We start from the raw sequence: 114,033 nt of genomic DNA on the forward strand, positions 1-114,033 counted from the left end.
GGTATTGGCTGAGTTCATGTGTGTTCCTGAGATTGCGCTGATCCAGGCCGCGTACAAACGTCCAAGAGCCACAAGCAGCAGCGGCAGAATCAGCAGCAGCACAAATCCGGTTCCGCATAGAATCCACGAGCGTTCGTCCGAGGTAGTGCCGGACAGGAAGAAGAAGAACTCCGGGTCCAGCATATTCAGATCATAGGAGAATACCGATGCACTGATTCGCTGGGCCAAAGGCGACAGAAGAGCACTGAATGCAACCGTAGGCAGGACCAGCGCAAGCGTGAAGCCCAGAATGCCTGCGGGCAGCTGGAGGAGGCTGTACAGGATTCCCCGGTACGACTCCCTTTCGCGGAGCTGGTGTCCTAATGTCCGCAGCCCCTCCCAGCGGAAGGCGGGAGCATGATCTGCGGCAGCGGGCTGCCCGGTTCCCCGGCGGCTGTTGCCGCTGGACCAGGCTTCAACGATCTTGTGTTCACTAGACATCATGCTGCGGCACCAGGCCAAGGTCAGGGCCAGCAGAGGCAGCCCAACCCATATAATAATTAGGGGCAGGCTTGCACACAGACCTGTAACAGCAATCACGAAGGCGATGATTCCTTTAGGCAGAGAGAGGATCAGTATTTTCCACGCATCTATACTTTGTCTTATCATTCAGGCGGCTCCATTCCGAATTTCCAAATTTCAACTTCTTCAGTATAGAGGCTTCATCCAGAGAACACACTCTCCAAAAGGCGGGAAAAATCCTGGTCTCTGGTCTAGTGCAGTTTCTGATTATTGCTGTTTGTAATAGATCACCGTGGCATCCATGCCTCCGCTGGCAGAAATGACATAGTCAGGAATCTTGCCGGCCTCTATATATCCCCGTGACTGATAGAGCAGATTGGACGGATCGCCTTCGCGGGTGTCCAGCACCAGCAGTGTCCGTCTCCCGGCGGCGGCAGCCTGCTCGGCAGTCTCCAGCAGCACGCCCGCAATTCCCTTGCGGCGGTGTGCCGGATGGACCATCAGCTTGGCGACTTCCGCCCGGTGCGGAGCGTTGGGCTTCAGTACCAGATGCAGCTGCACAGTGCCGACAACCGTCTCACCCTCCAGCGCTATCCACAGCCGCACCGCAGGCCCGGAGACACTTTGCCAATAAGCAGTGGCCTCGTCCTCCCCCAGCGGAGGCAGGAATCCGATGGATGCGCCATCTTCCACAACAGCAATTAATAAAGAGCTTAATTCCTCTCTAAGCTCCAGGCTAATCTCTTGAACGGATACTACTCGTAATGTATGATCTGCGCTCATCTGCAAACATTCCTTCCTGCTATTTACTATGTTTCTCATTATACTAAGGGTAAGGCGGTTTACAAGAATTAAGACCAAGAAGGGGAGTGCAGCAAATTATGCTGTTAGAGGTTATAGCTACTACAGTAAAAGATGCGGTCATAGCGGAGCGTTATGGTGCTGACCGGATTGAACTGATCACAGGCATCCGGGAGGGCGGACTAACGCCCAGTCTGGGCCTGATTGAAGCGGTCCGGGAGCAGGTCAGCATTCCGGTGAGAGTGATGGTAAGGCCGCATGCACGCTCCTTCGTGTATGATACATCCGATGTTGAGACCATGCTGCGCGATATCCGCCACATAGCCGGGGTAGGCGGGCTGTCTGTGGTGATGGGCATGCTCCGCCAGGACCGGACGATAGATGAAGAACTGCTGAACCGGCTCCTGGAGCGGGCAGCGGGGATGGAGGTCACCTTCCACCGTGCGTTCGACGAGGTGAAGGACCAGCTTGAAGCCCTGGAGGTCCTGAAGCGGTATCCGCAGATTACGGATATCCTGACTTCCGGCGGGACTGCTGCTGCCAATACGCCTGGCGGTATGGTGAGGCTTGCTGTGCTGGAACGGCTGTCTGCCGGTTCTTCGCTCTCCATCCTCGCAGGCAGCGGCCTGAATGCCGCAGACCTGAAGGATTTCGTTACGCGGACCGGCGTCCGCCGGGTACACTTCGGTTCGGCAGTCCGCGAGGGCGGCGATCCGCTGAAGCCGATTGACCCCGAGCGGCTCGCAGCCATCCGTGGGCTTCTCAAGCCCTAGCAGGGTGCTCAAGCTAGTCCCCTTTCTGACCGCCCAGCAGTCTGGGCAGCAGTGTGAGCAGCCGCTCCCGGGTCAGCGCATCGCCGGAATTCCATTTGGCTCCATCCAGCATATAGGCATGGCCCTGCTCCACGGCAGGCAGACTGCTCCAGAGCTCCGTCTGGAGCAGCTGCTCCATGGCTTTCCGGGAGTCCTCCCGCTCTGGAATCAGCATGAATACACGGTCCCCCGCGTAGCTGTGCAGCATCGCAGGGTCCACTTCGCGGAACCCCAGGTCCTTGTCCAGAATGTCCTTGATCTCCGCTGTCGGCTGCAGGCCGCCGGGCGCATACAAGGCCGTGGACAAGCCGGTCATTCCCATGGCGTATAGATGATTGCCATGGTCATAGAACAGCGCCGAGGCCGTTTCACCCGTCCGGAGTTCTCCGGCGTACAGATGCTGCCACATGGCGGCGTTCTTGGCATGGTAGACTTCCAGCCAGGCCGCCGCTTCGCGCTGCTTCCCGAGCCACTCCCCAAGAATCCGCAGCCGCTGCTCAAGCGGTGCGAAGGAATCGAAGGTGAGTGACGGAGCGATGCCGGCTACACTCCGGTAGACCTGTTCATCCGGGCTTGCGAGGATAATCAGGTCAGGCCGGATGGACCGGGTCAGCTGCGGGTCCAGCGGAAATCCTACATTGGCTAAATGCTTGACCCGGTGGCTATAGACGCTGCCCCGGGCGAATGCCTCATCGCCTCCGACAGGCTTAACCCCCAGCGCGAGCACATCCCCCAGTGTCTCCCCGTGGTAGACAACCCGCTTCGGACGCTCAGGGATTTCTACGGAATGTCCGGTCCAATCCGTGACGGTAATCCGGCGCTGCTGAGACTGGGCATATTGCCCGGGCGTCACGCCTGTCTTCTGCCGGAAGCGGCGGCTGAAGTAATATTCATCGGAGAAGCCGACCCGCCGGGCAATCTCGCGCAGCGGCTCGGCGGATGCAAGCAGATGATGCTTCGAGTGCCCGATGCGCAGATCGGTCAGATAATCGAGCGGCCGCTTTCCGGTCAGCTTTTGGAAGATAGGAGTGTATTGCCAGGGGGAGACACCGGCCAGCTCCGCGAGCTGCTTCACTGTGATGCTCTCCCTATAATGATTCTGCATGAAGTGAACCGTACTCTCTACAGATTGCGCCGGACTTGGCAGCTGGCGGGTAGAGTAATTCTGCTCTAACAGCAGGAGCAGGAGCTCCTGGAAGCGAAGCTGTTGTCTGAAATGCTGGAGGTCATCCCCGCTGTTAGGGTGTGCAAGCAGCTCTTCGGCCAGCCGGATCACCCGGGTGAAGGGGTGGAAGATCAGTTCTGTCCGCCCCGGGAGCAGTTCATCCAGGCAGAGCGCAGGGGAATCCCCAGTAGTAACGGCGTTAAAAGACAGCAGATAATAATAGAGTGTCAGCTCCTGATTATCCAGACGGTATGAGGCTCCGGGAGGCAGCAGACAGCACTTGTCCGTATGTACAGAGAGTATGGCCTGTTCCGTGATGTGCAGTTCACCGCGGCCGCCCGTAAACAGCAGAAGCGTATGCTGCTCCGCAGTCCGCACGGCCGATACGCTGTCAGCACTCTGCATCACCAGCTCAATGCTCTTCATTTGAAACAGCAGAGAACGGAGAGAGGCGGGCGGGGGCGGCGACAGAGGTTGAGCGGGATGGGTAGGCTGGCGCAAGGCTTGGTTCTCCTTTCAGGGCAGATCAGAATTTGATTTAATGAGAATGATTATCAGTTAATGCTATTGTATATAAAATAAAGCAGCTTATCAACAGGCGTTGATAAGCTGCTTTTCAGTCTGTCTACCACCGGGATTATTGCTTGCCCAGCATGGCGGGAAGCTCGCCGAGCAGCCATTCTCTTGTGGTAGCATCACTGGAGGTCTTCGTGATGTCCTGTGTGTAGACGTAGCCGTTTTTAACGGCGGGCAGGCTTTTCCACACCGCGCTCTCCAGCAGCTTGTCCGTCGATTGCTTGGCTTCCTCAGCTACCGGAGTCAGGAGAAAGATCCGGTCCCCGGCATATTCCTGCAGCACCTCCAGCGAGATTTCCTGAAAGCCCATATCGTCGTCCAGTACCTGTTGAATGGCCGGGGAAGGCTTGAAGCCTTGCTCTCCGTACAGCACCTGCGAGAGGCCGGTCGTTGCCATTACAAACAGCCGGTCTCCCGGATAATAAGTGAAGACGGAAGCCGTCTCGCCGTCCTTCATGCCCGCAGCCTTAAGCTGCGCCCACATCGCTTCTTCCTTCGCTCCGTATTCAGCCAGCCACGCCTCCGCTTCAGGCTTCTTGCCCAGGATATCCCCGATTTCCAGCATCCGTTCCTTCAGCGGGGCGAAGGTATTGAAGATAATCGTTGGAGCAATTTTGGACAGAGCCTCGTAATCTGCTTCCTCAATGCCGGCATAGATGATCAGGTCGGGCTGAAGCTCAATCGTCTTCTCCAGGTTAATCGGGAATCCTACATCTTCCACGCCAGTGAGCTTGTCCTCGAATACCTGGCCTTCACCCATGGAGAGCGGATAGCCTATGGCCTGTACACCGAGTGCGGTCAGATCGCCGTACGTTTCTCCAGAGTAGATAATCCGCTGCGGGTTCACAGGAATCTCCGCCGTATGGCCTTTGTAATCCGTGTATGAACGGGTTGTAGCTGCTGGTACCGCAGGGCTTACGGAAGCTTCCGTAGCGGGAGCGGTGGTTGCTGCTATATTGCCGGCCTGTTCCTTATCGCTGCTGCAGGCGAGCAGTAAGGTGCCCATCAGGAAGAGCATGCCCAGGATAGCGAAGGGTTGTCGTGTCTTGTTCATTGTAAGTATGCCTCCCAAAGGTATTGTGATTACCAATAATGATAATCATTATCGTTTAGACTATCATAAATTATAGCCTGTTGTTACTCAATGGACAAAACACGAGGCAGAATTTGAATATGTACAATATTTTTTTGCCTATTTAGTTAATAACATATTGATAATATCAAAAAGGTCTGCTATGATATTGTTAATAACAAATTAATAATAACATCTAATTAATAACTAATTCCTTACAATTCCACCCTAGGAGGTAATGACCATGTTCGGATTCCGCTACGTGAAATTTCAGCCCAGTGATTATGTGCTTAAGGTGAAGAACGGCAAGGTAGTGCGGGAAGGGGTCGGACTTTCTTTTCATTATTATGCGCCGACGACTTCGGTGGTTGTGGTGCCTGTCTCCTCAATCGATGTTCCATTCATGTTCGAGGAGATTACGGCAGACTATCAGACGGTAACCGTCCAGGGGCAGCTGACCTACCGGATTGTTGATTACCGTAAGACCACCCAGATCCTCAACTACACTTATAATCTGAAAAAGAATACCTATCTCTCCGACGATCCGCACAAGCTGGCCCAGCGGGTAATCAATATCGCCAAGGTCCTGACCAAGAAGCAGCTTGGGCAGTTGCCGCTGAAAGAAGCTATCCAGTCAAGTGAACGTCTGGCCAAGATGATTACGCTTGAGATCGGACAAAGTGCGGAGATTGAGAAGCTGGGCATTGAGCTGATGGGCTTGTCCATTCTGGCGATTGTACCGAATAAGGAGACACTGCGGGCCTTGGAGGCGCAGGCCAGGGAGGAGATGCTCCGTAATGCGGATAATGCGCTATATGAGCGGCGCAATGCTTCGATCGAGCAGGAGCGGCGGGTGAAGGAGAATGAGCTGAATACGGAGATCGCCGTTCAGACGAAGAAGAGACAGATGCGTGAGGCACTGCTTGATTCTGACCGTTCAGCGAAGCAGAAGCAGAATGAGATGAAGGAAGAGCAGCTGGTTTTTGATACGGAGCTGGAGGAGAAGAAGCAGGCGCTGATTGAGCTGGCAACAGCGAATAAGAGAGCCGAAGCGGATGCCAAGGCTTACGAGCTGACGGCGGTAATGAATTCGCTGCAAAATGTATCGCCTAACGTCCTGCAGGCGCTGACGAATGTCGGCATGAACCCGGATAAGCTGATCGCCATCGCCTTCCAGGAGCTGGCGGAGAATGCCGGAAAGATCGGCCAGCTTAACATTACGCCGGATCTGCTGCAAGGCATCATGGCCGGTTCGGCAGGAGGCGGAGCCGGAGCAGACAGAGGAGGTAACGGACGATGAGCAGCCGGGGATCGGAGAACAAAATCATACTGATCAAACGCAAGACTCGCCTGGAGGAGCTGGTGGTCCGCTACAATACGATCCAGCAGGCCCAGTTCTATATTGAACGGCTGGGAGCCGATTTCAGCGACTACTTAAGCGAGGATTTCCAATACCGCAAGGCGGTGGAGACCGCAGTGACCGAGCTCAGCGCCATCGGCCGGCTGCAGGTGCTGGAGCGGCAGCATGTGCCAAATTTCATCTTCGGGGCCGGGGATACCGTTGTGGTCCTGGGCCAGGACGGCCTGGTCGCCAATACACTGAAATACCTTCAGGAGCAGCCGCTGATCGGAGTGAATCCTGATCCGCTGCGCTGGGATGGCGTACTGTTGCCCTTCAGAGTCAAGGAGGTGCGGCAGGTGGTGACGGAGGTGCTGCGCGCCCAGCGCCAGGTCCGTGAGGTTACCCTTGCCAAGGTGGAGCTGAATGACGGCCAGAGCCTGTACGGGGTGAATGATCTGTTCATCGGCCGCCGGACCCATGTCTCGGCCCGGTATCAGCTGGAGCTGAACGGGCAGCTGGAGCAGCAGTCCTCCAGCGGCATCATTGTCTCGACCGGCCTAGGCTCCACGGGCTGGCTCAAGAGTGTGCTCGCCGGAGCCGCAGGAATCGTCAGCCGTGCTGCACAAATGCAGCATGCAGAGGCTGAACAGACCGCCCGGGTGTCTGCGGAGATTGCCGCAGTCAGCGCGGGCAGCGGGCTGGCCTGGAACCATCCTGAGCTGTATTTCACCGTGCGGGAGCCTTTTCCAAGCCGGACCACTTCAGCAGAACTGGTATTCGGGAGAATCAGCAGCAGTCTGCCGCTGCGCATCACCTCGCAGATGCCGGAGGATGGCGTGATTTTCAGCGATGGAGTGGAGAGCGATTATCTGGAGTTCAACTCCGGCGTGGAAGCGACGGTTGGGCTCGCGGAGAAGACCGGCAGGCTGGTAGTCTAAGCGATCCGCAGAGCATCAATGGGGGGCGGGTACGTCAAAAGGGTTCTCTCAGCTTCCGCTGCTGCGGTCTGAGAGAACCCTTTTTAATACACGATCTTCCTACTGGAAGCTTCGTCCCTGGTTCATTGGAGAATTGTAGGACGAACCTGCGGACATCGGTGTCTGCATTGACGTATGCATCGGCTGGTGCATCGGCTGCTGGTTGATCCCGGCGTTGATCGGGCTATGCAGTGAGTTCACCGGCTGGCTGCTTGCAGTGAAGGACGGGCTGAAGGAAGAGTTATACCCTCCCATTCCTGTGTTGTGGCTCTGACCCATTGGCTGGTTCTGTCCCATAGAATGCATTAGTCCCATCTGGTTCCCGGAATTGAAGCTTGGAATGCTTGTATGGGTATTGAAGCCGGTTGTCTGCGGGAACTGCTCCATCGATCTGACCGACTGCGAGATCTGCTCAAGCTGTTGCATCGCGGTCTGATGGCCCTGCAGCGCCTGCTGAATCATCTGAATGGCTTTGCTGTTATGCTGGCTAAGCTCCTGGAGCTTGGCGGCATCCTGCTGCTCCTGCTGAAGAAGCTGCTGGTAATTCTGCGTTCCCTGCTGGGTCTGTGCCATCAGCTGCTGAACGATTTGCTCGCATTCCCGGATCTGTGCAGATGAGTTGGTATTCAAAATATTTAGCCTCCTTGATATGGGTGTTATGGTCATGCGGGCTTATTATCTCTGATGGGGCCTGCGAATATTCATGCGCCTATGTGCACGGGAGGTGCTTCCGCCGGAACGGTTACAATATTGCAAACGTTGCGTCATTCCGGGCGGGGCGAGTTGATAAGAATAGGTACAGGCTGCTCTGCAACTATTGCGGCAAATGAACGTCTATGTAGAAAAGACAATCCAGAATCATCCATAATGGAGGCGGGGCAACTATGAATCAGCGTGAACAGGCTAGCCGGATTCAAACTTATTTTCCAAGAAGTATCGCATTAACGCTGGTATTTGTAATGCTGTTGACAGCATGCTTCACAGGATCGGCGCAAGCGGCATCAGCATCCTCAGATCTGATCATTGTGAACAAAAAAACGAACAAACTGGCTTATTACAGCGATGGTAAGCTGGTGAAGATTTTTCCGGTCGCTACCGGCAAAACGAAAAGCCTGACGCCTGAAGGCAGCTTCAAGATGGTGGTCAAAATCAAGAACAGACCCTATTACAAGGATAAGATTCCCGGAGGCGATCCGGCTAATCCGCTGGGGGACCGCTGGCTGGGGCTGGAGGTAAATGACACTTACGGCACCACCTACGCCATTCACGGCAACAACAATGAATCCTCCATCGGTAAATATGTCAGCGCTGGATGCATCCGCATGCACAATGACGATATTCACTGGCTGTATCCGAAGATTTCGAAGAACACCCGGGTTATCATTACAACCTCCGGGCTTGAGATGGCAGGCATTGCCGAGAAGAACGGCTACCGTCTGGGATCTACGATGATTGCGGGAGCTTTTGTCAAGGGCGGGGAGAAGCTGCCGGTGAAGAATTCCTTCCTGCTGGAGGATTCGCGGGTGTATATTCCACTGAGTGAATCCGTGAAGCTGCTGGGCGGAAGCCTGATGCAGGAGGCGGGAACCGGAGCGCTCATCATCACAGTAGGCAAGAATACAGCAGTTCACAAACCGCTCAGCACGAAGGCAAAAGTGAACGGTAAAACAGTGGTGATGCTAGCCTCCAAAAGTATAGACGGCCGCCTGTACATTCCGCTTGGCAGCTTAACGCCGCTGTTCGGCCTGCCGTTCACCTGGAATGCTAAAGACGGAGTAGTGAAGCTGTAAAGTAGCAGGGCTCTGCGTAAGGCCAGATTATCCAACCAACATGCCGCCATACACTGCGGCTCCAGAAGCCAGCCGGTCAATCATTGATGGGCTGGCTTCACTGCTTAACCGGGGAAGAGGAGTAACAGGATACATAGAGAATTGTAAGTAATAGAGTGGTTCTATTCAGATCTGCCAAGGGAGGGACTGAAGATTAAAGTACGTATTATAGGCGGCTGCGGCAGCGGGAAGACGTATATCGCCCGGAAATTAGCTCAAAGTTACGGAATTCCGTGCTATGAAACGGATAATTTTGTCTGGGATCGTAGGGACAATACCAAGAACTCCCCGGAGGTGCGGGATGCCAAGCTCGCGGAAGCTATGGATGCGGAGTCGTGGATTATAGAGGGCGTACATTACCAATGGGGAACAGAAAGCTTCCGGCAAGCGGATCTGATTTTTCTAATTAGGCCTAAGGCTTATATACAGGATGCCCGGGTCATCAGCAGGTTCATGAAGACTAGGCTGGGGCTGGAGCAGGGGAATTATAAGCAGTCGTTCAAGTATCTCCGGGTAATGCTGCTGGATTGGAACCGCGGCTTCAGGAGGGAGAGCATACCTGCGATCATGGAACTAACCGAAGAGTATCGGGCTAAGCGGATCATTGTGCAGCATAATCTTGAGATTTTGCAGCATGTGCGCAGGTATATGCAGGGGAAGAGTGTGCTGGGAACGAGTGATTAATTTGATTATATGGGAGGTAGGAGTCTCATTGCCGTTGCGCTGTTGCTGATTGTGCTGCCGGGGTTATGGACATGGACATGAATGTTGGACTACTTCTAGCTGAGGGGTGAATGTATGGAGCCGCGGATTGAGGAAGAGCTCAATTTGTACGAATTTGTAGGCTTTTGGAAAAGAGTGCTGATTAATATCATTGACTCACTTATTCTTATCCTACCTACCTATTTACTGACCAGGATTTCAGTGCCGGCGGCAGAGTCTGCAGGGTCAGCTTTTCCGCTTTTTATACAGTTTGTACTGCTTATGGCGTTCAATATATTTATGGTTGTCCGATACGGCGGGACGCCGGGCAGGCTGCTTCTGGGGGCAAGAATCGTTGATGAGAATGGAAGATATCCTGTGCTCAAGCAGGCTTTGATCAGGGATAGTTTTATTATTGTTAACAGCTTCCTGGCAGTGGTTGTGAGTCTGAATACCGAGGCGTTATCCGCCATACCAAGCAGTCTGGTGAACTGGAGTCCGCTTGCGGCCGATATAAATGTGTTTTTGGGCTGGGTAGTGGTCGTGGATTGCCTGTTCGTCGCATTCACCCAGCGCAAACGGGCGCTGCATGATCTGATGGCTCGTACTTATGTGGTGAACAAAACGGCGCTGGACCGTGATCTGACAGGCAAATTCATAGCATAAGGCAATGTGTATAATACCTGGATCAGGAGGTCTGCACCTGCAACCTTAGTTACAGCCCCTGCGTCATAGGGTAAAGTTTAGACAAAAGAGGATGTTTCCCATAACGAAGGAGATGGCAGCATGACGACATCAATTAGAACAATCACAGGTATTCTTATCGTTGGGGCGATGCTCAGCCTTACAGCCTGTAATTCCGGCAAAACGGATACATCGCCTAACAATACGGCTGCGGCTACAGCGACTGTGCAGCCAGAGAATAGCGCTTCATCGGCAGCAGAAGGTGCGCAGGTAAGCGAATACGGTACAGATGACGGTGCCGCTGCGGGCGCAGAGCCTGTAACCGCAGACCCTGAAGCCGCCGCCGGAGCCACATCAGAGTCTACGGTTACTGAGGTTGCAGGGGCTGAAGCAGATACCGTCGCTCCTGCCACTCCGCAGGAGCGGAGCAAACAGCTGAAGGAGCTGCTGGAGCTTGCTAAGCAGGGCAAGGTGCCCGGCGTCGAATATGCTGCGCATAGCGGGATGATCGACGAGGTGGAAGCAGCCTGGGGAGAACCGGATCTGAAGGAGTCGGCCGGTAAGGGAGTCTATTCCACCTACTCCAAGAGGAGTGTGGTGTTTGGTTTTAACAAGGGTATGAAGATTTTTGATGTGCGCTCCAGCGCCCCGGACCTGCGTAACCTGACACTGGAGCAGATTGAAGAAGTCCTCGGCAAGCCCGATGATACTACAGTGAATGGCGACCATAACATCTATATTTATCAGGCCAATAAGCAGTATCAGCTCAAATTCGTTATCCCCGAATCGACAGGAACCATAGATCATATCTCCGTGTTCTCGGAGCAGGACTCCATTAATAATATGGCAGGCTAGCGTGGCGTCAAGAGGTGGCCCGATTAGAGCGGCTGTAGTCACATCAATATTGTATGAAAAATCCCCTTACAGCGACAACTGTAGGGGATTTTTTGGTTCAAGCTGATATAATCGACTTGTGGATTCATTAGCAGAAGAAAAGAGGCACCGCCATGCATCTGGAGTTGAACGGAAGTGAATATAAAGTATCCGCCGGAGGATTAACGGTAGAGCTGCTGCCTAAGGAGTTCGCACTGCTGCAGTTTCTGTACCGTAACCGGGGGCGGACCTTCAGCCGGGAGCAGTTGCTGGACAAAGTGTGGCCGATGGAGTATCCGGTGGAGCGGACCGTTGACGATCATATCTACCGGCTGCGCAAGAAGCTGCGGCAACTGGGCGGGATTGACATTAAGACGATTCGCGGATTCGGGTACAGTCTGGCAATCCCGGGCAGCCTTGCGGGCGTGGCGGTGAATCCGGCAACGAATGACCCGGAGCTGCGGGACACGATGCGTGAGGTGTTCATGAAGTTCCATGTCTACGGTCAGGGCAACTCCATGCTCACCCTGGCCCGCCAGCAGGACATCCTCGGCTACGAGCTGGACCCTCATTATTCCATGGTCGTTCATTTTGTGCAGGGAGATTTGGAGTGGCTGATCCATACGGATGAGATTCCGCTGAAGGACCGGCTCTTTTATCTCAATCTGTTCTACTTCTTCATTGGTGATCCCAGGGAGAAGGTGGAGTACGCCGAGCGCCTGATTGCGCGGAATCTGCTGAACCCGCCAGAACAAACCGAGCTGGAGATTCTCACGATGCTGGACATGTACACCCTTGCAGGTCAGCCGGAAAAAGCGCTGGAACGCCTGAAGCGTTCCTACCAGGTGATCGCCGGACCCGGCTTCGAGAATTTCATCCCGGTCACGGTAATTACAGAGCTGTTCATCCATCTCGCAGCGGGAGCTGGAGATGAAGATCTGGAACGGATGGATGAAGCTGTCAGCCGGATTTTGCAGGACAAGCCTTTTTTGCGGGAGATTGGCAATTACAAGGTAGTGAAGGGACTCTGGAAGCTGCGGCGTGAACAGTGGTTAGAGGGGGAGCGGCTGATCAATGAGGGATTGCAGGTGCTGGATATGTCGGGATTCGTGCCGCTGCGGTTCTATGCGTTGTACAAGATCCATCATTTTTGCCGGATGTTCCTGACCGGAAGTGTCTCGGACCGAAAGTATAGTAGCCTGTTTGCGGCCGAGCTTGAAGCCTGTGGCCTGGCGAGACTGGAACACACCCTGGAGCACATCCTGCTGCCGCTGCTGGAGACCCCATGATAATTCTCTGACAATTCTCCGTTATTTTAGAATCATAGATGGAGCTTCATCTACGATCTTATGTAACCTGGAGGAGTGTCAGATGGAACAGTCAACCAAGCAGGGAAACAGCCTGCTTCATAACAAAACGTATATGCGGGTGTACAGCGCTTTTGCCACGGCGAGCTTCGGCGACTGGTTCGATGCACTGGCGATTCAGGTGCTGGTCGGTTACCGCTGGCAGGCCGGGCCGCTGATGCTGGCGCTCATTCCGGTAGCGCTGGCGCTGCCGAGTATACTGCTTGGCTCGATTGCCGGGGTAGCCGCCGACCGGCTGAACAAGCTGAAGCTGATGCGCATCTGCGATCTTCTGACGGCGCTGATAACGCTACTGGTGCTGTTCGCTCCGAGTATGGTCTGGCTGCTGCCTCTGCTGGCACTGCGCTCAGCGCTGTCCACACTGAATATGCCCGCTCAGCAGTCCTTGACCCGCAGCTTGGTCCGGGAAGATCAGCTGCTGCAGGCCTCCTCGCTGAACGGGCTGGTCAACCAAGGCTCCAAAATCGCCGGTCCGCTGCTCGGAGGTCTGGCGCTCGCCTTCCTTACGCCGCAGTGGTGCATCCTGCTCAATGCCTTGCTGCGCGGCTGTTCTTATCTGCTGCTGCTGTCCGTAAAAAACATCCATACGGAGGAAGAAGACAGCAAACAGCCAGAAGAGCCGGACAACAAGATACCGCTCCGCACCATGTGGCGGGAAGGCTGGAGCTTCATGCTCCGCAGCCGGCTGCTGCTGAATACGATGTTGTTCGGGCTTGCCGGGTCGCTGGTAATTCAGGTCGTTGACTTTCAATTCACCAGCCTGTTCCGGGTGTTCGCACCAGACCGGGAATCACTGCTCGGCTGGATGGTAGCCGCTACCGGAGCGGGAGCTGTGCTCATCATTCTAATCCTGAACAAGCTGAAATTGGAAGAAGGTTATGGCTGGAAGCTGGGATCTGGGTATGTGCTGATCGGCGGATCAATTGCGGCGCTGGGTCTGCTTCAGCCGGGGGCATCTATGATTTGGGTGCTGCTGATCGGGTTTGTGCTGGGGATCGGCAACGGGGTATTCATGATTACCTTCAATTACTGTCTGCAAAAGGAAACCCCGCCGCACATGACAGGCCGCATCTTCGGCATTCAGAACACCGTCCTCAGCACGGTACTCATTGTGGCACCTTTGCTGGGCGGCGTGCTTGTGCAATATGCAGGTCCGGCCCGTATTTTTGTTAACATTGGCTTACTGCAGCTGCTCCTGGGTCTGACGGGGATGGTGTTCGGCCGGCAGCTCTGGCCGGTGGCGAGGTCTAGAGCGGAAGCCGCTCATCCAGCAGTAGAGAGTAGCTAAGATGGGGAACGGATCACTAATTTCTGCATAGAGGATCAGGAGGAACGTATGACAACTTATATCTACATGGTGAGACATGGGGACTCGCTCCGTACCGGGATGGATGAATGGACGCGCGGCCTGTCACCCAAGGGCAAAGAGGATGCACGGCGAGTCACCGAATGCCTGAAGGATGAAGGGATAGATGTACTATACAGCAGCCCGTATATCCGGGCAAGCGATACGATTGCTGATTTGGCAGACCAACTCGGGAAGGAGATCACCCACATCGAGGATCTAAGGGAGAAGGTCTGGATGGAAGGCAACCGGCAGCTGCCGGATGAGGATCTGCTGCATGAGCTGCAGAAGATGTATGCCGACTCGAATTATGCCCTGCCGGGGGGAGAATCGAACCGGGAGTGCCAGGCACGTGCAGTGAAGGCACTGCAGGAAATCCTGCGGGATCATGCAGGGGAGCGGGTTGCCATCGGAACCCACGGGCTGGTCATGGCCTTGATGATGAGCTATTTTGCCCCGGAATATGACCTGGACTTCCTCCTGCAGACGACCAAGCCGGATATCTATGTCATGGAGTTCAAAGAAGATGAAGTACTGGTCCGGCGGATGCCTCTGTAAGCTAAGGGCAGAATAATTGTCATTATTACAAAAAATGGTGAAGTAATATGATAGTCATTACGCTAAAAGGCAACAATACCTCAATAATCCCAAGAAGGCAGCCGACCAATGTGGTGGCTGCCTATTTAGCTTATCGTGATCAGTTGGTCGCAAACGGATAATCAATAACGATGATTCCTTCAACAAATGGGCCTATGGATTGTAATAAATTTTGATGTAGCGGGTGCTGAATGTAGTCCCGGCAAGCTTGCTGATTCTCAAAAGTAACTCTGATCCCCAGCGTAAACCCCTGTGTGTGCTCGATTTCCTCCGTTACGTTAATCCCAGCGCTAAGATCTAAGATACCTGGAATTTCCCCTTCAAAATCATGCGCGCGACTAACAGCGTCTTCTTGCTCTGCAGTAGAAACATCAGGCTTGAATTTCAATAGCACCATATGCTCAAACATCTTATTCCCCCCAAGGCTAATGTATACTTGTCTTCTCCATTCTTGCTCTTCTCCTATGGAGGACATAGACTAGTGTACATGAGCCAAACGAGGTTAGGGAGATATCTGGTTATCATAGGATTGGGAATCCTACGTTCAAGAATAGATAGGAGGCATGAGGAGATTATGGGGGACAGACTGGACCGTTACGAAGAATTGTCTCGTTTTTTGCGCTTGCGCCGTGAACGAATGACTCCTAAGCAAGCGGGTTTGCCGGAAACCGGACGCAGACGTACACCTGGACTTCGCCGAAGCGAGGTAGCCCAGCTGGCAGATGTAGGATTGGACTGGTACACCTACTTGGAACAAGGGCGTCCTATTAACGTATCCGCTGAGGTACTTGACCGAATATCAGAAGTGCTTCGGTTAGATGAAGCAGAACGCAGGCATCTGTACCATCTGGCTCGAAAGCAATTTCCCTTGATCAATACCCATCAACCCTCCAAGGTAACAGCGGAACTTCAACGTTTTGTGGATAGCCAAACCCTGTCACCTTCGAATGTCATGGATGCGCATATGAATATCATTGCCTGGAATGAAGCCTACTGTGCAATGAATGGGGATCTCGCGGCTATGTCGGAAAGTGAACGGAATTTCGTCTGGATGACGTTTACTTCTGCCCGTTTTCGCTACGTTAAGGGAGAGCAATGGGAAATGCATGCCAGGCGAATCGTTGCTACTTTCCATGCCAGATATGCGCGACACGGCGAAGACCCTTGGTGGTCTGAGCAGTTCGAGGCACTATCCAAGGTTAGCAGAGAGTTTCGTGAACTTTGGGACTCACATGAGGTTCTCGATGCCATTGATGCTCTGAAGACGCTGCATTGTCCGAATCTCGGGAAATTGAATTTCGATCTTGTATCGTTTCAGTATTTGAACGACTCCAATTTGACCGTATCTATCCATGTTCCTCATCAAGACGGCACGGTGGAAAAAATGCAGCAGCTGTTAATTAATTATCGGGACCAGCGTTAAGGGCCCTTATGGCAATTTGAGTCGTATGGTCGCTTGATTCGTTTGAAGAACTATAGCCCATAAAATCGCTTTGTGTTCGCCGTCAGCAGGGCCTGGGCCTCGGCTACGGAATATCCATGCAGTGCTCCCCAGGCGGCGGCAACGTCATGGACCATAGCCGGATGGGTGGTGCGCCCGGTGAACGGTCCTTCAAACGGCCAGGGGCCGTCTGTCTCCGCCATGACCAGCTCCGGCGGATAGCGGCGTGCCAGCTCCTGAATCTCCGGTTCGTAGAGGATGTCAGGAGTGAAGGAAATGTAGTAACCGCAGCTAATCATCCGGTCAACGGTAGCAGCGGGGCCCTTGAACCAGTGGAAATGGGCCTGCGTAAGGCCATGCTGCTCCAGCAGATCGCATACGGTCCACGCATCCTCATAGACGGCATGTAGTACTACAGGCTTGCCCAAACGTGCAGCCAGTCCAAGAAGTCTGTCGAGCAGCCCGAGATAGGGTTCCATCTCCCAGCCCTCACCGCGTGCAGCAGCTTCGGCCCGGGAGTAGTAGGGAAGGCCGATTTCACCAATAGCGACCATATTGTCCGCATGGGCTGTAATCCATTTCAGCAGCGCATTCAGCTCTTCCTCCGCAGGGAGCTGCTGCTCTGGATGGAAGCCGTAAGCCGGCTTCACCAGGCCGGGATATCTGACTGCGAGCTCCCGGGTACGCTTGCTGGAGGCGAGGTTCATCGAGACCGCGATCAGCGACTCTATGCCCTGCTCCGGCAGTCTCTCCAGCAGGGAGGACACTACGTGATCCTCATATTGGTCTAGATGAATATGGGCATCAATCATTTGCAAGCCTCTCCTTCCGGCAGCGGATTATTTCTCCACAATGGCTTCACCCCGTTCATCCGGCTCAAAAGCAATAGACCCCAGCTCCATCCCTGTCTTACCTGCCTTATATTCCAGCTTCAGGGTACCGACACTCTCGGTCATGCCGACCATTAGGCTGGTATCTGCGAGCAGCTTGTTACTCTCTACTGAGTAGTAGGTTACTGCGCCAATGGCCGCTTTGCTGCCGAAATACTTCATGCCGTCCTCAGCACGGTCCGGGAGTCTGAGCGTCAGCTTGGACGGCTTGGGTCCTGTAAGCTCAAGCTTCAGCAGGACATCATCCTTATCCAGCGAAATACTGGAGGAGACTACAGCAGAGGCCGCTTTGTCCGCAGCAGGCACCGATATTTCCTTCCATTGTTCCGGATTAACCACATGAACCTCCTGTGCAACCAGCGAGGTTCCGGTTCCCAGGGTGAACACAACCGTGGCCTCCGGTTTGCCGTCCGAATCTACATCAGCATAGAAGAGCTGAGGCGGGTGCGAGTAGTCTCTGGATACGTTCCAGTTGAAGCGTTGCTTTTTCCCGTTCACTTCAAGGATGAATCCTTTGTAGGTATCGCCGTCCTTGAGCGCGGCGTACAATTTCACCTTGGGATTATTCTCTGCAACGGCAAGGGGGGCAGCGGGTACTCTGACGGTTGTGCTAAGACTGCCCGGGGTAACAGTAACCCGGCTTCCTCCCTTATTCAGCTCTGTAACAGCTCCCGTAAGGGAGTCCAAAGCAGCTGCCGCGATATATACATGGCCTGCCTTCAGTAACACAGGAGAGTCCAGCTCCTCTTGATATCCTCCGTCCGTTTGCGTATAAGTCACCTGCTTGGAAGCGCTACCGGGCGTTAGAATCGTCTTGTCCCAGCTTGTGGATAGGGTGAGTTGCTTGAGGGTGTTATTCCATTGCAGCTCTATCGGGAAGTATTCCAACAGCGCGCGGGCAGGTACGTATAATGTGCCGCCTGAATGGAAGGGGGGAGCCCCGGGGAGAACGGCTTGTCCGTCCACAACAAGGGATAGAGGGGCAGCAGCAGAATGGGCAATATCTATGGATGAACCCGCCGCATGGCCTGCGAGGAGCAGGGCAATAGCGGCAGCGGTAATTAATTTTTTCATAAGATAACCTCCGGAGTCTGGAAATTCCAATCTCTTGTATTATAAATGAAAAACACCGCCTGCGGGTCACGTTCTGTTAACAAAGATAAGTCAAGCCTGTTACAGCCCTAGCTTATACTGCCCATACTGCATTGTGCCTGGACAAATGCAATTTGCCATATCCTAATAGAAGACTTGCAGAAACCTCAAGCTTCAAGCGCCTGAAGGGCAAGTAACACCAGCGCTCTGACTGAGGCTTCGCTCAGTTCTCCCCCGGTCAGCAGCAGCCGGTAAAAAATAGGGCCATAGATCAAGTCGATACAGCTCCCGATATCGAGTCCCTGCTTCAGTTCCCCCTGGGCAATCCCCCGTTCGAACAGCTTCCAGGCTTCCTGGCGGCGCGGGCCGAAATACCTGCTCCGGTACGCCTCCGCCAGTCCGGCATCGGATTGACCTTCACCGATCAGCTCCGTAATGACTTTACCTTCCCGGCTGGTGAGGAACCGTGCGAGCGTTCCCGCATGAATCAGAATGTCCTCTTTGGCGGAACCGGTATCGGGGATCGGCAGTCTGGCGTTAGCAGCGTACAGATATCCGTCCATCACTACCGCTGCTTTATTCGGCCACCATTTATAAATCGTTGCCTTACTGACCTGGGCCTGCTCCGCGATCTTCTCTACGGTAACTGCGCCGAAGCCCGTCTCCAGCAATAATTCATATGAAGCGTTCAGAATAGCGTTCTTGGCCTCAGTATTGCGCGGGCGGCCTCTTTTTTTCTCCATGGTGATTCCTCCTGACAGTGCTAGTTCAACTATAATTGGAGTATACCATAAAACTGCCTATTTACAATACTGAACGTTTAGTATATTATTTGGTCATAGCAATTAATGAACTGAATGTTCAGTATTTAAAAAATGGAAGGTGGAGTTTCAAATGAAGGCTTACGTTCCGATGCAACAACAAGCAGATTCCCCTGAAGCTGCAAAGGCTGTCCCCGGCTGGATCACATTTCTGCTGGCCGTATCCTGCGGACTGATTGTGGCGAATCTCTATTATACCCAGACGCTGGTTGGGCCCATCGGGCAGGCCATTCATCTGTCGGCCGGAGCGACCGGACTAATCGTTACCCTGACGCAAATCGGTTATGTTGCCGGACTGCTGTTCATTGTCCCGCTCAGTGATATTATCGAGAACCGGCGGCTGACTGTGATGTCGCTGATTCTGGTTGTGGCCGCTCTGGCACTGTCTGTCCTGGCACCGAATGCACCGCTGTTCCTGGCCGCCTCCTTGCTGATCGGGCTGGGCTCGGTAGCAGCGCAGGTCCTGGTGCCGTATGCCTCTTATCTGGCGACAGAGGAAGATCGCGGCCGCGTCGTCGGCAATGTGATGAGCGGGCTGCTGCTGGGCATTATGTTCGCCCGCCCGGTCGCCAGCTTCCTGGCCGGACTATGGGGCTGGCAGTCCATCTTCATAGTCTCGGCTGTCGTTACTGCGCTGCTGACGCTGCTCCTGTCCCGTATTCTGCCCGCACGGAAGCCCGCTCCTGGCCTGAGTTACGGACAATTACTCCGCTCTCTGGGCACATTGCTCATGCAGACGCCGGTGCTGCGGCGCCGCGCCTTATACCAGGCCAGCCTATTCGGCGCCTTCAGCTTGTTCTGGACGACCGTTCCACTGCACCTGTCCAGTGAGTATCATCTGTCCCAGCAAGGAATCGCCCTGTTTGCTCTGGCTGGTGTGGGCGGAGCCGTAGCCGCGCCGATTGCGGGCAGATTGGCTGACAAAGGCTGGACCCGGTTATTGACCGGTCTAGGCATTTCACTGGCCGTTCTCTCCTTTATCCTGGCCTACCTGCTGCGGGATACCTCCAATTTTACACTAGGCCTGCTGGTGCTGACGGCCATTCTGCTCGATATGAGCGTGTCCGGTAATCTGGTGCTGGGGCAGCGGGCGATCTATTCACTGGGCAATGAGACCCGGGGGCGGCTGAACGGCTTGTTCATGGCGATCTTCTTCATTGGAGGCGCCGTGGGATCATCACTCGGGGGCTGGGCATATGCTTACGGCGGCTGGAGTCTGACAACCCTGATCGGGCTGGCACTGCCAGTGCTGGCGCTGATCTACTTTTTGACCGGGAAGAAGGAGCACGCTTGAGAAAAGCAGACATGGCGTTCAGCAATAATCCGCATAGCCAGTAATTCCCAAAAAAACTACAGTAGGCAGAGGAGCTTAGAGCCTCTGTCTTTTTTTCGTCTGCATATGTAATGGATTCGATAGATAGAGCGTATTAGCTCATGTAAATTACTTGGCCAAGTAAATTCAGCCTGGAAGGGAGGGCTTAAGGAATGCAAGAGCGCGCATTGCTGCCTTTGATACATGACAGGGTTGCTACTCATATAGAGACAAAGCTTGCGTTTGCAGCGGTTTTTGAAGCCTATTATAAACGGATATTCAACTATATCGCCTACCGGGTGAGCTGCCGTTATACCGCCGAGGATCTGGCCAGCCAGGTGTTCGAGAAGACGCTATCCAAGCTGCCCGGTTATTCCCCGGAGAAAGCGCCGCTTGAGGTATGGCTGTTCGCCATTGCCCGCAACGTAGTGAATGATTATTACCGGAGCCAGGCCCGGCAGCGCTTCTTCTCACTGGACAGTATCCGGGAGCTGGTGTCGGGAAAAAAAGAGCCGGAAACGCTCATCCTCGGCAGAGAGCGCAGCGACCGGCTACAGGTGGCGCTGGACACGCTCAGCCCGAAGGAACGTAACCTCATCGCCCTGAAATTCGGGGCGGATCTGAAGAATACGGAGATTGCCCGGATTACCGGAATCTCGGAGAGCAATGTCGGAGTCATTCTCTATCGCAGCATGCGAAAACTGAAATCTGAAATAGGGAGTGTGGAAGAGCTATGAATAACAAGAAGAACGCCGCACAGGCAGAAGAGCTTGAGCTTCAGGAGCTGGGAGACTATCTGGCCCGCCAGGACTTCTCCCGGGAGTCCGATCGGGCGGCGGTTCTCCGCCAGGTGAGAAGCCGCTCCATTCAGAAACAACAGGAGGAAGATAAAATGAAGAACAAACAACGAATCAGACGTCCGGTGATGATTGCAGCTTCTCTGCTGGTGGCAGCCGTGGTGAGTATATCCTTCGTCAGACCCTCGTTCGCACAGGAAATGCTGGAGCGCGTGCTGAATTCAGTCCAGCTGGGACATATTGAGGTCGCTCAGATGGACGGGACCCACCCTAAGGAGTTCCCGGATGCCTGGAAGGGCAAGATATTTGACCAGGACGGTAATCCGGTCACCTCATTTAACCCCATGCCTGAAGCCATCTTCAATGCCGCCGGGGAGGCCATCGTCAATTTCGACGGGGATAAGCTGATTACCCTGAGTGAGCAGGAGCAGCTTGACAAGGAAGCGTCAGAGCAGAAGTTTACCGTCAAGGAGGCAGCGGAGCTGGATAAATATGCTCTCTTCAAGGTGAAGCTGCCGGAATATCTGCCAGAGGGCTTTGCCTTTGACCACGGGGAGTTCTATAAGGACGAGGCGGGCGTAAGCGGGCAGATTGTTGAACTGTTCTTCGCTAGCAAAGATAAGGATAAGCGAATCTGGATGCAGCTGCGCCTGGCCAATGAGGAGAATGCCTTTTCAATGGCAACGGACGACAAGGTGGAGCAGGTGAAGCTTAAGGGGACGGATGCGGTTCTGGTCAGTGACAGAAGCCTGGACTGGGAAGCAAACGGCGTGATGTACGGTCTCAGTACCCGCGGCCTTGACCGGACTGAGGTCCTGAAAATCGCAGAGTCCATTAACTGGTAATCTGCTGAGGAGCGGATAAGGGAACAGGTACGAGACATAGGAAGAATCAGAGCACCAGACTGCAACCCCGAAAGCGTGGCGGGGATCGCGGGCTGGTGCTTTTTTGCAATAGCGTTTCTACTATTCTTCATGCTTGTCATGCCCGTCTGCATATTGAGGCCAAGTCCTTCATAGACATGTACTAATCAATGCATTCAAAACAGGTTAAGGGGATGATGTCATGCGCCGGATAACATGGGTACTCGCGATCATTATGAGCGTGGCCTTAGTATTGGCGGGGTGCGGGAAGAAGGATGCCGCCTCTGTGGTCAAGGATCTGAATCAAGTGTCTGACAAGCTGGAGAGCAAGCAGGGAGCTTATCAGGGCTCAGGCACAATGACCTTGTACACCGGGGAGCAGCCGCAGGATTACAAGGTGGAGGTATGGTATAAGAATCCTTCGTATTACCGGATCAGCCTGTCGAATGTCCAGAAGGATGTGAAGCAGATTGTGCTGCGCAATGATGAGGGCGTATTCGTCCTGACCCCAAGCCTCGGCAAAAGCTTCCGCTTCCAGAGCGACTGGCCGGACAGCCAGGGTCAGGTGTATCTGTACCAGACGCTGCTGAAGGGAATTGTCAAAGACAATAACCGGCAGTTCGTGGAGGACGGAGATAATTATGTGTTCGAGGTCGCTGCCAACTATCAGAGCAGCGCGCTGGTCCGCCAGAAGATCTGGCTGAACAAAAAGACTTATGAGCCGAAGCAGGTGCAGGTATCGGATTCCGAAGCCAAGGTTGTGGTGAATGTGACCTTCGACAGCTTCAAGTTCGATCCGGAATTCACAGCAGATTCCTTCGATATGCAGAAGAATATGGCGGCCGGCAGCCCTTCCGAGAACACGATGGCGGAAGTGGATCAAGAAGGCAATCCGGTGGTCTCTGAAGATGGTGAACAGGCCGGTGAGCCGGTTACGGCCGAGCTGGGCGACTTCGGAATCATTGAGCCGGCTTACATTCCGGCCGGTGTGAAGCTGAAGGACACGAACAAGATTGAAGGCAGCAAGGACCATGCGGTGCTGATCCGCTATGACGGCGTCTACCAGTATACGATTATGGAAGCCCGTCCGCTGGACCGTGCGGTGTCGCTGGCTCCCGGAACACTGGTCGATCTGGGCTTCACGGCCGGCCTGCTTAGCGGGGATGAGCAGCAGACGCTGACCTGGATGAGCGAGGGTGTAGAGTACCGGATTACAAGCGCAAATCTGCCAGTTACGGAAATGATGCAAATAGCCGCTTCTATGGAGGAACAATCGGGTAAATAAAAATCAGTGGGCGGATACTGCGCAAGGTGGGAATCATTCCTCTACCCGCGGTATCCGTTTTTTGTCTACACCCTGCTCACATTGACAGCGGCCTTCACGAGCATTACCATTGGCAGTAAGACTTCTGATCTGTGCGAATAAGGCAGAGATGTTTTACTACAATGTAAGAAGGTGACCTGAAGTGAAGGCAAGCTATCGGCCGACAGCAGCCGAGATTAACCTGGATGATTTGCGTGCCAACTACGAAGCTTTTCGCGGCGTATTGCCGCAGGAGACCAAGTTCATGGGATGCGTCAAAGGAAATGCGTATGGACATGGAGCAGTGGAAGTGACGCGGGAGCTGGAGCGGCTTGGAGCGGACTACGTCAGTGTTGCTTTTCTGGATGAGGCATTGGAGCTGCGTCAGGCGGGAATACTACTTCCTATCCTGGTGCTGGGCTATACTCCACCGGAAGGCATTGCTGTAGCCTGGGAGAACAACATTACCGTTACACTGTTCACACCGGAGGTACTGGAAGCGGTTAGCGCCCTTCCTGTAGCGAAGGAGCACCGGCTGAAGGTACACATCAAGATTGACAGCGGAATGGGCAGACTGGGATTATTGCCGGAGGATGCGCCTGCATTCATCGCTGAGGTGCATGCGGTGGCACAGGCGGAGCTGGAGGGCATGTTCACCCATTTTGCCAGAGCAGACGAACACAACAAAAGCTATACACTAATGCAGCACCGACGTTTCATGAGCGTGGCGGAAGCGCTTCGGGACATGGACATTACCATCCCGATCATACATACGGGCAATAGCGCTACGGCCATTGATACACCTCTACTATCCATTAACATGGTGCGTGTAGGCATAAGCTTGTACGGATTCTACCCCTCGGCTGAGGTGAACCGCGAGCTGGTGGCTCTACACCCGGTAATGACGCTGAAGACGCAGGCTGTATATGTCAAAACCCTGCCGCCTGACTCAGGCATCAGCTACGGCACCCGGTACTTCACGGCAGGCGATGAGGTTATCGCTACGCTCCCCGTGGGGTACGCTGACGGATATTCCCGCATGCTAACAGGCAAAGCGGAGGTGCTAATACGCGGACGCCGTGTTCCTGTCGTCGGAACGATCTGCATGGACCAGTGTATGGTATCACTCAAATCTTTCGCTCTAGAAGCGGAACAAATCAAAGCAGGCGAAGAGGTTGTACTCATCGGCCGCCAGGGCACCGAGTCGATCACGGCAGATGAACTGGCGCTCCATTTAGGGACGATCCACTACGAAGTAATCTGTATGCTGGCTCACCGGGTACCGCGAGTGTATGTACGCCAAGGTACCTTACCCAACCTCGTCAATCCCTTGCTGCAAGCCTAATACCCTGACCAGATACCTAGTACAGGAACTGAATATAAGGAACGTACCGTATAGAGCTTGTGACTTATAGTCTATACGAACCGCCATTTCTAGTTTATAATGGGATGCAGCATACTTGATATACTGGCGGCATATATTCCTTGTATAAAATTCCTTGTATATTGTAACACTGGAACACAAGGGCAGAAGGTTTGTGGGGGTGGAAGAGAAGGTGGCCAATTTGCAGAACACCAAAAGAATCATGATCAGCTTGCCCGATCATCTCTTGCAGGAAGTAGATGGGATCGTTCAACTGGAGAACTCTAACCGTAGTGAATTGATCAGGCAGGCCATGAAGCTGTACTTGAGCGATCGGAGGAAACGTACCATCCGCGAGTCCATGCAGCGGGGCTATATGGAAATGGCTAAGATTAATTTAACCATGGCATGCGAGGCCTTTCTCGCAGAGGAAGATGCAGACAGTACTCTTGGCCGCTTAGTAAGCGGGGTGTAACTATTGATTGTTAAACGCGGCGACGTTTTTTTTGCCGACCTTTCACCGGTTGTGGGTTCTGAGCAAGGTGGAGTAAGGCCGGTACTGATTATTCAGAACGATATTGGCAATCGCTTCAGCCCGACTGTGATTGTGGCAGCTATCACTGCCCAGATCCAGAAGGCCAAGCTGCCGACGCATGTGGAGATTGATGCAGCTGCTCATGGCTTTGACCGGGATTCCGTGATTCTGCTGGAGCAGGTTCGTACCATTGACAAGCAACGCTTAACAGATAAAATCACCCACCTGGACGACGAGACCATGAAGCTGGTGGATGATTCGCTGCAAATCAGCCTGGGGCTGATTGATTTCTGAACCTATTCATAGGGATGTAACATCAATAATCGTAACAAAAGGCAGGCCGGATGAATCCCGGTGCTGCCTTTTTTAATAAGATAAGAATTTATATATTTTGGGGCCCCCGCAAAGTACCTGAGTAAACATCGAAGCAAAGCCCCACTTTGTGGGGTTATTTAACGTGTATGGATATACAGAAAGTGATAGACGGGCTGATGGATAACCATCTATTACGGGTGCTGCTGGGTATATTTCAGCCGGGGTTGTGTAAGGTTATATCTGCGTGATATAATTGGACCGATCGGTCGGTCTAGAGGAGGGGTAATGATCAGAGGACGTTCAGATGGAGAAGAAACCAAAAGCCGTATTCTGCACAATGCTTCCAGTCTATTCGCGCAAAAGGGCTACGGAGCAGTAAGCATGAATGAGGTCTGCCTGGCTGCGAAGGTCAGCAAGGGCAGTTTATATCACCATTTTCCCAGCAAGGATGAGTTGTTCCTGCATGTGGTGGAAGAGGATACACAGAAATGGATCTGTGAGTGGGAGGAGCTGCAGAGCAAGCTCAGCGGAACGGAAGCCCGCCTGTTCGCGCTGGGTGATCATTATGCGAATGATTTTCAGAATCCGCTGATTCACGCACTGGAGGAATACGCCAGATCCCGCACACTTCCGGACGATATCCGCCAGCGTCTCTCGCAGATCTATGAGCTGGTTGCACGGGTCTGCCGTGAGCTGCTGCAGGAGGGAATGGATTCCGGGTACCTGAACAACATAAATCTGGAGAGCTGTGTAATCACACTCAGCGGGATGCTGGAAGGAATCGGACGGGTCAATGAGATTACAACCATCGCCAATACCCCGGAGGAGATCAGGGCATACTACCGTGCAGCCATTCAGATCCTGCTGCAGGGGATACGCGCCGGGGAACGTTAATCAACAGATACAGATAGATATAGATAGATGAACCTAGGAAATTCGGAGGGAATCACAATGTCATTACTGTTAAGGAACCGGGGAGCGATGCTGCTTCTCATGCTGAATATCTTTTTGGCGTTCACGGGGATCGGTCTGGTTGTCCCTATTATGCCTACCTATATGAATGAACTGGGTATCGGCGGGAGTATGGTCGGGCTGCTGGTGGCCGCATTCTCGCTGACTCAGCTGCTGGTCTCGCCCTTCGCCGGAAGACTCTCGGACAAAATGGGCCGCAAAAAAATCATTGTCGGCGGTCTGGTGGTGTTTGCGTTCTCGGAGCTTCTGTTCGGTCTGGCTAACGCATCATGGGTGCTGTTCGTCTCGAGAATGCTTGGCGGTATCGGTGCAGCGATGATTATGCCTGCTGTTATGGCTTATGTGGCGGACACCACCTCCTCGGAGGAGCGGGCGAAGGGTATGGGCTTCATCAATGCGGCCATTACCACGGGCTTCATCATCGGGCCAGGAATCGGCGGCTATCTGGCCGAGCTGGGCATCCGCGTTCCATTCTTTGTTGCTGCGGGTGCTGCCGGGCTCGTGGCCGTCATTACGTTAATCGTCCTGCCGGAATCGCGTTCGGCGGAGCTGCGTGAAGAAGCCAGAGACCAGAAGGGAAATAAGGATAATCTAATTCTCCAGCTCGTACGCTCTTATCGTGAGCCTTACTTTTTCGGACTTATTATTGTATTCGTACTGTCTTTCGGGCTGGCCAACTATGAAACGGTATTCGGATTGTTTGTGGATCACAAATTCGGGTTCACGCCCAAGGATATTGCGTTTGTCCTGACGTTTGGCTCGATTGCCGGGGCTGTGGTACAGGTTACCGCATTCAGCTGGATTCTGAACAAGTTCGGGGAGAGCCGGGTCATTTCCGCCTGTCTGCTGGTCTCGGGCCTGTCGATCCTGTTGACGCTGTTCGTGCATGGCTTCGTGGCGATTGTATCTGTGACCTTTGTTGTATTCCTCGCCATGGATATCCTTCGCCCCGCTGTCGGGACACAGCTCTCCAAGATGGCGGACGAGACGCAGCAGGGCCTTGTGATGGGAATGAATTCCGCGTACACCAGCCTTGGCAACATTGCCGGACCGATTGTAGCGGGTATCCTGTTCGATATGAATCTCAATTTCCCTTATGCGGCGGCTGCGCTGGTCATGTTCCTCAGCTTCCTGTTGTCGGTGAGCTATGGCAGACGGAGAAGAAGCAAGGGGATTCCGGTGGTACGGTAACATTGGGAGAGGGATTCAGACCACTTTACATGCCAATAAGATAAAGATTCCTATAAAATAAGAATACGGCTATGTCATCCTGGAAGGGGCGGCGTAGCCGTATTTTATATAGAACTTAGGGGTTGAGAATAGCTGGATTTCTTCCACTTGCTGATGAACGATTGAACGCTGCTGGGACAGCAGGTGGATAAAAGGCATTTAAATAATCTCTTTTCAGCCGAAATAGGGGAAACGTTCCATAGCAGATGTTGTTTATCCACTTGTTCAAGCATATTTCTCAGAAATCGGCGAAATAAGATACGTTTGTCCACTTGCTTGCTGCGGGATTCCGTATGCCTGCTTGGTGGTGTCGGACTTTGGTCCTGCGACAAACTGTGATAGTATTTCAGTAGAGAGCTATGAACTCAGACTGTGTATAGAAAGAGGGATCTACTTTGAGCGTTGATACGAATCAGGCGGTGAAGGCGGCGGAAGATGCTGCTGCCCGTCAGGAGCAGGAACTGATACTTGCAGCTATTGCGAAGGAGCTGAGCATCAGTCTGAAGCAGGTAAGAACTACGGTGGGGCTGCTAGATGAGGGCAACACCATTCCGTTCATTGCCAGATACCGCAAGGAAATGACCGGGGAGCTGGACGAGAATGTCCTCCGCGATGTCGAAGAACGGCTCGGATATCTGCGTAACCTCGGTGACCGCAAGAAGGATGTGATCCGCAGCATCGAGGAGCAGGGCAAGCTTACTCCTGAGCTGCAGGCGAGTATCATGAAAGCTGTGAAGCTGCAGGAAGTGGAGGACCTGTACCGTCCGTTCAAGCAGAAGCGCAAGACACGGGCCAGTGTCGCCAAGGAACGGGGACTGGAACCGCTGGCGGATTGGGTGATGGAGCAGCGCCGGCAGGGGGTTCCGCTGGAAGAGGCCGCTAAGTATATTGATGCAGACAAAGGTGTAGATAGTGCCGAGCTGGCGCTGCAAGGGGCGATGGATATCATTGCCGAGAATATTGCCGATGATCCGGCCATCCGTTCGTGGGTGCGCCAGTATACAGCGAGTCAGGGGATTCTGGTCTCCGAGGCCAAGGATGCCCAGCAGGAGAGTGTATACGAGAATTATTATTCGTACCGGGAGCCTGTGCACAAAATGCCGCCGCACCGTATTCTCGCCATCAATCGAGGGGAGCGGGAGAATGTGCTGAAGGTCGGCATTGAGGTTGTGGCCGACAAGATCCATGCGTTCATTATCCGCAAGCTGGTGAAGGGGCCTTCCCCGGTCAAGGAGCTGCTCGAAGCGGTGACCGAGGATGCGTACAAACGGCTGCTGGCCCCTTCCGTCGAGCGCGAGGTGCGCGGGGAGATGACGGAAAAGGGGGAGACGCAAGCGATTTCCATCTTCTCAGGAAATCTGCGCAGCCTGCTGCTGCAGCCGCCGGTGAAGGGACGACATGTACTTGGTGTCGACCCGGCTTACCGCACCGGCTGCAAGCTGGCCGTAGTGGACGATACCGGCAAGCTGCTGGAGGTAGCGGTCACTTATCCGACGCCGCCGAACAACAAGAAGCGCGAGGCGGCGGCCAAGTTCAAGGAGCTGATCGCCAAATATGGCATCCAGCTCATCGTCATCGGCAACGGCACCGGCTCGCGGGAGACGGAGCAGTTCACGGCCGAGGTCATTGCCGAGGTCGGCGACCCTGACTTGGCCTACCTGATCGTTAACGAGGCAGGGGCCAGTGTGTATTCGGCCTCCAAGCTGGCGCAGGAGGAGTTCCCGGATCTGGATGTGGCGGAGCGCAGCGCCGCCTCCATCGCCCGCCGCGTGCAGGACCCGCTCGCGGAGCTGGTCAAGATTGATCCGAAGGCCATCGGTGTCGGGCAGTACCAGCACGATGTGTCGCAGAAGCATCTGGAGGAGAGCTTGAAGGGCGTCGTGGAGTCGGCGGTTAACCACGTCGGTGTCGACGTGAATACCGCTTCGGCCTCACTGCTCTCCTATGTGGCAGGAGTGAATACGACGATTGCCAAGAATATTGTGAAGTTCCGCGAGGAGAACGGCAAGTTCACTACGCGCAAGGCACTGCAGAAGGTGCCGCGCCTGGGCGCGAAATCCTACGAGCAGTGCATCGGCTTCCTGCGTATCCCCGGAGGGGACAATACGCTGGACCGCACGCCGATCCACCCGGAATCCTACGCGGTGGTGGATAAGTTGTTCCGCGAGCTGGGGCTGGATGTGAAGCAGCTCGGCAGCAAGGAGGTTGCAGAGCAGCTAAGCGCTCAGGATGCGGAAGAGCTGGCGGTGAAGCTGGAGGTGGGCGTGCCTACGCTGCGCGACATCCTGGAGAGTCTTCAGCGTCCGGGCCGCGACCCGCGTGAGGAGCTGCCGCTGCCCATCTTCCGCAAGGATGTGCTGAAGATGGAAGACCTGCTGCCCGGCATGGAGATGCAGGGCACGGTGCGCAACGTAATCGACTTCGGCGCCTTCGTCGATATCGGGATCAAGAACGACGGGCTGGTCCATATCTCCCAGCTTAGCGGTAGCTATGTGAAGCACCCGATGGACGTGGTCTCCGTCGGCGACAATGTCACCGTATGGGTGCTGGGCGTGGATGTGAAGAAGGGCCGCGTCAGCTTGACGATGCGCCAGCCGCGTGAGGCGGCGGGCAGCGGGGAGTAGTGGGCGTTACGGACTCAGAGGACCTTATTTTGCTGAAATCGGCGTTTTGTGGATCGTTGCGGACTCAGGAGCCGTTAATTCAGGCTTCGAAGCCTGTAATTATGCCCGACAGCCTCATTAGCGTCTTCTGAGTCCGTTTAAGCTGACAAAAGAGGCATTTCAAAGAGAATAACGGCATCCTGGTCCGCAAAGGACCAGAGAATGCAAATAAGCTGTGCTTTCCTTCAACAGGATTGCACAGTTTTTTTGAAATATAGAATTCATATGTTTCACACGATAACTTATCCTTCTATTTCTCGCTGAAACGGTACCGTCCTTTAAAAGGACGGCAAAGCCGTTTCCACTTGTAGGCTGGGCTTATGAATTTGAGTTGGAGATTCATGTGGAGAATATCATTTGTTTTAAGCATGACATATGCTTTGATAAAACTATGGCACAAGGAGGCATTCAAAACGAAAGAGGTTAATTTATGAGTGATCCACAGACGGCTTCACCCTTGCGAACGGATCAGGACGAGCAGGCAGTGCCGGTGCGCAAGCTGCTGGAGCTGCCCCTGGCGTATATCCGGTTTCTGGCAGGGATGTTTATTTCCAGGTTGGGGGATTCTTTGTTCACCTTTGCGATTCCATGGATCTCCTACGAATTAACGAAATCGAGTATTGTAATGGGCTCTATGTATGCGGTAAGTGTCTTGCCCATCGTTCTGTTTGGTCCGGTTGTAGGGAGTCTGGTTGACCGATGGGACCGAAAAAGACTGATGATTGTAACGGATATTTTAAGGGCGCTACTGGTCGTATTGATTCCCTTGCTGCATTTTGCCGGCCTGCTTCAGCTTTGGCACCTGTATGCAATCTCTTTCGTGCTTACTATACTGTCTTTGATGTTCGATGTGTCGATAGTCGCGATCATCCCGCAGCTTGTGCCTGCACAATTGACAAGAGCCAATGCTTCGTACCAATTGACCAACCAAATTGCTGAGATGGCTGGACCTTTACTTGCCGGAGTGATTATTGCTGGGATAGGCGGCTTCAATACGCTTTGGCTAGATGCGTTGTCCTTTGGAGGTACGCTTATTGTTCTTATGTTAATGGCAGACTTGGGGCACTCTCGCTCAGCGGCGAGTATAGGGAGGATTTTTAGCGATATCGGAGAAGGGTTCAAGTGGCTGGTACGCTCGAAGATCAATTTGTCTTTTTCGTTTCAGGCTATGATCGGTAACTTCGGGTATAGTGCTGCTTTTGGTGTCTTAATGTTCTATTTGTTAAACACCTTGCATTTGAATACCCAGCAGAGCAGCATTAATTATACCTTGTTAGGCTTTGGCGGAATGATCGGCAGTCTGCTTGCTGTTCCGCTGGAGAGACGTTTCCGCCGGGGATTGTTAATTCCTGTATTACTCGGAGTGGGGACTCTGGGATTCAGTTTTGCTGCAATCAGCGACTTTTGGCTGGCTCCCGGCATTGCCTTTCTAGGGGTTACTACTTGTAATGTGGCTTGGAATACCATTGTAACCTCAGTCCGGCAAGAGACGATTCCACAGGATATGATTGGACGTGTTCTGGGCTTCTCTAGAGTGCTTACCCGGCTGGCAATGCCTCTGGGAGCAATGACCGGAGCGGCCTTGTCAGAATGGACGGATCCCCGTGCAGTGTTCGCTGTGGCCGCAGCTGCCAAACTGCTTGAGGTAATTATTGCCTTGGTGACACAGATCCGCAAACTTTAAGCTGTCTAACGATATTTCACTAAAAGGGCGCGAATGATCGTCTTCCTCTGCTCCGAAGCCAATTCCTACAGTACAGGCCAGACCGTATTGGTGGATGGCGGCTTGGTCAAAGGGCTTTAGAATTCTCAATTCCAACTCTAATCAGTAAAAGTTGAGAGAATAAAAGAATGGGTCAGCCAGTTATTCGGTTGGCCTATTTTGGCGTTTTGATTAGAGATGATTGAAGGGACTTTAACTATTTAAGTTTGCCCGCGTTGAAATCTGGTAATTATTAAACTTTTTAATACAAAATCAAATGAGCTTAAAAAAATTACGTATTTACCAGGAAGTATTTTCTTATTTAATACATATTGTATAATTTACTTAAAATGGAGGGGATGCAAATGGATGATATTGACCTGCAAATCCTGGGGTTACTGAAGAGGAATAGCCGGATGACCAGCTCCGATATCTCGAAAATGATTCATCTGTCGGTTCCATCCATTGCGGAGCGAATCCGGAAGCTGGAACGAAACGGGGTCATAGCGCAGTTCACCGTCAAGCTGGACCGTAAGGCTATGGGCAAGAACTGTGTAGTCTATATTTTCCTCCAGCTCAGCAGCTCGGTGGATACTCAAGGCTTCCGTGAGAGTATCATCCAATCCCAGGAAGTACTGGAGTGCCATCATATTTCCGGTGAATATGATTATCTTCTGAAAGTGGCATTAGCAGATCTATCCGGTGTTGAGACCTTCATTACACAAACGCTTAAAGCCCGTTACAGCATTGTCCGATCGAACACCATTTTCAGTCTATCTGCCCTGAAAGAGGAATAGAAGCGAAGGAGCGGTTATCTATGTCATGGGAATGGATATCGAAAGGTATATTGCTGGGCCTGTCCATCGCGGCTCCCGTAGGGCCTATCAGTATTTTGTGCATCAGAACGACAATTACCAGAGGATTCAGAACAGGGCTGTACAGCGGGCTGGGTGCGGCAACCGCAGATGCTGTGTTCGGCATACTGGCAGGATTAGGATTGACAGCTTTGACTGCTGCTCTAGTGAATTACAACATTATACTGCAGGTGGTTGGCGGATTGTTTATTTGCTGCTTAGGGATAAGATCGTTACTACGGGTTCCGGCCATGGAAGCAGCTCATTCTACTGCCAGCCCAGGTGTGCTGGGTTCTTATGCTATGACGTTTCTGCTCACGCTGTCTAACCCGATGACGATTATATTTTTTCTGGGCGTATTCGGAGCTACTGGTGTTCTACTGTCGCATAAGCTCACAGATATGGTGTTTCTGGTTACAGGCGTGTTCCTGGGCTCAGCACTATGGTGGGTACTCCTCTCAGGAGCAGCTGCACTGCTTCGGAATAAGGTACTGGAGGGACCCTTTAAGCTCTCTCTATTTAACAAAATGTCCGGGGGAGTACTGTTTGTATTCGGAGTAGTTACCCTTGTGAAATCCGCAGCTGTATTTTTGTAACGAGGACGCAAGCGCCACCAGCTCAGCAGTATAAAACAACTATAGTTATTCAAGAACGGAAGCCCCCTGCCAGGCGGTGTTATGATAGACAGAAACAGAAGGTGGTGGATAGTAATTGAGCAATAGAGTGATCCGGCAGTTTGAAGAGAGGGATATGGCGGCGCTTGGCGTGATGTATGCACAGGTGTCGGCCCAGGAGGATGTGCTGTTCTGGTGGGTGGGGGATGCGGGCAATTGGGAGAATGTCTTCTGCGCTTTTGAAGGGGAGCAGATGGTGGCCAAGGGCCAGCTGCAGCTCTTTAATGTGGTGCCACCGGGACGCGCGGCGGAGAGTAAACACAAGATTTTCGTGAATCTCAAGACATTGCCCGGACGGGAAAAGGATCTGGAGCTGCGTGACAGTGTCTACGCTCTTCTGCTGGAACGGGCCCAGGTGCTGAAGAGTACGCTGCCGCCGGAATATGAGACCCTTCTGTGCACAGGCAATTATGCGGCGGAGGAGAGTTGCCATGCTTATTTCGCAGAGCATCTGGGTTACCTGCCGGATGGCTGCTTGTATACACTCCAGCGCGATCTTCGTGAACCCGTCCATGCGGTGGAGCTGGAGGAAGGCCTTGAATTAAGCTATGCGCCTATAGATTCGCCGGAGCAGAGGGCGGCTTATCTGGAGCTGGAGGCAGAGATTTGGCCGGAGACCCCGCTCGGAATGGAGCGTCTGCTGGAATATCAGGAGCATCCGCACTGGACATCGATGGTTGTGCGGGATGCAGGCCGGGTGGCGGGCAGTCTGATGGTCTGGCAGGAAGAGGAGACGGGCATCATCGAGGATGTATTTGTCTGTAAGCCCTGGAGGAGAAGAGGCATTGCCAAGGCGCTGCTGAATCGTGCGTTAACGTATCTTCAGGAGAAGGGTCTGGAGCAGGCGCAGCTGGTCGCATTGACCACGAATGATTCCGCACTGTCCCTGTACCGGTCAGCCGGGTTCCAGACGGGACGGCAGGAGATCAGATATTATACTGAGCTGGGGTAAGGGAGCAAACAACCTGCAACTAACTCCGCCCGGCAAGCGTCTAAATAGAATAAGAATAGCATTATAAGGAGGAGTTGCAGGTTCATGAATACATCCAGAACTATTGGCTTCACTGCACTGCTGGCTCTAACGCTGGTTCTGGCAGCTTGCGGTTCTGCAGAGAATACGGCGCCGGAAGCTACGTCTGCTCCAGAGCAGACTCAGGCCCCTACGCTGGCACCTGCGGAGACTGCGTCCTCCCCGGCACCTTCATCAACGGCTGCTCCAAGTCCTGTGGCGACGGAAGCACCGCCGGTAGCAGAAGATCCCGGACCGCCGGAGGAAGGCACTCCGCCTACAGCATTGGAAGCGGCGGCAACGGTGATGCGGGCACTGAAGAGCGGCAAGATGGAGACGCTGGCCGCCTGGGTGCACCCGGAGCGCGGAGTACGATTCTCCCCCTACGCTTATGTTGATACAGAGCGGGACGTTGTGCTGAGCAGGCAGGAGCTGGAACAGGCGATGCAGGATACCCGCAAGCGGGAATGGCGGGAGTTCGCGGGTACTGGAGAACTGATTGAGCTAACCTTTGCCGACTATTATAAAGAGTTTGTGTACGATGCTGATTTCGCCGGTAAGGCTAAGATTGCACTGAACCAGGGTCTGGGCCAAGGGACGACACTGAACAATCTGAGAGAGGTATACCCTGCAGACAGCCATGATTTCGTAGAATATCACATTGCCGGTGTTGATCCTTCGGCAGAGGGGATGGACTGGAGCAGCCTGCGTCTGGTTTTTGAGAAAATAGGCCAGGATCATGCGCTGGTTGGCATTATCCACGATCAATGGACTCCCTGATTCCCGCAGTATGTGAATAGAACCAACTGCAAACAGCGCACCGCCGGATGTCCGGACGGTGCGCTGTTTTTGAATAAATATCTATGAGTATCACATGATAACTTATCTAACCTGAGGGTTGGGCGAAGTCTCCGAGCCTGGGGCGGCTTGGGCTACTGCGGTATAGCCTTCGGGCAGATAGGTGACTGCGGTGCCTGCCGAGATGACCTGCGGGTTCATGGACCCGGGCTTCGGTGACGTGACCTTGAAGAAGATCACTGCGGTTTTGCCAGCGCCGAACTCAATCCGCTCAATGACCAGGCCATATCCCGGATTCGGCAGATTGGATACGGTCACTGTAGCTTTGTTGACACCAGCGGCGGCTTTGTCCAGTGTTACAGCGGCATCATAGGTGCTTGGCGGGGCTGAAATGTTCTCATCCATCATAATCACTTCCTTCATGAATTTGGCAGCATCGTAGACCAGGACGGCAGCCTCTGCACGGGTAACCGCTTCGTCCGGGCGAAAGGCGTTGTTCTTCTCCAATGTGACCAGTCCAGTGTTGATCAGAATCTGCAGGCTGTTCATCTCAGCGGCAGACAGCTTGCCGCCATCCGTAATGTTGGCATACATCTCCGTATACGCGAAGTCCCCTTTGTTCTGTAGCGCCTGAAGCAGCAATTGTGCGAACTGGACCCGTGTCATCACAGCATTAGGGTCAATAGACCGCTCCAGCATTAAGCCGCTTTCTTTGGCCTTCAGGAATGCGGAGGCATACCAGGAGGCATTTTTTACGTTGTCAAAATAATCGCTGGCCTTCTTGCCAGAGGGTTGCTGCGGAGCAAGCTTCAGGCCGCTTACCATGAACTGCACGCCTTGCGCATACGTAAGGCTGGACTTCGGCGCGAACTTGTCGCTGGTCACTCCGTTAAGTATGCCCTCCTGATGAAGGGCATTGATTTTGGCTTCGGCCGCATGGCCCTTCAGATCTGAGAAAGCGGAAGCCGGTGCCCCGATAGCTAAGGTTGCCGCCAGAATGCTACAGGCCAGCGAGATTTTGGCCGTGCGCATCCGGGTTAGTGTATTCTTCATTGTACATCACCTCGTATCCTCTTAGATGGGATTTAGGAGCAAAAGGTTGCAGCCCGTCACTCCATAGATGGAATTATTATTCTCTAACCCCGCAGCACTGATTCCCCACACTCGAAAAAAATTCATCATGTGTCAATTTTCACCTACCGGAAGTCGAATCTTCGCCTGATTTCAGGCGCTCTACCGGCCAAAAAGGTCAATATACGATGATTAAAAGGTAATATACGGTGAGACAGGGTGCGGAAGAAAAATTATAATGATGATAACGCTTTCTTGGATAATGCGAAGAAGGAATGGCTTGTATTACTGATCATTTATAAATTCCTACTAAGGGGGTAAGTCAAATGAGAAAAAAGAGTATTCTTGCCTTGGTGCTGGCAGGCTGTCTGACAGGACTATCACTCACAGGCTGCAGCAGTAAGGGGAACAGCTCGGATGTGGGGAACGACAGCAGCAACACGCCGGAGGGAAAGACGAAGCTGAAGGCGATTATCGTGAAGCATTCACTAACCAAAGATGTCACGCAAATGAAATGGCTCGCTGAAATAGAGGAGAAGGCGAATGTCGAAATTGAATGGCAGCAAATCTCTGCGGACTGGGATCAGAAGAAGAGTGCTCTGTTTGCCAGCGGTGAAATTCCGGATTTGCTGTTCAATGCGACCTCTAACTCCGATTTTGTACAATTCAACGGGTTGTTCGAGGATCTGGGCCCGCTGATTGAGAAGGACGCTCCTAATATTCAAAAGATGTTCAGCGAGCACCCGGAATTGAAAACGCTTGCTACTCAAATTGACGGGAAGCTCTACGGCACTCCGCGTTATAAGGGGATCTGGCCCGGCTCCACCGCCTCGATGTTCATTAACAAAACCTGGCTCGACAATCTCGGCCTTCAGGTGCCTACGACCTGGGATGAGCTAGAGACTGTGCTGCTTGCCTTCCGTGAGGGAGACCCGAATCAGAACGGGGACAAGACGGATGAGATTCCGATGGACTTCAACCCGATCGGCTGGGATTTCACACCGAAGCTGCTGCTGGGCAGCCTTGGGCTTCCTCTGTCCAACGGGGCGAGCGACGGCTACTTCACCGAAGGGGCGCAGGTTAAGAATTTCTATGTAGATGAGCGGTTCAAGACACTCATGCAATTCCTGCAGAAGCTGTACAGCCAGAACCTGATCAGCAAGGAAGTGGTCACGCAGGATTACTCCAAATACCAGTCCGTTGCCCGCGGGAATGGAACTACAGCCAAGGTCGGATTCACCTGGGGCTGGGAGACAGGAGACCGCTTCGGCAACGAGCTGAAGGATCAATATGTTACCCTGCCGCAGCTGAAGCAGCATGCGGATTCTACGAATGAGCTGTACTGGAGCAATGACTACTATTACCAGAATTACGGATCCAATGCGGTGTCGGTCAGTGCCCGATCCAAGAACAAGGAAGCTGCGATGCGGTTCATTGATGGTTTTTATGAGCCGGTGGTTAGCTTGCAGGTCCTGTTCGGCGGGATGAATGACACGGATAAGGGAATCAAGGATAACGGGGACGGCACGTATGCGATTCTTCCTCCGGCAGATGCATCCCTGGACCCGGGCTCGTGGAAATGGACGAATTCGTTCGCGGATAACGGTCCAATGTACATTGCCGATGCGCTGAAGGACAAGGTGACACTTGGCTCGGATATGCAGAATGTGCTGAAGGAGAAGGCCGTCTATGATGAGCTGCTGAATAAGGCGGACGAGAAAAGTAATGTCTACCCGCAGAACTTCATGAAATACAGCACGGAGGACACCAACACCCTGGCAATGAATCAGGCGAACGTCAATAATATCACGGATCAAAAGTGGGCCAACTGGCTGACCACTAAGGTTGATATTGAGAAGGAGTGGGCTGCCTATGTCGCCTCAGTCAATAGCTCCGGCCTGGAACAGAACCTGCAAATCCGCCAAAAGGCTTATGACGAATACCTCTCCACCTTGAAATAGTGGACTTGAATGGAAGGGGCGCTCCCAAATGAAACCAGCACAGACCACGGTGCCGCATCAGACGCTGCGCGGGAACGGGTGGCTTCGTAGGCAGGCCGGGCATTACCAGCTATGGCTGATGGTGCTTCCTGCGGTCATTTACATCGCCATTTTCTGTTATGGTCCGATGTATGGTATCCAGCTTGCTTTTCGTGAATTTGATTTCAGCAAAGGACTGACGGGCGGGGAATGGGCCGGGTTCAAATATTTCGAGCAGTATTTCAACAGCCCGATGTTCTGGCCTACGCTGCGAAATACGTTTATCATTGCGTTTTTCTCCATACTGCTGGGCTTCCCGATGCCAATCCTTCTGGCACTGGTGGTTAACTCGATCCGCAGCAACAGACGTAAGCGTATCCTGCAGACTACGGTGTATATGCCTTACTTCATTTCCACCGTTGTTCTGGTTGCGTTGCTGCAGATTATGCTGTCTCCTACCACTGGACTGATCGACGGCTTCCTGAAGGCCTTGCACCTGATCCCTGCGGATACGAATCTCATAGGTGACCCTGGCGCCTTCGTTCCGGTGTATGTCATCTCTGCCATCTGGCAGGCCTGCGGCTGGAACAGCATTATCTTCATCGCCGCCCTGTCCTCGGTGGATGCGCAGCAGTATGATGCCGCCCGGATTGACGGGGCCAACCGCTGGCAGACCGTCTGGCATGTCGAGATTCCGGCCATCCTGCCGACCATTATTATTTTATTGATTATGAATATGGGCAGCATACTCAGTGTAGGCTTCGAGAAGACTTTTCTGATGCAAAATAGTCTCAACAAACCCGTCTCGGAGGTCATCTCCACGTATGTCTTCAATGTGGGCGTGAAATCCAACCAGTTCAGCTTCGGTTCTGCGGTCGGTCTATTCAATACCCTGATCAACTTCACGTTCCTGATGCTGGCGAATGCACTGGCCAAAAAAACTTCAAAAATCAGTCTGATGTAAGGAGGAAATGGGATGTCAAACAGTCAAGCCGCTCATTCGCAAAAGATCAAGCATTCGGGCGGTATGGCAGACAGGCTGTATACGCTGGTGGTTGCGGTTATAAGCGTCGCAGCGTTCATCATGGTTGCGTACCCGCTGTATTTCATCATCATAGCTTCCGTCAGCAACTCCACCATGGTGAATCAGGGACAGGTTATTCTATGGCCTAAGGACATTAACCTGTACGGCTATGAGCAGATATTCAAGGACACCCGGATCTGGCAGGGGTATAAAAATACGATTATCTACACGGTGCTGGGCACGCTGCTCAATCTGCTGGTCACGCTCCCTGCGGCGTATGCCTTGTCCCAGCGGAAATTCCGGGCACGCAGGTTCATTATGCCGCTGTTTGTGATCACGATGTATTTTGGCGGGGGCATGATTCCTACCTATCTGCTTATCCGTGACCTGAATCTGCTGAATACGCCTTGGGTAATGATTGTGAACGGCGCCATTAGTGTATACAATCTGATTATTACAAGAACCTTCTTCGAGACCGCTATACCGGAGGAGCTGCACGAAGCGGCTACCCTGGATGGCTGCTCACACTTCCGTTACTTCATCTCGGTGGTGGTTCCGCTGTCCAAGGCAGTGATCTCCGTCATCACGCTCTATTATGTGGTGGGTCACTGGAACGACTTCTTCAACGCCTTGCTCTATATCAATACGGATAGCTTACAGCCGCTGCAGATCGTCCTGCGCAATATTTTGTTATCCAATCAGGCGTTCGCGGGCGGAGCCGGATCAGGTGCCGGGGCCGGTGCGGGCAGCTATGCCCAGCAGTTCGCGGATCAGATCAAATATGCGGTCATTATCGTATCGACGGTGCCTGTGCTGATTATCTATCCTTTTATCCAGAAGTACTTCGAGAAGGGCGTAATGATCGGTGCGGTGAAGGGCTGAGCGTATCGCTGACGCTGCGGGCAGTATCCATTGGGCGGGGAGGGAGGGAACCTCAGTGAAAAAAAGTCTTGAACTGCTCGATTCCATCGGCGAACCCGTATCTCAGGATATGAAGGAAAAGCTTATGCATGGCAGCAGACAATTCCGCATGAGTGTGCATGTAACCAAGCTATCCTCGCTCAATAATCTGGTGCTGTATTCCCATTGGCATGAAGAGCTGGAGCTGTTGTTCATGATTAAGGGCACGGCCAAATTCCATGTGGGACAGGAGAAGCTGGTCGTGCAGAGCGGAGAGGCGGTCTTCATTCAGCCCAATATGCTGCATTCGGCGATCCGGGTGGACCAGGAGGAGATTATTTTCTGCGCGGTGCTGGTGCATTTCAATTTCCTCTCCAGTCTGGAGAATGACCAGATTCAGCAGCAGTATGTCTTCCCGCTCTTCCTCGACAACCGGCGTTATCCGCTGCTGATCGGGCGGGAGCTGGAGGAGAAGCTGCGGCTTATTCCACTGCTGGAGGAGGTGCGGGATCTCTATCAGCAGGAGTCGCACGGCTATGAGATGTTGATTAAGGCCAGGCTGTTCGAGGTGCTGTACCGGCTGGAAAAGTGTGCGGCTGAGCATCCGCGGGCAGGACTGCCCGGGCAGTCCCGGGGCGGCAACAGCTCGATGCTGGCCAAAAAAACGCTGGCCTACGTCCAGCAAAACTACAGTAAGCGGATCACGCTCTCCGACATGGCGCAGCAGGTCAACATGAGCCCGTCTTACTTTTGCCGCTTCATGAAGAAGCAGTTCGATCTGTCCCCGATGGACTTCCTGAACGAATACCGGATCTCGGAGGCGGTCAGCCTGCTGGAGACCACGGATAAGAAGATCATGGAGATCTCCGGTATGACCGGCTTCAGCAATGTGAACCGGTTCACGGAGATGTTCAAGAAGACCTACGGCTGCCGCCCGATGGATTACCGGAACCGGCTGCGGCAGAGTAAGTAATAAAGCAAGAAGATGCTGTGCCAAAAGCCATGAAAAGGCTGCTTGGGACAGCTCTTTATTGCGGAGTAGGATCAACGTGAGTACTTACGTGGACGCTCCGCAAACGGACCGTTGTTCCAATCGCTGTGCTCTCCAGATTTTTTTCATTCCCCTTATCGGTGAAAATCCGGAGAGCAAGGCGACCGCTGACGCTTCTACACAATCGTTCCGTCCGCTCCGCTGTTTAAGCGGTATACGAAGTACCCAACCCTAAGAGAATGTCAGATAAATTCTCTTTCAAAAGCAGAAAGCAGCGATTCTCCAATAACGGAAGAATCGCTGCTTTTGTAACGTTTAAAGTTCTTGAGAAATTTATCTACCTACAGATAGAGAATAGATAGAGAAGCTTACTTCGCTGGAGCCGAAGGCTCAAGCCAGCGCGAACCCATTACAGGCTCTGCTGTCGCGGTGTAGCCTGCGGGCAGGTACGTGGATACCGAGCCTTTGGTGATCACTTGCGGGTACATTTTATCCGGGTCAGGCAGGGTTACCTTGAAGTAGATTACGGCTTTGGTGGCGCTGGTGAACTCTATGCGCTCTACCGCCAGACCGTAGCCGGGGTTCGGCAGGTTATCCACGGTGATGGTGGCTTTATTAACGCCTTCAGCGACTTTGTCCAGGACTACATCCGAGATATAGTTATTAACCGGAACTGGCTCCGGCTCAGAAGGCTCATTGCCCGGATTGTTCGGTGTAATCACCCGGTCGGCGAATTCAGCGGCATCATGGATCATGACAGCAGCTTCAGCGCGGGTAATCGCATCGGACGGGCGGAATTTCCCGTTATCCAGCGTGAGTATCTTCGTGTTCAGGAGCACCTGCAGGCTGTAATTCACCTCTGGAGTAAGCTTATCGCCATCCTCGATCATGAAGAACATTTTGGTCACCGGGAAATTGCCCTTGCTCTGCAAGGCTTGGGTCAATAGATGGGCGAATTCCGCGCGGGTCATCGGTGCATTCGGGTTGATATCCTTTGCCAGTGTCAGGCCGCTCTGCTTCGCAAGGGCGAAGGAGGAGGCGTACCAGGCATTATCTTTTACATTGTCAAAGAGCTGGCTGGCCTTAGTATTGCTATCGGTACCGGCTTTCGGTGAAAGCGCCAATCCTTTTACCAGGAACTGTACGGCTTGCGCATTCGTCACTTTGGCATTGGGGGCAAACAGGTCACTCGTAATTCCGTTAATTACACCGGCGTTATGCAGCGTATTGATCTTGGTTTCGGCTGCATTTCCCTTGAGGTCCGTGAAGGCAAATGCGGACGCTCCGAAGGATAAACTGGCAGCCAGGATTCCGCACGCGATGCTCATTTTTTTTGCGTGCTTCGTTAGATTAGTTGGTTTCATTGTGCATCACCTCTATATACTCAGATGGTTCTTTACGGCGAAAGGTTGCAGTTGTGCGGAAAATAATACGAAAATACTTAGGACAACGGGGTAAACCGGGTGGTCCACAGGTAAAATTTATTTTGCGGATCGGTAAATCCTCTTTTATTCTGGTCCAGGGCTGCGATTCTCTTCATCTCTTCGTCCGACAGGGAGAAATCAAACAGCTCCAGATTTTGCTTCAGCCTGGCAGGGGTAACCGACTTCGGAATCACAGCGATACCCCGCTCAAGATTCCATCTCAGGATGACTTGCGCCGCTGTTTTATCATACCTCTCTGCCATTTCGGTGAGCACAGGATGGGTAAGCATCTCCGAGTTACCGTGTCCAAAAGGGCTCCACGCGACATGCTGGATACCGTGCTTGCCCATATAGTCATGAAGCGGCCCTTGCTGGAGCAGCGGGTTCGTCTGAATTTGATTCACTGCGGGGACAATCGTCCCCTGCTTCATGACCTTGTCCAGATGCTCCGGCTCAAAATTAGACACCCCGATCGCCCGGATCTTGCCCTCCTTGTATAAAGACTCCAGGATATTCCAGCTGTCCAGATAGTGCTTGGCCGGCCAGTGGATCAGGTAGAGGTCAACATAATCCGTTTGCAGCTTTTTAAGGCTGGCTTCAAAGGCTTTACGGGTCTTTCGCCCCAGGTCCGTGCTCCATACTTTGGTCGTAATAAAGAGCTCGCTTCGATTGACGCCTGATTTGCGGATGGCCCTGGCTATCAGCTCCTCGTTGCGGTAAGCTGCCGCCGTATCCAGATGCCGGTACCCGTTCTGGAGCGCCCATACTAGAGCGTCTTCATTATTGTCTTTTATATTGTACACACCCAGACCCACCTTCGGCATCTGGACTCCGTTATTCAAAATGAAATGTTCCATTTAGCATCTTCCTTTCCTTTTAAGTGCGGATAACCAGCCCTCTTGGTGAACGATTATAGCATAAGAAGGCAACGAATTATCATTGGGAAAGAAAATCGAGACGGATGCACTTCGTAGGATTGTACTCGGCTTAATTATCATACAATGCGAAACTTTTAACTTGTTCATTTTTTGAATAAGAAACTATGATATTTTTCCTTTTTAATCCCATAAAATACTATATTATAGAAATGTAATCTTTGTGAAACCGGTAGTATTTGAGAAGAATGGGATTGGAGAGAAGTTCATGCGTGTTGCGCTGGTGTGTTGTGCAGATTCCACAGAGCCTTGTGAGGATTGCAGGTTTAAAATTGTTCATTCTTTTTTTGCACAGGAGTACGGTTGTAAGGTATTGCATTTCAAGGAGCTTGAGGCGCTGGTCGATATTGTGAAGGAAGGCCTACAGCTGGATGGTGTAGTGATCAGCACCCCTGACTTCAACCCGGGCTTCATTCACACGATGCAGTACCTGCAGCAGATGCTTACGCTGAGAGTATTCTTCATTGTTGAGGAGATCAGCGCGCAGGGTACCCCTGTCCCTTTTCCTTCCAATCATATGTACATCAGCAGCTTTGAGCGCAACGGCTTCCAAGAGGAATTGTTCAGCCGGTTGCGCTGCTGGTTCGACGAAGGACTGGCCCCTCATACACACCACACCAGACAAATCAAGGATATCGCCCTTCATCTGCACTCCAAATCCCTGAAGGTCGGAGAATTCGTCATTGAGCTTACCTGTAAAGAGTTCGAACTCTTGGAGCTGCTGCTGGAATGCCAGGGCCAGTACATCCCCACCGAGCAGATTCTGCACCAGCTATGGGACAGGTATACTTCCCCTGAGATTGTGAGGCAGTACGTATACAAGCTAAGGCACAAAATCGAGATCATCTCCGGACGCAGCGACATCATCCTGTTTCGCCGGGGGATCGGATATTCGGTGAACCCATTGATCTGACAGAGTTCTGTCAGGTCTTTTTTTTGTGCCCAGGAACGACATGGATTGTATTCTTCCGTATACTCCCATAAATCAACAATAACTGTAAATTAACGCAAGCTTAACAGCCGGGTTATGTCCCCTTCCGGGCATAGGCGTTACGATGTCATTAATACGAATGGGGAGGCAGATGGAGTGGCAACGATTCAGAACAGTATCTGGATTCACGCAGACCGGATCACCGTATTTGAGCGGACGAATGATATTGCACACTGGACAGATTTATTCACGGAATACAAGGAGACGCGGGTGCTGGAGCAGGGGGACGCCTACATCCGGTTTGAGCTGACGACACATCCCGAGGAGCACCGGCCATCGCGCACATGGGAATCGGAACGCTGGCTGGACCGGCCGAACTTTCGGATTACGGCCAGACGCCTTGCGCCGCTGCTGCCGTTCAAGCATATGAATCTGGAATGGCTCTATGAGGAGCAAGAGGAAGGGACGTACATGACCTGGATTCAGGAGTTCGAGGTAGATCCGGCCAGCGGGCTGACTGAGGAGCAGGTGGAAGCACATCTGAACCGCACGACCAAGGAGCAGATGACGGCGATCAAGCACAATATCGAGCAGCAAACGGTTCGGAGCTGAGGGCTTACATGGAGAATGTGACGGATAAAAGAGTCGTGATCACCGGAATGGGGCTGCTTACCCCGCTGGGGAATACGCTGGAGCAGTTCTGGAGGAACAGCCTGCAGGGCAAGGTGGGATATGACCGCTTGCAAGGCTATGAGCATATGGCGTTGAAAAGCCGTGTTACCGGCAAAATACCGCAGTTCGAGCATTTGGGCCGGACGGCCGATGAAGCGCAGCGGGCAGGCATGGGGCGGCCGGGGATTCTGGCGGTCAATGCCGCGATAAGGGCGGTTGCCGATGCGGGGCTTGCGTTCACGAAGGAGCTGCGGGAGCGTTCCGGGGTCTGCATCGCTAATGCGATTGCTGATACCCCTTTCTCGGAGCAGACCTTTCTGCGGATGACGGAAGGCGGGCAGGGGCCGATTGATCATGGACTTTGTCAGGAGGATTTGTACCGTAAGGGCATGTTCTCTTATATTGCCTTCGAAGTGGCGCATGAGTTCGGGCTTCAGGGAGAGGCGCTGGTCATGTCCACGGGCTGCACTGGCGGCATTGATGCCGTCGGATATGGATATGAGTCGATTACAGCCGGGGAACATGACGTTATGATCTGCGGCGCAGCGGAAGCACCGGTCAGCTCCATGACCATTGCCTCCTTCGATGCCATTGGTGCGTTGACCTCCAAGTTCAATGATGATCCGCAGCGGGCTTCGCGGCCTTTTGAGAAGAACCGCAGCGGCTTCGTTCTCAGTGAGGGTTGTGCTGTTGTGGTGCTGGAGGAGCTGGAGCATGCGCTCCGGCGGCAGGCGCCGATCTATGGCGAGGTGACCGGATTCGCCAGTACGAATAATGCTTTTCATATGACCGATCTGCCGCAGGACGGGGATGCGCTCAGTCTGACGATGAACGAGGCGATGGGCAACGCGGGCCTCACAGCGGAGGACATTCATTATATCAACGCGCATGGAAGCTCGACTCCGCAGAATGATGCTTTTGAGACCGCCGCTTATAAAAGAACGTTCGGAGAGCTCGCCTACTCCATCCCGATCAGCTCCACGAAATCGATGGTAGGCCATCCGCTCTCGGCAGCGAGTGCCATTGAGATTGTACACTGCCTGCTGGCCCTGAACGAGGGCTATATCCCGCCAACCGCCAATCTGGACGAGCCGGACCCAGCCTGTGATTTGAATTATGTGCCGAAGCAAGCGATCCAGCGCGACCTGTATAATATTCTGACCAATGCCAGCGGATTCTCCGGGATTCACTCCGCGATGATTCTGGCAGCGAACGAATACAGCAATCGGGCAGGCAAGCTTCAGACTGAACAATGGATGTGCAGCCTATGAAGAATACAGTATTCGTAACCGGAGTAGGGATGGTGGGGCCTTGCGGGAATAGTGCCGGGGCCTTCTGGGAGGGACTCCTGAGCGGCCGGAACTATATGACTCCGCTTCAGCTTGAGGGTACGACTGGAGCTGCGCCTCCCTTCGCCGGACAAGTCAGCGGGATGGAGCCGGAGCGGGTCATCTCGAAGCGTCTGCTGAAGAAATGCTCCCGCTTCTCTGTGATGTCGATCCTGGCCGCGAAGGATGCCATGGATGATGCGCACTGGGAGCTTGATCAGATAAGCCGAGAGCGGATCGGCATCTTCGTCGGCAATAACTCGGGAGGCTGGGAGAGTGCGCGGAACGGCCTGCGTGTCCTGCATACCGAAGGGGCGCCCTTCATTGACCCGAATCTGGCGAGCAACTGGTTCCCGGCGGCGGCACAAGGGCATATGTCCCTGGCCTTCGGCATCAAGGGCTATAGCAAGACTGTAATCGCCGACCGGAGCAGCGGGCTGCTCGCCATTGCGTATGCGGCCAGAGCCATCCGCAGCGGGATTATCGATGCGGCGATCGTGGGCGGAGCCGAGACGCCGCTCGATCCGTGGGCGCTCTCCTTCTATAACACGGAGGGGCTGCTGAATCTGAGTGCGGACCGCCCGCAGACGGCATACCGGCCGTTCGTGGAGGGTCGCAGCGGGCTGGCCCTGGCTGAAGGAGCCGCGTTCCTCTGCCTCGAATCGGAGCGCAGCCTCCAGAAGCGCGAGGCGTCCCGCCGGGTGCGGGCGAGCATCCAGGGCTTCGGCTTCACGAATGACGGGCAGGTCGCCGCCCCGCCTGAGGAGAGTGCAGCGCAGTGTGCCCGGGCAATCCGGCTGGCCATTGGGCATTCGGAGACACAGCCGGAGCAGATCGGCTATCTGTCGCTGGATGGGGCGGCTTCCGCCCGCGAAGACGGAATTGAATGCTCGGCTATTCAGGAGGTATTCAGCAGTAGTGCAGAAGCCAAGTGGGCGGGCTGCCCCAAGACCGTCTTCGGTAACACGATTGGAGCGGCAGGGGCGTTCGATGTGGCACTGAGTGTGCTGGCCATGAATCACGGGGAGCTGCCCGGCCTTCCGTATCTGGCAGAATCGGTTCAGGACAATGGCTTGAACTTCGTCCCGGGGATCAGCCGCCGGACCGCTGTGGAGTCTTCGCTGATTCTGTCCAGAGGAAGGGGTGGTGTCTCTTCGGCACTGGTTGTCAACGCTGAAGGCTTGTGAAGGGTGAACATTACGGCATATTAACTTAAGCGGGAGGGTGTATCTAATGGTATTCGAGAAGGTAAAAGCAATCATTGAGGATATTGGCATTGAGGATGAGATTATCGAATCATCACGGCTCTATGACGATTTGGCCCTGGATTCAACAGAGCTGGCGCTGGTCTCTACAGCACTTGCGAAGGCGTTTGGCATCTTCATTGAGAGCCGGGTGCTCAAGACGTATTCTGTAGCCCAAGTGATCGAAGCCGTTGCCTTGAAGGCATGATCAGAGGGATCGGCATGGATCTGGTCAGCATTAGCTTTGTCGAGCAGATGCTGGCGAAGTGCGGTGAACTGTTCGTACAGCAGTATTATTCAGTGGAAGAGAGGGAGCTGTTCGCCTGTAAAAAAAGACAGGCAGAACACTTCCTTGCCGGCAGATTCGCCGCCAAAGAAGCGCTGCTGAAGGCCATTGGCACCGGAATGAACTGTGAGCTGGACTGGAATGAGCTGGAGTTCCTCAACCATCCCAGCGGCCAGCCCTATCTGGTCCGCAGCCGCAGCCTGGAGCCTTATGTACAGCAGCAGGATTCCATCCATGTAAGCATCAGCCATCACGGTGATTATGCTGCTGCATTCATTATTATCGAGAGCAGTCAATGACTGTGAGGAGGACGAGTCACATGAGCAACAACAAAATATTCACACTTTTGGCCATCAACATTCTACTCGTATTTTCAATTATGGTCAGCATCTTCCCAATCGCACCCCTGATCAGCAGTGATCTCGGCTTGACCTCCGGTGAGATTGGAAGCATAGCGGGGATTGCCTCGCTGGTGATGACCTTTCTGTCGATTCCCTCCGGCGTGTTCGCGGACCGCTACGGGCGGAAGAAGATTATTATCGCTTCCCTGGCCCTGTCGGCAGTGGCCGTATTCATGGTAGCTGCATCCCACGGAGTCCTGCTGTTTACGGCGGGGTGGCTGCTGTTCGGCTTCGCCAGAGGTTTCGTGTCCACACCGATCTTCGCAGTGGTGATGGATGTGTGCAAGCCCGAGGAGCGGGGCAGAGCGATGGGTATTGTGTCCGGGGCGATTGGTGCCGGGTCGGTGCTGGGGTATGTGCTTAGCGGCCTGCTGAGCAATTATTTTGGCTGGCATACCTCCTTCGCGGTGTTGGCTTCACTCCTGCTGCTGTCCACGCTGGTTACCACGGTGCTGCTGAGGGAGACTGGGGTCAAGAATACAAGCAGAAGCATCGGGCAAGCCTTCAAAAGCTCCTTCAAATGGCTGGGCGTCCGCGAAATCCTGCTCGCGGGCATTGTCGGAACCCTGTGCTTCATGGTGGGTGTTTTCACCACCTTCCTGGTGCCGTTCGCCGCTAAGGAACAGGATATCTCCCTGGTGCTGCTCAGCCTGCTCTTCATTCCGTATGAAGCAGTAGCCTCGTTCGGAGCAGTCTTCGTTGGCTGGATCTCGGACAAGGTAGGCCGACATGCACCGCTAATCTGGGCCCAGTCGATCTGTGTGGGGGCGCTCGTGCTGCTGTATGCACTTGACTTCAACCCTTGGCTGTTAACCTTCGGGTATGCCCTGATCGGACTTACGGAAGGGCCTATTATTACCCTGGTCAACACGATTATTACGGATAAGGTCATCAAGATTAATCCGATGGAGATGGGCGCGGCCTTGGGAACCTTCCGGACCCTTCAGGGGGTCGGGATTGCGCTCGGGTCTACGCTTGGCGGATTCTTCTACAGCCGAATCGGCACGCATCCCAGCTATCTGGTGGCCGCCGGGCTGATGGTGCTAACGCTGCTGATCTCTCTAAGCCTGGGCAAGAAGGAAAAAGCAGGCGTCACCGAATATAAATCTGCGGGATAAGGGGTGCAGTATGAACCAGGTCTACACGAAAACAGTGGTCCATATGGAAGAGGTGCCGGTGGTTCATTCCAGAGGAGGACAGATGCGTGTGCTGGCGAGTCCGGCGACTGTCGGGTCTACCCAGCTGATTATGGGCCATGTCCTGCTCCAGCCGGGAGAAGAGATCAAGGAGCATCTTCATGATTACGGTGAAGAGAACGTCTTCGTGATCCGGGGCCGGGGAACAGCGTTCATCGAGGATATTCCGCATGCCATCCGGGAGAATAGCCTGTTCATTGCGCGCAAGGGTGAGCGGCACCGGGTAGTCAATGAGGGTCCGGGCGAGCTGGAGCTGGTCTTCGCCACGGCGCCGCTGGCCCCCAGGCCGGAGATTGGGCACAGAGAGGTCTAACCTCCCTTCTAGGCAATACCAATTCTAAGCAAAGTGGTGAGAAGACAAACGTGAAGAGCGATCTTGTGATTATTGATACCCATGCCCATTTCGCCGTCAAGGAGAATAAGAGCCTGGAGCTTAGTCTGGCCGGAGCCGGGACGGTCCCGGATTACAAGAAGCAGAAGGGCTTCGATGATTTGCAGTATTTGAAAAAGATGGTGGGAGCCACGCAGGAGGACTTCGTCGATGACAACAATCTGCTGGAGGATTACCTCGCCTGTATGGACGAGAATCAGATTGCCATGAGCTGGGTTCATCAGCTGAGCTTCGAGGATGTCTATGGCTATGAGGTGCTGTCCAATGAGAAAATCGCCGAGGCGGTCCGCGCTCACCCCGACAAGCTGCGCGGCTTCGCCAGCGTCAATCCCTATAAGGGGAAGGAAGCGCTGGCGGAGCTGGATTATGCCATTAAGACGCTGGGCATGCAGGGCTTCAAGCTGAACCCCAATGATTACGGGGGCTTCGTCCTGAATGACCAGGAGCTGCTGTATCCGCTTTATGAGCGGTGCAGCGAGCTGGGGATTCCGGTCAGCGTGCATACCGGGATTACGCCGGGCAGTATTTTTCGGATGAAGCATAATTACCCGATTCTGCTTGATGATGTTGCTGTGGATTTTCCGGACCTGACCTTGATTGTGGAGCATATGGGCCATCCGTGGAATGACCTGTGCTATTACATGGTCGGCAGACACGACAATATGTATGTGACGATCACGGCGGTAGCCAATATCCTGATTCACAATAACCCGAAGGTATTCCGGATGGAGCTGGCCAAAATGATCTCGGTCTGCGGCAGCCACAAGATCCTCTGGGGCTCGGACTGGACGGTCACCCCGAACATCGCCGAGGTACTGAATTATATGCAAAAGGTAGTGATCCCGCTGCCCATGAAGCTGATGATGGGGGTGAAGGAGATCAAGCGGGAGGATGTCCAGAACATCCTGGGACGTAATGCACTCAGAATTATGAAGTAGGTGAGAACTTGGCAGTTCAGTTGATTGATTTAAGCGTGCTTATGGAGCAGAATCCGGGCGAGCTGGCCCCGTACGGGTTCGAGCAGACCGGCCATCAGGAGGGAGCGGACCGCTTCGCCCGTCAATTCGACGGGAGCCGGAAGGACTTCCCGGGTGAAGAGTTCCTGAATATGGAGATGATCAACGCGTCCACCCATACCGGGACCCATTTCGATGCCCCCCTGCATTTCGGCTCCAGGAGCGAGGGAGAACCGGCAGTATCCATTGACGAGGTGCCGCTGGAGTGGTGCTTCGGCGACGGTGTGGTGCTGGATTTCACCCATATCCCAGCGGGCGAGGCTATTGAGCAGCAAGATATAGTGCAGGCGCTTGAGCGGATCGGGTATACGCTCAAGCCGCTGGATATTGTGCTGATCCGTACAGGTGCGGACCGGCACTGGGGAACCCCCCGGTATCTCACGGATTATCCGGGCATGAGCAGGGAAGCTACGGCATTCCTGACCGGCCAAGGCATCAGGCTGATGGGCATCGACAGCTACGGGTTCGACCGTCCGTTCAAGCATATGATCAGCGATTATAAGCGGACGGGGGACAACGCCTATCTGTTCCCCGCTCACTTCTGGGGCAGAGAACAGACGTATTGCCACATGGAGCGCCTGGCGAATCTGGAGCAGATTCCGGTGCCGTACGGGTTCAAGGTGGCTTGCTTCCCGATCAAGATCAGAGCGGCCGGTGCGGCCTGGGTACGGGCAGTGGCGATTATTGAGTAGCGTATTACAGGTTAAGTGAAACGAATCACATAATCCAAGAGGAGGAATTAGGGATGAATTATGAATTTGAGCTTAAGGTTACGGGTGTTAAGGGGCATTGCCGGGCAGGACATAAGGAAGGGGATATTATGAAGGTCTCTCCATTGAACGCAGGTAATCTGTGCGGAACGGCCTTTCATGCGGTCTTCCCAATGCTGCTGGCGCTGAACATGGATGCGAAGCTGCCGTGGGACCCGGAGGGCAATATTGTACACTCGGCCTGCCCGGATATGCGTAACCAGATGACGATGGAAATCCGCCGTATCCCGGTGGAGCCGTCGGAGGATTCTCCTTATGCCGGACGGATGCTGCAATCCAAATGAAGGGAGGCTGCTCCAGATGAATAGAGCGAAGCCATATGTTGAAATGTTCAAGGAGAGAGATTCGATCTGCGTCTCGCATTACCCGGTGCCCGTCTCACAGCACACAGAGCCTGAGGTCCGGGCGTTGATGGAGCTGGATCAGGTGAATACCAAGGATACACCGGTAGCGCTGTATCTGCATATTCCCTTTTGCGATGCCACCTGCTCATTCTGCCCGTTCAACCGTTATCTGAAGCGGCAGGATCAGGTGGACCGCTACCTGGAAGCTGTCCGGCAGGAGATAGACAGTTATGCAGCTACGCCATTTGGCAGCAGTATTACGGTTTCCTCTATTAATCTCGGCGGCGGAACACCCTCCTGCCTGTCCTCGGAAGAGCTGACCGGACTCCTGCAATACTTGAAGCAGTCCTTCCGTGTGGAAGAGGAGGCCATGATCTTCATCGAAGGCAACCCCCGGAATTTCACGGCTGACAAGCTGGAAGCTTTGGCCTTGCAGGGCCTCAACCGGATCAGCGTGGGCGTGCAGACCTTCCAGGAGGAGCTGGCCGAGGTGCTGGGGCTGTACCACAGTGTGGAAGATTCCTTCGGGCTGGTGAAGAATGCTCGTAACAGCGGCATTGAGAATGTCGGGATTGATCTGATGTACAATCTGCCGGGCCAGACGCTGGATCAATGGCGGGCGGATATCCTCACCTCCATCGAGCAGGAGATTGACCATATCTGCGTGATTTCCTTCTGTGTGGTGCCGCATACGCAGATTGCTTCGCGTATAGCGGAAGGAAAGATTCCGGGCATCGGGGATGTCTACCGGGAGATTGAGCTGTATAGCATCGCCAAGGAGATGCTGCTGGAGGCGGGGTATGAGCAGTACAGCGTCATTGATTTCGCCAAGCCGGGCAAGACGGACCGGCACGCCACTCTGTACTTCTCGGAGCAGGCGCATATGATCGGGATCGGCGCGGCTGCTTTTGGCATCATTAACGGCTATATGTATATCAACAGCGGCAATCTGAATGAATATATGACCCGTGTGCAGGACGGGCTGCTGCCGGTCAATTGCGGGGAGAAGGCCGATGAGCGGGAGCTGGCGCACGGGGCCATGGCCAAGGGATTGCGGATGCTGTCCGTTAACCGTGCCGAGTTCTTGAAGATGTTCGGGCAGGAGCCGGAGCAGCTGTTCCCGGAGACGATCGAGCGTCTGGTGCAGGACGGGCTGCTGATTCAGGATGCCGAAGGGATTCGGCTGACAGGCGACGGCATTATATGGGGCAACAATGTGAGCAAGCAATTTTTCTCCGCAAAATATGCGGATTACGGGCTGCAGCACCGGATGAAGCTGGCTAAGGGACGCCCGGTGCAATCGGTTCAATCGGTACAATCATAAGGAGGGTATAGCTGATGAGCGATATGTTGATGAGAGTTAATCCGCAGGTGGGGGCCGCTTTTGATAGCATGTGCAAGTCGATTGAGGATACGGGGACGCTTGAGCCCAAGGTGCGGGAATTGATCCGGCTGGCTTGCGTGGTTACGGACCGTTCTGCCTACGGCATCCGGCTGCATGCGCTGAAGGCTTACGAGCTGGGCGCGAGCGCGGAGGAAGTGACGGAGACCGTGATGAATTGTCTGCCGGTGGCAGGGATTGAGGCTGTCTCCTCTGGTCTGGCTGCGGCATTGTCGGCTGTGGAAGCCAAGCGGGGTGTTCATCATGGCCGTTAAGACCACAACTCACGAATCCTTCTACAACGTCTATCCCCATAGAGATCCAATCTGTGTGTCCCACTATCCTAACCCTGTAACCGAGGTTCCACCTGCTGATATTTACGGAACGATGGGCCTTGGCGGCCAGCCGCCGGCGGATAATGTGGGTGCAGTCTATGTGCATGTTCCCTTCTGCGCCTCAGTCTGCATCTTCTGCCCCTTCAACAAGATGGCCTATCAGGAAAAACAGGTAGAGCAGTACATGGAGGCCGTCAAGGCCGAAATCGGCATCTATGCCTCTTCTCCATACGGTTCGCAGTCCACGATCAGTGCGGTGACGTTCGGGGGCGGGACGCCTTCGGCTCTGTCGGCTGAACGGATGGTGGAGATGCTGAAGAGCGTCCAGGCGAATTACCGGGTGACGCCGGATGCGCAGATCTCTTTTGAAGGCAGCCCGGCAACCTTGACGCTGGAGAAAATGCAGGCCATCCGCGCCCAGGGGGCGAACCGGATCAGCATCGGCATCCAGACCTTCAACGACAAGATGGGGCATCATTTGCGGATGAGCCATGATTCCCGGCGGGCCTTCGAGGTGCTGGAGGAAGCGAAGGAAGCAGGCTTCGAGAATATCGGGATTGATCTGATGTACAACCTGCCCGAGCAGACCATGGAGGAGTGGCTGGAGGACGTCCGTACGGCGGTGCGGCTCGGCATCGACCATATCACGGTATTTTCTCTGTGTGTAGTACCGTTCACTGCACTGTTCAAAATGATCAAGGAAGGCAAGATACCCCCTACCGGCAGTGTTGAGCTGGAAGTGGATATGTATCTGGAAGCCAAGCGGCTGCTTCAGGAAGAAGGCTATGTCCAGTACAGCGTGTGGGATTTCGCCAAGCCGGGCTTCGAGGACCGGCATGTCCTCTTGTACTATACCCAGCAGAAGGATCTGTTCGCGCACGGTCCGGCGGCCTTCGGGTACGTCAACAAGCTGATGTATATCAACCAGGGGGATATCCAGGAGTACAGTGACCGGCTTGAGCAACAGTTCCTGTCCGTCTTCATCGCAAGTCAAGCGGATGATTTGGAAGCGATGCACGGGATGATGGCCAAGGGTCTGCGGATGCTGTCGGTGAAGCGGAAGGATTTCGCGGGAATGTTCGGATATCAGCCGGAAGAAGTCTTCGGTCAGACGATCGATGAGCTGGTAGCCAAAGGTCTGCTGGAAACGGATGAGCATGAGATCCGCCTGTCCGCGAGAGGTATTGTCTGGGGCAACAACGTCTGCAAGGAATTCTTCTCGGAAGCGAACCAGCAGACGTTCGAGAGCCGTGTGAAGCTGGCACGCGGACAAAAGCCGGCTGAGGCTGCCGGAGAGGAGCTGAAGGGATGAAGCTGTCTGTCGGCACGAACTTTGATGACCGGTTGCCCATCCTGCTGAAGGATTCGCATGTGGATGTTTTCTATGGCAAGTTGTCCTCTGATCTGGTGGGCGGCGGAAGACCGACCTTTGCCCTGCCCACGATAGACCGGGTGAGAGTGGAGGAGCATGTGAAGCTGCTGCATGCCTACGGGTTCAAGTTCAATTATCTGCTGAACGCTACCTGTCTGGATAACCTGGAGACCACCAAGGATTTCCATTACCGCCTGCGCGAGCTGCTGGAATGGATCGGCACGCTGCAGCCGGAGTATGTGACGGTATCGCTCCCGATGCTGATTGATATGGTGCGTACTGCGTTGCCGGATGTGAAGATCAGCCTGTCTACCTTTGCCAATGTGAACACACTGAGACAAGCCCAGTATTTCGAGGAAAAAGGCGTCAGCGAGATTACCCTGCCCGAGAGCCGCAACCGTGACTTCGCCTTCCTGGAGAGCCTGCGCAAGAATACCCGCTGCGACTATCAGCTCATTGCGACCAATGACTGTATGCTGGATTGCCCGATGCGCCAGAATCATGCGAACTTTCAGAGCCACGCCTCACAGTGCAATCATGTGACCGACGGCTTTGCGCTGGATTATTATATGCTGCGCTGTACGGAGCGTAAGCTCCAGCACCCGGAGGAGCTGCTGAAGTCGCAGTGGATTCGCCCGGAAGACATGTATGTCTATGAAGAGCTGGGCTACCACAAGTTCAAGCTGACCGAGCGGATGAAGACCACGGAGAAGATTGCGGCTACTGCGCAGTCTTACTCCGAGCGGAAGTATGAGGGGAACCTGCTTAGCCTGCTTAATTCACGGATGGCGGAGGCCGACTTCGAAATGCCGAACTTCTCCAAGAACATCAAGGAGGATTTCGCACCGTCTGACAAAATGAGACAGGTCTACCGCCTGCTGTTCAGCTTCCAGGCCAGCATCGACAACGAGAGTCTGGAGGGCTTTCTGGAGGGCTTCCGCTCGAAGCGCTGCGACCGGATGGACTGTGACAAGTGTGGCTACTGTGCCGAATGGGCCAGCCGGACCGTGTCCATGGCGAAGCCGGGGGATGAGGCGCTGAAGGAATTCGAGCAGCTGTTCGCGGCGCTGGCTTCGGGAAGCTTCTTCGAGTCAGCGGCCGGGGCGAAGGCAGTCTGGAGCACGGAGGGCGAGAGTCTTCTGGGCGCGGTCATTGGGCGCAAGCCCGAGTTCATCCGCGATATGGCCGGGCCTGAGATCCGTAAGAAGTCCGAGGAGCTGGCAGCGGCCCGTGGAAGTGCTGAGGTCTTAAGGCAGGATGTGGCCAAGGCCAATGTACTATGCACCCCGGCAGACTTCCGGATGTTCGCGCTTAGCGATCTGCGGGCACTGGGCTTCGATACGGCTGAGCTGGACTTAGAGGAGGCAGCCGGATGAAGAAGATCATCGGGCTTGCCGGGTCCATGAAGAAGCATCACAGCTCCAGCGAATATCTGCTCTCCGTTGCGCTTGAAGCCGCAGCGGAGCAGGGGGTACAGACGGAGCTGCTGCGGCTGAATGATTACAACATTCTGCCCTGTGACGGATGCGGCAACTGCATGAACGGCAAGCACTGCCACCTGCTGAAGGACCCGGAGGACCAGTTGACGGAGCTGTACGACAAGCTGAAGGAGGCGGACGGGTTCGTCTTCGCCTCTCCGGTCTATGCGCTCTCGCTCCCGGCCGTCTGGAAGAACTGGATCGACCGCTGTGAGCCGTGCAGTGACGAGGATCTGGACTTCGAGTACTACAATTATGACCGGGTGGCCGGAGTGAAGGGCAAAGCGTTCAAGGGCAAGGTCGCCGGACAGATTGTTGTTGCAGCGGGACCGGGGCATGAATGGGCGCTGGCCTCGCTGATGCCTTGCTTCACGGCAATCAAGCTGTCGATGATTGCCAGCGCGGGCATCAGCCTGATTGAATATGATGGCCAGCCGGGCATCCGCAAGCGCTCCTGGAGCAAGCCGATTGAAGAAGCGGAAGAGGCGAAGATGATGGCCCGGGCGGTCGGGATGCGGGTGGCCTCCTCCTTGGGCTTCTCTTACTTCGACCTTCCCGGGCAGTCGGGGGCAGGGCAAGGGCAGGGAAGCGGGGGGCAGGAACCTATGGAGCGGAGCCAGGAATCTATGGAGCAGAGTCTGGAACGCGGGGTGCAGGCTGAAGTCTGGTCTGCCTTCACTGTGCAGGATGTACGGGATGAGGAGGTTACGCTCGGTGAACTAGCTTCGATTCGGCCGCGCATCTTCGTTATCGGCGATCAGCAGGCCAGCCTCCGCTGCGGGCCGCTGCTGGAGCGGCTGGAGCAGCAGTTCGGCGGGAACGCAGACTGTGCGCTGATTGCAAGAGTGGGGCAGTTGCCCCACTTTATCACTCATGAATTCGTGAAGGAGAAGACAAGCCAGACCGTTCCAGGCTTCGCGCTGTACTATGACTGGGAGGATAAGCTGGCCTCGCATGGCACCCTGGCGCCCGGACAGCCGGCCATTCTCATAGGCCGAAGCCCCGGGGAATGGCGGTTGTTTGCAGTGGATGAAGCAGACGGCCGGGAGATAGACCGGGTCGTGGACTATCTGGAGGAAGCTGTCGTATGAGCGGCCCGGCCGGGAAGTTCAAGGGAGGATACAAATTACATGTTGAAGACTAAAGGGATACCTTTACATCACACTATTCAGGGTACCGGAGATGCTGTGCTGTGTCTGCACGGCAACAGGGACTCTTCGCTCGTCTTCCAGGATTTGGCCATGGCGCTTGCGCCTCATTATCAGGTACTGTGCGCGGACTTGCGCGCACACGGCCAGTCGGAATACGCAGGTCCGGCCTTCACCCTGGAGGATATGGTCGATGATATTCTCAGGCTGCTGGATGAGCAGGGGCTGAAGCAGGTCTCAATCATCGGGCATTCCCTGGGCAGCACGCTTGCGCTGCTGCTCTCCGCGCGTGAGCCGGACCGGGTGAAGAAGCTGGTATTAATGGGGGCCGCCGCCACCTTCGCGGTTCCGTTCAAGCGGCCGGAGCACGGGGAAGAGATCACGCCGGATACTGTGCAGCAGACGAATGCGGCGGCGGTTCCGTATTTTTTCACCGAGGGCCATGAGGAGGTTCAGCAGCAGATTCTGGAGGGCTGGTCCCGGCTGCCTGCTGCGACCCACCGTCTGATGATTCAGATTAAGCATCCCGATCTCCGTCCGGTCCTGCAGGGCATCCGGCAGAGATCGCTGATTATTACCGGGGAAGCGGACCGGATTACGCCGCTGCACAAGGCGCTCGAGCTGAACCGGTATTTGCCGGACTCCCGGATGCATACGGTTCCAGGCGCCGGACATTTTATGTTTCTTGAGGCGGGCGGGGATGTAGCTGCTGCCACTCTCACTTTTCTTAAGGGGGAGTGAGTATGGGCAGAGTGCTGCTGATCTCGGCGAATACGGAGAAGCGGCCGCCTGTATTCCCGCTGGGTCTTAGCTATATTCACGCCAGTCTTGTCGCTTCCGGCTGGGAGGCAGGCATGCTGGACATGACCCAGCTGGATTATACCCGGGAGGCCGTTACGAATTACCTTAACGCTTATGCGCCCGATTACATCGGCTTGTCGATCCGTAACCTGGATAATTGCTGCATGCAGTATCCCCGGAGCTTCGTGGATCAGGTCTGCTTGATGGTGGATTGGGTCCGGGAATGGAATAGCAGGGCCAGTATCATTCTGGGAGGGGCGGGCTTCTCGCTCCTGCCCAGGCAGTGGCTGCAGGAGACGGGAGCCGATTACGGCATTGTCGGTGACGGCTGTGACAGTATCGTGGAGCTGCTGGGCCAGCTGGAAGCGGGGCAGGTGCCGTCCGCAGTAAGCGGGCTCATGTTCAGGACAAGGGCCGGGGAATGGAATTACTGGTCACCGTATGCGCCTGAGCAGCTGGATCAGGAGTATTTCCCCAGCCGCAGCGGATTTCTGCACAGCTATGATGTGGAGCGGAGAGTCCGCCATAATGTATTGACTAAAAGGGGCTGTGCGCTAAGCTGCACCTATTGTGCTTACCCGTCACTGGAGGGCCGGGCCGTCCGCCTGCGGTCGCCTAAGAGGATTGCCGATGAGATTGAGCAGATGGTGGTGCAGTATGATATCGGTTCTTTTGATTTCGTGGACAGTGTGTTCAACTATCCGCTGGAGCATGCCGAAGAGATCTGCCGGGAGCTGATCGGGCGGACACTACCGTTATCCTGGGGCTGCTTCCTGAATCCGAGGTTCTTCACCGCCGAGTTTGCCGGTCTGCTTAAGCAGGCGGGGTGTACGGAGGTGGAGTTCGGCATTGATTCAGGCAGCGATATCTGCCTCAGGTCGTTCAAGAAAAACTTCCGGCAGGCCGAGATCCGGACAGTGGTCCAGCTCTGCCGCGATCAGGAGCTGGACTTCAGCTTCTGCCTGCTGATCGGGGGGCCGGAGGAGACGCCGGAGACCCTGCACGAGACGCTGGATCTGATGGAGGAGCTTGCGGTGCAGCGCATCTTCGGCTTGTTCGGCATCCGTATTCTGCCGTCCACCGATATGTACAGTTATGTAGGTTCGCCGGAGCCGGATGAGTTGCTTCATCCGAAGTTCTTCATGTCCCCGCAGCTGAGTCTAGAGCAGGCGAACAGCATCTGTGCGCCGTACCGGGAGCGTAACCCGGACTGGATGTTCATTTGAATGAGGAAGACAGGGTGGAGTGAAGCATGAGAATACTGGTGGTGTCTACGAATACACTGCTGAAGCCGCTGCCGGTCCTTCCCGTCGGAGCGGGAATGGTCTACTCGGCTCTGACCGCTGCCGGATTCAGGACACGCTTTCTGGATCTGGCCTTTGTGGCTGAGCCGCTGGAGGCACTCCGCGAGGAGCTGCGGGTCACTGGAGCGGATCTGATCTGCCTCTCGGTGCGCAATATCGATAATCAGGTGATCCAGCAGCCGGAGAGCTATCTCTCTTTCTTACAGCAAGTCATGCAGGTATGCCGTACTTGCAGTTCAGCCAAGGTACTGCTTGGCGGGGCTGCAATGCTGGTGATGCCGGGCGAGCTGGTGAAGGAGCTGGGGGCGGATTACGGCATCAAGGGGAGCGGGGGCGAAGCGGAAGCGGTGCGGCTGGCCCGTGAGATTGAGCGGGGGCAGGCCCCGGAGACAGGTACGGTACGTAATGCAGATCCCGCCTATCATCCGGTGTACAGCCGTATTCCGCCTAAGCCGCTGTTCGCTCCGCAGTATTTTATCCCAAACCCCCGCATCAAAAAAGCCTCGATGGGCTATCAGGCCTCCAGAGGCTGCAGCCGGCACTGCATCTATTGCTCGGAGGGCTACATGAATTCCGGCGCCTGCCGGATTCCTGCGGAGCAGTTCAGCGAAGATATGAAGATCCTGGAGAATGACTATCAGGTGCATAATATTACTTTTGTAGACGGGGTGTTCAATCATGAGGTGGAGGAGACGGTGGAGTTCTGCAGGCTGATCAGCCGCACAAGCCCCTCGCTGGAATGGAGCTGCGCCCTGACTCCGGCCCATATTACTGAGGAGCTGATCCGCTCGCTGAAGGAGACCGGCTGCCGCTTCGTAGACATCGGGGCCGACTCGGGTTCGCGGCAGATGCTTCGGCGGATGGGCAAGCAATTCACCCCGGAGCAGCTTGTTGAGCTGGGACGCCTGCTGGAGCACTATCAGCTTCCCTATTCGGTATCGCTGCTGTTCGGCGGTCCGGGAGAGAATGTGGAGACGGTGCAGGAGACGGTAGAGATGGTCAATCAGCTGAACCCTGTGTATATTCTGGCCAGCCAAGGCATCCGTGTCTACCCTCACACCGCACTCTACAATATCGCTCTACAGGAGCAGGTGATCCAGGCTGAGGATAACTTGCTTTTTCCGGCCTATTACCAGTCCAAGGACTACAGCGCTGACCTGCTCACCGATGCCCTGTCCGTATCACGCCACATCTATAAGGATATGCTTATGAATTCAATTGGAGGAAGGACTTGATAGAATGAACAAGCCTGTGTACCCGTTCCGGGAGATCGGGATAGGGCATTATCCCATGGGGAACACTCCGGTGTCGCCAGAGGACAGCAAACAGCTGCCGTCTCTCATGAACTTGAATCAAGCCGCGGCAAGCTCCAAGCTGGTCTATGTACATATTCCCTTCTGCGACTCCATCTGCCCGTTCTGCCCGTACCCCAAGGCGTTCAATGAGCAGGGAGCCCGTAAGGATTATCTGGCTGCGCTGTTCCGCGAGCTGGAGATGTACGGGATGACGCCGCAGATCCGCAATTGCTCAGTGGAGGCGCTCTATATCGGCGGCGGGACGCCCAGCGTGCTGGACGAGGAAGAGATCACCGCACTCTTCGAGCAGCTACAAGCTACACTGCCTATGCATAATATCGAAGAAATCACATTCGAGGGAAATCCCGCCTCGTTCACCGCTGCCAAGCTGAAGCTGCTTCAGGCGCTTGGGGTGAACCGGATCAGTCTCGGGGTGCAGACGTTCAACGATGAGCTGGGCAGACGCCTCGGGCTGCTTCAGACCGGTGAGGATTCACTGCGGAGTATTCAGGATTCCAGAGAGGCGGGTATCGCGAACGTCAGCCTGGACCTGATGTACAATCTGCCGGGTCAGACAATGGAGGAATGGCTGGAGGATCTGGCGAAGGTAGTGGAGCTGGAGATCGGCCATGTCACACTATTTCCGCTGAAGATCATTCCCGGCTTCGGTCTGGCGAAGCGCATTGCCAGCGGTGAGCTTCCGGCCTGCGGCGGACTTGAGCTGGAGCAGCAGATGTATGTAGAGGCTTGCCGTTATCTGGAGTCTCAGGGCTATTCGGTGGAATCCACGTATGATTTCGTCCGGCCGGGAGGCCATCATGTGTATAGCCGCAAGCATTTCGACGATTACCTGGACCTGCTCTCTGTGGGGCTGGGTGCGTTCGGTGATGTGGGCGGCTATGCCTACCAGAATGTTAAATTACTCCCTGAATATGTGAAAAAGATTACATCCGGCGACCTCCCCATTGCTTTAGGCTACGAAGTGAAGGCAGAGGATCTGCCCAACCAGTTCCTGGCGATGGGCTTGCGCCGTACAGCGATTGACCGCCAGCAGTTCCGCCGCAAATTCGGCGTTTTCCCGGAGGAGCATTTCCCGGAGCTGTTCGACAAGTTCGTGAAGGAAGGGCTGGTGGAGATCCGCGAGGACACGATTGCGCTCACGCGTTTCCACGGGTTGTTCTGGGGCAACAATGTATGTAAGGAGTTCTGCGAGGATCAGATCAAGATGGCTTTTCCAAAATGATGGAGGGGTACTGAAATGAACAGTAAAGTGAGTAAAAATGTATTCTACGGCGATCTTCAGGAGGCCGGGAAGTATGCGGAGCTGGAGCAGCGTCTGCTCGGCGAGTCGAATCTGCCGGGACCGCGGGCGAATCTGGGCGCAGCTTCCACCTTCGCGGATGCTTTCGCGTCGGATTGGGTCGTAAGTGAAGCCTGGGAGCTGCTTGTGCAGTGGACGGGCAAGACAGAGGCGGAAGCGCCTACGGATGATCCCCGCGAGTTCCTGCCGTTCTGCGCGCTCCAGGCGATGGGCAGCTATTACCGCTATGCGGAGCCTGCCCGCCAGGAGATCATTCTGGAGCGCTGCCGGGCGGCGATGAACGATGCCCGCTGGCGGATGCGCGAGGCGGCAGCGATGGCGCTGCAGCGCATCGGGGAGCAGGACTTCGGCGTGCTCCGGGCATTGTTCGACGGCATGAAAGGCACGGCTAACGCGCTGGAACAGCGGGCCTTCGTCGCTGCCCTGGCTCATCCGCCGATGCTGAAGGAGCAGGCTAATGTCCTGTATGCGCTGGAGCTGTCCGAGGAGATCCTGGACCAGATTGCCGCCGGTCAGACCCGCTACGGTGCGGAAGAATTCCGTGTCCTCTCCAAAGGTCTGGAGTACGCACTCAGCGTCTTTGTGGAACGCGCCCCCGAGCAAGGCTTCCGCATGCTCGCCAAGTTCGCAGTAACGGATGACAAGCGGATGCAGAAGATCGTGAAGTCCAACCTCGGCAAAGCCCGCCTGGCGAAGAAATTCAGCCAGGATGTGGAGCGCATTCAGGTGTTGATGAATGCTTGATGGGGGAGCGGGGGCGGAATGAGGCGCTTCGTGGGGGGATTGGAGGGGCGGCGGCGTAAGGCTCCTGAGAAATACGCTTGTTGAGGGAGCGAACCCGTCTGGTTACCCAACTCTGCTGCTCCATGCTCCTTCGCGGACCTGAGGGCCGTTATTTTTAAACAAACCTTGTTTTTTGCGGCTAGGCGGACTGTAGTGCGCTTATTGTCTCTCTGCGAGGCGTTTTCAGGCGGCATATCCATCAATAACAGCCCTGTAGTCCGCGAATGCTGGGAAAATTGGATTTTTCGCGAAATAAGGCCCTCTGAGTCCACTTGGGAGAGCGAGAGAGAGCACCATACCGAGGCCCTAGTCAAGTTAAAGTAACAGAGATAGCCGGCCTGCATTCATAAGTATGCGGTCCGGCTTATTTGCAGTGTTTTGTGTTTATGTATTTGTTAATTTGGATGCAGTCGCACTCTACGTGTGTAGAGTGCGTGGATTGAACTCAGAATTACTCTGTTTCAATACATAGCTTAAACCACTCCTATCCTGATACCTCTACTTTGTGTTGTCCACTGTTTTCCAAAGCCGCAGCAAGCCGAGGCAAAGCTATACCTAACTTTTTCGCTTCCCGCACAACTTCATGTATCGCAAAGCCTGCTTTGCTATTGTTGTATTCCATGAAAAGGCGCGGCAAGCTGCTCTTTGCAAAAACCAGCTTGTTAAACAGTGTGCCGAGAAGTGCCGGCGGGATCTTAGTCAGCAGCAGAGAAGTCGCATCAGCTTTTCCGCCTCTGGCTTTTATTACCGGGATAATCTCCCTCATATTCCTGCCAACATTTGCGAAGGAGTCGCTATGATCCAAGATTGCCGGAAAACTTCCCCGTCTCAACACCTCGGTCTCCATCGCCGCATTCATGGCAAAGTGATTCCATAGCCAGTTTTGCATATCCTTGATCCAACGAATTTTAAAATGGGCACTTTCCAATAGCACTTTGACCTTGTTGTTAATAGCTTCAGTGCCTGCCCGTGGCTGCTCCAGAAACAGCATTTTTAAAAAGCCGCCTCTAAGCCTGTTGTCCTCAATGCCACCGCCGCCTCCCGGGAATCCAAAGACCACATTGTTCATAGACAGGGGCGAGATCGATGATTTCAAATCCTGCCAAAGGTTATTGAAGATGAGGATAGGCGTGCTCCCGGCAGTAGTCGATAATAGTTGTGCTGCTGCCGGAAGCTGCTCCGTGTTGACACTCACAATGATGAGATCATAATCTGGTCGAATTTCCTCATGGAGTTTGACGTTCCAGCTTTCTTTTATGAGCTGCTTCCCCTTTCGTGCGTCCCACATTTCAAGCTTAATGCTGCTTCCAAAAGTTTCTTTCCTCCCTTCTCTAACGTAAAATTCCACGGTATGCCCTGCCTGTTCCATCGCCCAAGCATACTGGACCGATATGACACCTCTGCCGAAAAATAAAATTCTCATATTAGCCTCCTGAGCCTATATATTAATCCTTGTTGATTATCCAACAACGTGTTGTATAATTTATTGTATAGAAGCGCTATAGGACCATCAACCATCAGATTTTTAAAATCTGTCGTGTAATCGGTGTACAGAACCTGGAGGCCAATAATGAATAAGCAACCTGAAATTACGGATAAAACAAGACAAACCTTCATCAATGTATTCTGCGATTTATATAGCCAGAAACCCATTGAAAAAATAACCATCCAAGAGATCGCTAAGCGATCAGGATATAACCGCAGTACCTTTTATCAATATTTTACGGATATCTATGAGTTGTTGGATTACGTGGAAGAGCGTGTTTTTAGATCCATTAAAGAGGAAATGGCAAGCAGAGAGTTCTCCACACATACCTTCCAAGATGCACTTCAATGCCTGGAGAATGCAGAGGAAATTTCAATCCTGAAAGCCCTCTTGGGCGACTATGGTTCTGTTCATTTTATCGAACATCTGAAAAGAGAAATTCCTTTTGAGCGATTAATTGTCGACCTTCCGGCAAATGAAGCTTTAACACCCTATATCATTGAGTTTTACATATCCACACTAATGTCGATGTTTCGCCTGTGGATACGGAATGACAAAGATCTGTCGTCGGAAGAATTGGTCAAGCTGATAGATACCCTATTTACTAATGGGATTGGGACGACGGTGATTCCTTAATATGTTAAGAGCAACAATGATATAATGAGGGGGATTGTCCTACGGTAAAAACTCAGATCAGACAGCTAACCGTCCAAGACCGGCCTTTTGTATACTGGCATGTGGGTGGTTCCCGCCTCACGTTAAATATTTCACCCAAGGAAGATAAAACCACAAAAATCACGCTCATTTTCGCAGTCACTCCACCTGAAGAGGATCGTCACACCTCCTGGGAGTTTTATGATATTTCAGCATACAAAAACAACTCCCATACCACCATTCATCTAGGCAAACCGGGGCATATTTCCGAGATAATACATTACATAGAACGGGAACAGCCTGAATTGTGGCGCAAAGGAAAGCAGCATACGATAAAGAACGCTTGGGAGCTGCTGCAAGCCTTGGGTTACTCTAACCTGGAGCCAATTTGGGTTAAGCGGTGGTAGAACCTGATTCGGTGTTCTCTGCGATAAGATAGGCTGAACAAACGTAGAGGATAGGATGCCATGAAAGCGTTAAAATTCATGTATTATCAATTTATTAGGGAACCGCTGTGGTTTAAAGTGTTAATATCTTTGACTTTACTTGCTTAAGTACATAGAACGGCATACGAAGGAAGGGAAGAATCATGAATTTAAAATGAACGGTTTTAGGAATTGCAATCCTGGTTATACTTTTCTGTTCTCTGGCCTTAACGCCTTTAGGTAAAAATTTAAGGATTAATACTGCAAAAATGTTAATATCAACTCGGCTTCAAAATGAAACTTGGATTCTTGTTGGAAAAGAAAAAAGGGATGAATTAATCAAAGAATTTGTAGAGAAGTACGGCACACCCTGATACCTTGCTTTAATTTTTCCAAATCTAATGAGTGAGGAGATTGAAAAATGGCTGATCAAACAGTGGCTAGTAGATTAGCAACATTAGGAATCGTTCTCCCCCATGCAAGCGAACCGGCAGCCAAATACGCAAATTACGTAAAAGTGAACGGGTTGTTGTTCGTTTCAGGCAAGGGGCCTGCTGGTACGCCTAAAGGTAAGTTAGGTCAGGAGTATACCACCGCAGAAGGTTATGAGTTTGCCCGGCAAACGGGGATTGAGATTTTGGCTGTACTACAAACAGCTTTAGATACACTGGATAAAGTGAAACGGGTCGTTAAAATTCAGGGCTTTGTTAATGCGGTCGCCAGTTTTGAAGAGCATCATAAAGTGCTTAATGGCTGTTCCGATCTGATGCTGGATATTTTCGGAGAAAAAGGTATTCATGCCCGTTCAGTCTTTGGAGCTGTTTCGGTTAGAGACAATCTTCCCATCATTATTGATTCGATATTTGAGGTTGAGGAGTAAAGTTCATTGTACATATTGCTCTGGTGTGGATAACTTCACTGAGTTTACGGGCAGGTTTGCGTAGTAGGTATTGAAAAACACGGGAACACTTATGATGCCTGGTACCAGCAGCATACAAAAGCAGGTATAACTACATTTAATGAGAGTAGATTTCGAGAACACATAGATACTGACCATAGAGAAACTGAAGAAATCATATACAGGAAGCCCGCTCCCTGCAACCGTCATACCTAAGGTGAGCATCAATGTTACAACACCACCTAGAAGCCATTTCGTGACATAAATTCACAACTCTTGTCTTAATGGAGGGCCGCAATATGAATCTTTGGCCGATGAAATTCATTTCAGTTGTAATTTGTTTGGCATTGGCGGTATGCGGATGTGCTGGCTTGAACAGCAAGAGCACGGAGCATGTTACGGCAAGTGACTTCATTATTCCCTTGAACGTTAGCGAAGTGTTGAAGCGTCCAGAGACTAGGGTTATTGAATATTTTGAAAACCGTCGTGAAGATTTTGATATTCTAGGCCGTTATCTGTTAGAGAATGAAAAAGTGTTCCAGACTCGGCCTGTCATACTTCAACAAGATTATTCCATCGAGAACATCCAGGACCCTGAAATTCAACAAATCGCTCAAACATTGTTTCGAGAAGGTATTGTAAAGAGGATATCCTCCTTAAATGATGCCCCTAGTAAAAGTATTGACTTTTTGTTTGATGCCGAAGACAACTTGTATCAACAAGGCATAACCTACCTCAGCCTACCAGAGATGGCCAAAGGGGATCCTTCGAAATTCAACTATGTGAATGACTATAAGAATCTAGGCGGCGGCTGGTACTATTATGTCTTCCACTATGACAAACTTAAAAATGAAGATGAATTTCGGAATCTAGCTTGGGCCCAAATCTCAGACAAGGAAAGAAGCACTTTAACCACGCCGAAAGAGAAAGCCAAAGTGATCCTAGAGTCTGGAAAAAACGTTGGCTATTGGATGGATGACAGAAAGTTAGATGTTGTTGTATCCGTTCAACTTGATACGGAAATGAACGGCCTACTGGGACCGATTACAATGTTTTTTAATCCAATAACCAAAGATTTGATCGGGGGCAATCCGCGGTTCTAATAGGCTGGAGTAAGGTTTGCTTAATAAAATCATGTTAAAATTACTTCATTATCGTGAGAGGAGCTACAAAAATGAAAATAAGTAAACACAGTGCTGAACACTATATTTGGGGCGACAATTGCGATGGTTGGCATTTAGTAAAGAATCAAGATTTAAGTGTGATTCATGAAAAAATGCCGGCACATACTTCTGAAGTAAAGCACTATCACCAGCAATCACGTCAATTTTTCTTTGTTTTAACTGGTACAGCGACCCTTGAGATTGAAGGCGATGAGATTACACTCAATTCACAAGAGGGAGTAGAAGTGGCTCCGTTGGTAACTCATCAAATGTTCAACAAGTCAAATGATGAGATAGAATTTCTTGTGATTTCTCAACCTATAAGTAAGGGCGATAGGGTCGTAGTAGATTAGCTCTTTACGATAACTGGGATGTTAGTTCATTACTGTGCAGAACGAGTTTGGTTGTACATAATTTGTAATTCTTGAGGTACTGATTAGAAAAAGAAAAATAAATTTTGGGGATTGATAGTATGGTAAACGGAAAAATATTAGGAATCGCATATAATGTAATTCCGGTTAAAAATATAAAAAAATCTGCAGAGTGGTTTGTCCATCACTTTGGCTTCAACATTAGAAACGATAGAGGAAACTATCTAAGCTTATTCCGGGATAACCGTCCAATCATAGATCTAGTTGAATCTGATAATGACACTAGAGCGGTTTTTGAGGTGAATGGACGGCCCCGGTGGGTTGTAACATTTTTTACAGATGATATTGACTCGTTGCATATGAGGCTAACATCTGAGGGAGTTACGGCTAGACCCATTAGCGATGAAGGTATTTACGGCAAGTTTTTTGTTTTTGAGGATCTGGATGGGAACCTATTTGATGTATGGGAGCATAAGGATTGTGAGTTGAATTTTTAATCCGGTGAAAAGGTAGTCAGCAAGACAGTGGCCCCCGCTTTATTTCTTCGCTGTGGTAGGTCCATGTTCGTCCGTTCTCCGCTGTACCGCTGCTAAATCTGAATTTCCATCCATATTCAAATCCCCTTCCCCAACTCGGTGAACCCGCAGCAGGTTAGTGGTTCCGGTACAGCCTGCAGGGACACCGGCGGTGATGAGGACCAAGTCGCCATTTTGTACGTATCCGGCTGACCTTGCTAGTTCAACGGCGGTTGCTATGGCTGCATCTGTGCTGGAAGCAGACTCGTCGCGGAGCAGCGGAATTACACCCCAAGTCAAGGAAAGGGCATGCAGCACGCTCTCCTTAGTGGATACGGCGATGACCGGTGCAGCGGGCTTGTGCTTGGCGATCATCCGGGCGGTAAAGCTGCTTTCGGTCAGGGCGAGAATAGCCTTGGCGGAGAGCGCGAGGGCAGTGCGAACAACGGATTCGCCAATGGCGCTGGTCACGTTGGTGCCAGTCTCGTTACTCTTGCAGTTGGAGCGGCCGTAGCTCCCCAGGACGGACTCAGCGCGGGCGGCGATGCGGGCCATAGTCTCGACGGACTCCAGCGGGTACTTACCTGCGGCAGATTCACCAGACAGCATGACGGAATCGGTACCATCGAAGATAGCGTTGGCAACGTCACTTGCTTCTGCACGGGTCGGACGCGGGTTCATCTGCATGGACTCCAGCATGTGAGTGGCGGTAATAACGGGTTTTCCGGCCAGATTACACTTCTTGATCATGTCTTTTTGAACCAGCGGCACATCTTCCACCGGCAAGTCCACGCCCAGATCGCCGCGGGCAACCATTAGTCCGTCGGCTACGCTCAGGATGGCGTCCAGGTTCTCCAAGCCCTCGTCATTTTCAATTTTGGCGATGACTTGGATATGGTCGGCCTTGTGTTTACTCAGAATATGTTTAATCTCGAGAATATCTGCAGCTTTGCGGACGAAGGATTGAGCGATGATGTCGATATTCTGCTCAACACCGAATTTGATATGCAGGATGTCCTTCTCTGTTACGCCTGGAAGACTGGTTTTGATGCCGGGAACGTTGACGCCCTTGCGCGGCTTCAGCTTGCCGCCGTTCTTAACGAGGCAGATGATCTCGGTACCTTCGGACTTTACGACCTCCAAACGGACTAGACCGTCATCGATCAGGATACTGCTACCGGGCTGCACATCTTGGGGCAACTGCTTGTAGGTGACTTGGATGCGATCCTTCGTTCCGAGCACTTCCTCTGTGGTCAGAACCACGGCTTCACCTGGTACTAATTCCGCGTAGTCCGAAGTCATTTTGCCGATACGAATTTCCGGACCTTTGATGTCGAGCAGGACGGCCACATATTGGTTTAGTTCCTTGGCTGCTTCCCGGATATGGCGGATGCGTTCTGCGTGCTCCTCCAGCTCACCGTGAGCTAAGTTCAGGCGGGCGACATTCATACCGGCTTCGATCAGCTTACGGAGCATTTCGAGGCTTTCGCTGGAGGGGCCGATGGTACAGACGATTTTTGTTTTGCTCATGAAATTCTCTCCTTCATCGATAAATTATTTAATCTTGTGAAAATTTTCCTTTATCCTTACAATAAAGCATAATGATTCATCAGAAAAATATATATAATTTCGTTCTTCATCAATTTTGATGTAGGAGGCAGGTCATCTTATGAATCTTCATGCCCTTAAAATATTTCACACCATCTCTGAAAAAGGCGGAGTCACCCGTGCTGCGGAGGAACTACGGATCAGCCAGCCTGCGGTTACGGCCCAGGTACGCAACCTGGAGAAGGAATTAGGCATACAGCTGTTAGCCCCCAAGGGGCGTGGCATTCTAGTGACCGATGCGGGACAGATGCTGGCCAGTCATGCCAAACGATTGTTTGCATTGGAGCGTGAGCTGGATGAGGCAGTCCGTGAATACAAGGCCGGGTTCAGCGGAATCCTGCGGATTGTCGCCACCTATCTGCCCGCCAATCTGCTGCTGCCGGAATGGCTGGCACTCTACAAGCAGGAGCATCCTTCCGTGGAGGTGGTCTTGAATACTGCGAATTCTCGGGAAGCGGTGGAGGGTCTGCTACAGTACGATGCCGAGGTAGCCGTATATGGAGGCGGCTGGGAGGAGCAACCGGGTATTGAATGGGAGCAGCTTCTGGAGGATGAGCTCTGGTTCATCGTCCCGAAAAACCATCCATACGGCGGAAAGGAAATTACTTTAGCGGAAATGATGAAGGTTCCCTTCATTCTGCGTGAAGAGGGAAGTTCTACCCGGGAGCGTCTCTTCTCTTTATGTAGGGCTTTGAACGTGAGTCCTCCCAAGGTAGGTCTACAATTTAATGGGGTGAACGAGATGGTTCGGGCCGTCATCGCGGGCTACGGAGCCATCTTCATCTCCTCCCTGGCGGTAAGGGACAATGTGGAACGCGGGGAAGTGGAGCGTGTGATGGTTAACGGCACTTCGCTGCTAAATCCGATTGCCGTCTGTACCCGGAAGCAGGAGGCATTGTCGCCGGCGGCGGCAGCATTTCTCTCATTGGTCCGGGAGCAGGCGAAAGGATGGGCAAGAAATTAACTGTTCTGCTTGCAAAAGAAGAATGGCACTATTAAGACGTTATAGAGAGAAGATTGCGGTTACGCACATCAGTTTTCGAAGATAAAGAGAGGACGATCAGAACATGAATGTGGAAGTGTATACGTTAAATGCGTTTGCGAAAGGGGGGCGTGGCGGTAATACAGCAGGTGTTGTCTTGGAGAATGGCCTTTCTCTGGATGCTGCCGAAATGCAGCTCATAGCGAAGGAATTTGGCTTTTCGGAGACGGCTTTTATGGAAAAATCCCTGCTTGCGGATTACAAAATCCGCTATTTCACCCCGGCCAGCGAAGTTGATCTGTGCGGACACGCCACGATTGCTGCGTTTGGGCTAATGCATTCGCTGGGTTTGTCAAAGGCAGGGACCTCCTATTCGATTGAAACTAAGGCGGGGATTCTGGATGTCGATATTAGCTCCGAGGGTCTTGTTTATTTGTCACAGGCGTTACCACAATTTCTTGAAAAGATATCCTGTGAGGAAATCGCCCCATCTTTGGGGATGGAAGCCGGGGATCTGAAAACCGGGTTGCCCATCCAGATTGTTTCGACGGGACTGCGGGACATTATGATCCCGATCCGCAGCAGGAAGCTCTTGAATAAGGTTCAGCCAAATTTTGATGCCATAACCGCCATCAGCGAAAAATATGATGTAGTTGGATATCATCTATTCACGATGGATACTCCAGACGATGCTGCTGCGGAATGCCGGAATTTTGCGCCGCTGTACGATATTCCCGAGGAGAGCGCGACAGGAACATCCAACGGTGCCCTGCTCAGCTATTTGTACCAACATGGCCAACGATCCTTGCGGGAAGTAGAGAATGTCATGTTCAGGCAAGGGTATTCGATGGATTGTCCTTCTGAGATCAGGGCAGGACTTCGCCTAAGCGAGAGCGGTGAAATCAATCAGGTTCGGGTTGGCGGTGCAGTGGCTGGCATTGAACGAAGACATATCATGATATAAGCGGAATTAAGCCACCGTACCATAGGGGGCAAACAGACTTATTCTGCTGAAGCTCTCAATGAAGTGATTAAGCTAACATAAATCCCACCCAGAGGAGGAGACGTTCCTTAGCGTCACACACCAATCATGCGAGTCAATCGATTACTCTCCATGCTGCTGATCATCTCCGGTCAAGGTACGGTAACGGGCAAGGAGCTTGCCGAGCATTTCGAGGTATCCTTGCGGACGATCTACCGGGATATTGAGAAAATAAGCGAAGCCGGCATACCAGTTGCATCAACCAGCGGTAAGGGCGGAGGATACTATATTATGGACAGCTATAATATAAGCAGCCTCTTTTTAAACCGGGATGAAGCTCATACGTTTGTAGCTGTAATGAAGAATTTACACGGCTTGTTTGGCCGGAACGAAGCTTTTAATGACATTCTGCTAAAAGTCGAACATACCTATAGGCGGGAGTCCAATCAGGATAAGCTGACTCTGGAGTTGTCCCATTTCAGTATGAAACAGGAGATTAAAGAGTACCTTGGGATCATCAGCAAGGCCATCACGGATAACAGGGTGCTGGTGTTCGATTATATCAACAGGGATATGGAATACCTGGAGCGAACGGTCGAGCCGGGCTGGATTGACTTTCGTCACGGCCATTGGTATGTGATCGGCTTCTGCCGGGTCAGAAACGACTACCGCAGATTCAAGCTTGTGCGGATCAGGCAATTGGAGCTGGGGCTGTCTTTTGCAAAAAGAGATGTGCCGGATGCGCGGATTGCCGAGGTCATTGATCACAATTATTCGCAGGCGGGCATACAGGTTGTGCTCAGATTCACTTCGCGAATTGGCGCACAGCTTACCGAGTATTTTGAGAAAGAGAAGATTAGCCGGGGTGAAGATGGCTTCTATCTCGTTACGGATATTTTTCCTCATGAGGAGGGCCTGCTGAAATTCATTCTAAGCTTCGGCAAGGAGTGCGAGCTGCTGGAGCCTCGTGAATTACGGGCGGAGCTGCAGCAATATATGCAAAATATGCTTCTATCCTACAATGACTGACGCCCTGGTGTCAGTCATTGTGTTTTATAGTAGGGATATCGGCGGGAGAAATACATAATGCCGTTATAGCTAGGTTAGGAGTGAACCGACTAGATGAAAGCCTGCATTTTGGACGAAGATGTCAATGAACGGGGTACGAAGGACACGCGGACAGAACTGATACACAAGCTGCACAGATTGGAGGAAGAACAGTATATCCTGCGAGAGGGAGAAAGCATCCAAGACTTTACCGATCTGATGCTGCGGCATATTGGTGACCCGGAGCCTGAGCTTCGTGAGCATATTTATTCTACCTTTTACATATGGCTGAAGCGCGATAAGAAGTTCACAGATGAGGAAATGCGGCATCTATTGACTGTCCTGATGGACGACCGGTATTTGTTCTACCGTATTGGAAGCGTGGATGACCACAGCGTACTCACCAGGGCATTCGCGGTTCTGCCGATCGCTCTTATTATGCAACGGGACAGGATTCAACCATTCTTGACGCCAAAAGACTTCCAGCATCTAAAGCGCTCGCTGCTTCGCTACTATCAGGAGGAGAAGGACCTGCGCGGTTATCTGGCAGCCGAAGGCTGGGCTCATGCCGCAGCTCACGGGGCAGATGCCCTGGAGGAGCTGATCCGCTATAAGGAAAGTGACATTGAGGTGCAGCACGAGGTGCTTATGGCGATTACAGGAATGCTGCATAACGGTGTCCGGATTTTTGACGAGGAGGAAGACGAACGTATGGCTAACGTTGTGGACACGATGATCAGTGAATCGCTGCTACCACAGCAGGAGATTGCCGACTGGATTCATAGCTTGGCGCAGTGTACGGAATGGCCGGATACACGCGCACAGAGAGTTGCCAGAGTGAACGGGAAAAATATGGTGCGCAGCCTGTATTTCAGAACACTTGCCCGGCATGACGGGAATCATCGGAGACTTACCAGCGCCATGCTGACAGCTGAAGCTAAATTAAACTGCTTTAACGGGGCAAATCATACATATGGAGGTAATGAAGCTTGAGTACTCACTACTATTTCAGTTGGTTTAATGATTTTTTCCCAGAAAAGCTGGTTAAGTGGTTGCAGGAGGATCTACAAGACAGACAATCGCTTGTTATGATTAGCGCTCAACCGTCTAATTATGAAGACATGCAGATTAACTTTGAGGATATAACGGAATGGACATGGCTCCAACAGGCTAATCTTATGTTTGATAAGTATCATTTCATCGATTACCGCATGCAGAAGGAAGAGGCCCGGCAATGGATTCAGAACGCTTCGGTCATTTTTTTAAGCGGCGGAGATCCTGTTCAGCAGAACAAGGTTTTGGCGGAATATGAATTAACGGATGTAATTAAGAACAGCAAAGCCGTTATCTTGGGGGCCAGCGCCGGTGCATTGAACATGTCTGCCAAATGGGTAACCTCGCGTAACGCCGCCCATACAGTTGAAATAGATACGATTCAGAATGGGTTGGGCTTTGATCCTTTTGCCTATGAATCACACTCGCAACGCGACTACACCTCGTTCGTTCAAGGCTACCTGTTCCCCTTATCGGAGGAGATCGATGTATATGCGGCAGAGCAGGAGAGCGCGATTCGTGTAAAAGACGGCAAAATCGAAATAATGGGTCCGGTATATTATATATCCCGCTCGAAGATTCAGAAAATAAGCGTATGACCACGAATTAGTATTCGATTGCGGATGGTATATTGATTCTTCCTATAAATATAATTGCATCTATATATTAGACCAATAAGAGATAACAACCTATGATGTGTTTATCATAACGAAGGGGAATGATCTGATGTCTATATATGATTTTCAGGTAACCAAGATTAGCGGGAAGACCATTGATTTATCAATATACCTTGGAAAAGTACTCCTTATTGTAAACACAGCCAGTAAGTGCAGTTATTCTCGCCAATTCGCTGATCTTCAGAAGCTTTATGACAATCACAGAGAGCAGGGTTTTGAAATCCTCGGTTTTCCTTGTAACCAGTTCAATGAGAAAGAGCCAGGGAACAACTCAGAAGTGCAGGAATACTGTGAGGGACACTTTGGAGTGACATTTCCGTTATTTGAGAAGGTTGAGGTTAGGGGGCAGAACCCGCATCCATTATTTGAATTTTTAACGAAGCAAGCGCCGTTTCAAGGCTTCGATACCCAGACTGTGAACGGTAAATGGATGCAGAATTTCCTGCAAGAAAAGTATCCTGACCTATACGCAGGGCATGGGATCAAGTGGAATTTCACAAAATTTCTAATCGATCGGAACGGACAAGTACAGGGTAGATACGAAACAACGACGGAGCCATTTGAAATACAGTCAGCAATTGAAGCATTGCTAGACTGATTGTTGATCCTTACCTCATAGGGTAGTATAATCATTGAAATTTTGCTAATTTTGAAGAACATCATAAAGTGTTAAATGGCTGTTCTGATCTTATGCTGGATGTTTTCGGAGAAAAGGGTGTCCATGCACGATCAGTGTTTGGAGCTGTTTCGGTTAGAGACAATCTTCCAATCATCATTGATTCAATATTTGAGGTTGAAGAATAAAGGAGAACCCAGGAGGAAACCTTGGAATGGACTTTCGGTTAAGACTTGATGGTGCTTTAGATGAAATTTATGAACCTCTATGGAAGTTACAGATTCAGCTCACCGATGAAGAAAAAGCGCTGCTCCGAAGCAAGAAGGTGCGGCGGCTTCATTACATTCGGCATGGCGGAGCTTCTTTCATTAATACCCACCATACCTACAGCCGCTTACAGCATACGTTGGGTGTATTTGCGCTTACAGCGCATTTTGAGCCGGATAATCATACGTTGCGGGCAGCTGCATTGCTGCATGATATCGGGCATGCGCCTTTTAGTCATACACTAGAATCCCTTCCAGGCGTGGATCATCATGAATGGACTCGGGAGGCCGTGTTTTCACAGGAGATCGTTGACATCCTAGCCCGTGCGAATATTCGTACAACTGATGTTATGGACTATATAGATGGATCAAAGCGGAGCCTATTGAGGAACAAGGACGGAATTCTTCATGCAGATCACCTGGACTCCTGGGTCAGAAGTGCATTTGTCGGCGGTTATCTGACTATTTCGACTGGGGAACTTTTAGAAGCGATGAGCTATAGAAATGAAAATCTCCATTTCACACTGGAAGCCGGCAAGCGTATCACTGAGCTTATATGGGAAGAAGCCCGTATGCACGCTTCCCCGGCTAATATCGGCGTAAACGCGATAATGAGGAAACTGGCTGGCCGCTTAGTACATAAGGATGAAATTGAAGCAGCAAAGTTGCCGATCATGACGGATACGCATATTGAGCAGTTGCTTTGTAGTGATCCAGACACACGGGAAGAGTATGAGCAGTTACTCATGGAATCATGGCGAATTCGCGTGTCGCGGGCAAAGCCTGCTTTTCCAGTGGAAACGGCAGTATTGAGTAAGCTCTATCTCGCAATGCCGCTCATTCAAGATGTTGTAACTACTGAGTATTCGCAAGACTGCCTCGGTATGATTAATCAGCTTACAGAGCTGCTAGGCACATACTACGTTTGGTGGGAGTGTTAATATATGATGAATCAAGAGAATTTAACTTGCAAAGCATGTGGAAGTACTACCTTTGTAAAAGGTGAAGTGAATGCAGTGGATGCTAGAGTGATGCCGATCGGTAAAACCTTTTCCTTTGGCTCCCCGGTTATCTATACATTTTGTAAAAAGTGCGGAGAAGTAGCCTCCATTAGAATTAAAAATCCAGATAAATTTTGAAGCCTGAAAACGGGCTCTTTTTACTTCTACGGCTCAGTGTCCTCGTACTGTGCAATACATAGCCATCTTATGTTAGACTAAATTTATACTTTTTTGGTAACTTCGTTCGAAAGGAATGAGTGAATTGAAAATATCTGCCCGAGCAGGTTTTATTACTATGTCTTTAGTATTTGTAATAACCATCATAACAAGGAGCTTTCGAGTAATTTTTTCATCTTCAGTACTTGATAAATCACTAAATATTGTAGTAATTGTGTTTCTTTCTGGTTTTGTTGGCGCCTTTATAAGAGAATTACTTCTTCCAAAAGAGAAATAGGTTACTATATAAGCTGAACTTAAGAATAGAGCATAAAGCGATACATAACGCCTTCGGAACAAGGCATTCGCCAATTCGGCAGGGTAGATGATTAAGTTCAGTTCACTCTATATAGATATCATCTTTACTGCGCCGTATGCGTCTACTGCTCACTAAGCTTTATTGTGTGTAGAGCACGTAAATTAAAAGTCCCTTTCTGTTACGCCCCATTCTCGTAATGTACACCAATCACTATGACTATCGCCGATGAAAAATTCATTCATATTAAGGGCAGTGCAGTTTAGTTTTATTCAACTTCCACCTGGTTTTTACAGATGTTCGTTTGTATAATTATTCCATGCGCAGCCAGTTACGAGGAGGAATTTATTATGCACATCCGGACAGAACGACTCAGCATTACTGCTTTTACCCAAGAAAACTACATAAAAGTATCAGAAACGTATTCTGTCAGAAATCATATCATCAACTATTTAGATAAGCTTAAAGGAGACCCAGAATTGTCGGGCTGGGGTGTATGGTTTGTAACCTTAACGGATAATAATCAAATTATCGGCGACATTGGCTTTAAGGGAAAGCCTGATCATCAAGGGATTGTAGAAGTGGGGTTTGGCATTATTCCAAATATGCATAATAAGGGGATAGCCACTGAGTCGGTAGGAGCTATTATAGAAAGGGCCTTATCTTCAAAAAAAGTCCAAAAAATTGTGGCCGAGTGCCTTACCGATAACACTCCATCTATCAGAGTTCTGGAGAAATTGAATTTTACACGAACTGGAATAGAGAACGGGATGATTAACTGGGAATTAGTAAATGATCAATCTAGAGGTGAGTCTGCGTGACCCTTCAAGCTGTATTTATCGATCGCGATGGAACCTTGGGCGGGAACGGCCATTTCATCCACCCCCGGGATTTTGAATTATTTCCATACTCACTAGAAGCATTGCAATTATTCAAAAAACATGAAATCCCAATCATCGCCCTAACGAACCAACACAACATATCTAAAGGACTTGCTACAGAATTAGACTTTAGGAATGAATTTGACAGTTACGGACATATGTCCTCATGAGCTTGAAGACGGCTGTGTATGCCACAAACCGCAACCTGGGATGCTTCTGCAAGCGGCAACCGATCATGGATTAGATTTAACCCGGTGTGCTGTGATTGGCGATGTGGGTTCAACCGATATGCTTGCGGCCGCAGCAGTGGGGGCCATAAGAATTCTGGTAGAGACAGGCTGGGGGCTGCAGTCTTTGAATAAGTACCGTCACCTGTGGTATGAGCAAGCAGCACCAGACTATATTGCGAAAGACCTTCTGGAAGCGGCAAAATGGTTAGTTAGCACAATAAAGCGGACCACGCCTGAGTAGAGCTGCGTTGTCCGCTTTGTTTCGCTAGGGTCCCTCGGTTATTGCAAATTTTCCGGGTTGAACTCCTTTAGGCGGATCAAAGGCTTTTTCCTCTGAGTTCCTTTTTTCGTTGTGGTATGTCCTTGTTCGTCCGTTCGCCGCTCTATAAATTGTCCGGTCAGATAGTTAATGTCATCCTCGTCCGCTTGATCCATGGTGGTTGCTCCTGTAAAGTAGCTACCGCTCGTGTAACCGATCAAAAACCAATCCTGATCCTGGTACCGGAATCTATATTTGTTATACCATCTCCAGTTGCTCCCCCCATAATCGCTAACCAGGACAGATCCCCTATTAATAGTAATGCTCTCAAAAGGATCGCCCCAAACTCCGCCCTCATCCGCCCGCAAAATGACATTTTTGGCGATGATGGATAGGGTATACGTATTATTTTTTCCGCCAAATGCGATTAAGAGTGACCGTGGAGACGCCTCGTCCTTAACCGTATCCTTCTCAATGACCGTTGCGAGATCTGAGATCCCGTCTTTATTCAAATCTCCTTTGGCGATAGCCTTCTCTCCCAGGACAGGCTCTAGAATGTGCCAACCTGCCGGAATTAGTGCATTAATGTTATATGCTTTGGCTGATGGTGTTGGGCTATGGGTTGGCGCTGCTTTTGCCTCCGCAGTTTGAAGTTGAGCGGGATCATTACACGCCATTATGCCACTTAAAAGTGCGATAACACCTATGGACCTTACTATTAGTTTTTGCATTGAGTCAGATTCCCTTCCTCTTCATGTATTTCCTCGAAATAGTTACCTTCACCACCAGTATTATATCGAATGGCTTGATGAACATGTAATACCTTGCACACAACAAAAAGGCTACAATATTGAGAGATTTATAGATATGCATATTTACTTGCGATGGATTAAAATAGAAAAAGAGAGCCGGTGCGAATGCCAAGCTCCCATGAAATCCCCGGGGGTTTCGCACCTCGGAATTTGTCGAATCCCTGAAGGATTGAGAATATTTATAATATGTCAAGGCGTGATTCATACTCTTCTGATATAGTATGATGGGAAATGAAGTGAAACGATATGGGAAAGGCATAGGTTATGCTGTTTTCCGCCATCGCACTCTACACGAGTGCGTGGATTGAAATGGAATCCATGATAGGTGCCCAGATATACTCTGGGTCGCACTCTACACGGGAGTGTGGATTGAAATAGCCAGCCGATCAGGTCCCAATTGTTGTGTGGAGGGTCGCTCCTCATCTAGGGGCATGGATTGAAATCGGCGGCGATCAGGAGAATCTTTATCTCGTTGGAGGCGCTCCGTATGCAGGAGCATGAATTGAAATCGAACGAAGAATAATCGCCCTCATACCCTCAGATGCTTCCCCCTTCCCCCCCGTACATATCCCACAAGTGAGTATCCGACCCGGACCCTGGCATGTTAGAATAGGAGCAATGTGTACATCCTATGTGTGAATTTAATCGGGGGGCAACAGGTGAGAGCGTTGAGATTGAGAGATTACATGGGCCCTTCGGAGACTTCTGCGCACCGGCAGGCGAAGTGGGTCAAGCGGTTTCTGTATACGTATTGGCTGGTGATTGCTCTGCATTTCCTGGCCCAGCTGGGGTCTTTTGTATGTTTGCCGTATCCCATGGGAGCGCATGAGTTCTACTATGATGTGCTGCTGTATCCGACGCTGCTGATGAGTGCGGTGGTCGGGTTGACGCAGCTGGTGGATGTTGCGGCACCGAAGTATTCCTTCGTGCTGCTGTTTGTGGCGGGGACGATTATCGCGATGATGATTATTCATCTGAATATGGATATCCGGATTATCGGGGCGTTGATGCTGCTGCCGATTATGGCGTCGGCGATCTTTTTTCGGCTGGATCTGACCTTGTTTACGTCTGCCCTGCAGGCGGCTGCGTTTTTCATTCTCTATCGTTGGGATTACATGTTCAAGTACTACCTCACGGACTTCGATCTGATTGCGATCCCGCTCTTCCTGCTGGTCGGCACACTGGTCGCGGGGATTATTATCATTAACGGGCGTGAGCTGGCGAGCGATCTGGAAGCTACCTTAACGGCCAAGCAGGATCTGATGATCGAGAACGCGGTGATCCGCAAGCTGTCGACCACCGATGCACTGACGGGGCTGTATAACCATATTTCTTTTCACGAATTCTATGAAAAAGCGCTGGAATACGGCAGCCAGGGCGCCCCGTTCCATCTTGCGCTGGTGGATATCGATAATTTCAAGCAAATTAACGATAAATATGGACACCGTATGGGGGATCTGGTGCTGGCCCGGGTCGCGCAGATCATCAAGGACCATCTCTCTGCGGCAGACATTGCTGCCCGCTACGGCGGCGAGGAGTTTGCGGTGTTGCTGTTCGAGAAGAGCTTCGAGGAGGCTTATACGCTCATGGATTGGATACGCCACCAGCTCTCGGAGACGTTCCATGAAGAGATGGAGAACGGGGCGGTGACTGTCAGCATTGGCCTCAAGAGCTATGCCGAAGGCACCACCAAAGAAACGCTCTTCGAAGAAGTCGATAATCTCCTCTATACGGCCAAGCACTCCGGCAAAAATACTACGCTGACCCCGCTGACCCAGCAGAACGCTGTGTAGATTACTCCTTTGCAGCTTCATCCTCCGCTGCTTTTTTGCGTGCCCGGAACCGCCGGACCTTCATCAGATTCCCGCACAGCTTGTCGTCGCAGTAACGCTTCGAGCGGTTGCGGGTATCGTCGTAATAGACCCAGAGACAGTCAGGATTCCCGCAAATGCGGAAGCGAGAGGACTCCTTCTCCAGCAGCGCAGCCGCAAAAGAGGCGGCAATCTCCGCCATCATCTGCCCCCAGTCCGCACCCTGCGGCTGGAGGGAGATCTCTGCGTCACCTGCGGGCGTCCAGACCACACGGCGAACAACCGGCCCGTTGCTCATGTATACATTGAGCTGCGCAAGCAGCGCTGTAGACGGAGATTCTCCCGCGACCAGCCGCTGTAGCTCGTCCCACAACAATCCGCGCAGTCCTTTGAGCTGCTCCAACTCCGCCAGCCGGGGAGGAGCTGCCGCCGGCAGCTTGTGCTCCGCCAGCCATTCCGCCAGCCACTTGGGGTCCTCCAGCCGGTCCTGGTCCGTGCTCCGGTCACTAGTCCGCCAATTCCGCCAATAGCTGTTCATGAAATCTACCCACAGCAAGCTTCATCTGTCCTTTCGCGTTACCTTTCCTTTGATTGTAACAGTTAAAAATAAGTTATGCTAGTTACTTGAACCGCTCCGCCAAATATGTTACATTGCTCATGTAACTTTTATTCGGGTTGTTTGGTCGTTACCGAGGCATGTACACCCACAAATTACAGGAGGGATACAGATGGAAAATAAAATCAGCGATGTGCTGGTCGAGAACTGGGATTATGTGATGGATGTAGAGGATTGGCAGCCGCCGCTTAGTGCTGCGCTTGATGCTGTGAACAGTGAGCAGGCTAGCTGGAAGCCGGAGGGAGCTGCGGGCAATTCCATCTGGGAGAATGTCAATCACCTGACTTATTATAAGGAGCGCCTGCTGCGTAAGCTCAAGGGAATGGAGAAATTGCCTGATCTGGAGAGCAATGATGCTACATTCACTGTAACAGGAAGCGGGGAAGAGGACTGGCAGCAGGCGGTAGACAAGCTGAAGTCGATTCATGCCTCGCTGCGCGAGATTATTGTAGCTCTGGAGGAAGGCGCGTATGAATGGGGCGGCTCCGGGCATGCACCGGGCGAAGAGGTCATGAGCCTGATTCTGCATGATGCCTATCATACGGGTCAGATTGTACTGGTCCGCAAGCTGCAAGGCTCCTGGCCGGGCACCCGCCGTTTCGATTAAACATTATAATCACCTTCGGAGTTCTGTTTTTCCTGGTGAAATACGTATTTCCGATGTTCAAATAAGCCGGCTGCCCAGTGCAGACTTGGACGGATTCACGCCAAAAAGCCACGATACCCCTCAGGGGATCGCGGCTTTTTTTGACATAACCGTTATACGTTCTTCTGCATCATTTCGTGGGAATCGGCGGTATTCCGGTAAAAGAACCAGCATTCGTTCAGCAGTCTAATCTGACGGCAGTCCTTCTTGAAATAGGCCTTCATGAGCTGTTGGCGAAGCCATTGTGGCAAGGGTACCCCTCCTCTGCATGCTTCCTATGTATAGATAGCATATGGGGGAATACGCCCAAAGGTGCACGGTTAGTTTCGGTTAGCCAAGCCGAATTTCACAAAGCCGCTCGGAACCGGCGCTACTGCACCCGTTCTTCCTCTTCTTCATACCACTGTTCAAGCTGTGCCTGGAGCGCCCGGATTTCGGTCAGTAATGAGATTAGCGGATACTCCTTCTCTTGAATGGAGGCAAAAGCGCGCTCCAGCCGGTTAATGTACGCCAGCCCCGATTCCAGGTGATGCTCTTCGCGCAGTAGCTCCAGATTGTCACATTCGGCAACAGCCAGCGGCAGTCCTGGAACATTCTCGGCGGTCAGCTTGTCGATTTCTTTGTTCAGGCGAAGATTGAGGGCGCTTAGCTGGTAAGCATATTCCTCCGGCATCTCCACGAATAGCAGTTCCTGATCCTGCTGCATAATTACGTAACGCATTCTCGGCATCTTTCATTCTCCCTCCGAACTTGTCTTCCTTCTTGACAGTGTAGCCCATGGGCAAGTTACAATTCAAGTAGAGATCTGATTTTCTTAAGGAGAGGACCGTGAAGGAACGCTATGAACAGTATGAGCAACGAAGAGCTGCAGCTGTGGATCGAGCAGGTGTCGCTGAGCAGCTTTGGCGTGCCTTTCCGACATACGGCGAGCTTTAACAGTAGACTTACGACAACCGGCGGACGATATTTTACCAAGAGCCATAATATAGAGATTAACCCCCAGCAGCTGGCGATGTACGGACGGGAGGAGACGGAGCGAATCATCAAGCACGAGCTCTGCCACTACCATCTGCATCTGGCGAAGCGGGGCTACATGCACCGGGATACCGATTTCAAAACACTGTTGGCCCGCGTCGGCGGCAGCCGGTATTGTCAGACCCTGCCGGGAGCCAAGGCCCGCAAGCCGCAGCCTTACCGGTATAAGCTGGTATGCATTACCTGTGCCACCGAATATTTGCGCAAGCGCAGAGCCGATCCCGGGCGTTACCGCTGCGGTAAATGCTCCGGCAAGCTGAAGCTGGTTGCGTTAGAAGCGGGCGCGGGTCCGGCTACTTAATTTTTGATAACCAGACCTAGTAGTCCGGCAAAAGAAGCCGCCTGCTCCGCAGAGATGATGCAGCCCTCCAGATCCTGGAGATCCACTAGAAGGCCGGTGAACTCGCACTCGCTCAGGTCAACGCCCTTCAGCTTGCATCCTGCCAGCGTGGCCTGCTCCAGATTACATTCCGAGAAATACAGGTCTTTCAGGGTGGACTGGTAATAATCTGCGCTGACCAGCGAGCTGCGCTCGAAGGAGGCCCCTTTGAAGTTGGCAAAACGGAAGACCGCGAATTCCCCGATACATCCGGTAATGGATACATTTTGAAACCGCGCTCTGGTGAAGTCTGTGCCGATCAAGCGGCAATCCCTGAACTCGGTCCGGTGTATGAAGGCGTCGCTGAAATCTACATTGGACAGGTCGCAATGGTCGAAGATCACATCGGTAAGCTCAATGCGCTGCAGCGAGGATTCCGTGATGGTGACGTTTTTGAAAAGGGTCTTGTCGAAGGCTACCCGGGTAGCCTCCTGATATTCAATGAGCGCTCCTTCAATGAGGCAGCGGCTGAATTCGTCTTTGGAAGCAAGGGTGTGAATGTCCTGCGGCGTAAGCAGCCCGGGATCTGGGATTCTGGGTGGTTCTATCTTGTTACTCATGTCGGCCTCCTTGGGGTTAGATGAATTAACTATCCTGCGAAGCAGAGGGTTTGTCAATTGCCGGGGCAAGTTGTAAACGATCTCATAATCTCTCGCTCCCCGCTTGACTAACCTGTAGAATCATGATAAATTAATCCTTGTTCATGTTAATGTTCCCTGATAGCTCAGTTGGTAGAGCACTCGACTGTTAATCGAGTTGTCACAGGTTCGAGTCCTGTTCGGGGAGCCATTACTTGGAGAGATACCCAAGTGGCTATAAGGGGACCCTCTGCTAAGGGGTTAGACTGCGTAAGCGGTGCGAGGGTTCGAATCCCTCTCTCTCCGTTCTTGAATTAACACATAAGGAGCTCATATTGAGCTCCTTTTTTGCGTCCACCCAGCGGGAGTGGCTGAATCTCTGGATGATACGATCTCCCTGTCTGATGTCGTAATTCCATATAATCGATGTCGCATTTATCTACTAAAAATCCTGCTTATTATATGATACTTTATAGGTGATGTCAGAATAATGTATATGGAGGTGCAGGCGAGTGAGCATTAGGATTGGCAAGATCAGCTTTTGGCATGTACATGCCTGGGATTATACGAAGCAGGCTCAGGAGCATGGCGATACGGAAATTGCTGCGGTATGGGACGAGGATGCGGAGCGGGGCAGGAAGGCGGCAGAGAGCTTGAATGTCCCGTTCTGTGATTCATTGGATGACCTGCTTGCCCGGAAGGATATCGATGCCGTGATTGTCGACGCGCCAACCCATATGCACCGGGAGGTCATGATTGCGGCGGCCAGAGCAGGCAAGCATATCTTCACCGAAAAGGTTGTAGCTGCAACGCTGAGTGAGGTGAACGAAATCCTCTCAGAGGTCGAGGGCCATGGAGTGAAGCTAACCGTGTCCCTGCCACGGCTAAATGACGGTTATACGTTATCGGTTACAGACATTCTAAGCCAGGGACTGCTGGGGGAGATCACCTATGTCAGAGTCCGTTTATCCCATAACGGGGCAACGGCCAACTGGCTTCCCGAGCATTTCTATAGCCTGGAGCAATGCCAGGGCGGGGCTTTGATTGATCTGGGATGTCATCCCATGTATCTGACCAGGCTGTTTCTGGGTCAAGAGGTGACCGGAGTAAGTGCGAGCTTCGGATATGTGACGGGCAAGGAAGTGGAAGACAACGCAGTAGCGACGCTCTATACCGATTCGGGAGCGATCGGTGTGGTGGAAGCCGGCTTCGTGAATAGCTACTCACCTTTTACCATAGAAGTGCATGGAACGGAAGGAACTCTATTATATGGAACGCCTGAAGAGAAGCTGCTAGTGAGAAGTACCCAAGCGGCAGATCAAGGGGCTTCCTGGAACGATACGCCTGTGCTGGCCAATCGGGAGAGCGCTTTCCAGCAATGGGTCGCACACATCCAGAACAACACACTTGCTTCTGACAATATTCAAGCGGCAACCGAGCTTACCCGGTTAATGGAGGCGGCGAATCTCTCGGCGAAGACAGGACGGGTGGTCCGGTTAGCCGAATTGAAGTCTTGATTGGATCACTTATCCGGGTACAGAGCGCAGCTCAAGCAGGAGGTTAACATGAGCCCTTTTCCCTTCGAGATTATGTTTGAGAAGATGGATTTGCTGGAACGGCTGGATATCTCCATCCTGTGGGGACATTATGAAATTTCAGTGCTCCGGTTTCATTTGACCACTTTTCCGCCGGGTAAGGTCATTGATTTCCATAACCATGCTGAATTTGAATTTCATTTCATCCCGCGGGGCAAGGGAACGGTCATTCTTGGCGATCAGCGGTATCCTCTATCGGAGGGAATGCTCTATTTGACCGGACCTGGAGTCATGCACCGTCAGGAAGCGGATGCGGATGAGTCGATGGAGGAGTTATGTCTGCATGTCAATATTGCGGAGAAGCCCAGAGACGATGCAGATCCATGGGAGGTTGCGGAAGCAGAGGAATGTGTGGAGAAGCTGAGGAGGCTGCCGCTTATCCCTGCGCAGGATTATCACAGGGCGATGAAGTGTTTTCTGGAGGCCTATGAAGCCTGTGACGGCAAGCTTGCGGGATACTACACATCCATCAAGCATCTTGTGATCAGTATTTTGCTGAAGGTAACCAGAGCTTATGATACAGGCGGGATGGGCGCTGCGGCACCCGTACGGGATATGTTGACCTACCGCTATCAATATGCCGTTCAGTACATGGAAGCGAATTATTCATCAGCCGTGACGCTGGAGAATGTTGCGGAGAAGCTGAATATCAGCTCCAGACAGCTGCAGCGGATCTTTAAGCAGGTCCATCCGGATCAGACCTTCAGCCGGATTCTTGAAGAGATCCGGTTGCAGGCGGTGTGCAGCAAGCTTGAAGCCAGCAGCCTGTCGATCGAACACATCGCGGAGTCTGAGGGGTTCACCAATGCGACCTATCTGCATTCGGTATTCCGCAAGCGGCTGGGCATGACCCCGGCTGCATACCGCAAGGCCCGAAAAATACATGAACAGTGAGGATGAGAGACTATGAGCAAAGTGTATCGTGTTGGAGTTATCGGCTGTGGAGGAATTGCGAACGGGAAGCATTTGCCTGCCTTAAGCAGACAGGATAAGGTTCAAGTGGTGGCTTTTTGCGATATTATCAAGGAACGGGCGGAAGCGGCTGCTGAACAATTCGGCAGTGCGGAAGCAGCTGTCTACATGGACTATCAGGAATTATTGAAGGATGCTTCCATTGATATTGTTCATGTTCTTACGCCCAATGATGCGCATGCGGAAATATCCATTGCGGCCTTGGAAGCGGGCAAACATGTGATGTGTGAGAAGCCCATGGCCAAAACTGCGGCGGACGCCAAACGTATGGCTGAAGCCGCGAGACGTACAGGGAAGAAGCTGACCATAGGGTATGACAACCGGTTCAGACAAGACAGCCAGTATTTGAAAAAAGTCTGTGAAGCTGGCGAGCTCGGCCATATCTATTATGCCAAAGCACATGCCATCCGGCGCAGAGCGGTTCCGACCTGGGGAGTATTCCTGGATGAGGAGAAGCAGGGGGGCGGCCCGCTTATTGATATCGGAACGCATGCGCTGGATCTGACGCTCTGGATGATGGACAACTACAAGCCGAAGGTTGTGCTGGGGACCAAATACCATGAGCTCTCACAAAAAGAAGACGCTGCCAATGCCTGGGGACCCTGGGACCCGAAGAAATTCACCGTGGAAGACTCTGCGTTCGGGATGATTGTGATGGAGAATGGAGCGACCATTACGCTGGAAGCAAGCTGGGCGCTGAATTCGCTGGATGTGGATGAAGCCAAGTGCAGCTTAAGCGGAACCGAAGCGGGAGCGGACATGAAGAACGGTCTCAGGATTAATGGGGAAAACCATAGCAAGCTATACACGAATGAGATTGAGCTTGGTGCCGGGGGAGTAGCCTTTTATGAAGGCAAAGAAGAGAAATCTACGGATGTGGAACTGCGAAAGTGGATCGAAGCAATCGAACAGGATAAAGATCCGGTCGTGACTCCTGAACAGGCCTATGTGGTATCCCGGATACTTGAGGCTATCTATGAATCGGCGCAGACGGGGAAGGCGGTCTATTTGGACTAACGCTACACGACCCTTGCAAGACTATATCTGACAATAAGCCGGACCCCCGATGATCGAGGGCCGGCTTATTTACCGGTTCAATCCGTTACCCCTTTAATTAATTGAAGGAATGCTGCTGTAAAGAGACAAATGTTATATTAATTACGCAGAAAAAAAGTATTGTATAAGAAAAGGAAACAACTTCTAAAACATTCCTGCTTAAATATCCTCTGTTTTTCTCCTGTTTTCTGCGCATTTTTCGTAAACCTACAATAACCTACCGAATCCTACATATATCATGTTATGTAATATAACACCAACTATTGAATTTTGTATTAATTCCCACAATTATTAGTGACGTTCCTCTGACCTTGTGTTAATATAAATGACATCATAATCCAAGAATAGAGAAGCAGCACAGAGAAAGGGGTATTACGATGAATATGGGGAGAAGGGGATGGCGATGGAGTACTTCATTCAGCAACTAATAAACGGAATATCCGTAGGCAGTATTTACGCTCTGATCGCCCTTGGTTACACAATGGTGTACGGTATTATCAAGCTGATTAATTTTGCACATGGTGATGTATTTATGGTAGGGTCGTTCATCGGTCTGTACAGTGCCAAATACCTGGCGAATGCCGGAATGCCGCCGATCGTTGTACTGCTCTTGTCGCTGATAATCTCAATGACGATCAGTGCGCTGCTAGGTATCACTATTGAACGTCTGGCGTATAAGCCACTTCGTAAGTCCACACGGATTGCGGCGCTGATTACTGCGATTGGTGTATCCTTCCTGCTCGAATATACCGGAGTCTTGATCCTCGGGCCGCAGGCCAAGGGCTTCCCGGATATTATGGATAAGAAGCAGTATCATCTCTTCGGGTCTTCTATCCAAGTCGAATCCAATCAGATCATGATTCTATTGACCACCATTATTCTAATGTTAGTTCTGCAGTATATCGTTCGTTATACCAAGACGGGAAAAGCTATGCGGGCCGTATCCTTCGATGTAGAAGCGGCGCGGCTGATGGGCATCAATGTAGACCGCACCATTTCAGCCACCTTCGCCATCGGTTCGGCGCTTGCCGCTGCAGCGGGCGTGATTTTCGGCATGACGTACAATTCGGTTGATCCTCTCATGGGCGTAATGCCTGGGCTTAAGGCTTTTGTCGCGGCAGTGCTTGGAGGGATTGGAAGTATTCCGGGGGCGCTCGTCGGCGGATTGCTGCTGGGAACGGTTGAGACAGAGATATCTTCGCTGGGGTTCTCCTCCTGGCGTGACGGTGTAGCCTTTGCGGTACTGATTCTAATCCTTATCTTCAAACCATCCGGACTGTTTGGCAAGAATGTCCGGGAGAAAGTGTAGAGGGAAGCTGCCGTGAAAAAGATAAATAAAAAGTTCTGGCTGGGCATACTGATCGCCCTTGCGTTCTATGGAATCGTAAAGGTTCTTCTAACAACCGGAGTTCTTAGTGATGTGAATCAGTCTATGCTGCTGCTCATCGGGGTTAATATCATGCTGGCGGTGTCGCTGAACCTGATTACCGGGATTACCGGGCAGTTCTCCATTGGTCATGCCGGGTTCATGTCGGTGGGTGCGTATACGTCGGCGATCCTTACCCTTGACTACAATGTGCCGTTCATTCCTGCGATTCTTGCGGGCGGACTGCTGGCAGCGGTATTCGGTGTATTGATCGGGATGCCTACGCTCCGGCTTAACGGGGACTATCTCGCTATTGCCACGCTGGGGTTCGGTGAGATCATCCGCATCATTATGCTGAATACGGAATTTGTCGGCGGAGCTTCAGGGCTAAGCGGTATTCCGGCCAAAACCACCTGGACCATGCTCTTCTTCTTCACTCTGATCTCAGTCGTACTGATTAATAACTTCATTAGATCTACTCACGGCCGGGCCTGTATTGCGATCCGCGAGAATGAGATTGCCGCTGAGGCGATGGGGATTAATACGACACGCTACAAAATCATCGCCTTCACCATCGGTGCGCTGTTTGCCGGAATGGCGGGCGGCCTGTCGGCCCATACGTTCTATGTCATTACGCCGGGCAGCTTCAACTTCCTGAAGTCTTTTGAAATCATCGTCATGGTGGTTCTCGGGGGGCTGGGCAGTACCGCGGGCTCTATCGTGGGTGCGGTGTTTGTTACCCTGCTGTACACATACTTACGTGAATTCCCGGAATGGCGCATGATTATCTACTCGATTGTGCTCATTCTGATGATGATCTTCCGTCCGAGCGGCCTGCTTGGCGTAAGCAAATTCTCATTTGGCAAGTTCGGCAAAAAGGAGGCGAAGGCAAATGACACAATCGAGAGCAGCGGTACTCCTTGATGTGAAAGCGGCCAGCCGGGCCTTCGGCGGACTGAAGGCGGTCAGCGAGGTATCTCTTCATATTGATAAAGGCGAGCTGATTGGCCTGATCGGACCCAACGGTGCCGGTAAAACCACGCTGTTCAACCTGTTAACCGGAGTGTACCCGCCATCGTCGGGCAGCATTCTTTTGAATAATGAGTCCATCGGCGGGATGAAGCCCTACAAGATCAATCATAAAGGCGCTGCGCGTACGTTCCAGAACATCCGCCTGTTCACGGCTATGACTGTGCTGGAGAACGTTAAGATTGCCTTCCATCAGCATGCGAAGCACTCGTTGTTCTCTTCGATGCTACGTCTGCCGAAGCATTTCCAGGGCGAAGAGGAGATTACCCGGAAGGCGATGGATATTCTCAAAATTTTCAATCTGGCTGACCAGAGTGATGAGGTAGCGAGCAACCTGAGCTATGGGAATCAGCGGCGTCTGGAGATTGCCCGGGCGCTTGCGGCCGGACCCAAGCTGCTGTTGCTCGATGAGCCAGCAGCCGGGATGAACCCGAATGAGACGCGTGACCTGATGAATCTGATCGCCTGGATCCGGGAGGAGTTCGACCTGACCATTCTGCTGATCGAGCATGATATGTCACTGGTGATGGGGGTCTGCAGCCGCATCTACGTGCTGGACCGCGGAATTCTGATCGCTGACGGAACGCCGGCGGAGATCCGCAACAATCCGAAGGTCATCGAAGCGTATTTGGGACAGGAGGCGTAGCGCCATGCTTACAGTACAAGGGATTAATGTATATTACGGGGCCATTCATGCCCTGAAGGACCTTAGCATCACCGTGAAGCAGGGAGAGATTGTGACACTAATCGGTGCCAATGGCGCCGGCAAGTCTACGCTGCTCAAGACGCTCTCGGGGCTGCTGAAGCCCAAGACAGGAAGTATTGAATTCCAGAATAAATCGATAGTGAATCAAAGTGTACAGGCGATTGTCAAAGAAGGGCTGATCCATTGTCCCGAAGGACGGCGCGTATTCGCTAATATGTCGGTCGAGGAGAATCTCGAATTAGGCGCTTACCTGCAGGATGGAAGCAGCCTGGCTGCTGACTTCGGGAAGGTGTATAGCACCTTCCCGCGATTGCTTGAACGCAAGAAACAGCAGGCCGGAACCTTATCCGGCGGGGAGCAGCAGATGCTGGCGATGGGGCGTGCCATTATGGGCCACCCGAAGCTGCTGCTGCTGGATGAACCATCGATGGGGCTGGCGCCGCTGCTGGTCCAGGATATTTTTCGGATTATCAAGGAAGTCAACGATGCCGGAACCACTGTCCTGCTGGTCGAGCAGAATGCGCACCAGGCGCTCAAAATCGCCGACCGCGCCTATGTCCTGGAGACAGGCCGGGTAGTGCTTGAAGGGGATGCCAAGGAAATGGCCGATTCCGATGAGATCAAAATGGCTTATCTCGGGCACTAAGCAGGGTATCCATCCTACAACAGCATCACAGAAACAACATATATAAACTAAATAATCAGGAGGCTGGGAGAAACTATGAAGAAAATTGGGGCCATTATCTTGTCGACAGTATTGACTGCGGTATTAGCATCCGGCTGCGGCAACAACACAGAGAACAGCGGTAACTCTGCAAGCGGCGGCAACACTGCCGGAGGCACCATCAAGATCGGGGCTGACCTTGAGCTCACAGGCGGTCAGGCTTCTTTCGGCGACTCCGCATCCAAGGGCGCGAAGCTGGCGGTTGACGAGATCAACGCCAAAGGCGGTATACTCGGCAAGCAGCTGGAGCTGGTAGTTGCAGACAATGCATCGAAGTCTGAAGAAGCTACCCAGGCGGCACAGAAGCTGATCACGAGTGACAAGGTCGTGACCATTATCGGCGCATCCACTTCGACCAACACGCTGGGGATCGTTCCGGTAGCTACGGAGAAAAAGATTCCGCTCGTCTCGGTAGGGGCTACCAATCCGAAGGTTACTGTGGATGAGCGCAGCGGCAATGTCAATGAATATGTGTTCCGCGCGGCGTTCATCGATCCGTTCCAGGGTGAGGTAATGGCTAACTTTGCACTCGATTCCCTGAAGGCTAAGACGGCTGTCATCTATACCGATACTTCGTCTGACTACTCCAAGGGTCTGCAGAAGTTCTTCGAAGAGACCTTCAAGGCCAAAGGCGGCGAGGTGCTGAGCCAGGAGTCCTACCAGCAGAAGGATTCGGACTTCAAAGCAGTTCTGACCCGGATCAAAGCAGCGAACCCGGATGTCATCTACCTGCCTGGTTATTATGAAGAAGTAGGTAAAATTGTGAAGCAGGCCCGTGAGATGGGCATCACCGTTCCGTTCCTCGGCGGCGATGGCTGGGATTCCCCGCAGCTGGCGGAAATCGCTGGTGCCAAAGCGCTGGAAAACACGTTCATGTCCAATCACTACTCGCCTGAAGATACAGCTCCTGAAGTAACCAGCTTCGTGGATGCCTATAAAAAGGCTAACGGCGGAGCGGTTCCCGATGGTATGGCGGCCCTGGGCTATGATGCCCTGAAGCTGGTGGCTGATGCGATTACCCGTGCGGGTGAAGCTGATCCGGTCAAGATTACAGAAGCACTGGCAGCGACTAAGGATCTGCAGCTCGCTACAGGCAAAATCACCCTGAACGACAAGCATGACCCGGTCAAAGCCGCAGTTGTGCTGAAATTCGTGGACGGGAAGCAAACCTTCGAAACCAAGGTTAATCCTTAAGCTGCGAAATTGCATATACTGAGGTGAAGGGAACGGGGAGCCGGTCCGCAGGAGGCCAGGGAGCCTCTTGCCTCACCTTAACCGTGAAGAGGAAGGCCCCGAATGGGAGCCTTTCTTTTCGCATCTTACAGGGATACAATGTTGACTATACTAGAACAACTTTGAGGGGGAATCGGCATGATTATTGGCGTACCCGCAGAAATTAAGAATAACGAGAACCGCGTCGCCATCACGCCGGCCGGGGTGGAAGCACTCCGGAAGGCAGGTCATGAAGTATATATCCAAGCTTCTGCCGGAGCAGGCAGCGGCATGGGTGACAAGGAGTACTCAGATAAAGGTGCAGTGATTCTGGATACAGCTGCTGAGGTCTGGGGCAGGGCAGAGATGATCATCAAGGTGAAGGAGCCGCTGCCGGAGGAGTACGGTTATTTCCGCAAAGGCTTGATTCTCTTCACTTATCTGCATCTGGCACCTGAAGCGGAGCTGACCAAGGCACTGGTGGATAGCGGTGTAACCGCCGTGGGCTATGAGACGATTCAGCTTGAAGACGGCTCGCTGCCGCTGCTGATTCCGATGAGTGAGGTCGCCGGACGCATGGCGGTGCAGATTGGTGCCGGGCTGCTGGAGAAGCCGCATGGCGGCAAAGGCGTTCTGCTGGGCGGGGTACCTGGTGTACAGCCGGGTGAGGTTGTCATTGTCGGCGGTGGAATCGTTGGCACCAATGCCGCGAAGATCGCGCTGGGCATGGGGGCGCGCGTCACCGTGCTGGATCTGAATGCGGGCCGTCTGCGCGCGTTGGATGATATTTTTGGCGGACGGCTGGTGACCGTGATGTCGGATTCCTATCATCTGGAGCAGGCTGTGCGCCGGGCGGATCTGCTGATTGGGGCAGTGCTGATTCCTGGTGCCCGCGCCCCGAAGCTGGTTAAGGAGTATATGGTGAAGCAGATGGAAGAAGGCTCTGTCATCGTGGATGTTGCGATTGATCAGGGCGGGTCGATTGAGACCATTGACCGGATCACCACCCATGAGAACCCGACGTATGTGAAGCATGGCGTAGTCCATTACGCCGTAGCCAACATGCCTGGAGCGGTCGCCCGGACCTCGACACTGGCGCTGACCAATGTGACGATCCCCTATGCGCTGCAGATTGCTAACCGTGGCATCCATGAGGCTGCGGTGAAGAACGCGGCGCTTGCGCGCGGCCTGAATGTGGTAGCTGGACAGGTGACCAATGCTGCGGTGGCCGGCAGTCTGGGGTATGAATATGCGGATGGAATCCAGGTGCTGGCTGCGGGCGGGGGGAATTGATCTTAAGAGGGGAGAAGCAGAGAATGCATACTGTAGTTCTCCCCGTATTTTCCGGGAAAATTGACCTTCAAAAAAAGGCTTGTCAAATGGATTAAGGTTTGATATACTCATTTTTGTTGTCACGAAGAAAAACTTCAAATTTGGCTCGTTGGTCAAGGGGTTAAGACACCTCCCTTTCACGGAGGTAACATGGGTTCGAATCCCATACGAGTCACCAATATGCGGTAGTGGTGGAATGGCAGACACGCTATCTTGAGGGGGTAGTGGGTGTATACCCGTGGAGGTTCGAGTCCTCTCTACCGCATAATAGGAATGAGCAGAGACCTTTGGTTATCCAAGGGTCTTTGCTTTTTTGTGTTAGCTGCTGCGCCGGGGGAAGGGGTTCATGCCCCACAGCCAGTAACATTGATTGAGGAATGATGCAAGAAATGCAACAATACTGCTCCATAGAGGGCGGTCTATGCTGAAATCCTGCACAAAATACAACAAATCCAGTGCTAACTTGATCTAACCACCGAAATTTGTGCAAATCATGCAACATTGTACTTCATTGAGTAATCGGTATAGATGAATTCTTGCAAGAAGTGCAACAATTCTCTATACAAGCGGCCGCTGAGGGAAGGCATCAGCATCATTCACCCGTTAGGGTTAATTTGTATTTAGTTTTTTTGAAACTAAACAGTAGCGATACGCACATGACAATGTGTTTTGTATCCCTACTGTTTTTCTTTTATGATTGCAAAAAAACTTATCAAGGTGGAGATTTTTATGATAAGCAAATTAGGTTTTTCTTCAGATGACCGTTTATTAATTATTAATGCTGATGATTTCGGAATAACTAAGGGAACTAATGAAGCGATTGTTAGTTTATTTGAACAACAAGCTATAACCTCAACATCTATAATGTTTCCCTGTCCAGCAGCGCGGGAAGCCCTTGAATTAAGTAATCAAAAAGTCCTAGATAATATCGGGATTCATCTTACCTTAACAAGTGATGAGAATCATTCATATAGTCCAGTATTTCAAGAAAGGCCATTGAAAAGTCTAATTAATAAGGATGGTAATTTCCATAATGATATTTCGTACATAGAAAAAAATGCTGATGATGAAGTCAGAATTGAAATTTTCTAGAAATAACCTTTGATCTATGCGAGAAATATCGTCTCCCCTTTAACTTACCAACAAGAATAATTGAACAACCATTTTTTAATAACAAGCAAAAAGAAACTTTTCGCATTAGAATTAATTCAGGAAGAAAACGTGGGATCTTTTTAATTGATGATGTTATTTCTTTGCCATACTGCAATAAGCCCGTAGAATATGAAAAAATGAAGAGACAGTTGCTCACGCTACTAAAAATATTAAGCTAGCTGGTGACAATTACCTGAAACCTTTAGAATGGAAGAAACGAAGATGGATGAAAGGGAGATCCTATGTTACTGGAAACGGAAAGGCTAATTGTTCGTGAATTTTCAGAACACAATTGGAGCGATTTACACGAGTATTTGTCATTGGAGCAGGTGCTGAAATACGAGCCGGGCGGTGTAAGCAGTGAAGAGGAATGCAAGAATATGGCCAGGGAACGTGCGGAAGGAGATTGTTTCTGGGCAGTTAGCTTGAAGGAGACCAATAAAATGATCGGTCATGTTTATTTTGGGCAACAAGAGCCTGCTGAATTTAAAACATGGATGATAGGTTACATCTTCAACCCTAATTATTATGGAAAAGGCTATGCCACTGAAGCTTGCCAAAGGATTTTAGAATATGGGTTTAAAGAATTAGGAATTCATCGGGTGGTGGCTATGTGTAATCCTGAGAATGCGTCTTCCTGGAGATTGCTGGAGCGATTGAATATGCGCCGTGAAGGGCACTTCAAGAAAAAAGCCTTTTTCAAAAGAACAGATGACGGGCAGCCTATATGGCATGATGCGTACCAGTATGCGATTTTAAATGAAGAGTGGAGTTTTATCGTATAATCCTATCAATCTTGGAGACAATACTAGTAAACGCCTTATTGGGAGGTAGTCTACGGTAATGAATTACTCTGAGATCTATGATCTTCACCTTCGATTGTTAAAAGCTTACTCTGCCCATAACAACGGAGAGTACTCGGCCTATCAAAGGGAAATTGATTATTACAGAAATCAACTGCGTTTTGCTGAGGATATGGTGCAGAGGATCTTCGTTCTGAATCAATTGGTCAAGCTGCATGAGCAAGAGCGGGAGAGTATGATCCGGTGGTGTTCAGAAGCATATTTTCATAAAAATTACGATGTTAACGACTCACCGGACGGCAGTCTTGGATAATGCCAGCCGGTGAGTTTTTTATGCAGATGGAGTGGTGTGCGCGGGAAAAGAAGGATTTTACCAGGATCAGGTGGAATAACAGTAGTTACGAAAAGAATAATACCAAGACTTCTCACTTATGGAGAACTGCTGCCCCAACTGGAATTAAGATGGCGGCAGGTTCAACAACTCTGCGACTTGACGGCGGTATCTGTCTGCTTTGCGTGTGCCGTGAATCAGGTTGGACAGCCGATAGGGTGGGATGTCGTGTAATTCACAGAATTTCTTCTGGTCCAAGTGCAGTTCTGCCAGACGTTGCTTAATGGCCCAGCCGTAGGCAGTAATTGGGCGTTTGCTGTTCAGATTGCTCACCTCGTATCGACTATCCAGCCGGTATGATATAAAATAGGTAAAGATATAATAATAGTTAATTATATACTTTTTTACGTCATTTTTCAATAAAAAATAACGTTTTTACGTATTATATTTTTGGGGGAGGCAGTTGGCTGATGCAATCCATCTATGAACGTATTGAATTATTGATCAAACGGCAAGGAATTACGAAGAAATCCTTTTGTGCGCAGCTCGGAATCAGCACTGGCAATATGGGAGACTGGAAGCGTGGCAAATCTACACCTGGCACACATAAGCTGATTGAGATTGCTGCATTTTTTCATGTGAGCTTGGATTGGCTGATCCTGGGCAAACAGCCCCAGACGATTCAGGAAAGCGGCGAGGATTATTTTTTTGGCCAAATGCGGCAATTGAATTGCCAAACCGAGGAATTGCTGCCGGAGGAAAAGAACTTTATTAAGGAATATCTGGCCTTCACCAAGTACCGCAAGGATAAGGATACGAACGAAAATTCTTGAGCAGGCATCTTTACTTTTGAGCGCAACCGATTTATAATATTGAATGTTGGCCTCAAACAATTCTTCAACGTTAGACACACCGCGCGGTAGTGGTGGAATGGCAGACACGCTATCTTGAGGGGGTAGTGGGTGTATACCCGTGGAGGTTCGAGTCCTCTCTACCGCATATTTTTTCATAAAAGCCGAGATCCTTGATCATTCAAGGGTTTCGGCTTTTTTTGAACGCAAAAACACCCTTCGCACGGAGTTAATCCGGGTATGAAGGGTGTTTTTGTTGAACCCGCTCTAGCGCAGCAGCTTCTCGATATCCTCTTCGATCTGATCCGGTGTTGTCTGCGGGGCGAACCGCTTCAGCACACGGCCTTCTTGGTCCACCAGGAATTTGGTGAAGTTCCATTTGATACTCTTCGAGCCGAGTACCCCAGGTGCCTCTTTTGTCAGATACTTGAACAGGGGATGGGCGTCGGCGCCTTTGACATTGATTTTCTCGTACATCGGGAAGGATACACCGTAATTGATTTCGCAGAACTCGGCAATATCCTCGCTCTCACCCGGCTCCTGTCCGGCAAACTGGTTGCTGGGGAAGCCCAGAATCTCAAAACCGCGGTCTTTGAATTTATCGTACACTTCCTGGAGACCCTTATATTGCGGGGTAAGTCCGCACTTGCTGGCTGTATTCACGACGAGCAGAACCTTGCCTTTGTACTTGGAAAGTGATTCTTCCTGGCCCCGCAGGGTGTTGGCTTCAAAATCATGGACATTCATGAATGATTCCTCCCGAACATTGATTTATCACAATTTAATTGTACACTATTCACCGCCGGAAGCAAGTTTTAAAAGGTAACAATCTGCCGGGTCGTTTCAAAAATGTGAGGTTGTTTAAGTTAAGGGTAAGTGTTCTTACAAAAATTGTGTTAAAAAGGAGAGAGTTAAAAATGAGTACATTGAAATTAAAACCCCTATATACAGCTTCAGCCAAGGTTCGCGGAGGCCGTGAAGGTTCGGTGGAATCGTCCGACGGAGCGCTGAAGCATGATCTCAAAATCCCGAAGGAGCTTGGAGGTCCTGGTGGTGCAGGGACAAATCCGGAGCAGCTGTTCGCGGCGGGTTATGGTGCGTGTTATGAGAGTGCTCTTGCTAATATTGCCCGTAAAGAAGGCGTAAAGCTGCAGGATGTCGAGATTACCTCGAATGTGCTGATCGGCAAGGACGAGAGCGACGGAGGCTTCAAGCTGGCTGTGAAGCTGGATGTGAAGCTGCCGGGCATTGAGCGCTCTGTGGCAGAGGATCTGGCTAAGAAAGCCCATGACTTCTGCCCGTACTCCAAGGCGACTCGCGGAAATATTGAGGTTGAACTGAACGTTCTGTAGAAATAGATAACAATGTTCGATTGAATAGAATGGTTATCTGTAAGACCAGACATTGGATGTCTGGTCTTACATTATGTTGAGCGCAGAAACACGGGTAGGAATGGACAAAGATGGGAATAATGGCTAAATAGAGTCGGAGAAGGCCGGAAGTATGGTAAATAGCGTGCAGAGCCTGTACTTTGGTTGACATCACCCCGGAAATTCTTTAATATGTCTAAGTATCTGTTAATGTCGCGCGTGCTATTAACTACCAAAAATTTAAATAATGGGTGATGAAGATGTCTTACAAACCGAGTATTACGAATGTGACCAAAGCCAGCAGCAATGATAAGGAAGGATTGTATGAGTTCATTATCAAGCTTGCTGACGGAACGGAGTGCCGCGCGTTCTACAACCGGTTTCCGGAATGGAAAATGACGAACATCAGCCGTCTGCTCAAGACTCCTTGTCCGGTATGCCGCAAAGATTTCATTTGCAAATGCATGGATTCCTTCACTGCTGATTTCGAAGGGCAAATGACCGGGGACGAATGGATTAACAAAGCAATTGCTGAATAATTAGACGTACGGACGTTGTAGGCGCGGGAGCTATCCCGCGTTTTTTGTTTTTTTTCAAAAGGGGAGATGAAGGGTACACTAAGATTAAGAGGAAGGGGGCGGTGGATGTGGCTGAGGAGCGGAAGGAAATGCAGGGGGAATCTATTGTGCTAATTGATGGGGTCTGTCATCTGTGCCAGGGAATTGTCCGGTTCATTATTCCGCGTGATCCCAAGGCGCACTTCAAATTCGCCTCCTTGCAGAGTGAAGCGGCCCGGGAACTGCTTAAGGCAGGCGGTCTGCCCGAGCAGCAATTAGACACTGTGGTACTGATAGAGGACGGCAAGTATTATACGAAATCGGCAGCAGTGCTGCGGATTGCCCGTAGACTCCGGTTCCCGTGGCCCGCCGCCTATGTGTTCATCCTGATTCCAGGGCCGCTGCGTAACGCTATGTACAGGATTGTGGCCAGGAACCGCTACCGCTGGTTCGGCCGGGATGAGCAGTGTCTGCTGCCGACACCGGATATGAAGCGCAGATTTCTGTAGCTGGTAAGGGGGATTCTGAGGGATTCTCTCAAATAGTGGTGAAAAAGATATTGCTGACTTCTTATATATATGCTACTATAGCAGTAAATTACAGGAACAGTAACGGAAGCACCGTTCAATGACCGTATTCACGGTTATTGGCGGTGCTTTTTTTGCTGTTCTTTTTCCTATGTATTCAAGAGAGGAGGAGGAGTTCATGACGGCAAGAATCGTGCTTGCAGTTAGGGAGAGCCAATATATTGAACCGCTGCTTCATTACCTTCATCATAGCGAATATGGGGAGATGCTGCGGATTACGGCTTTCAGCAGACTGGACGCTTTTATGGAATTTATGACAGGTGACGAGCTGCCGGATGCGGTTGCCGGTGACCCCGCTTTCATTGAAGCCTGGCTGGTGGAAGGGAGAAGTACAGTTCCCTGGGCAGTCTTAAGCGAAGGCGGTGAATTGCCGAATGGCCGGGATCTGGCGGGGGGAAGGCATATTGCCAAGTATCAGGCACTACCGTCGCTGTTGGAAGCGATTCTCCAGCTGAGTGATCTGAAGCGGGTCCGGACGGCTGCTCTGCCTAAGGAAGCAACGCTGCTGCTCGGGATCGTCTCGGCCAGCGGCGGCAGCGGAAAAACAACGGTAGCGTTGAACCTGGCGAAGCAGCTTGGAGCGGTCGGCCTGTCTGTGTTCTATCTTAATCTGGAGAGTGTGGACAGCAGCGGATTCATCCTGCGGATGCCGGGGAGCCATGTTCCCGGTCTGGAGCGGCTCTTATATGAGCTTAAGGCCGGAGGAGCAGAGAATAAGGGGGGAAGAGGGCAGCCGAAATGGACTGATTATGCGTTCAGACATGATAGTCTGCGGTGTGATGCCTTCCGGCCTGTGGAGAACTTCAAAGAGATGCTCCAGATGTCCCGGCAGGACACACTGGATCTATTGGAGGGGCTTGCCGGAGCCGGGAGCTATGATGTGGTTATTGTAGACACCGGCGCTATTGAGGAGGAGCGGGCCCAGGCTGTTCTGAACAGATGCGGCGTTCTGCTGTGGGTGCTGAAGAATGACCAGGCCAGTATCCGCAAAACCGAACGCTGGCTGGATTATATTGCAAGTCCGCACTCCGGCATGCAGCCCGAGCTGGTGAACAGGAGCCGATTCGTAATGAACGGCTGCACCGGAGTCGAGAATGATCGGCCGCTATCCGCAGTACTCCGGCTGGATGCTGTACTTCCGTATATTCCATCCTGGGGGTTACAGCATTATGGAGAACTCTGCCTAAGCTCTCCCCAATTCATTGACGGCATTCAGCAGCTCTCCAGAGCTATAGTAGAGCCTGAATTGCCTGGGGTGTTCACCGGGATTCCTGTATGAATGAAGAGACGTTCCGCGCCCTGCGCAGCGACATCCGTGCAGGGCTGGATGTTACTTCGGTCATCGGGAATGATGAGCTGGCTGCTTATATCGAACGGATAATTCTGGAGCGGGAGCAATTACGCCTCCTGACTGCCCAGGAGAAGCACGAGCTGGTGAAGAAGCTATTCGATTCCTTCCGGGGGCTGGATATTCTCCAGCCGCTGGTGGATAATCCGGCGATTACCGAGATTATGATCAATAGCCATGAGGAGATTTTTATTGAGGAAGAGGGCATGATCCGCAGGCTGCCGCTGGCTTTTGAATCGGGGAGCAGGCTGGAGGATATCATTCAGATTATCGTCTCCGGCGTCAACCGTGTGGTCAATGAATCCTCGCCGATTGTGGATGCGCGGCTGCAGGACGGCTCGCGTGTCAATATCGTACTGCCGCCTGCAGCGCTGAAGGGTCCGGCCATGACCATCCGCAAATTCCCGGAGACACCGATGACGATGGCGGAGCTGGTAAGGCGTGAGGCGCTCTCGGAGGAAGCAGCTGAGTTGCTGCAGATTCTGGTTACTGCCAAATACAATATTTTCATCAGCGGCGGTACTGGCTCGGGCAAAACAACCTTTCTGAATGCTCTATCGCAGTTCATCCCGCCGCAGGAGCGTGTCATTACGGTGGAGGATTCGGCAGAGCTGCAGATCGTTACGGTTCCGAATCTGGTCTCCCTGGAGACCCGGAATGCCAACACAGAGGGGCGGGGGGAGATCACCATTCGTGACTTGATCCGCACCTCGCTGCGGATGCGGCCGAACCGTATTGTCGTCGGCGAGGTGCGGGGAGCTGAATGTCTGGATATGCTGCAGGCGATGAACACCGGGCATGACGGTTCGTTGTCAACGGGGCATTCGAATAGTGCGCTGGACATGCTCAGCCGGCTGGAGACAATGGTGCTTAGCGCTGCCGATCTGCCGGTAACCGTCGTCCGTCAGCAGATTAGCTCAGCGATCAATATATTCGTGCATCTGTCACGGCTGCGTGACCGTTCACGGCGGGTGATGGAGATCAGTGAAGTTGCTGGTATACGCAGTGGTGAAGTCATTCTGAATCCCCTATATGAATTTCGGGAATCAGGCGAACAGGATGGCCGGGTGCAGGGGAGGCTTGAGGTCTGCGGCCATCCGCTTCTGCATACAGACAAGCTGCGGATGGCCGGAATCCTTGATTATCCGCTCAAGCAGTATGAGAGTAGAAGCTCTGCTAGGGAGGAGAATGTACCTTGAACGTCATGAAGAAGAGAGACCGGCATCTCCCTGTAAGGCGAAGCAAAGGGATCATGAAGAGGACATCGCCCGTACTGCCGGTTGGCGCATCTCAAGGGGGAGAGCAGATGCTGTTGCCGGATTATACCGTATACGAGTTGACCTCCCTGCAAAGAATGATGGTCATTCTGGGTGCCGGAGCCTTGTTGTTCGGTATTGGTTACCTGTTCTATCACCGGCTGCTCCTGGCTGTACTGCTTGTCCCCGGAAGCGCCTATGGGCCGCGGCTGCTGCGCGAATATCTGCTGCAGCGCCGCCGGGCTGCGCTGAATCTGCAATTCAAGCAGATGCTGTTCTCACTCTCTTCGTCGCTCTCTGCCGGACGTTCGGTGGAGAATGCCTTCCGGGAAGCCGTGCAGGACCTGCGGATGCTTGACCCGGAGGGCGCAAGTGACATGATCTCTGAGCTGAATATCATCTGTGCCCGGATGGAGAACGGGGAGCCGATTGAAGATGCGCTGTACGAATTCAGCAAAAGAGCAGGAATGGAGGATGTGGAGCGCTTCGCAGATGTATTCATGGTCTGCAAGCGAACCGGCGGGGATCTGGTAGAGATCGTACGCTGCACATCATCCATCATCGGCGAGAAACTGGATATCCAGCAGGATATAGCGGTCAGTATAGCCCAGAAGAAATTCGAGGCGAAGGCGCTGCTGGTCTCTCCGCTGATGATGGTGATGTTCATGAGTCTGAGCGCCGGAGACTATATGGAACCTATGTACACAGGTGCAGGAATAGCGGTGTCTACACTGGCGCTGATTGCGCTGTTCCTCTGTTATCTCTGGACGAATAAGATCATGGATATTCCGCTGTGAAGGAGGGGGAGTGAAGGCGATGTCATTGATCTGTGGTGCCATTCTGCTCCTGCTCGCAGCAGGCTGGCTCATTCTGAGGATGAGATGCGGCAGCCGTTATACTGCGCTGCGGGAGCTGCCCATGGAAGGCCTGCGGCTGCGGCGGCTGGGTGAGCCTCTATTGTTACTTGTAGAGAAGGGCAGAATCGCCAGTTATCTCCCCTCCGTGATGTTCAGGATTCAACGCTCGCTGCAGCGGATCTATGGTATGCGCTACAGTGCAGAACGTACCTTGCTGTTCATGGGGGAGATGCTTAGCTACAGCTGGCTGCTTGCGGCAGGCGGAAGTGCGCTGACAATGCTTACGGGAGAGCAGGCGGGAATCATCCTCGGAGGGCTCTTGGCAGTTGCACTCCCGGTGGCGATGGTTAGCGATCTGCACAAAAAGGTACGTGTGCGGGAGCAGAATATTATGCTGGAGCTTCCTGAGCTGCTGAACAGTATTGTTCTGCTGGTCGGTGCGGGTGAGACCGTTCAGCGGGCGATTGTCCGCTGTGTGAACAGCCGTCATGGGGATAGCGCCCATCCGCTCTATGCTGAATTAATGAAGATGACAGCTGAATGGGACGGCGGTTACTCTTTCCAGCAAGCGTTCGAGAACTTCAGCAAGCGCTGTGCCGTGCAGGAGGTCTCCATCTTCACAACTACAGTGCTGCTTAATTACCGCAGAGGCGGGGCCGACTTTGTTCTGTCACTGCGGGATCTGTCACGGATGCTCTGGGAGAAGCGCAAGGCGATCAGCCGCACACGCGGCGAACAGGCATCGTCGAAGCTGGTTTTTCCGATGGTGGTTATCTTCTTGATTGTGATTGTGCTGGTGGGAACACCGGCGATTATGATGTTAAAAATGTAGGAGGTAGAGGCGTATGTTAACACAGATGGTAGAAGGAGCAAAGGGCTTTTGGAAAGATGAGGAGGGGCTGGGAACGTTGGAGATGATCCTGATCATTGCTGTGCTGATTGCGGTCGTTCTGGTATTCCGTGAGGAGATTGTGAAGGTGGTTAAGGATCTGATCGGTACTGCCGGAGATAAGAGCCAGGAAGTCTTTGAGTGATTCCGCTGCGGGAGGATGAGGGGAGCTTCACTATCGAAGCTTCGCTTCTGCTGCCGATTGTTATGGGGATTACGATGGTACTGCTGTTCTTCTCCTTATATACCTATCAGAAGTCGATGCTGCTTCAGATTGCCTCAGCTACTACCGAACGGGCTGCTTATAACTGGGAGAATAGCAACCGGGCTACAAGCGGAGAATTTCAAACCGGAAATGCTGATCCGCTGTACTGGAAGATCGGTGAGGACGGACTGTTGGCTTCGCTATTCGGTTCAGGAGCAGAGAATGGCAGTACGGCCATTACACTGCCTGGTAATGCTGAAGAAGGAGGGCCCCTGCCGGTAGTGAAGCTTCGCCGGGCAGCACAGATGGTACCTGCCGGATTGCAAGGGAAAATGAGCTACGTCTACGGATTGACAGGCCGCAGAATCAGTACGGAGCTGAAGAAAGTGCTGAGTCTGCCTGTTCTGGACACTATGCTGGCCGATGGAGCCGTACCTGAGGTGTATGCACGCTCCTACGTTACGGAGCCTGTTGAATTCATAAGAACAGTGGATCTTATGCGTTACTACGGGTCGAAGTTCAAACAGCATTCCTCCGCCGGTAAGGAGGGGAGCGGCATGGAGAAAAAGCATGCAGCACTGATGCTGGATAAGCTGAAGTAAGGATGGCTGATGTTGGAGCGGCCAGTGCCGGGGTTGTTCAAGAATATGGTTAAGGGGAAGTTCGGATGCGTCTTTTCAGTCACGGGAGGTTCTTAAGCAAGCCGCCTCGCCGGAGCCGCTGCTTGGATTATAGAGGTAATCCTATGAACAGTACTGCGGGCAAAGGGTTAACCGGAGATATATTCAGAGGTCTCCGTTCAGCGGAAGGATCGGTATCAATCTTTCTTATTATGGTGCTAGCGTTTGTATTTCTTTTTAATGCAGTGCTGATCGATTACGCACGGATTGCGGCGGTGAATGTGCAGGAGGAACGTCTGGCGAGAGCCGCTATACGCTCTGTAATGTCAGCTTATGACATTGAGCTGCGAGAGAACTATGGCTTATTTGCCTACGGCGGCGGGGACGGCAATCAGCTGCTATCGAAGGTGCTTAACGATAATCTGTACGAGAGCGGGCGTGGGGATGCTTTTAACCTGCTGCCCGTGATGGTGGACTCCTCCTCGCTGGACTGGAGCCGTCCGCTAGGCACCTATGAGGTCTTCCGGCGGCAGATTATAGAAGAGATGAAATACAAAGCGCCGGTTGATTTCGCCCTGGAACTGGCTGGCAAGCTTAAGCCGTTATCGGCAGCGATGACTGAGGCTTCACGGACAACAGAGATACTGGGTGACTTGCAGCCCTTATATGATCAGCGTGAGGAAGCGCTGGATCTCATGCTGAAGAAGCGCAAGGAAGCTGCTGACAGTGCACAGAACCTGCAGAAGCTTCTGATGAATCCTCCGGGTGACAGTATTCCGGCACGTTCGCTTGCTTCCTTGGCCGCAAGCTCCGATATCCCGGCGATGTACGGAGATTATGTCAACAAATACTATGACGATTATTACCGTCCCCCCAAGACATGGCCGAAGTACACGGCAGTGCTATCGCAGTATCAGGTTCAGGTTGTTGAAGTAACAGGCAAGATACCGGCAGTGCTGGCTGACTTCCAGGAGAAAAACAGCCATCTGCTGGATGAAGCAGAGGCTGCGCTTGAGCAGGTGAACGCGCTGAACCTTCAGATGAAGAGTGTCATTGATCAGGCAGAGGCGGATGCCAGTGCTGCGGGGGATGATCCTGCCCGCAACTGGGACATTCCGGACACGGCCGGGGAGCTTAGCTCAGAGCCCCTGAAGAAGCTAAGAGCACAGGTGGAGGGACTTATCCTTCCTCCAGCTGAGCTTAGCGAGCTGGGGAATAACATCGGGGTACAGCGAAGTACCGCGCTTCCCTTGGAGCCACTGGTCTCCGGCTTGCCGGCTACATTAATTACAGCATCCGGGTTGTATGCCGACTATTCTCTTATGAGTACAGGGGTTCTTAATGCTTCCAGGGCTGTTCACGGCTATATAAGCAGCTACGGGCAACACGGTACTGTTATAACGCAGGAAGCGGCACAGATTGAGAGCCGCCGCACTGCTGACAGCCAGCGCAAGCAGTTAGAAGGGCAGGCGAAGAAGAAGCTTGGCGATGCCATGAAGCTGCTGGATCAGATCCGCGCGCTGGGAAGCAGCGCACAGGAAGCGATGGAGCAGTATGGTAGTCTGCGTCAATACTACCAGCAGAATGTGGTCTTTAACGAAGGTCTGGAACAGGAGCCGGGGGCTGCTGTGAATACTGGCGATCAATACGCTGCGGGCAAGACGTCCATGAAAGATATGGATGGGATATATGCTGCAATGGGCATTGTGCTGGCAGGAGCCAGAGACCGGCTATACCAGACAGAGTATTCTGCGATGTATTTCCGGCATTTTGATCTGTCTGCGCTAACCTCCCTGGCCTCCGGGTCTGCTGAAGGATTCGGTGAGCAGCTGGGAGAGCAGCTGAAGCCGCAGGCGCAAGAGCTGGAATATATTTTATACGGATTCTATAATCCTGCAGGCAATGTGGCAGCCGCTTATGGCGAGATCTTTGCTCTGCGGCTGGCTGTGCGGACAATGGAAGGACTGATTGAGAAAGCCGGTATGGGTAATCCGCTTGTCGTCCTGGCTGCTGCACTGCTGTACGGCATTGAGCAGGCTATACAGGATATGATACAGCTCTGCACCAAGGGGGAGATTCCCTTATCCAAATATATGACCGCACAGCTCAGCTATCGTGACTATCTTCGGCTGTTCCTCTTATTGCATGGGGGAGGGGAAGAACAGTTGTCCCGGATGCTTGCGCTGATCCGCCTGAATACCGGTATCAATCCGGTAGAGAAATATACATATGCCTCCGCCGGGATCACGATGGGGATGCAGCTTTGGTTTCTGCCGGGTGTAGTGAAGCTGGTGAATTACAGTGCCGGACTGCCAGGGGATGTGCGGGGAAAAGTTTATTTCAGACAAGCAGTGGCTGACTTTTCTTACTGAAGGGGGACGGTAGAATGAAGCGGTGGCTGAGGAAATCGCCGGGCCCTAAGGATGAAGGCAGCATGGTTGTGGAGGCGGCACTGATTCTGCCAGTGTTCCTGTTATTTGTCCTGTTCCTCATCTTCATAATTCAAATGACCTTGTATTCTACAGCACTGCAGAGTACGGCTTCTGACACTGTCAAAATAATCTCAACCCATATGTATCCAGCAGCGCTGGCAATGCAGCAGCAGGAGGTGGAAGGTGGAGGAGATAAAGCCGAAGAAGCAGGTGAGGGTGAGCACTCAGATGATGCGGACTTCTCCGGCATCTGGAGCATACCTCGGCTGTCAATAACGGAGTGGAGTGAGGACTACGTGGAGAAGCTTCCGCAGCCGATGGAATCCTGGGTCAAGGCTATGGTCCGGGAGGGAGAAGGGCCGCTGCAGAAGGTGCAGGCGGGAGCATCGGAGGCTGCGCTGGATCTGGTGCTTAAGCCGATGCTGCGGCCTTATCTGTCCTCAGACCTGCTTGAATATAGCAGAATTCATGTGTCTAATGTCACTGTACCTGATCTGAGAAAAGGGACACAGCCGTATTTCGGTATGGTAGTCAGCTATGAGCTGCCAATGCGAGTCCCGTTCCTGAATGAAAAAATCGTACTGGAGGCCAGCGCAGTTGAACGCTTATGGGTCGGCAACACCGATTCTTCCGGGGAAGGAAATACGGCTGAACCTGCTGAGGAGGCCGGGACCATTGTGATCCTGGAGAAGCCGAATCCGGGAGTAGCGAATCACCAGGGTATCATCAAGGTGAAGGTGCCTCCCGGGGCATCGGCCAATCTGTCGATCTTCTATAAGAGCGGCCAGAGTACTGCCAAGTATCTGGGCTGGAAGCAGGCGGATGAACACGGGTACATCGAATGGGAATGGAAGATCGGCGTGAATACTACGCAGGGTACCTGGCCTTTCGTGGTTAGTCTGGCTGATGGAACTACGCTTCAGGCGACTTTTACAGTGGTCAAAAAATAAAAGAGTAGAGAAAAGAGGAGCACGGATGACGGAATGGGCGTTATGGGGCTGCCTGCCGTTCCTGACAGCGGCATTATTCACAGATATACGCTGGATGAGAATTCCTAACTGGATTACACTGCCTGCGCTGATCGGCGGACTGCTCCTGCAGTTGATTATCAATGGCTGGCAGGGGCTGCTGTTTTCACTTTGCGGCAGTGGAGCAGGCTTCCTGCTCCTGCTAATTATGTATTTTATCGGGGCGGTGGGGGCTGGCGATGTGAAGCTCTTTGCGGCTATCGGTGCTTGGACCGGAGTGCTATTCTCGCTTCAGGTCATTGTCTATTCGGTGCTCTTGGGGGCGGTCGTAGGCTGGATTATCATTCTCTACAGGAGGGAGACTGGGCGCAGGCTGCGCAGCATAATTAGCAGAACAGCCGGGTTCCTGGTGCTCCGTAATGTGAGTCCGGTCAAAGGCCGGGAAGGGGAACTGCTCAGGTTTCCCTTTATGCTGGCCGTGTTCCCGGGATTCATCTGTGCTTATCTATATTTCTGACTTAGAGCTTATCGTTGACAGCTTAGGAGGTGAAGAGACTTGTTTGGACTTGAACGGGATTTCATCCAGCAGGACGGAATAACGATGCTGCTGGGCAGATCCGGGGGGCTGAGCGCAGGAGAGCTGAATATGGTGCAGGCCCGGATGCTGATGACCAGCGGGATACCGCATCATCTACGCTTGCTGCTTAGAGAAATAGATCTGCAAGTCACACTGGAATACACAGTTGCAAGACGTAAAATGCTGGGAGCACTGCTTAAGAGCGGGAAGCTGAGCATGACAGAATTCTTCGGGCTGATGCTGCAGATCGCTGCCGGGATGGAGGAGGGGCAACTGTATATGCTGCGTACGGAGCAGTATGCGCTCCATGAGGATTTTATCTTTATCGAAGGTCCGCTCAGCAGCGGCAAGGTCTTCCTGACTTATATTCCGCTTGAACTCAAAGAACCTGCATTGAAGCCGGGAGAAGCCTTGAAATCGCTGATCATGGTCTTCATGGGAGCCATCCAGGAGTTATCGGGTGACGGGATTCAGCGGCTGCTGCAATACTGCGGGGAAGAAGCTTTTAGTCCGGCGGGGCTGAAGGAGCTGCTCGCAGAAATGCTGACGGAGGTTACACCCCATAAGGTCCATGTTGAAGGAGCGGAGCCTGCATATGTGAGTCCAGTGGCTGGCGCAGGCACCTCTGGTGCTGTACCAGGAACGAGGATAGACTGGGCGCAGCCTACGGCTCGCAGGTTGGAGGAACCGGGGGGAAGGGAGAGGTCCGTGGCCGCTGCGTTCTCCCGTGTACATGGAGATAAGGAGTCGCAGCCTTCCGGTTCGATGCTTAATCCCACGCCTTGGATGAGCGGTACGCCGCAACTGAAGTGGAAGGATGGATTATCAGGAGTTCATGCAGCAACGGGTACAACAATGAGATCGGTTCAGGCTGAGGACAAGCAAAGTCCTTACAGGACATATATATTGCTGGGGGCATTATTAGGTGATGCGTTACTATGGAAGTTTCTCTATCTGAATGATCCCCGGACACTATGGCTGGCGGTTTGTGCTGCGGTGACTCTGATACTGGCGGCTGTATGCTGGCTGATATGGAGTGGAAGGCTGGCTTGGGGCGAAGCTGAGGAAGAGATGGATGCTCTGGAGGAGGGGCCAGAGGATTATAACAGTACAGCCCGGAACCGTAAGCTGAGAAGCGATCTGGAGTGGGATTTCAGCAGGAATCCGGTAGATCAGCATCGTTCTCCTGCACCGGTCTACACTCCTCAGAACCAGGAAGCAAATGTGGGGCAGAGCGGATTCACAGCCGCACCGGCTGGCAGACAACAGGCTCCGGCGGGAATGAGCGCCAGTAGTCCGCAGAAGAAGGAAGCGGCGATGGCTACAGCGCTGCTGACCCGGGAACCCGTTCAGGTTACAGGGAGCGGACTTACCCAGGCCGGAAGGACAGTGCCTTATCTGGAAAGAAGTGACCCGGATGACGTTGGAGCTCCCGAGAGAATTGAGCTGAACCGGCCCAGCTTCATTATCGGACGCTCCTCTGAAGTGGCTCAGTACATTGAGAAATCGGAGGGTGCTTCACGGGTCCATGCTGAAATCTCCAGAGCCTCAGGAGGATACATCTTGAAGGATCTGGATTCCAGAAACGGGACACTGCTTGCAGGCGAAGCTATGGTTCCCTACAAAGAATACCCGCTGACCGAAGGCAGCGTGTTCACCATTGTTAAGGGTACCTACACCTTTCGCACTGCGTAGCAGAGATAGCTGGGGCAGATGGAATGGTGCGTTTGCAGCAGCCTACTGGTTTTTTAGTTGCTCCAGTGCAGGCTGTAACGTGGGATAGTTGAAGGTGAAGCCGTGGTTAATTGCTTTGGAAGGAAGTACACGCTGGCCTTCCAGCAGAATCTCTGACAGCTCGCCTACAGCAGTTTTCAGCAGAAACGCCGGAAGGGGGAACCAATGCGGGCGATGGTAGACCTTGCCGATCATCCGTCCGAACTGTTCATTGGTAACGGGCTGTGGAGCCGTGGCATTAACGGGACCCTCGATCTCAGGCTGAAGAATGCAGAATTCGATCAGGCGCACAATGTCTGTAAGGTGAATCCAGGACATCCACTGCTTGCCGGTGCCGATTTTGCCGCCGAAGCCAAGCGAGTAAGGCAGCTTCATTTTGGGAAAAGCACCGCTCTCATTGCCAAGTACAACCCCAGTGCGCAGCTTGACCAGACGGATACCGGCATAAGCTTCATCGGCAGCCTCCTCCCAGGTCTTGACTACCTCGGAAGGGAAATCGACGACCCGGGTCTCGGAAGCTTCGGTATAGGTGTCCTGTACGGATGTACCATAGATGGCGACGGCTGAGGACTGGATGATCACGCTTGGCTTATGCTGGAGTGAATTCAGCAGCTTCCCGGCAGCGGCAACGGTTTCAAGCCGCGATTTCATAATCGCCTGCTTCCCCTTAGGGGACCAGCGCTGACTGAGCGAAGCTCCGGCCAGATTTATCAACGCATCTGCACCTTCTGCGGCTTCAGGGCTGGATGCCAAGCTGTCCCAGGTGAGATAGCTAAGCCCCGGATGTACCAGCTTGTTCTCGGGGTTCTTGCGGCCGACACTGATGATCTGATGTCCGCTGTGCAGCCAATATCCGGTAAGCTCGCTGCCTATGAATCCGCTGCCTCCGCAAATGATATATTTCATAGGGATGGCTCCTTAATATACTTTATTTGACCAGATGCTTGTAAGGCGCGTAGTCGATGCCGTTCTTCTCCAGGAAGGTGATCAGGAACCGGTTGTCACGCCGGGGCGTGGCAATAATGTACCCTTGAATACAGTGCTCACGGGTAACCTCCGTTGCATGGCTCTCTACAGCAAGCTTGCCGATCTCAGCAGCGATAGAATGCTTGGCAATGTCGCGGAACGGGCTGGGCACCGGCTGTACAAGCTGGTCCAGAAAAGACTTCATCTCGTCGCTCCACAGCGGACGGCTGCGTTCCACCCAGTAGTTCTGCCAGTCCAGCTTGGATTTGCCGTCAGCCTTGGGCAGTACCTTCAGAAATTTGCGGAACATAAAATAGCCGCCGATGCACATGCTGCCCAGCAGTAAAAAGGTCCAAAATGCGATGGAGTTCATAAACCAGTTGCTTGGAGATGTGGACAATAAGCTTGAGGGTAAATGGAAATGCATGAATACACCGCCTTTGACAATGATGATTGTCACTTTCCTTTTGCTCCTCTTGAGTATAACGTATTTCCTTAGGTTTGCGAAGCGGAAGCGGCCTTTCGGGGCTTGCCTAGATTTATTCTCCCGATCACGGTAGAATAAGGGTTAATTCGTGAAGGAAAGAGGGAAATAGGCATGCTGAAAATAGGTTCACATGTGTCCTGCGCGGACAAGGGTCTCCTGAGCGCGGCCAATGAAGCAAATGAGTACGGATCTACCTCGTTTATGATATATACGGGAGCGCCGCAAAATACACGCCGGAAGCCGATTGAGTCGATGTTCCCCGAGGAAGGCAAGCAGAAGATGCGGGAGAATGGTGTCGGAGAGATTGTGGTTCACGCTCCTTACATTATTAATCTGGGCTCCTACAAGGAGAATACTTACCAGCTGGCAGTAGATTTCCTGCAGGAGGAGATCCGCCGGACCCATGCGCTTGAGGTCAAGCATATCGTCCTGCATCCGGGTGCATTCACTGATAAGGATGCTGATTACGGCATCCAGCGCATTGCAGACGGTCTGAATGAGGTGCTGGGCGGTACGAATGAGACAGATGTGCATATCGCACTGGAGACGATGGCTGGTAAAGGCACAGAGATTGGCCGCACCTTCGAGGAGCTTGCCTCCATTATAGATAAGGTCGAATTTAATCAGCGGCTATCGGTCTGTCTTGACACCTGTCATATTCATGATGCCGGATACGATATCGTGAATGATCTGGATGGGGTGCTGAAGAAGTTCGATGATACTATCGGTCTGGAGCGGCTCGGCGTGATCCATCTTAATGACAGCAAGAACCCGCGCGGAGCGGGCAAAGACCGTCATACACCGATTGGCTCCGGCTACATAGGATTCGAGACGATCAACAATGTAGTCCATCATGAAGCACTCGCAGGTCTGCCGTTTATTTTGGAGACGCCTTGGATTGGCAAGGACGCCAAGAAGCTCCGTCCCATGTATGAAGTAGAAATCGCCCTGCTGCGCGGCAATGTCGCTGAACGCTTCGGTGCGGAATTCCTGCAGGAGCTGGAAGAGCTGCATGCTTTTTTTGCCAAGCAGGAGCTGGATTCCCGCCGTTATGTGCTGGATGTGTGGGAGCTGCTGAAGAATGACGCCAAGGCCAAAAAAGCAGATCCCCGTGAACCGCTGGAACGTCTCTATGATCAAGTCATAGCTGCCGGATTATTCCCTCAGCTTAGTGAGGAAGCCGTTAATCA

The 114,033-nt window shown here is 52.3% G+C and carries 121 protein-coding genes, 5 tRNA genes and 1 pseudogene (2 of these 127 only partly in view); 104 read left to right on the forward strand and 23 right to left on the reverse strand.

What is annotated here, in order from left to right:
• Positions 1–648, reverse strand: the 5' portion of a protein-coding gene (locus tag NST43_RS03940; RefSeq protein ID WP_339222683.1) for a sensor domain-containing protein. It extends 24 nt beyond the left edge of the window; only the first 648 of its 672 coding nucleotides appear in the window; its start codon is at positions 646–648; the stop codon falls past the left edge of the window.
• A 120-nt stretch (positions 649–768) separates the two neighbouring features.
• Positions 769–1,284: a GNAT family N-acetyltransferase gene (locus NST43_RS03945; protein WP_339222684.1), complete on the reverse strand. Its 516-nt coding sequence runs from the start codon at positions 1,282–1,284 to the stop codon at positions 769–771.
• A gap of 98 nt (positions 1,285–1,382) precedes the next feature.
• Between NST43_RS03945 and NST43_RS03950 the strand changes: the two genes are divergently transcribed.
• Positions 1,383–2,075, forward strand: a complete 693-nt coding sequence (locus NST43_RS03950; RefSeq protein ID WP_339222686.1) for a copper homeostasis protein CutC — start codon at positions 1,383–1,385, stop codon at positions 2,073–2,075.
• Between the two features lie 13 nt (positions 2,076–2,088).
• Here the strand turns inward: NST43_RS03950 and NST43_RS03955 are convergent, their stop codons facing one another.
• Both NST43_RS03955 and NST43_RS03960 read right to left on the reverse strand, forming a co-directional pair.
• Positions 2,089–3,780, reverse strand: a complete 1,692-nt coding sequence (locus NST43_RS03955) for an AraC family transcriptional regulator (protein WP_339222688.1) — start codon at positions 3,778–3,780, stop codon at positions 2,089–2,091.
• Between the two features lie 136 nt (positions 3,781–3,916).
• A complete protein-coding gene (locus NST43_RS03960) occupies positions 3,917–4,909 on the reverse strand; it encodes an ABC transporter substrate-binding protein (protein ID WP_209993353.1) in 993 nt (330 codons plus the stop codon).
• A gap of 262 nt (positions 4,910–5,171) precedes the next feature.
• On the opposite strand from NST43_RS03960, the gene NST43_RS03965 reads away from it, so the two are divergent.
• Positions 5,172–6,227, forward strand: coding sequence for an SPFH domain-containing protein (locus tag NST43_RS03965; RefSeq protein ID WP_339222689.1), 1,056 nt, complete (start codon positions 5,172–5,174; stop codon positions 6,225–6,227).
• A complete protein-coding gene (locus tag NST43_RS03970; protein ID WP_339222691.1) occupies positions 6,224–7,207 on the forward strand; it encodes a sugar kinase in 984 nt (327 codons plus the stop codon). The genes NST43_RS03965 and NST43_RS03970 overlap by 4 nt, the downstream gene beginning before the upstream one ends.
• Before the next feature lie 99 nt (positions 7,208–7,306).
• Here the strand turns inward: NST43_RS03970 and NST43_RS03975 are convergent, their stop codons facing one another.
• Entirely contained in the window at positions 7,307–7,876 is a 570-nt protein-coding gene (locus NST43_RS03975) for a hypothetical protein (protein ID WP_339222693.1), read from the reverse strand.
• 254 nt (positions 7,877–8,130) lie between these two features.
• Between NST43_RS03975 and NST43_RS03980 the strand changes: the two genes are divergently transcribed.
• The 7 genes from NST43_RS03980 to NST43_RS04010 all read left to right on the forward strand — a co-directional run bounded on the left by NST43_RS03980 (position 8,131) and on the right by NST43_RS04010 (position 14,604).
• Positions 8,131–9,036 carry a L,D-transpeptidase family protein gene (locus NST43_RS03980; RefSeq protein WP_339222695.1) on the forward strand — a complete coding sequence of 302 codons (906 nt, stop codon included), beginning with the start codon at positions 8,131–8,133 and terminating at the stop codon, positions 9,034–9,036.
• Between the two features lie 360 nt (positions 9,037–9,396).
• Positions 9,397–9,759: a hypothetical protein gene (locus NST43_RS03985; protein WP_339222697.1), complete on the forward strand. Its 363-nt coding sequence runs from the start codon at positions 9,397–9,399 to the stop codon at positions 9,757–9,759.
• 114 nt (positions 9,760–9,873) lie between these two features.
• The gene (locus NST43_RS03990; protein WP_339222699.1) at positions 9,874–10,443 is read left to right on the forward strand and encodes an RDD family protein; all 570 of its coding nucleotides are present in this window, start codon (positions 9,874–9,876) and stop codon (positions 10,441–10,443) included.
• A 120-nt stretch (positions 10,444–10,563) separates the two neighbouring features.
• Entirely contained in the window at positions 10,564–11,316 is a 753-nt protein-coding gene (locus NST43_RS03995; RefSeq protein ID WP_339222701.1) for a DUF4309 domain-containing protein, read from the forward strand.
• Between the two features lie 152 nt (positions 11,317–11,468).
• The gene (locus NST43_RS04000; RefSeq protein ID WP_339222703.1) at positions 11,469–12,623 is read left to right on the forward strand and encodes a winged helix-turn-helix domain-containing protein; all 1,155 of its coding nucleotides are present in this window, start codon (positions 11,469–11,471) and stop codon (positions 12,621–12,623) included.
• An 82-nt stretch (positions 12,624–12,705) separates the two neighbouring features.
• Positions 12,706–13,989 carry an MFS transporter gene (locus NST43_RS04005; RefSeq protein ID WP_339222705.1) on the forward strand — a complete coding sequence of 428 codons (1,284 nt, stop codon included), beginning with the start codon at positions 12,706–12,708 and terminating at the stop codon, positions 13,987–13,989.
• A gap of 48 nt (positions 13,990–14,037) precedes the next feature.
• On the forward strand, positions 14,038–14,604 hold the full coding sequence (locus tag NST43_RS04010; RefSeq protein ID WP_339222707.1) for a histidine phosphatase family protein: 567 nt from the start codon (positions 14,038–14,040) through the stop codon (positions 14,602–14,604).
• Between the two features lie 139 nt (positions 14,605–14,743).
• Here the strand turns inward: NST43_RS04010 and NST43_RS04015 are convergent, their stop codons facing one another.
• Entirely contained in the window at positions 14,744–15,052 is a 309-nt protein-coding gene (locus NST43_RS04015) for a Dabb family protein (protein WP_339222709.1), read from the reverse strand.
• Positions 15,053–15,217: 165 nt separating this feature from the next.
• Here NST43_RS04015 and NST43_RS04020 point away from each other — a divergent pair, with 165 nt between their 5' ends.
• On the forward strand, positions 15,218–16,066 hold the full coding sequence (locus NST43_RS04020) for a helix-turn-helix transcriptional regulator (protein WP_339222710.1): 849 nt from the start codon (positions 15,218–15,220) through the stop codon (positions 16,064–16,066).
• Positions 16,067–16,116: 50 nt separating this feature from the next.
• On the opposite strand, the gene NST43_RS04025 is transcribed toward NST43_RS04020, so the two are convergent.
• From NST43_RS04025 to NST43_RS04035, 3 genes are all read right to left on the reverse strand, one after another.
• The gene (locus NST43_RS04025; protein ID WP_339222712.1) at positions 16,117–16,896 is read right to left on the reverse strand and encodes a TatD family hydrolase; all 780 of its coding nucleotides are present in this window, start codon (positions 16,894–16,896) and stop codon (positions 16,117–16,119) included.
• Positions 16,897–16,923: 27 nt separating this feature from the next.
• The gene (locus NST43_RS04030) at positions 16,924–18,048 is read right to left on the reverse strand and encodes a stalk domain-containing protein (RefSeq protein ID WP_339222713.1); all 1,125 of its coding nucleotides are present in this window, start codon (positions 18,046–18,048) and stop codon (positions 16,924–16,926) included.
• A gap of 185 nt (positions 18,049–18,233) precedes the next feature.
• Positions 18,234–18,809, reverse strand: coding sequence for a TetR/AcrR family transcriptional regulator (locus NST43_RS04035; RefSeq protein ID WP_339222714.1), 576 nt, complete (start codon positions 18,807–18,809; stop codon positions 18,234–18,236).
• A gap of 169 nt (positions 18,810–18,978) precedes the next feature.
• Here NST43_RS04035 and NST43_RS04040 point away from each other — a divergent pair, with 169 nt between their 5' ends.
• The 16 genes from NST43_RS04040 to NST43_RS04115 all read left to right on the forward strand — a co-directional run bounded on the left by NST43_RS04040 (position 18,979) and on the right by NST43_RS04115 (position 35,259).
• On the forward strand, positions 18,979–20,181 hold the full coding sequence (locus NST43_RS04040) for an MFS transporter (protein ID WP_339225330.1): 1,203 nt from the start codon (positions 18,979–18,981) through the stop codon (positions 20,179–20,181).
• A gap of 191 nt (positions 20,182–20,372) precedes the next feature.
• Positions 20,373–20,936 carry a sigma-70 family RNA polymerase sigma factor gene (locus tag NST43_RS04045; RefSeq protein WP_339222715.1) on the forward strand — a complete coding sequence of 188 codons (564 nt, stop codon included), beginning with the start codon at positions 20,373–20,375 and terminating at the stop codon, positions 20,934–20,936.
• A complete protein-coding gene (locus tag NST43_RS04050) occupies positions 20,933–21,841 on the forward strand; it encodes a DUF4367 domain-containing protein (protein WP_339222716.1) in 909 nt (302 codons plus the stop codon). Before NST43_RS04045 ends, NST43_RS04050 begins: the two co-directional genes overlap by 4 nt.
• 220 nt (positions 21,842–22,061) lie before the next feature.
• Positions 22,062–23,144, forward strand: a complete 1,083-nt coding sequence (locus NST43_RS04055; RefSeq protein WP_209993368.1) for an outer membrane lipoprotein carrier protein LolA — start codon at positions 22,062–22,064, stop codon at positions 23,142–23,144.
• Between the two features lie 181 nt (positions 23,145–23,325).
• A complete protein-coding gene (alr, locus tag NST43_RS04060; RefSeq protein WP_339222717.1) occupies positions 23,326–24,507 on the forward strand; it encodes an alanine racemase in 1,182 nt (393 codons plus the stop codon).
• Positions 24,508–24,718: 211 nt separating this feature from the next.
• The gene (locus tag NST43_RS04065; protein WP_036697455.1) at positions 24,719–25,000 is read left to right on the forward strand and encodes a ribbon-helix-helix protein, CopG family; all 282 of its coding nucleotides are present in this window, start codon (positions 24,719–24,721) and stop codon (positions 24,998–25,000) included.
• A 3-nt stretch (positions 25,001–25,003) separates the two neighbouring features.
• Positions 25,004–25,354: a type II toxin-antitoxin system PemK/MazF family toxin gene (locus NST43_RS04070; RefSeq protein WP_036697332.1), complete on the forward strand. Its 351-nt coding sequence runs from the start codon at positions 25,004–25,006 to the stop codon at positions 25,352–25,354.
• Between the two features lie 306 nt (positions 25,355–25,660).
• The gene (locus NST43_RS04075; protein WP_209993370.1) at positions 25,661–26,269 is read left to right on the forward strand and encodes a TetR/AcrR family transcriptional regulator; all 609 of its coding nucleotides are present in this window, start codon (positions 25,661–25,663) and stop codon (positions 26,267–26,269) included.
• A 57-nt stretch (positions 26,270–26,326) separates the two neighbouring features.
• The gene (locus tag NST43_RS04080; protein WP_339222720.1) at positions 26,327–27,538 is read left to right on the forward strand and encodes an MFS transporter; all 1,212 of its coding nucleotides are present in this window, start codon (positions 26,327–26,329) and stop codon (positions 27,536–27,538) included.
• A 434-nt stretch (positions 27,539–27,972) separates the two neighbouring features.
• Positions 27,973–30,201 carry a Tex family protein gene (locus NST43_RS04085; RefSeq protein ID WP_339222721.1) on the forward strand — a complete coding sequence of 743 codons (2,229 nt, stop codon included), beginning with the start codon at positions 27,973–27,975 and terminating at the stop codon, positions 30,199–30,201.
• A gap of 469 nt (positions 30,202–30,670) precedes the next feature.
• Positions 30,671–31,924 (forward strand): MFS transporter, encoded by a 1,254-nt coding sequence (locus NST43_RS04090; protein WP_209991717.1) that lies wholly within the window; start codon positions 30,671–30,673, stop codon positions 31,922–31,924.
• Between the two features lie 33 nt (positions 31,925–31,957).
• Entirely contained in the window at positions 31,958–32,044 is an 87-nt protein-coding gene (locus tag NST43_RS04095) for a hypothetical protein (RefSeq protein ID WP_209991736.1), read from the forward strand.
• Positions 32,045–32,307: 263 nt separating this feature from the next.
• The gene (locus NST43_RS04100) at positions 32,308–32,739 is read left to right on the forward strand and encodes an Lrp/AsnC family transcriptional regulator (protein WP_209991716.1); all 432 of its coding nucleotides are present in this window, start codon (positions 32,308–32,310) and stop codon (positions 32,737–32,739) included.
• Between the two features lie 20 nt (positions 32,740–32,759).
• A complete protein-coding gene (locus tag NST43_RS04105; protein WP_209991715.1) occupies positions 32,760–33,392 on the forward strand; it encodes a LysE family transporter in 633 nt (210 codons plus the stop codon).
• A gap of 115 nt (positions 33,393–33,507) precedes the next feature.
• A complete protein-coding gene (locus tag NST43_RS04110; RefSeq protein WP_339222725.1) occupies positions 33,508–34,422 on the forward strand; it encodes a GNAT family N-acetyltransferase in 915 nt (304 codons plus the stop codon).
• An 84-nt stretch (positions 34,423–34,506) separates the two neighbouring features.
• Positions 34,507–35,259: a hypothetical protein gene (locus tag NST43_RS04115; protein ID WP_209991714.1), complete on the forward strand. Its 753-nt coding sequence runs from the start codon at positions 34,507–34,509 to the stop codon at positions 35,257–35,259.
• 102 nt (positions 35,260–35,361) lie between these two features.
• Here the strand turns inward: NST43_RS04115 and NST43_RS04120 are convergent, their stop codons facing one another.
• The gene (locus tag NST43_RS04120; protein ID WP_209991713.1) at positions 35,362–36,330 is read right to left on the reverse strand and encodes an S-layer homology domain-containing protein; all 969 of its coding nucleotides are present in this window, start codon (positions 36,328–36,330) and stop codon (positions 35,362–35,364) included.
• 344 nt (positions 36,331–36,674) lie between these two features.
• Between NST43_RS04120 and NST43_RS04125 the strand changes: the two genes are divergently transcribed.
• From NST43_RS04125 to NST43_RS04140, 4 genes are all read left to right on the forward strand, one after another.
• Positions 36,675–38,309, forward strand: a complete 1,635-nt coding sequence (locus NST43_RS04125; RefSeq protein ID WP_209991712.1) for an extracellular solute-binding protein — start codon at positions 36,675–36,677, stop codon at positions 38,307–38,309.
• A 28-nt stretch (positions 38,310–38,337) separates the two neighbouring features.
• On the forward strand, positions 38,338–39,291 hold the full coding sequence (locus NST43_RS04130; protein ID WP_339222727.1) for an ABC transporter permease subunit: 954 nt from the start codon (positions 38,338–38,340) through the stop codon (positions 39,289–39,291).
• Positions 39,292–39,354: 63 nt separating this feature from the next.
• Positions 39,355–40,233 (forward strand): carbohydrate ABC transporter permease, encoded by an 879-nt coding sequence (locus tag NST43_RS04135; RefSeq protein WP_339225331.1) that lies wholly within the window; start codon positions 39,355–39,357, stop codon positions 40,231–40,233.
• 55 nt (positions 40,234–40,288) lie between these two features.
• Entirely contained in the window at positions 40,289–41,224 is a 936-nt protein-coding gene (locus NST43_RS04140; RefSeq protein ID WP_339222728.1) for an AraC family transcriptional regulator, read from the forward strand.
• A 386-nt stretch (positions 41,225–41,610) separates the two neighbouring features.
• Here NST43_RS04140 and NST43_RS04145 read toward each other — a convergent pair whose 3' ends face one another.
• Together NST43_RS04145 and NST43_RS04150 are read right to left on the reverse strand one after the other, a co-directional pair.
• Positions 41,611–42,606: an S-layer homology domain-containing protein gene (locus NST43_RS04145; protein ID WP_339222729.1), complete on the reverse strand. Its 996-nt coding sequence runs from the start codon at positions 42,604–42,606 to the stop codon at positions 41,611–41,613.
• A 77-nt stretch (positions 42,607–42,683) separates the two neighbouring features.
• Positions 42,684–43,523, reverse strand: a complete 840-nt coding sequence (locus tag NST43_RS04150; RefSeq protein ID WP_339222731.1) for an aldo/keto reductase — start codon at positions 43,521–43,523, stop codon at positions 42,684–42,686.
• 391 nt (positions 43,524–43,914) lie between these two features.
• Here NST43_RS04150 and NST43_RS04155 point away from each other — a divergent pair, with 391 nt between their 5' ends.
• The 21 genes from NST43_RS04155 to NST43_RS04255 all read left to right on the forward strand — a co-directional run bounded on the left by NST43_RS04155 (position 43,915) and on the right by NST43_RS04255 (position 63,359).
• Positions 43,915–44,514: a winged helix-turn-helix domain-containing protein gene (locus NST43_RS04155; RefSeq protein ID WP_209991706.1), complete on the forward strand. Its 600-nt coding sequence runs from the start codon at positions 43,915–43,917 to the stop codon at positions 44,512–44,514.
• Between the two features lie 174 nt (positions 44,515–44,688).
• Positions 44,689–45,144 (forward strand): SRPBCC family protein, encoded by a 456-nt coding sequence (locus NST43_RS04160; RefSeq protein WP_209991705.1) that lies wholly within the window; start codon positions 44,689–44,691, stop codon positions 45,142–45,144.
• Between the two features lie 8 nt (positions 45,145–45,152).
• Positions 45,153–46,475: a beta-ketoacyl-[acyl-carrier-protein] synthase family protein gene (locus NST43_RS04165; protein ID WP_339222733.1), complete on the forward strand. Its 1,323-nt coding sequence runs from the start codon at positions 45,153–45,155 to the stop codon at positions 46,473–46,475.
• A complete protein-coding gene (locus NST43_RS04170) occupies positions 46,472–47,719 on the forward strand; it encodes a beta-ketoacyl synthase N-terminal-like domain-containing protein (protein WP_339222734.1) in 1,248 nt (415 codons plus the stop codon). Before NST43_RS04165 ends, NST43_RS04170 begins: the two co-directional genes overlap by 4 nt.
• Positions 47,720–47,765: 46 nt before the next feature.
• The gene (locus NST43_RS04175) at positions 47,766–47,984 is read left to right on the forward strand and encodes a phosphopantetheine-binding protein (RefSeq protein ID WP_036723283.1); all 219 of its coding nucleotides are present in this window, start codon (positions 47,766–47,768) and stop codon (positions 47,982–47,984) included.
• The gene (gene acpS / locus NST43_RS04180; protein ID WP_339222735.1) at positions 47,981–48,361 is read left to right on the forward strand and encodes a holo-ACP synthase; all 381 of its coding nucleotides are present in this window, start codon (positions 47,981–47,983) and stop codon (positions 48,359–48,361) included. The genes NST43_RS04175 and acpS overlap by 4 nt, the downstream gene beginning before the upstream one ends.
• 20 nt (positions 48,362–48,381) lie before the next feature.
• A complete protein-coding gene (locus NST43_RS04185; RefSeq protein WP_339222737.1) occupies positions 48,382–49,581 on the forward strand; it encodes an MFS transporter in 1,200 nt (399 codons plus the stop codon).
• A 10-nt stretch (positions 49,582–49,591) separates the two neighbouring features.
• On the forward strand, positions 49,592–49,972 hold the full coding sequence (locus NST43_RS04190) for a cupin domain-containing protein (RefSeq protein ID WP_339222738.1): 381 nt from the start codon (positions 49,592–49,594) through the stop codon (positions 49,970–49,972).
• A gap of 50 nt (positions 49,973–50,022) precedes the next feature.
• Positions 50,023–50,988, forward strand: coding sequence for an amidohydrolase family protein (locus NST43_RS04195; RefSeq protein WP_339222739.1), 966 nt, complete (start codon positions 50,023–50,025; stop codon positions 50,986–50,988).
• 20 nt (positions 50,989–51,008) lie between these two features.
• Positions 51,009–51,758 (forward strand): cyclase family protein, encoded by a 750-nt coding sequence (locus NST43_RS04200; RefSeq protein ID WP_339222740.1) that lies wholly within the window; start codon positions 51,009–51,011, stop codon positions 51,756–51,758.
• A gap of 53 nt (positions 51,759–51,811) precedes the next feature.
• Positions 51,812–52,120: a TIGR04076 family protein gene (locus NST43_RS04205; protein WP_036723289.1), complete on the forward strand. Its 309-nt coding sequence runs from the start codon at positions 51,812–51,814 to the stop codon at positions 52,118–52,120.
• Positions 52,121–52,136: 16 nt separating this feature from the next.
• Positions 52,137–53,504, forward strand: coding sequence for a radical SAM family heme chaperone HemW (gene hemW, locus NST43_RS04210; protein ID WP_339222742.1), 1,368 nt, complete (start codon positions 52,137–52,139; stop codon positions 53,502–53,504).
• Positions 53,505–53,518: 14 nt separating this feature from the next.
• Positions 53,519–53,836 (forward strand): carboxymuconolactone decarboxylase family protein, encoded by a 318-nt coding sequence (locus NST43_RS04215; RefSeq protein WP_209991696.1) that lies wholly within the window; start codon positions 53,519–53,521, stop codon positions 53,834–53,836.
• The gene (hemW, locus tag NST43_RS04220; RefSeq protein WP_339222743.1) at positions 53,826–55,208 is read left to right on the forward strand and encodes a radical SAM family heme chaperone HemW; all 1,383 of its coding nucleotides are present in this window, start codon (positions 53,826–53,828) and stop codon (positions 55,206–55,208) included. The genes NST43_RS04215 and hemW (NST43_RS04220) overlap by 11 nt, the downstream gene beginning before the upstream one ends.
• On the forward strand, positions 55,205–56,644 hold the full coding sequence (locus NST43_RS04225; RefSeq protein WP_209991694.1) for a U32 family peptidase: 1,440 nt from the start codon (positions 55,205–55,207) through the stop codon (positions 56,642–56,644). Before hemW (NST43_RS04220) ends, NST43_RS04225 begins: the two co-directional genes overlap by 4 nt.
• The gene (locus tag NST43_RS04230) at positions 56,641–57,837 is read left to right on the forward strand and encodes a flavodoxin family protein (RefSeq protein WP_339222744.1); all 1,197 of its coding nucleotides are present in this window, start codon (positions 56,641–56,643) and stop codon (positions 57,835–57,837) included. The genes NST43_RS04225 and NST43_RS04230 overlap by 4 nt, the downstream gene beginning before the upstream one ends.
• A gap of 39 nt (positions 57,838–57,876) precedes the next feature.
• Positions 57,877–58,635 carry an alpha/beta hydrolase gene (locus tag NST43_RS04235; RefSeq protein ID WP_339222746.1) on the forward strand — a complete coding sequence of 253 codons (759 nt, stop codon included), beginning with the start codon at positions 57,877–57,879 and terminating at the stop codon, positions 58,633–58,635.
• A 2-nt stretch (positions 58,636–58,637) separates the two neighbouring features.
• Positions 58,638–59,921, forward strand: a complete 1,284-nt coding sequence (locus tag NST43_RS04240) for a radical SAM protein (protein WP_339222747.1) — start codon at positions 58,638–58,640, stop codon at positions 59,919–59,921.
• Between the two features lie 26 nt (positions 59,922–59,947).
• A complete protein-coding gene (locus NST43_RS04245) occupies positions 59,948–61,234 on the forward strand; it encodes a radical SAM protein (protein WP_339222749.1) in 1,287 nt (428 codons plus the stop codon).
• A gap of 4 nt (positions 61,235–61,238) precedes the next feature.
• Positions 61,239–62,537: a radical SAM family heme chaperone HemW gene (gene hemW, locus NST43_RS04250; RefSeq protein ID WP_339222751.1), complete on the forward strand. Its 1,299-nt coding sequence runs from the start codon at positions 61,239–61,241 to the stop codon at positions 62,535–62,537.
• A 15-nt stretch (positions 62,538–62,552) separates the two neighbouring features.
• Positions 62,553–63,359, forward strand: a complete 807-nt coding sequence (locus NST43_RS04255) for a hypothetical protein (protein ID WP_339222752.1) — start codon at positions 62,553–62,555, stop codon at positions 63,357–63,359.
• A gap of 523 nt (positions 63,360–63,882) precedes the next feature.
• On the opposite strand, the gene NST43_RS04260 is transcribed toward NST43_RS04255, so the two are convergent.
• A complete protein-coding gene (locus tag NST43_RS04260) occupies positions 63,883–64,821 on the reverse strand; it encodes a 2-dehydropantoate 2-reductase N-terminal domain-containing protein (protein ID WP_339222754.1) in 939 nt (312 codons plus the stop codon).
• A gap of 147 nt (positions 64,822–64,968) precedes the next feature.
• On the opposite strand from NST43_RS04260, the gene NST43_RS04265 reads away from it, so the two are divergent.
• The 6 genes from NST43_RS04265 to NST43_RS04290 all read left to right on the forward strand — a co-directional run bounded on the left by NST43_RS04265 (position 64,969) and on the right by NST43_RS04290 (position 68,892).
• Positions 64,969–65,520, forward strand: coding sequence for a TetR/AcrR family transcriptional regulator (locus tag NST43_RS04265; RefSeq protein ID WP_339222755.1), 552 nt, complete (start codon positions 64,969–64,971; stop codon positions 65,518–65,520).
• Positions 65,521–65,621: 101 nt separating this feature from the next.
• Complete coding sequence (locus NST43_RS04270) at positions 65,622–65,945, forward strand: hypothetical protein (protein WP_339222756.1); 324 nt, start codon at positions 65,622–65,624, stop codon at positions 65,943–65,945.
• A 439-nt stretch (positions 65,946–66,384) separates the two neighbouring features.
• Positions 66,385–66,843: a RidA family protein gene (locus NST43_RS04275; RefSeq protein WP_339222758.1), complete on the forward strand. Its 459-nt coding sequence runs from the start codon at positions 66,385–66,387 to the stop codon at positions 66,841–66,843.
• A 317-nt stretch (positions 66,844–67,160) separates the two neighbouring features.
• Entirely contained in the window at positions 67,161–67,964 is an 804-nt protein-coding gene (locus tag NST43_RS04280; RefSeq protein WP_339222759.1) for a hypothetical protein, read from the forward strand.
• Positions 67,965–68,035: 71 nt separating this feature from the next.
• Entirely contained in the window at positions 68,036–68,377 is a 342-nt protein-coding gene (locus NST43_RS04285) for a cupin domain-containing protein (RefSeq protein ID WP_339222760.1), read from the forward strand.
• Between the two features lie 119 nt (positions 68,378–68,496).
• Positions 68,497–68,892 carry a VOC family protein gene (locus tag NST43_RS04290; protein WP_339222762.1) on the forward strand — a complete coding sequence of 132 codons (396 nt, stop codon included), beginning with the start codon at positions 68,497–68,499 and terminating at the stop codon, positions 68,890–68,892.
• A 39-nt stretch (positions 68,893–68,931) separates the two neighbouring features.
• Here the strand turns inward: NST43_RS04290 and pyk are convergent, their stop codons facing one another.
• Positions 68,932–70,440 (reverse strand): pyruvate kinase, encoded by a 1,509-nt coding sequence (gene pyk / locus NST43_RS04295; protein ID WP_339222763.1) that lies wholly within the window; start codon positions 70,438–70,440, stop codon positions 68,932–68,934.
• 139 nt (positions 70,441–70,579) lie between these two features.
• Between pyk and NST43_RS04300 the strand changes: the two genes are divergently transcribed.
• The 11 genes and pseudogenes from NST43_RS04300 to NST43_RS04350 all read left to right on the forward strand — a co-directional run bounded on the left by NST43_RS04300 (position 70,580) and on the right by NST43_RS04350 (position 78,966).
• Complete coding sequence (locus NST43_RS04300; protein ID WP_339222764.1) at positions 70,580–71,482, forward strand: LysR family transcriptional regulator; 903 nt, start codon at positions 70,580–70,582, stop codon at positions 71,480–71,482.
• A 103-nt stretch (positions 71,483–71,585) separates the two neighbouring features.
• A complete protein-coding gene (locus NST43_RS04305) occupies positions 71,586–72,464 on the forward strand; it encodes a PhzF family phenazine biosynthesis protein (protein ID WP_339222766.1) in 879 nt (292 codons plus the stop codon).
• A 126-nt stretch (positions 72,465–72,590) separates the two neighbouring features.
• Positions 72,591–73,511, forward strand: a complete 921-nt coding sequence (locus tag NST43_RS04310; RefSeq protein ID WP_339222767.1) for a YafY family protein — start codon at positions 72,591–72,593, stop codon at positions 73,509–73,511.
• A gap of 93 nt (positions 73,512–73,604) precedes the next feature.
• Entirely contained in the window at positions 73,605–74,522 is a 918-nt protein-coding gene (locus NST43_RS04315) for a DUF2785 domain-containing protein (protein WP_339222768.1), read from the forward strand.
• Positions 74,519–75,181: a Type 1 glutamine amidotransferase-like domain-containing protein gene (locus NST43_RS04320; RefSeq protein ID WP_339222769.1), complete on the forward strand. Its 663-nt coding sequence runs from the start codon at positions 74,519–74,521 to the stop codon at positions 75,179–75,181. Before NST43_RS04315 ends, NST43_RS04320 begins: the two co-directional genes overlap by 4 nt.
• Positions 75,182–75,308: 127 nt before the next feature.
• Positions 75,309–75,857, forward strand: coding sequence for a glutathione peroxidase (locus tag NST43_RS04325; protein WP_339222770.1), 549 nt, complete (start codon positions 75,309–75,311; stop codon positions 75,855–75,857).
• A gap of 47 nt (positions 75,858–75,904) precedes the next feature.
• Positions 75,905–76,063 (forward strand): annotated as a pseudogene (locus NST43_RS04330) (RidA family protein); the annotation flags it as partial.
• A 26-nt stretch (positions 76,064–76,089) separates the two neighbouring features.
• Positions 76,090–77,082, forward strand: a complete 993-nt coding sequence (locus NST43_RS04335; protein ID WP_339222771.1) for an HD domain-containing protein — start codon at positions 76,090–76,092, stop codon at positions 77,080–77,082.
• Between the two features lie 3 nt (positions 77,083–77,085).
• On the forward strand, positions 77,086–77,280 hold the full coding sequence (locus NST43_RS04340; RefSeq protein ID WP_339222772.1) for a hypothetical protein: 195 nt from the start codon (positions 77,086–77,088) through the stop codon (positions 77,278–77,280).
• 684 nt (positions 77,281–77,964) lie between these two features.
• Positions 77,965–78,435, forward strand: a complete 471-nt coding sequence (locus NST43_RS04345; RefSeq protein WP_339222774.1) for a GNAT family N-acetyltransferase — start codon at positions 77,965–77,967, stop codon at positions 78,433–78,435.
• A 270-nt stretch (positions 78,436–78,705) separates the two neighbouring features.
• Positions 78,706–78,966 (forward strand): HAD hydrolase-like protein, encoded by a 261-nt coding sequence (locus NST43_RS04350; RefSeq protein ID WP_339222775.1) that lies wholly within the window; start codon positions 78,706–78,708, stop codon positions 78,964–78,966.
• 38 nt (positions 78,967–79,004) lie between these two features.
• On the opposite strand, the gene NST43_RS04355 is transcribed toward NST43_RS04350, so the two are convergent.
• Positions 79,005–79,715: a hypothetical protein gene (locus NST43_RS04355; protein WP_339222776.1), complete on the reverse strand. Its 711-nt coding sequence runs from the start codon at positions 79,713–79,715 to the stop codon at positions 79,005–79,007.
• 767 nt (positions 79,716–80,482) lie between these two features.
• Between NST43_RS04355 and NST43_RS04360 the strand changes: the two genes are divergently transcribed.
• Complete coding sequence (locus NST43_RS04360; protein WP_339222778.1) at positions 80,483–81,589, forward strand: GGDEF domain-containing protein; 1,107 nt, start codon at positions 80,483–80,485, stop codon at positions 81,587–81,589.
• Between the two features lies 1 nt (position 81,590).
• Here the strand turns inward: NST43_RS04360 and NST43_RS04365 are convergent, their stop codons facing one another.
• The gene (locus NST43_RS04365) at positions 81,591–82,163 is read right to left on the reverse strand and encodes a CGNR zinc finger domain-containing protein (protein ID WP_339222780.1); all 573 of its coding nucleotides are present in this window, start codon (positions 82,161–82,163) and stop codon (positions 81,591–81,593) included.
• Between the two features lie 172 nt (positions 82,164–82,335).
• Between NST43_RS04365 and NST43_RS04370 the strand changes: the two genes are divergently transcribed.
• Positions 82,336–82,830, forward strand: coding sequence for a DinB family protein (locus NST43_RS04370; RefSeq protein ID WP_339222782.1), 495 nt, complete (start codon positions 82,336–82,338; stop codon positions 82,828–82,830).
• A 152-nt stretch (positions 82,831–82,982) separates the two neighbouring features.
• Here the strand turns inward: NST43_RS04370 and cmpA are convergent, their stop codons facing one another.
• Positions 82,983–83,120, reverse strand: coding sequence for a cortex morphogenetic protein CmpA (gene cmpA, locus NST43_RS04375; RefSeq protein WP_209991675.1), 138 nt, complete (start codon positions 83,118–83,120; stop codon positions 82,983–82,985).
• Between the two features lie 119 nt (positions 83,121–83,239).
• Complete coding sequence (locus NST43_RS04380) at positions 83,240–83,599, reverse strand: hydrolase/acyltransferase (RefSeq protein WP_339222784.1); 360 nt, start codon at positions 83,597–83,599, stop codon at positions 83,240–83,242.
• Positions 83,600–83,719: 120 nt separating this feature from the next.
• Between NST43_RS04380 and NST43_RS04385 the strand changes: the two genes are divergently transcribed.
• On the forward strand, positions 83,720–84,205 hold the full coding sequence (locus tag NST43_RS04385) for a SprT family protein (RefSeq protein WP_339225332.1): 486 nt from the start codon (positions 83,720–83,722) through the stop codon (positions 84,203–84,205).
• On the opposite strand, the gene NST43_RS04390 is transcribed toward NST43_RS04385, so the two are convergent.
• On the reverse strand, positions 84,202–84,843 hold the full coding sequence (locus tag NST43_RS04390; protein ID WP_339222785.1) for a pentapeptide repeat-containing protein: 642 nt from the start codon (positions 84,841–84,843) through the stop codon (positions 84,202–84,204). The genes NST43_RS04385 and NST43_RS04390 overlap by 4 nt on opposite strands.
• Positions 84,844–84,996: 153 nt before the next feature.
• Here NST43_RS04390 and NST43_RS04395 point away from each other — a divergent pair.
• The 16 genes from NST43_RS04395 (at position 84,997) to NST43_RS04470 (ending at position 97,121) form a co-directional block, all read left to right on the forward strand.
• Positions 84,997–85,072 (forward strand) — tRNA-Asn (locus NST43_RS04395).
• Between the two features lie 6 nt (positions 85,073–85,078).
• Positions 85,079–85,167, forward strand: a tRNA-Ser gene (locus NST43_RS04400).
• Between the two features lie 206 nt (positions 85,168–85,373).
• Positions 85,374–86,378, forward strand: a complete 1,005-nt coding sequence (locus NST43_RS04405; RefSeq protein ID WP_339222787.1) for a Gfo/Idh/MocA family oxidoreductase — start codon at positions 85,374–85,376, stop codon at positions 86,376–86,378.
• 48 nt (positions 86,379–86,426) lie between these two features.
• A complete protein-coding gene (locus tag NST43_RS04410) occupies positions 86,427–87,350 on the forward strand; it encodes a helix-turn-helix domain-containing protein (protein WP_339222789.1) in 924 nt (307 codons plus the stop codon).
• Between the two features lie 12 nt (positions 87,351–87,362).
• The gene (locus NST43_RS04415) at positions 87,363–88,445 is read left to right on the forward strand and encodes a Gfo/Idh/MocA family oxidoreductase (protein WP_339222790.1); all 1,083 of its coding nucleotides are present in this window, start codon (positions 87,363–87,365) and stop codon (positions 88,443–88,445) included.
• A 442-nt stretch (positions 88,446–88,887) separates the two neighbouring features.
• On the forward strand, positions 88,888–89,793 hold the full coding sequence (locus NST43_RS04420; protein ID WP_209991668.1) for a branched-chain amino acid ABC transporter permease: 906 nt from the start codon (positions 88,888–88,890) through the stop codon (positions 89,791–89,793).
• A 12-nt stretch (positions 89,794–89,805) separates the two neighbouring features.
• Positions 89,806–90,774: a branched-chain amino acid ABC transporter permease gene (locus tag NST43_RS04425; protein ID WP_339222791.1), complete on the forward strand. Its 969-nt coding sequence runs from the start codon at positions 89,806–89,808 to the stop codon at positions 90,772–90,774.
• A complete protein-coding gene (locus tag NST43_RS04430; RefSeq protein ID WP_339222793.1) occupies positions 90,743–91,525 on the forward strand; it encodes an ABC transporter ATP-binding protein in 783 nt (260 codons plus the stop codon). The genes NST43_RS04425 and NST43_RS04430 overlap by 32 nt, the downstream gene beginning before the upstream one ends.
• A gap of 4 nt (positions 91,526–91,529) precedes the next feature.
• The gene (locus NST43_RS04435) at positions 91,530–92,231 is read left to right on the forward strand and encodes an ABC transporter ATP-binding protein (RefSeq protein ID WP_339222794.1); all 702 of its coding nucleotides are present in this window, start codon (positions 91,530–91,532) and stop codon (positions 92,229–92,231) included.
• 75 nt (positions 92,232–92,306) lie between these two features.
• Complete coding sequence (locus NST43_RS04440) at positions 92,307–93,503, forward strand: ABC transporter substrate-binding protein (protein ID WP_339222795.1); 1,197 nt, start codon at positions 92,307–92,309, stop codon at positions 93,501–93,503.
• Positions 93,504–93,680: 177 nt separating this feature from the next.
• Positions 93,681–94,814, forward strand: a complete 1,134-nt coding sequence (gene ald / locus NST43_RS04445) for an alanine dehydrogenase (RefSeq protein WP_339222796.1) — start codon at positions 93,681–93,683, stop codon at positions 94,812–94,814.
• A gap of 142 nt (positions 94,815–94,956) precedes the next feature.
• Positions 94,957–95,031: transfer RNA gene (locus NST43_RS04450), tRNA-Glu, on the forward strand.
• 4 nt (positions 95,032–95,035) lie between these two features.
• A tRNA-Leu gene (locus tag NST43_RS04455) sits at positions 95,036–95,118 on the forward strand.
• A 464-nt stretch (positions 95,119–95,582) separates the two neighbouring features.
• Positions 95,583–95,945, forward strand: coding sequence for a ChbG/HpnK family deacetylase (locus tag NST43_RS04460; protein ID WP_339222798.1), 363 nt, complete (start codon positions 95,583–95,585; stop codon positions 95,943–95,945).
• A gap of 302 nt (positions 95,946–96,247) precedes the next feature.
• On the forward strand, positions 96,248–96,790 hold the full coding sequence (locus NST43_RS04465; protein ID WP_339222799.1) for a GNAT family protein: 543 nt from the start codon (positions 96,248–96,250) through the stop codon (positions 96,788–96,790).
• 58 nt (positions 96,791–96,848) lie between these two features.
• Positions 96,849–97,121, forward strand: coding sequence for a hypothetical protein (locus tag NST43_RS04470; protein ID WP_339222801.1), 273 nt, complete (start codon positions 96,849–96,851; stop codon positions 97,119–97,121).
• Positions 97,122–97,265: 144 nt separating this feature from the next.
• Here NST43_RS04470 and NST43_RS04475 read toward each other — a convergent pair whose 3' ends face one another.
• Complete coding sequence (locus NST43_RS04475) at positions 97,266–97,463, reverse strand: hypothetical protein (protein WP_036697411.1); 198 nt, start codon at positions 97,461–97,463, stop codon at positions 97,266–97,268.
• 146 nt (positions 97,464–97,609) lie between these two features.
• Between NST43_RS04475 and NST43_RS04480 the strand changes: the two genes are divergently transcribed.
• Positions 97,610–97,972 carry a helix-turn-helix domain-containing protein gene (locus NST43_RS04480; RefSeq protein ID WP_209991661.1) on the forward strand — a complete coding sequence of 121 codons (363 nt, stop codon included), beginning with the start codon at positions 97,610–97,612 and terminating at the stop codon, positions 97,970–97,972.
• An 83-nt stretch (positions 97,973–98,055) separates the two neighbouring features.
• Positions 98,056–98,138 (forward strand) — tRNA-Leu (locus NST43_RS04485).
• A 119-nt stretch (positions 98,139–98,257) separates the two neighbouring features.
• Here the strand turns inward: NST43_RS04485 and NST43_RS04490 are convergent.
• Positions 98,258–98,737 carry a glutathione peroxidase gene (locus NST43_RS04490; protein ID WP_036697153.1) on the reverse strand — a complete coding sequence of 160 codons (480 nt, stop codon included), beginning with the start codon at positions 98,735–98,737 and terminating at the stop codon, positions 98,258–98,260.
• Positions 98,738–98,907: 170 nt separating this feature from the next.
• Between NST43_RS04490 and NST43_RS04495 the strand changes: the two genes are divergently transcribed.
• The 13 genes from NST43_RS04495 (at position 98,908) to NST43_RS04555 (ending at position 111,351) form a co-directional block, all read left to right on the forward strand.
• Positions 98,908–99,342 (forward strand): organic hydroperoxide resistance protein, encoded by a 435-nt coding sequence (locus tag NST43_RS04495; protein WP_036697152.1) that lies wholly within the window; start codon positions 98,908–98,910, stop codon positions 99,340–99,342.
• Between the two features lie 278 nt (positions 99,343–99,620).
• A complete protein-coding gene (locus NST43_RS04500; RefSeq protein WP_036697149.1) occupies positions 99,621–99,899 on the forward strand; it encodes a hypothetical protein in 279 nt (92 codons plus the stop codon).
• Between the two features lie 128 nt (positions 99,900–100,027).
• Positions 100,028–100,426 carry a thiol-disulfide oxidoreductase DCC family protein gene (locus NST43_RS04505; protein WP_209991730.1) on the forward strand — a complete coding sequence of 133 codons (399 nt, stop codon included), beginning with the start codon at positions 100,028–100,030 and terminating at the stop codon, positions 100,424–100,426.
• 196 nt (positions 100,427–100,622) lie between these two features.
• On the forward strand, positions 100,623–101,783 hold the full coding sequence (locus NST43_RS04510) for a hypothetical protein (protein ID WP_339222805.1): 1,161 nt from the start codon (positions 100,623–100,625) through the stop codon (positions 101,781–101,783).
• Positions 101,780–103,051 carry a CpaF family protein gene (locus tag NST43_RS04515; protein WP_339222806.1) on the forward strand — a complete coding sequence of 424 codons (1,272 nt, stop codon included), beginning with the start codon at positions 101,780–101,782 and terminating at the stop codon, positions 103,049–103,051. The genes NST43_RS04510 and NST43_RS04515 overlap by 4 nt, the downstream gene beginning before the upstream one ends.
• Positions 103,052–103,104: 53 nt before the next feature.
• Positions 103,105–103,905 (forward strand): type II secretion system F family protein, encoded by an 801-nt coding sequence (locus NST43_RS04520; RefSeq protein WP_339222808.1) that lies wholly within the window; start codon positions 103,105–103,107, stop codon positions 103,903–103,905.
• A 19-nt stretch (positions 103,906–103,924) separates the two neighbouring features.
• Positions 103,925–104,797, forward strand: a complete 873-nt coding sequence (locus NST43_RS04525; RefSeq protein ID WP_339222809.1) for a type II secretion system F family protein — start codon at positions 103,925–103,927, stop codon at positions 104,795–104,797.
• 13 nt (positions 104,798–104,810) lie between these two features.
• The gene (locus NST43_RS04530; RefSeq protein ID WP_209991656.1) at positions 104,811–104,999 is read left to right on the forward strand and encodes a Flp1 family type IVb pilin; all 189 of its coding nucleotides are present in this window, start codon (positions 104,811–104,813) and stop codon (positions 104,997–104,999) included.
• Positions 104,996–105,661, forward strand: coding sequence for a TadE family protein (locus NST43_RS04535; RefSeq protein ID WP_339222811.1), 666 nt, complete (start codon positions 104,996–104,998; stop codon positions 105,659–105,661). The genes NST43_RS04530 and NST43_RS04535 overlap by 4 nt, the downstream gene beginning before the upstream one ends.
• A 230-nt stretch (positions 105,662–105,891) precedes the next feature.
• Positions 105,892–108,051 (forward strand): hypothetical protein, encoded by a 2,160-nt coding sequence (locus NST43_RS04540; protein WP_339222813.1) that lies wholly within the window; start codon positions 105,892–105,894, stop codon positions 108,049–108,051.
• 14 nt (positions 108,052–108,065) lie between these two features.
• Complete coding sequence (locus tag NST43_RS04545) at positions 108,066–109,061, forward strand: TadE/TadG family type IV pilus assembly protein (protein WP_339222814.1); 996 nt, start codon at positions 108,066–108,068, stop codon at positions 109,059–109,061.
• 25 nt (positions 109,062–109,086) lie between these two features.
• Positions 109,087–109,596: a prepilin peptidase gene (locus tag NST43_RS04550; RefSeq protein WP_209991653.1), complete on the forward strand. Its 510-nt coding sequence runs from the start codon at positions 109,087–109,089 to the stop codon at positions 109,594–109,596.
• A 39-nt stretch (positions 109,597–109,635) separates the two neighbouring features.
• Positions 109,636–111,351, forward strand: a complete 1,716-nt coding sequence (locus NST43_RS04555; protein ID WP_339222815.1) for a DUF6382 domain-containing protein — start codon at positions 109,636–109,638, stop codon at positions 111,349–111,351.
• A gap of 42 nt (positions 111,352–111,393) precedes the next feature.
• Here the strand turns inward: NST43_RS04555 and NST43_RS04560 are convergent, their stop codons facing one another.
• Both NST43_RS04560 and NST43_RS04565 read right to left on the reverse strand, forming a co-directional pair.
• A complete protein-coding gene (locus tag NST43_RS04560; RefSeq protein ID WP_209991652.1) occupies positions 111,394–112,296 on the reverse strand; it encodes a TIGR01777 family oxidoreductase in 903 nt (300 codons plus the stop codon).
• Between the two features lie 22 nt (positions 112,297–112,318).
• Positions 112,319–112,783 carry a DUF2621 family protein gene (locus NST43_RS04565; RefSeq protein ID WP_209991726.1) on the reverse strand — a complete coding sequence of 155 codons (465 nt, stop codon included), beginning with the start codon at positions 112,781–112,783 and terminating at the stop codon, positions 112,319–112,321.
• Between the two features lie 171 nt (positions 112,784–112,954).
• Between NST43_RS04565 and NST43_RS04570 the strand changes: the two genes are divergently transcribed.
• Positions 112,955–114,033: the 5' portion of a deoxyribonuclease IV gene (locus tag NST43_RS04570; protein ID WP_339222816.1), read on the forward strand. Its footprint extends 49 nt past the window's final position; the window shows 1,079 of its 1,128 coding nt (coding positions 1–1,079); the start codon lies at positions 112,955–112,957; the stop codon falls past the right edge of the window.

Origin of the sequence: Paenibacillus sp. FSL H8-0332 (assembly GCF_037963835.1) — a bacterium.
Lineage (GTDB): Bacteria > Bacillota > Bacilli > Paenibacillales > Paenibacillaceae > Paenibacillus_AQ > Paenibacillus_AQ rhizoplanae.

Bases quoted from the DNA above. Each gene is read 5' to 3' on its own strand.
- NST43_RS04050 (WP_339222716.1), top strand. From the start codon at position 20,933: ATGAATAACAAGAAGAACGCCGCACAGGCAGAAGAGCTTGAGCTTCAG.
- NST43_RS04100 (WP_209991716.1), top strand. From the start codon at position 32,308: ATGGATGATATTGACCTGCAAATCCTGGGGTTACTGAAGAGGAATAGC.
- NST43_RS04010 (WP_339222707.1), top strand. From the start codon at position 14,038: ATGACAACTTATATCTACATGGTGAGACATGGGGACTCGCTCCGTACC.
- NST43_RS04460 (WP_339222798.1), top strand. From the start codon at position 95,583: ATGATAAGCAAATTAGGTTTTTCTTCAGATGACCGTTTATTAATTATT.
- NST43_RS04470 (WP_339222801.1), top strand. From the start codon at position 96,849: ATGAATTACTCTGAGATCTATGATCTTCACCTTCGATTGTTAAAAGCT.
- NST43_RS04165 (WP_339222733.1), top strand. From the start codon at position 45,153: ATGGAGAATGTGACGGATAAAAGAGTCGTGATCACCGGAATGGGGCTG.
- NST43_RS04525 (WP_339222809.1), top strand. From the start codon at position 103,925: ATGTCATTGATCTGTGGTGCCATTCTGCTCCTGCTCGCAGCAGGCTGG.
- NST43_RS04175 (WP_036723283.1), top strand. From the start codon at position 47,766: ATGGTATTCGAGAAGGTAAAAGCAATCATTGAGGATATTGGCATTGAG.
- NST43_RS04370 (WP_339222782.1), top strand. From the start codon at position 82,336: ATGGAAAATAAAATCAGCGATGTGCTGGTCGAGAACTGGGATTATGTG.
- NST43_RS04075 (WP_209993370.1), top strand. From the start codon at position 25,661: ATGATCAGAGGACGTTCAGATGGAGAAGAAACCAAAAGCCGTATTCTG.
- NST43_RS04355 (WP_339222776.1), bottom strand. From the start codon at position 79,715: ATGCAAAAACTAATAGTAAGGTCCATAGGTGTTATCGCACTTTTAAGT.
- NST43_RS04135 (WP_339225331.1), top strand. From the start codon at position 39,355: ATGGCAGACAGGCTGTATACGCTGGTGGTTGCGGTTATAAGCGTCGCA.
- NST43_RS04380 (WP_339222784.1), bottom strand. From the start codon at position 83,599: ATGCCGAGAATGCGTTACGTAATTATGCAGCAGGATCAGGAACTGCTA.
- NST43_RS04115 (WP_209991714.1), top strand. From the start codon at position 34,507: ATGAATACATCCAGAACTATTGGCTTCACTGCACTGCTGGCTCTAACG.
- NST43_RS04055 (WP_209993368.1), top strand. From the start codon at position 22,062: ATGCGCCGGATAACATGGGTACTCGCGATCATTATGAGCGTGGCCTTA.
- NST43_RS04420 (WP_209991668.1), top strand. From the start codon at position 88,888: ATGGAGTACTTCATTCAGCAACTAATAAACGGAATATCCGTAGGCAGT.
- NST43_RS04565 (WP_209991726.1), bottom strand. From the start codon at position 112,783: ATGCATTTCCATTTACCCTCAAGCTTATTGTCCACATCTCCAAGCAAC.
- NST43_RS04440 (WP_339222795.1), top strand. From the start codon at position 92,307: ATGAAGAAAATTGGGGCCATTATCTTGTCGACAGTATTGACTGCGGTA.
- ald (WP_339222796.1), top strand. From the start codon at position 93,681: ATGATTATTGGCGTACCCGCAGAAATTAAGAATAACGAGAACCGCGTC.
- NST43_RS04560 (WP_209991652.1), bottom strand. From the start codon at position 112,296: ATGAAATATATCATTTGCGGAGGCAGCGGATTCATAGGCAGCGAGCTT.
- NST43_RS04435 (WP_339222794.1), top strand. From the start codon at position 91,530: ATGCTTACAGTACAAGGGATTAATGTATATTACGGGGCCATTCATGCC.
- NST43_RS04280 (WP_339222759.1), top strand. From the start codon at position 67,161: ATGAATCTTTGGCCGATGAAATTCATTTCAGTTGTAATTTGTTTGGCA.
- NST43_RS04000 (WP_339222703.1), top strand. From the start codon at position 11,469: ATGCATCTGGAGTTGAACGGAAGTGAATATAAAGTATCCGCCGGAGGA.
- NST43_RS04015 (WP_339222709.1), bottom strand. From the start codon at position 15,052: ATGTTTGAGCATATGGTGCTATTGAAATTCAAGCCTGATGTTTCTACT.
- NST43_RS04430 (WP_339222793.1), top strand. From the start codon at position 90,743: ATGACACAATCGAGAGCAGCGGTACTCCTTGATGTGAAAGCGGCCAGC.
- NST43_RS04215 (WP_209991696.1), top strand. From the start codon at position 53,519: ATGAGCGATATGTTGATGAGAGTTAATCCGCAGGTGGGGGCCGCTTTT.
- NST43_RS04315 (WP_339222768.1), top strand. From the start codon at position 73,605: ATGAAAGCCTGCATTTTGGACGAAGATGTCAATGAACGGGGTACGAAG.
- NST43_RS04510 (WP_339222805.1), top strand. From the start codon at position 100,623: ATGACGGCAAGAATCGTGCTTGCAGTTAGGGAGAGCCAATATATTGAA.
- NST43_RS04020 (WP_339222710.1), top strand. From the start codon at position 15,218: ATGGGGGACAGACTGGACCGTTACGAAGAATTGTCTCGTTTTTTGCGC.
- NST43_RS04545 (WP_339222814.1), top strand. From the start codon at position 108,066: ATGAAGCGGTGGCTGAGGAAATCGCCGGGCCCTAAGGATGAAGGCAGC.
- NST43_RS04495 (WP_036697152.1), top strand. From the start codon at position 98,908: ATGAGTACATTGAAATTAAAACCCCTATATACAGCTTCAGCCAAGGTT.
- NST43_RS04350 (WP_339222775.1), top strand. From the start codon at position 78,706: ATGCTTCTGCAAGCGGCAACCGATCATGGATTAGATTTAACCCGGTGT.
- pyk (WP_339222763.1), bottom strand. From the start codon at position 70,440: ATGAGCAAAACAAAAATCGTCTGTACCATCGGCCCCTCCAGCGAAAGC.
- NST43_RS04145 (WP_339222729.1), bottom strand. From the start codon at position 42,606: ATGAAACCAACTAATCTAACGAAGCACGCAAAAAAAATGAGCATCGCG.
- NST43_RS04550 (WP_209991653.1), top strand. From the start codon at position 109,087: ATGACGGAATGGGCGTTATGGGGCTGCCTGCCGTTCCTGACAGCGGCA.
- NST43_RS04040 (WP_339225330.1), top strand. From the start codon at position 18,979: ATGCAACAACAAGCAGATTCCCCTGAAGCTGCAAAGGCTGTCCCCGGC.
- NST43_RS04415 (WP_339222790.1), top strand. From the start codon at position 87,363: ATGAGCAAAGTGTATCGTGTTGGAGTTATCGGCTGTGGAGGAATTGCG.
- NST43_RS03980 (WP_339222695.1), top strand. From the start codon at position 8,131: ATGAATCAGCGTGAACAGGCTAGCCGGATTCAAACTTATTTTCCAAGA.
- NST43_RS03995 (WP_339222701.1), top strand. From the start codon at position 10,564: ATGACGACATCAATTAGAACAATCACAGGTATTCTTATCGTTGGGGCG.
- NST43_RS04290 (WP_339222762.1), top strand. From the start codon at position 68,497: ATGGTAAACGGAAAAATATTAGGAATCGCATATAATGTAATTCCGGTT.
- NST43_RS04090 (WP_209991717.1), top strand. From the start codon at position 30,671: ATGAGTGATCCACAGACGGCTTCACCCTTGCGAACGGATCAGGACGAG.
- NST43_RS04505 (WP_209991730.1), top strand. From the start codon at position 100,028: ATGCAGGGGGAATCTATTGTGCTAATTGATGGGGTCTGTCATCTGTGC.
- NST43_RS04465 (WP_339222799.1), top strand. From the start codon at position 96,248: ATGTTACTGGAAACGGAAAGGCTAATTGTTCGTGAATTTTCAGAACAC.
- NST43_RS04360 (WP_339222778.1), top strand. From the start codon at position 80,483: ATGGGCCCTTCGGAGACTTCTGCGCACCGGCAGGCGAAGTGGGTCAAG.
- NST43_RS03945 (WP_339222684.1), bottom strand. From the start codon at position 1,284: ATGAGCGCAGATCATACATTACGAGTAGTATCCGTTCAAGAGATTAGC.
- NST43_RS04235 (WP_339222746.1), top strand. From the start codon at position 57,877: ATGTTGAAGACTAAAGGGATACCTTTACATCACACTATTCAGGGTACC.
- NST43_RS04265 (WP_339222755.1), top strand. From the start codon at position 64,969: ATGAATAAGCAACCTGAAATTACGGATAAAACAAGACAAACCTTCATC.
- NST43_RS04515 (WP_339222806.1), top strand. From the start codon at position 101,780: ATGAATGAAGAGACGTTCCGCGCCCTGCGCAGCGACATCCGTGCAGGG.
- NST43_RS04150 (WP_339222731.1), bottom strand. From the start codon at position 43,523: ATGGAACATTTCATTTTGAATAACGGAGTCCAGATGCCGAAGGTGGGT.
- NST43_RS04260 (WP_339222754.1), bottom strand. From the start codon at position 64,821: ATGAGAATTTTATTTTTCGGCAGAGGTGTCATATCGGTCCAGTATGCT.
- NST43_RS03965 (WP_339222689.1), top strand. From the start codon at position 5,172: ATGTTCGGATTCCGCTACGTGAAATTTCAGCCCAGTGATTATGTGCTT.
- NST43_RS04480 (WP_209991661.1), top strand. From the start codon at position 97,610: ATGCAATCCATCTATGAACGTATTGAATTATTGATCAAACGGCAAGGA.
- NST43_RS04520 (WP_339222808.1), top strand. From the start codon at position 103,105: ATGAAGAGGACATCGCCCGTACTGCCGGTTGGCGCATCTCAAGGGGGA.
- NST43_RS04230 (WP_339222744.1), top strand. From the start codon at position 56,641: ATGAAGAAGATCATCGGGCTTGCCGGGTCCATGAAGAAGCATCACAGC.
- NST43_RS04105 (WP_209991715.1), top strand. From the start codon at position 32,760: ATGTCATGGGAATGGATATCGAAAGGTATATTGCTGGGCCTGTCCATC.
- NST43_RS04255 (WP_339222752.1), top strand. From the start codon at position 62,553: ATGAACAGTAAAGTGAGTAAAAATGTATTCTACGGCGATCTTCAGGAG.
- NST43_RS04170 (WP_339222734.1), top strand. From the start codon at position 46,472: ATGAAGAATACAGTATTCGTAACCGGAGTAGGGATGGTGGGGCCTTGC.
- NST43_RS04045 (WP_339222715.1), top strand. From the start codon at position 20,373: ATGCAAGAGCGCGCATTGCTGCCTTTGATACATGACAGGGTTGCTACT.
- NST43_RS04245 (WP_339222749.1), top strand. From the start codon at position 59,948: ATGAGAATACTGGTGGTGTCTACGAATACACTGCTGAAGCCGCTGCCG.
- NST43_RS03950 (WP_339222686.1), top strand. From the start codon at position 1,383: ATGCTGTTAGAGGTTATAGCTACTACAGTAAAAGATGCGGTCATAGCG.
- NST43_RS04340 (WP_339222772.1), top strand. From the start codon at position 77,086: ATGATGAATCAAGAGAATTTAACTTGCAAAGCATGTGGAAGTACTACC.
- NST43_RS04095 (WP_209991736.1), top strand. From the start codon at position 31,958: ATGATCGTCTTCCTCTGCTCCGAAGCCAATTCCTACAGTACAGGCCAG.
- NST43_RS04300 (WP_339222764.1), top strand. From the start codon at position 70,580: ATGAATCTTCATGCCCTTAAAATATTTCACACCATCTCTGAAAAAGGC.
- NST43_RS04540 (WP_339222813.1), top strand. From the start codon at position 105,892: ATGGTGCTAGCGTTTGTATTTCTTTTTAATGCAGTGCTGATCGATTAC.
- NST43_RS03990 (WP_339222699.1), top strand. From the start codon at position 9,874: ATGGAGCCGCGGATTGAGGAAGAGCTCAATTTGTACGAATTTGTAGGC.
- NST43_RS04030 (WP_339222713.1), bottom strand. From the start codon at position 18,048: ATGAAAAAATTAATTACCGCTGCCGCTATTGCCCTGCTCCTCGCAGGC.
- NST43_RS04285 (WP_339222760.1), top strand. From the start codon at position 68,036: ATGAAAATAAGTAAACACAGTGCTGAACACTATATTTGGGGCGACAAT.
- NST43_RS03960 (WP_209993353.1), bottom strand. From the start codon at position 4,909: ATGAACAAGACACGACAACCCTTCGCTATCCTGGGCATGCTCTTCCTG.
- NST43_RS04005 (WP_339222705.1), top strand. From the start codon at position 12,706: ATGGAACAGTCAACCAAGCAGGGAAACAGCCTGCTTCATAACAAAACG.
- NST43_RS04530 (WP_209991656.1), top strand. From the start codon at position 104,811: ATGTTAACACAGATGGTAGAAGGAGCAAAGGGCTTTTGGAAAGATGAG.
- NST43_RS04305 (WP_339222766.1), top strand. From the start codon at position 71,586: ATGAATGTGGAAGTGTATACGTTAAATGCGTTTGCGAAAGGGGGGCGT.
- NST43_RS04035 (WP_339222714.1), bottom strand. From the start codon at position 18,809: ATGGAGAAAAAAAGAGGCCGCCCGCGCAATACTGAGGCCAAGAACGCT.
- NST43_RS04190 (WP_339222738.1), top strand. From the start codon at position 49,592: ATGAACCAGGTCTACACGAAAACAGTGGTCCATATGGAAGAGGTGCCG.
- NST43_RS04310 (WP_339222767.1), top strand. From the start codon at position 72,591: ATGCGAGTCAATCGATTACTCTCCATGCTGCTGATCATCTCCGGTCAA.
- NST43_RS04335 (WP_339222771.1), top strand. From the start codon at position 76,090: ATGGACTTTCGGTTAAGACTTGATGGTGCTTTAGATGAAATTTATGAA.
- hemW (WP_339222743.1), top strand. From the start codon at position 53,826: ATGGCCGTTAAGACCACAACTCACGAATCCTTCTACAACGTCTATCCC.
- NST43_RS03985 (WP_339222697.1), top strand. From the start codon at position 9,397: ATGGATGCGGAGTCGTGGATTATAGAGGGCGTACATTACCAATGGGGA.
- acpS (WP_339222735.1), top strand. From the start codon at position 47,981: ATGATCAGAGGGATCGGCATGGATCTGGTCAGCATTAGCTTTGTCGAG.
- NST43_RS04120 (WP_209991713.1), bottom strand. From the start codon at position 36,330: ATGAAGAATACACTAACCCGGATGCGCACGGCCAAAATCTCGCTGGCC.
- NST43_RS04225 (WP_209991694.1), top strand. From the start codon at position 55,205: ATGAAGCTGTCTGTCGGCACGAACTTTGATGACCGGTTGCCCATCCTG.
- NST43_RS04130 (WP_339222727.1), top strand. From the start codon at position 38,338: ATGAAACCAGCACAGACCACGGTGCCGCATCAGACGCTGCGCGGGAAC.
- NST43_RS04240 (WP_339222747.1), top strand. From the start codon at position 58,638: ATGGGCAGAGTGCTGCTGATCTCGGCGAATACGGAGAAGCGGCCGCCT.
- NST43_RS04345 (WP_339222774.1), top strand. From the start codon at position 77,965: ATGCACATCCGGACAGAACGACTCAGCATTACTGCTTTTACCCAAGAA.
- NST43_RS04205 (WP_036723289.1), top strand. From the start codon at position 51,812: ATGAATTATGAATTTGAGCTTAAGGTTACGGGTGTTAAGGGGCATTGC.
- NST43_RS04185 (WP_339222737.1), top strand. From the start codon at position 48,382: ATGAGCAACAACAAAATATTCACACTTTTGGCCATCAACATTCTACTC.
- NST43_RS04080 (WP_339222720.1), top strand. From the start codon at position 26,327: ATGTCATTACTGTTAAGGAACCGGGGAGCGATGCTGCTTCTCATGCTG.
- hemW (WP_339222742.1), top strand. From the start codon at position 52,137: ATGAATAGAGCGAAGCCATATGTTGAAATGTTCAAGGAGAGAGATTCG.
- NST43_RS04490 (WP_036697153.1), bottom strand. From the start codon at position 98,737: ATGAATGTCCATGATTTTGAAGCCAACACCCTGCGGGGCCAGGAAGAA.
- NST43_RS04500 (WP_036697149.1), top strand. From the start codon at position 99,621: ATGTCTTACAAACCGAGTATTACGAATGTGACCAAAGCCAGCAGCAAT.
- NST43_RS04125 (WP_209991712.1), top strand. From the start codon at position 36,675: ATGAGAAAAAAGAGTATTCTTGCCTTGGTGCTGGCAGGCTGTCTGACA.
- NST43_RS04025 (WP_339222712.1), bottom strand. From the start codon at position 16,896: ATGATTGATGCCCATATTCATCTAGACCAATATGAGGATCACGTAGTG.
- NST43_RS04390 (WP_339222785.1), bottom strand. From the start codon at position 84,843: ATGAGTAACAAGATAGAACCACCCAGAATCCCAGATCCCGGGCTGCTT.
- NST43_RS04275 (WP_339222758.1), top strand. From the start codon at position 66,385: ATGGCTGATCAAACAGTGGCTAGTAGATTAGCAACATTAGGAATCGTT.
- NST43_RS04385 (WP_339225332.1), top strand. From the start codon at position 83,720: ATGAGCAACGAAGAGCTGCAGCTGTGGATCGAGCAGGTGTCGCTGAGC.
- NST43_RS04325 (WP_339222770.1), top strand. From the start codon at position 75,309: ATGTCTATATATGATTTTCAGGTAACCAAGATTAGCGGGAAGACCATT.
- hemW (WP_339222751.1), top strand. From the start codon at position 61,239: ATGAACAAGCCTGTGTACCCGTTCCGGGAGATCGGGATAGGGCATTAT.
- NST43_RS04410 (WP_339222789.1), top strand. From the start codon at position 86,427: ATGAGCCCTTTTCCCTTCGAGATTATGTTTGAGAAGATGGATTTGCTG.
- NST43_RS03970 (WP_339222691.1), top strand. From the start codon at position 6,224: ATGAGCAGCCGGGGATCGGAGAACAAAATCATACTGATCAAACGCAAG.